This is a genomic window from Gluconobacter sp. Dm-74, assembly GCF_018256135.1.
Taxonomy (GTDB): domain Bacteria; phylum Pseudomonadota; class Alphaproteobacteria; order Acetobacterales; family Acetobacteraceae; genus Gluconobacter; species Gluconobacter cadivus.
Genome location: NZ_JAERLX010000006.1, coordinates 57,672 through 173,014, shown reverse-complemented (window position 1 = coordinate 173,014; position 115,343 = coordinate 57,672). Strand labels below are relative to the sequence as shown.

92 protein-coding genes, 1 tRNA gene, 1 pseudogene and 1 riboswitch (2 of these 95 cut by a window edge) are annotated in these 115,343 nt (G+C 59.0%); of the genes and pseudogenes, 36 read left to right on the top strand and 58 right to left on the bottom strand.

Annotated features, from left to right (window positions below; genetic code table 11):
- Together hpnH and JK208_RS10510 are read left to right on the top strand one after the other, a co-directional pair.
- A protein-coding gene (hpnH, locus tag JK208_RS10515) for an adenosyl-hopene transferase HpnH (protein WP_099286250.1) crosses the window boundary here: on the top strand, nt 1-941 show its 3' portion. 256 nt of this gene lie to the left of the window's left edge; only the last 941 of its 1,197 coding nucleotides appear in the window; the start codon falls outside the window, past its left edge; it ends in the stop codon at nt 939-941.
- 150 nt (nt 942-1,091) lie between these two features.
- Entirely contained in the window at nt 1,092-2,384 is a 1,293-nt protein-coding gene (locus JK208_RS10510) for a hemolysin family protein (protein WP_194267592.1), read from the top strand.
- Nucleotides 2,385-2,394: 10 nt separating this feature from the next.
- Here JK208_RS10510 and JK208_RS10505 read toward each other — a convergent pair whose 3' ends face one another.
- From JK208_RS10505 to JK208_RS10495, 3 genes are all read right to left on the bottom strand, one after another.
- A complete protein-coding gene (locus JK208_RS10505; RefSeq protein ID WP_211576110.1) occupies nt 2,395-2,829 on the bottom strand; it encodes a flagellar protein FlgN in 435 nt (144 codons plus the stop codon).
- Nucleotides 2,826-3,023 carry a rod-binding protein gene (locus JK208_RS10500; protein ID WP_228125379.1) on the bottom strand — a complete coding sequence of 66 codons (198 nt, stop codon included), beginning with the start codon at nt 3,021-3,023 and terminating at the stop codon, nt 2,826-2,828. Before JK208_RS10500 ends, JK208_RS10505 begins: the two co-directional genes overlap by 4 nt.
- A 104-nt stretch (nt 3,024-3,127) precedes the next feature.
- Nucleotides 3,128-4,270 carry a flagellar basal body P-ring protein FlgI gene (locus JK208_RS10495; protein WP_211576109.1) on the bottom strand — a complete coding sequence of 381 codons (1,143 nt, stop codon included), beginning with the start codon at nt 4,268-4,270 and terminating at the stop codon, nt 3,128-3,130.
- A 234-nt stretch (nt 4,271-4,504) separates the two neighbouring features.
- Here JK208_RS10495 and dksA point away from each other — a divergent pair, with 234 nt between their 5' ends.
- The 3 genes from dksA (at nt 4,505) to JK208_RS10480 (ending at nt 6,626) form a co-directional block, all read left to right on the top strand.
- Nucleotides 4,505-4,918 (top strand): RNA polymerase-binding protein DksA, encoded by a 414-nt coding sequence (gene dksA, locus JK208_RS10490; RefSeq protein ID WP_099286346.1) that lies wholly within the window; start codon nt 4,505-4,507, stop codon nt 4,916-4,918.
- Between the two features lie 52 nt (nt 4,919-4,970).
- Nucleotides 4,971-5,045 (top strand) — tRNA-Thr (locus tag JK208_RS10485).
- A gap of 300 nt (nt 5,046-5,345) precedes the next feature.
- Complete coding sequence (locus JK208_RS10480) at nt 5,346-6,626, top strand: glycoside hydrolase family 68 protein (RefSeq protein ID WP_249202095.1); 1,281 nt, start codon at nt 5,346-5,348, stop codon at nt 6,624-6,626.
- A 141-nt stretch (nt 6,627-6,767) separates the two neighbouring features.
- Here JK208_RS10480 and JK208_RS10475 read toward each other — a convergent pair whose 3' ends face one another.
- From JK208_RS10475 to JK208_RS10445, 7 genes are all read right to left on the bottom strand, one after another.
- Nucleotides 6,768-7,460, bottom strand: coding sequence for a GcrA family cell cycle regulator (locus JK208_RS10475; RefSeq protein WP_211576107.1), 693 nt, complete (start codon nt 7,458-7,460; stop codon nt 6,768-6,770).
- A 135-nt stretch (nt 7,461-7,595) separates the two neighbouring features.
- Nucleotides 7,596-8,786 (bottom strand): ribonuclease D, encoded by a 1,191-nt coding sequence (gene rnd, locus JK208_RS10470; protein ID WP_211576106.1) that lies wholly within the window; start codon nt 8,784-8,786, stop codon nt 7,596-7,598.
- Between the two features lie 88 nt (nt 8,787-8,874).
- Nucleotides 8,875-9,201, bottom strand: a complete 327-nt coding sequence (gene trxA / locus JK208_RS10465; protein WP_062029874.1) for a thioredoxin TrxA — start codon at nt 9,199-9,201, stop codon at nt 8,875-8,877.
- Nucleotides 9,202-9,286: 85 nt separating this feature from the next.
- On the bottom strand, nt 9,287-12,862 hold the full coding sequence (addA, locus tag JK208_RS10460) for a double-strand break repair helicase AddA (protein ID WP_211576105.1): 3,576 nt from the start codon (nt 12,860-12,862) through the stop codon (nt 9,287-9,289).
- The gene (addB, locus tag JK208_RS10455; protein WP_211576104.1) at nt 12,859-15,909 is read right to left on the bottom strand and encodes a double-strand break repair protein AddB; all 3,051 of its coding nucleotides are present in this window, start codon (nt 15,907-15,909) and stop codon (nt 12,859-12,861) included. Before addB ends, addA begins: the two co-directional genes overlap by 4 nt.
- Entirely contained in the window at nt 15,906-16,355 is a 450-nt protein-coding gene (gene tsaE, locus JK208_RS10450) for a tRNA (adenosine(37)-N6)-threonylcarbamoyltransferase complex ATPase subunit type 1 TsaE (RefSeq protein ID WP_211576103.1), read from the bottom strand. Before tsaE ends, addB begins: the two co-directional genes overlap by 4 nt.
- A gap of 53 nt (nt 16,356-16,408) precedes the next feature.
- Complete coding sequence (locus JK208_RS10445; protein ID WP_211576102.1) at nt 16,409-17,488, bottom strand: glycosyltransferase family 4 protein; 1,080 nt, start codon at nt 17,486-17,488, stop codon at nt 16,409-16,411.
- A gap of 41 nt (nt 17,489-17,529) precedes the next feature.
- Between JK208_RS10445 and JK208_RS10440 the strand changes: the two genes are divergently transcribed.
- Both JK208_RS10440 and JK208_RS10435 read left to right on the top strand, forming a co-directional pair.
- Nucleotides 17,530-18,552: an NAD(P)/FAD-dependent oxidoreductase gene (locus JK208_RS10440; protein WP_211576101.1), complete on the top strand. Its 1,023-nt coding sequence runs from the start codon at nt 17,530-17,532 to the stop codon at nt 18,550-18,552.
- Between the two features lie 86 nt (nt 18,553-18,638).
- The gene (locus JK208_RS10435; protein ID WP_211576100.1) at nt 18,639-19,889 is read left to right on the top strand and encodes a D-amino acid dehydrogenase; all 1,251 of its coding nucleotides are present in this window, start codon (nt 18,639-18,641) and stop codon (nt 19,887-19,889) included.
- Between the two features lie 120 nt (nt 19,890-20,009).
- Here the strand turns inward: JK208_RS10435 and JK208_RS10430 are convergent, their stop codons facing one another.
- Both JK208_RS10430 and typA read right to left on the bottom strand, forming a co-directional pair.
- Nucleotides 20,010-20,381 carry a hypothetical protein gene (locus JK208_RS10430; protein ID WP_249202094.1) on the bottom strand — a complete coding sequence of 124 codons (372 nt, stop codon included), beginning with the start codon at nt 20,379-20,381 and terminating at the stop codon, nt 20,010-20,012.
- A 182-nt stretch (nt 20,382-20,563) separates the two neighbouring features.
- A complete protein-coding gene (gene typA, locus JK208_RS10425; RefSeq protein WP_099286351.1) occupies nt 20,564-22,384 on the bottom strand; it encodes a translational GTPase TypA in 1,821 nt (606 codons plus the stop codon).
- Nucleotides 22,385-22,553: 169 nt separating this feature from the next.
- Here typA and queF point away from each other — a divergent pair, with 169 nt between their 5' ends.
- Both queF and JK208_RS10415 read left to right on the top strand, forming a co-directional pair.
- Nucleotides 22,554-23,042: a preQ(1) synthase gene (queF, locus tag JK208_RS10420; protein ID WP_211576099.1), complete on the top strand. Its 489-nt coding sequence runs from the start codon at nt 22,554-22,556 to the stop codon at nt 23,040-23,042.
- Between the two features lie 3 nt (nt 23,043-23,045).
- Complete coding sequence (locus JK208_RS10415; protein ID WP_211576098.1) at nt 23,046-23,873, top strand: AAC(3) family N-acetyltransferase; 828 nt, start codon at nt 23,046-23,048, stop codon at nt 23,871-23,873.
- Here JK208_RS10415 and JK208_RS10410 read toward each other — a convergent pair.
- The 5 genes from JK208_RS10410 to JK208_RS10390 all read right to left on the bottom strand — a co-directional run bounded on the left by JK208_RS10410 (nt 23,867) and on the right by JK208_RS10390 (nt 32,890).
- On the bottom strand, nt 23,867-26,221 hold the full coding sequence (locus JK208_RS10410) for a TonB-dependent siderophore receptor (RefSeq protein ID WP_211576097.1): 2,355 nt from the start codon (nt 26,219-26,221) through the stop codon (nt 23,867-23,869). The genes JK208_RS10415 and JK208_RS10410 overlap by 7 nt on opposite strands.
- Before the next feature lie 189 nt (nt 26,222-26,410).
- Nucleotides 26,411-26,887, bottom strand: a complete 477-nt coding sequence (locus JK208_RS10405) for a flavin reductase family protein (RefSeq protein ID WP_211576096.1) — start codon at nt 26,885-26,887, stop codon at nt 26,411-26,413.
- Nucleotides 26,888-26,995: 108 nt separating this feature from the next.
- On the bottom strand, nt 26,996-28,234 hold the full coding sequence (locus tag JK208_RS10400) for an outer membrane beta-barrel protein (protein ID WP_211576095.1): 1,239 nt from the start codon (nt 28,232-28,234) through the stop codon (nt 26,996-26,998).
- Between the two features lie 81 nt (nt 28,235-28,315).
- Complete coding sequence (locus JK208_RS10395) at nt 28,316-29,155, bottom strand: aldo/keto reductase (RefSeq protein WP_211576094.1); 840 nt, start codon at nt 29,153-29,155, stop codon at nt 28,316-28,318.
- Between the two features lie 81 nt (nt 29,156-29,236).
- Complete coding sequence (locus JK208_RS10390) at nt 29,237-32,890, bottom strand: PAS domain-containing protein (protein ID WP_211576093.1); 3,654 nt, start codon at nt 32,888-32,890, stop codon at nt 29,237-29,239.
- A gap of 346 nt (nt 32,891-33,236) precedes the next feature.
- On the opposite strand from JK208_RS10390, the gene JK208_RS10385 reads away from it, so the two are divergent.
- The gene (locus JK208_RS10385; protein WP_283092424.1) at nt 33,237-34,643 is read left to right on the top strand and encodes a sugar porter family MFS transporter; all 1,407 of its coding nucleotides are present in this window, start codon (nt 33,237-33,239) and stop codon (nt 34,641-34,643) included.
- 70 nt (nt 34,644-34,713) lie between these two features.
- Here the strand turns inward: JK208_RS10385 and JK208_RS10380 are convergent, their stop codons facing one another.
- From JK208_RS10380 to JK208_RS10335, 10 genes are all read right to left on the bottom strand, one after another.
- On the bottom strand, nt 34,714-34,899 hold the full coding sequence (locus tag JK208_RS10380; protein ID WP_099286269.1) for a YqaE/Pmp3 family membrane protein: 186 nt from the start codon (nt 34,897-34,899) through the stop codon (nt 34,714-34,716).
- 82 nt (nt 34,900-34,981) lie between these two features.
- Entirely contained in the window at nt 34,982-36,529 is a 1,548-nt protein-coding gene (locus JK208_RS10375; protein ID WP_211576092.1) for a glucoamylase family protein, read from the bottom strand.
- Nucleotides 36,530-36,578: 49 nt separating this feature from the next.
- Nucleotides 36,579-37,499, bottom strand: coding sequence for a xanthine dehydrogenase accessory protein XdhC (gene xdhC, locus JK208_RS10370; protein WP_211576091.1), 921 nt, complete (start codon nt 37,497-37,499; stop codon nt 36,579-36,581).
- 2 nt (nt 37,500-37,501) lie between these two features.
- Nucleotides 37,502-39,817 (bottom strand): xanthine dehydrogenase molybdopterin binding subunit, encoded by a 2,316-nt coding sequence (xdhB, locus tag JK208_RS10365; RefSeq protein WP_211576090.1) that lies wholly within the window; start codon nt 39,815-39,817, stop codon nt 37,502-37,504.
- Nucleotides 39,810-41,270 (bottom strand): xanthine dehydrogenase small subunit, encoded by a 1,461-nt coding sequence (gene xdhA / locus JK208_RS10360; protein ID WP_211576089.1) that lies wholly within the window; start codon nt 41,268-41,270, stop codon nt 39,810-39,812. Before xdhA ends, xdhB begins: the two co-directional genes overlap by 8 nt.
- Before the next feature lie 103 nt (nt 41,271-41,373).
- A complete protein-coding gene (locus JK208_RS10355; protein ID WP_211576088.1) occupies nt 41,374-42,306 on the bottom strand; it encodes an ABC transporter ATP-binding protein in 933 nt (310 codons plus the stop codon).
- Nucleotides 42,303-43,256 carry an ABC transporter ATP-binding protein gene (locus JK208_RS10350; RefSeq protein WP_211576087.1) on the bottom strand — a complete coding sequence of 318 codons (954 nt, stop codon included), beginning with the start codon at nt 43,254-43,256 and terminating at the stop codon, nt 42,303-42,305. The genes JK208_RS10355 and JK208_RS10350 overlap by 4 nt, the downstream gene beginning before the upstream one ends.
- Nucleotides 43,246-44,229 (bottom strand): ABC transporter permease, encoded by a 984-nt coding sequence (locus JK208_RS10345; protein ID WP_211576086.1) that lies wholly within the window; start codon nt 44,227-44,229, stop codon nt 43,246-43,248. Before JK208_RS10345 ends, JK208_RS10350 begins: the two co-directional genes overlap by 11 nt.
- The gene (locus JK208_RS10340; protein ID WP_211576085.1) at nt 44,226-45,209 is read right to left on the bottom strand and encodes an ABC transporter permease; all 984 of its coding nucleotides are present in this window, start codon (nt 45,207-45,209) and stop codon (nt 44,226-44,228) included. The genes JK208_RS10345 and JK208_RS10340 overlap by 4 nt, the downstream gene beginning before the upstream one ends.
- Nucleotides 45,210-45,277: 68 nt before the next feature.
- Complete coding sequence (locus JK208_RS10335) at nt 45,278-45,475, bottom strand: hypothetical protein (RefSeq protein WP_194267568.1); 198 nt, start codon at nt 45,473-45,475, stop codon at nt 45,278-45,280.
- Between the two features lie 321 nt (nt 45,476-45,796).
- On the opposite strand from JK208_RS10335, the gene cysK reads away from it, so the two are divergent.
- Both cysK and JK208_RS10325 read left to right on the top strand, forming a co-directional pair.
- Entirely contained in the window at nt 45,797-46,792 is a 996-nt protein-coding gene (gene cysK, locus JK208_RS10330; RefSeq protein WP_194262678.1) for a cysteine synthase A, read from the top strand.
- Nucleotides 46,793-46,914: 122 nt separating this feature from the next.
- Nucleotides 46,915-47,583 (top strand): alpha/beta hydrolase, encoded by a 669-nt coding sequence (locus JK208_RS10325; RefSeq protein ID WP_211576084.1) that lies wholly within the window; start codon nt 46,915-46,917, stop codon nt 47,581-47,583.
- A gap of 16 nt (nt 47,584-47,599) precedes the next feature.
- On the opposite strand, the gene JK208_RS10320 is transcribed toward JK208_RS10325, so the two are convergent.
- The 4 genes from JK208_RS10320 to JK208_RS10305 all read right to left on the bottom strand — a co-directional run bounded on the left by JK208_RS10320 (nt 47,600) and on the right by JK208_RS10305 (nt 54,430).
- A complete protein-coding gene (locus JK208_RS10320; protein WP_211576083.1) occupies nt 47,600-49,975 on the bottom strand; it encodes a heavy metal translocating P-type ATPase in 2,376 nt (791 codons plus the stop codon).
- A 65-nt stretch (nt 49,976-50,040) separates the two neighbouring features.
- Nucleotides 50,041-51,759: an ABC transporter ATP-binding protein/permease gene (locus tag JK208_RS10315; RefSeq protein ID WP_211576082.1), complete on the bottom strand. Its 1,719-nt coding sequence runs from the start codon at nt 51,757-51,759 to the stop codon at nt 50,041-50,043.
- Nucleotides 51,746-54,097 (bottom strand): TonB-dependent siderophore receptor, encoded by a 2,352-nt coding sequence (locus tag JK208_RS10310; protein WP_249202093.1) that lies wholly within the window; start codon nt 54,095-54,097, stop codon nt 51,746-51,748. Before JK208_RS10310 ends, JK208_RS10315 begins: the two co-directional genes overlap by 14 nt.
- Before the next feature lie 120 nt (nt 54,098-54,217).
- Nucleotides 54,218-54,430 carry a heavy-metal-associated domain-containing protein gene (locus JK208_RS10305; RefSeq protein WP_077802164.1) on the bottom strand — a complete coding sequence of 71 codons (213 nt, stop codon included), beginning with the start codon at nt 54,428-54,430 and terminating at the stop codon, nt 54,218-54,220.
- A gap of 308 nt (nt 54,431-54,738) precedes the next feature.
- Here JK208_RS10305 and JK208_RS10300 point away from each other — a divergent pair, with 308 nt between their 5' ends.
- From JK208_RS10300 to JK208_RS10285, 4 genes are all read left to right on the top strand, one after another.
- A complete protein-coding gene (locus tag JK208_RS10300; protein WP_211576080.1) occupies nt 54,739-55,146 on the top strand; it encodes a hypothetical protein in 408 nt (135 codons plus the stop codon).
- An 87-nt stretch (nt 55,147-55,233) separates the two neighbouring features.
- Nucleotides 55,234-57,057, top strand: a complete 1,824-nt coding sequence (locus JK208_RS10295) for a copper resistance system multicopper oxidase (RefSeq protein ID WP_211576079.1) — start codon at nt 55,234-55,236, stop codon at nt 57,055-57,057.
- Nucleotides 57,054-57,827 (top strand): copper resistance protein B, encoded by a 774-nt coding sequence (locus JK208_RS10290; protein WP_211576078.1) that lies wholly within the window; start codon nt 57,054-57,056, stop codon nt 57,825-57,827. The genes JK208_RS10295 and JK208_RS10290 overlap by 4 nt, the downstream gene beginning before the upstream one ends.
- A 32-nt stretch (nt 57,828-57,859) precedes the next feature.
- Nucleotides 57,860-58,177 carry a hypothetical protein gene (locus JK208_RS10285; RefSeq protein WP_211576077.1) on the top strand — a complete coding sequence of 106 codons (318 nt, stop codon included), beginning with the start codon at nt 57,860-57,862 and terminating at the stop codon, nt 58,175-58,177.
- A gap of 4 nt (nt 58,178-58,181) precedes the next feature.
- On the opposite strand, the gene JK208_RS10280 is transcribed toward JK208_RS10285, so the two are convergent.
- A complete protein-coding gene (locus JK208_RS10280) occupies nt 58,182-58,523 on the bottom strand; it encodes a metal-sensitive transcriptional regulator (RefSeq protein WP_228125535.1) in 342 nt (113 codons plus the stop codon).
- Between the two features lie 439 nt (nt 58,524-58,962).
- On the opposite strand from JK208_RS10280, the gene JK208_RS10275 reads away from it, so the two are divergent.
- Genes JK208_RS10275 through JK208_RS10265 form a run of 3 tightly spaced genes read left to right on the top strand, consistent with a single transcriptional unit; the run spans nt 58,963 to nt 61,268 of the window.
- Nucleotides 58,963-59,205: a FeoA family protein gene (locus JK208_RS10275; RefSeq protein ID WP_099286286.1), complete on the top strand. Its 243-nt coding sequence runs from the start codon at nt 58,963-58,965 to the stop codon at nt 59,203-59,205.
- Nucleotides 59,206-59,211: 6 nt separating this feature from the next.
- On the top strand, nt 59,212-61,080 hold the full coding sequence (locus JK208_RS10270) for a ferrous iron transporter B (RefSeq protein ID WP_211576076.1): 1,869 nt from the start codon (nt 59,212-59,214) through the stop codon (nt 61,078-61,080).
- Nucleotides 61,080-61,268 carry a hypothetical protein gene (locus JK208_RS10265; RefSeq protein WP_211576075.1) on the top strand — a complete coding sequence of 63 codons (189 nt, stop codon included), beginning with the start codon at nt 61,080-61,082 and terminating at the stop codon, nt 61,266-61,268. The genes JK208_RS10270 and JK208_RS10265 overlap by 1 nt, the downstream gene beginning before the upstream one ends.
- Before the next feature lie 17 nt (nt 61,269-61,285).
- On the opposite strand, the gene JK208_RS10260 is transcribed toward JK208_RS10265, so the two are convergent.
- Complete coding sequence (locus JK208_RS10260; RefSeq protein WP_211576074.1) at nt 61,286-62,884, bottom strand: alkaline phosphatase; 1,599 nt, start codon at nt 62,882-62,884, stop codon at nt 61,286-61,288.
- A gap of 239 nt (nt 62,885-63,123) precedes the next feature.
- Between JK208_RS10260 and JK208_RS10255 the strand changes: the two genes are divergently transcribed.
- From JK208_RS10255 to JK208_RS10245, 3 genes are all read left to right on the top strand, one after another.
- Entirely contained in the window at nt 63,124-63,597 is a 474-nt protein-coding gene (locus JK208_RS10255) for an RNA polymerase sigma factor (protein ID WP_211576073.1), read from the top strand.
- A gap of 12 nt (nt 63,598-63,609) precedes the next feature.
- Nucleotides 63,610-64,527 carry a FecR domain-containing protein gene (locus JK208_RS10250; protein ID WP_211576072.1) on the top strand — a complete coding sequence of 306 codons (918 nt, stop codon included), beginning with the start codon at nt 63,610-63,612 and terminating at the stop codon, nt 64,525-64,527.
- A 99-nt stretch (nt 64,528-64,626) separates the two neighbouring features.
- The gene (locus JK208_RS10245) at nt 64,627-67,311 is read left to right on the top strand and encodes a TonB-dependent receptor plug domain-containing protein (protein ID WP_211576071.1); all 2,685 of its coding nucleotides are present in this window, start codon (nt 64,627-64,629) and stop codon (nt 67,309-67,311) included.
- Between the two features lie 61 nt (nt 67,312-67,372).
- Here JK208_RS10245 and JK208_RS10240 read toward each other — a convergent pair whose 3' ends face one another.
- Genes JK208_RS10240 through JK208_RS10230 form a run of 3 tightly spaced genes read right to left on the bottom strand, consistent with a single transcriptional unit; the run spans nt 67,373 to nt 71,185 of the window.
- Complete coding sequence (locus tag JK208_RS10240) at nt 67,373-68,701, bottom strand: cytochrome c (RefSeq protein WP_211576070.1); 1,329 nt, start codon at nt 68,699-68,701, stop codon at nt 67,373-67,375.
- Nucleotides 68,698-70,476, bottom strand: a complete 1,779-nt coding sequence (locus JK208_RS10235) for a GMC family oxidoreductase (RefSeq protein WP_211576069.1) — start codon at nt 70,474-70,476, stop codon at nt 68,698-68,700. Before JK208_RS10235 ends, JK208_RS10240 begins: the two co-directional genes overlap by 4 nt.
- Nucleotides 70,477-70,489: 13 nt before the next feature.
- Nucleotides 70,490-71,185: a gluconate 2-dehydrogenase subunit 3 family protein gene (locus tag JK208_RS10230; RefSeq protein ID WP_194262661.1), complete on the bottom strand. Its 696-nt coding sequence runs from the start codon at nt 71,183-71,185 to the stop codon at nt 70,490-70,492.
- 186 nt (nt 71,186-71,371) lie between these two features.
- Here JK208_RS10230 and JK208_RS10225 point away from each other — a divergent pair, with 186 nt between their 5' ends.
- A complete protein-coding gene (locus JK208_RS10225; RefSeq protein ID WP_211576068.1) occupies nt 71,372-72,391 on the top strand; it encodes a LacI family DNA-binding transcriptional regulator in 1,020 nt (339 codons plus the stop codon).
- 85 nt (nt 72,392-72,476) lie between these two features.
- On the opposite strand, the gene JK208_RS10220 is transcribed toward JK208_RS10225, so the two are convergent.
- Nucleotides 72,477-74,072 (bottom strand): carbohydrate porin, encoded by a 1,596-nt coding sequence (locus JK208_RS10220; RefSeq protein WP_249202092.1) that lies wholly within the window; start codon nt 74,070-74,072, stop codon nt 72,477-72,479.
- A 499-nt stretch (nt 74,073-74,571) separates the two neighbouring features.
- Here JK208_RS10220 and JK208_RS10215 point away from each other — a divergent pair, with 499 nt between their 5' ends.
- From JK208_RS10215 to JK208_RS10195, 5 genes are read left to right on the top strand one after another with little or no spacing between them, the layout of a single operon-like run.
- Nucleotides 74,572-75,006, top strand: a complete 435-nt coding sequence (locus JK208_RS10215; protein WP_211576066.1) for a heme-binding protein — start codon at nt 74,572-74,574, stop codon at nt 75,004-75,006.
- Nucleotides 75,007-75,049: 43 nt separating this feature from the next.
- Nucleotides 75,050-75,718: a sugar dehydrogenase complex small subunit gene (locus tag JK208_RS10210; RefSeq protein WP_349291980.1), complete on the top strand. Its 669-nt coding sequence runs from the start codon at nt 75,050-75,052 to the stop codon at nt 75,716-75,718.
- 3 nt (nt 75,719-75,721) lie between these two features.
- On the top strand, nt 75,722-77,380 hold the full coding sequence (locus tag JK208_RS10205; RefSeq protein WP_211576065.1) for a GMC family oxidoreductase: 1,659 nt from the start codon (nt 75,722-75,724) through the stop codon (nt 77,378-77,380).
- Nucleotides 77,377-78,807 (top strand): cytochrome c, encoded by a 1,431-nt coding sequence (locus JK208_RS10200; RefSeq protein WP_211576064.1) that lies wholly within the window; start codon nt 77,377-77,379, stop codon nt 78,805-78,807. The genes JK208_RS10205 and JK208_RS10200 overlap by 4 nt, the downstream gene beginning before the upstream one ends.
- Before the next feature lie 43 nt (nt 78,808-78,850).
- On the top strand, nt 78,851-79,999 hold the full coding sequence (locus JK208_RS10195; protein ID WP_211576063.1) for a hypothetical protein: 1,149 nt from the start codon (nt 78,851-78,853) through the stop codon (nt 79,997-79,999).
- A 289-nt stretch (nt 80,000-80,288) separates the two neighbouring features.
- Here JK208_RS10195 and JK208_RS10190 read toward each other — a convergent pair whose 3' ends face one another.
- Nucleotides 80,289-83,534, bottom strand: coding sequence for a TonB-dependent receptor domain-containing protein (locus JK208_RS10190; RefSeq protein ID WP_249202090.1), 3,246 nt, complete (start codon nt 83,532-83,534; stop codon nt 80,289-80,291).
- Between the two features lie 266 nt (nt 83,535-83,800).
- Entirely contained in the window at nt 83,801-84,463 is a 663-nt protein-coding gene (gene tmpT / locus JK208_RS10185; RefSeq protein WP_211576151.1) for a thiopurine S-methyltransferase, read from the bottom strand.
- Between the two features lie 97 nt (nt 84,464-84,560).
- On the opposite strand from tmpT, the gene JK208_RS10180 reads away from it, so the two are divergent.
- A complete protein-coding gene (locus tag JK208_RS10180; RefSeq protein WP_211576055.1) occupies nt 84,561-85,880 on the top strand; it encodes an ATP-dependent RecD-like DNA helicase in 1,320 nt (439 codons plus the stop codon).
- On the opposite strand, the gene JK208_RS10175 is transcribed toward JK208_RS10180, so the two are convergent.
- The gene (locus tag JK208_RS10175) at nt 85,855-86,775 is read right to left on the bottom strand and encodes a bile acid:sodium symporter family protein (protein WP_349291981.1); all 921 of its coding nucleotides are present in this window, start codon (nt 86,773-86,775) and stop codon (nt 85,855-85,857) included. The genes JK208_RS10180 and JK208_RS10175 overlap by 26 nt on opposite strands.
- 254 nt (nt 86,776-87,029) lie before the next feature.
- Here JK208_RS10175 and JK208_RS10170 point away from each other — a divergent pair, with 254 nt between their 5' ends.
- A complete protein-coding gene (locus JK208_RS10170) occupies nt 87,030-88,202 on the top strand; it encodes a diguanylate cyclase (protein WP_194267540.1) in 1,173 nt (390 codons plus the stop codon).
- A gap of 36 nt (nt 88,203-88,238) precedes the next feature.
- Here the strand turns inward: JK208_RS10170 and JK208_RS10165 are convergent, their stop codons facing one another.
- From JK208_RS10165 to JK208_RS10150, 4 genes are all read right to left on the bottom strand, one after another.
- Nucleotides 88,239-88,487 carry a hypothetical protein gene (locus JK208_RS10165; RefSeq protein WP_211576052.1) on the bottom strand — a complete coding sequence of 83 codons (249 nt, stop codon included), beginning with the start codon at nt 88,485-88,487 and terminating at the stop codon, nt 88,239-88,241.
- A 65-nt stretch (nt 88,488-88,552) separates the two neighbouring features.
- Nucleotides 88,553-90,019: a PepSY domain-containing protein gene (locus JK208_RS10160; RefSeq protein WP_211576051.1), complete on the bottom strand. Its 1,467-nt coding sequence runs from the start codon at nt 90,017-90,019 to the stop codon at nt 88,553-88,555.
- On the bottom strand, nt 90,019-90,336 hold the full coding sequence (locus JK208_RS10155) for a hypothetical protein (protein ID WP_249202089.1): 318 nt from the start codon (nt 90,334-90,336) through the stop codon (nt 90,019-90,021). The genes JK208_RS10160 and JK208_RS10155 overlap by 1 nt, the downstream gene beginning before the upstream one ends.
- Entirely contained in the window at nt 90,336-92,630 is a 2,295-nt protein-coding gene (locus JK208_RS10150; RefSeq protein ID WP_249202088.1) for a TonB-dependent siderophore receptor, read from the bottom strand. Before JK208_RS10150 ends, JK208_RS10155 begins: the two co-directional genes overlap by 1 nt.
- Nucleotides 92,631-93,033: 403 nt before the next feature.
- Between JK208_RS10150 and JK208_RS10145 the strand changes: the two genes are divergently transcribed.
- The gene (locus JK208_RS10145) at nt 93,034-94,218 is read left to right on the top strand and encodes an MFS transporter (protein ID WP_211576145.1); all 1,185 of its coding nucleotides are present in this window, start codon (nt 93,034-93,036) and stop codon (nt 94,216-94,218) included.
- Between the two features lie 10 nt (nt 94,219-94,228).
- Here JK208_RS10145 and thiD read toward each other — a convergent pair whose 3' ends face one another.
- The 9 genes from thiD to JK208_RS10100 form a co-directional block, all read right to left on the bottom strand.
- A complete protein-coding gene (thiD, locus tag JK208_RS10140; RefSeq protein WP_211576050.1) occupies nt 94,229-94,960 on the bottom strand; it encodes a bifunctional hydroxymethylpyrimidine kinase/phosphomethylpyrimidine kinase in 732 nt (243 codons plus the stop codon).
- Nucleotides 94,957-95,919, bottom strand: a complete 963-nt coding sequence (locus JK208_RS10135) for a HesA/MoeB/ThiF family protein (protein WP_249202087.1) — start codon at nt 95,917-95,919, stop codon at nt 94,957-94,959. Before JK208_RS10135 ends, thiD begins: the two co-directional genes overlap by 4 nt.
- Entirely contained in the window at nt 95,916-96,527 is a 612-nt protein-coding gene (locus JK208_RS10130) for a thiamine phosphate synthase (protein ID WP_206035123.1), read from the bottom strand. Before JK208_RS10130 ends, JK208_RS10135 begins: the two co-directional genes overlap by 4 nt.
- Entirely contained in the window at nt 96,524-97,282 is a 759-nt protein-coding gene (locus JK208_RS10125; RefSeq protein ID WP_211576048.1) for a thiazole synthase, read from the bottom strand. Before JK208_RS10125 ends, JK208_RS10130 begins: the two co-directional genes overlap by 4 nt.
- Before the next feature lies 1 nt (nt 97,283).
- On the bottom strand, nt 97,284-97,481 hold the full coding sequence (gene thiS, locus JK208_RS10120; RefSeq protein WP_211576047.1) for a sulfur carrier protein ThiS: 198 nt from the start codon (nt 97,479-97,481) through the stop codon (nt 97,284-97,286).
- Complete coding sequence (locus tag JK208_RS10115; RefSeq protein WP_211576046.1) at nt 97,471-98,409, bottom strand: FAD-dependent oxidoreductase; 939 nt, start codon at nt 98,407-98,409, stop codon at nt 97,471-97,473. Before JK208_RS10115 ends, thiS begins: the two co-directional genes overlap by 11 nt.
- Nucleotides 98,406-100,199, bottom strand: a complete 1,794-nt coding sequence (gene thiC, locus JK208_RS10110) for a phosphomethylpyrimidine synthase ThiC (RefSeq protein ID WP_211576039.1) — start codon at nt 100,197-100,199, stop codon at nt 98,406-98,408. The genes JK208_RS10115 and thiC overlap by 4 nt, the downstream gene beginning before the upstream one ends.
- A 110-nt stretch (nt 100,200-100,309) precedes the next feature.
- A riboswitch (TPP riboswitch) is annotated at nt 100,310-100,443 on the bottom strand.
- Between the two features lie 54 nt (nt 100,444-100,497).
- Nucleotides 100,498-101,052 carry an SgcJ/EcaC family oxidoreductase gene (locus JK208_RS10105; protein WP_211576037.1) on the bottom strand — a complete coding sequence of 185 codons (555 nt, stop codon included), beginning with the start codon at nt 101,050-101,052 and terminating at the stop codon, nt 100,498-100,500.
- Complete coding sequence (locus JK208_RS10100; RefSeq protein WP_211576034.1) at nt 101,030-101,776, bottom strand: SDR family oxidoreductase; 747 nt, start codon at nt 101,774-101,776, stop codon at nt 101,030-101,032. Before JK208_RS10100 ends, JK208_RS10105 begins: the two co-directional genes overlap by 23 nt.
- 244 nt (nt 101,777-102,020) lie before the next feature.
- On the opposite strand from JK208_RS10100, the gene JK208_RS10095 reads away from it, so the two are divergent.
- The gene (locus JK208_RS10095) at nt 102,021-102,836 is read left to right on the top strand and encodes a DJ-1/PfpI family protein (RefSeq protein ID WP_211576033.1); all 816 of its coding nucleotides are present in this window, start codon (nt 102,021-102,023) and stop codon (nt 102,834-102,836) included.
- Nucleotides 102,837-102,880: 44 nt separating this feature from the next.
- Here JK208_RS10095 and JK208_RS10090 read toward each other — a convergent pair whose 3' ends face one another.
- Nucleotides 102,881-104,257 carry a carotenoid oxygenase family protein gene (locus JK208_RS10090; protein WP_211576032.1) on the bottom strand — a complete coding sequence of 459 codons (1,377 nt, stop codon included), beginning with the start codon at nt 104,255-104,257 and terminating at the stop codon, nt 102,881-102,883.
- 76 nt (nt 104,258-104,333) lie between these two features.
- Here JK208_RS10090 and JK208_RS10085 point away from each other — a divergent pair, with 76 nt between their 5' ends.
- The gene (locus JK208_RS10085) at nt 104,334-104,909 is read left to right on the top strand and encodes a TetR/AcrR family transcriptional regulator (RefSeq protein ID WP_211576030.1); all 576 of its coding nucleotides are present in this window, start codon (nt 104,334-104,336) and stop codon (nt 104,907-104,909) included.
- Between the two features lie 7 nt (nt 104,910-104,916).
- On the opposite strand, the gene JK208_RS10080 is transcribed toward JK208_RS10085, so the two are convergent.
- On the bottom strand, nt 104,917-105,864 hold the full coding sequence (locus JK208_RS10080) for a GlxA family transcriptional regulator (protein WP_211576029.1): 948 nt from the start codon (nt 105,862-105,864) through the stop codon (nt 104,917-104,919).
- Between the two features lie 656 nt (nt 105,865-106,520).
- Between JK208_RS10080 and JK208_RS10075 the strand changes: the two genes are divergently transcribed.
- The 3 genes from JK208_RS10075 (at nt 106,521) to JK208_RS10065 (ending at nt 109,644) form a co-directional block, all read left to right on the top strand.
- Nucleotides 106,521-107,243, top strand: a complete 723-nt coding sequence (locus JK208_RS10075) for a response regulator (protein WP_211576027.1) — start codon at nt 106,521-106,523, stop codon at nt 107,241-107,243.
- A complete protein-coding gene (locus tag JK208_RS10070) occupies nt 107,240-108,649 on the top strand; it encodes a cell wall metabolism sensor histidine kinase WalK (protein WP_194262635.1) in 1,410 nt (469 codons plus the stop codon). The genes JK208_RS10075 and JK208_RS10070 overlap by 4 nt, the downstream gene beginning before the upstream one ends.
- Before the next feature lie 170 nt (nt 108,650-108,819).
- Nucleotides 108,820-109,644 (top strand): DUF3313 family protein, encoded by an 825-nt coding sequence (locus JK208_RS10065; protein WP_249202086.1) that lies wholly within the window; start codon nt 108,820-108,822, stop codon nt 109,642-109,644.
- A gap of 143 nt (nt 109,645-109,787) precedes the next feature.
- On the opposite strand, the gene JK208_RS10060 is transcribed toward JK208_RS10065, so the two are convergent.
- The 3 genes and pseudogenes from JK208_RS10060 to JK208_RS10045 form a co-directional block, all read right to left on the bottom strand.
- Entirely contained in the window at nt 109,788-110,030 is a 243-nt protein-coding gene (locus JK208_RS10060) for a DUF2945 domain-containing protein (RefSeq protein ID WP_211576024.1), read from the bottom strand.
- A 56-nt stretch (nt 110,031-110,086) separates the two neighbouring features.
- Nucleotides 110,087-113,062: pseudogene (locus tag JK208_RS10050) on the bottom strand (autotransporter domain-containing protein).
- Between the two features lie 740 nt (nt 113,063-113,802).
- Nucleotides 113,803-115,343: the 3' portion of a TonB-dependent receptor gene (locus tag JK208_RS10045; protein ID WP_211576019.1), read on the bottom strand. It continues 901 nt past the right edge of the window; only the last 1,541 of its 2,442 coding nucleotides appear in the window; its start codon lies off the right edge, out of view; the stop codon is at nt 113,803-113,805.

Sequence of the window (115,343 nt, the reverse complement as noted above, 5' to 3'; positions counted from 1 at the left end):
ACAAGGAAATGCCCCAGATCGTTAAAGGTTTGATCGGGCGCAAAAAATACGTCTACCTGTGCACGAACGGGCTGCTGCTTGAAAAGAAGCTCGACGATTACGAGCCCTCCCCGTTCTTCTCCTGGGACGTGCATCTTGACGGCGATCAGGTGATGCATGACGCCTCGGTGTGTCAGGACGGCGTGTATGACCGTGCCGTAGCGGCCATCCGCCTTGCAAAATCCCGTGGCTTCCGCGTCTCGATCAACTGCACCGTCTTCGATGGAGTCGTCCCCGAACGTCTCGCAGCCTTCTTCGATGAAGTCATGGCTTTGGGCGTTGACGGCATCATGACGGCTCCGGGCTATGCCTATGAGCGCGCGCCGGATCAGGAGCACTTCCTGAACCGCCAGAAGACAAAGCAGCTTTTCCGCGACGTATTCCGCCTTGGAAAAGGCAAGAAATGGCGCTTCACGCAGTCCCCGCTGTTCCTGAACTTCCTGGCAGGCAATGAAAACTATCACTGCACGCCTTGGGGCAAGCCGCTACGTACGGTCTTTGGCTGGCAGCGTCCGTGCTATCTGCTCGGCGAAGGTTATGCCAAGACCTTCAAGGAGCTGATGGAAGACACAGCCTGGGAGCAGTACGGTACAGGCGCATATGAGAAATGCGCCGACTGCATGGTGCATTCCGGTTACGAATCCACAGCCGTCATGGACGCTGTCGCACGCCCCTGGCACATCGCGAAGGTCGCCCTGTTCGGCCCCGAGACCGAAAAGCCGATGGTTCCGGAAATCTCGCTCGCCAACCAGCGTCCTGCCGAATACGGCTATGAAGCGCAGGTCCAGCAGCAGATGGAACGCATTTCCACAGGCGCCAAGCCCGCTCGTGGCCCGCGTGTCCGTGTCAACGGCCGCCCGGCTGCCAATACAGTTTCAGAAGCTGCCGACGCAGCAGACTGAAAACGGATTTGTTTAATCCGCACGAAAAAACCGGCTCCCTGTGAGCCGGTTTTTTTATGGACAAGCCTGGCGTCTACACTCACCAAATGAATGGCATGGCATCCGTCAGTCGTCCTGTTATGATTGGCCATTCATTATTCCGGCCGGACCATGCTGACCCCTATTCTTGTTATCTGCCTGCTCATTTTCCTCAATGCCGTGTTTGCCATGGGAGAAATGGCTCTCATTTCGGCGAAACGGCCACGGCTTGAGGTTCTGGCCAAGCAGGGAGTCCGGGGAGCAACAACTGCAATCCGTCTGGCGGAAGATCCGCACAGTTTCCTGCCGACCGTTCAGGTCGGCATGACGTTGGTTTCCATTCTTGAAGGTACGTTTGGCGGCAGCCAGATGGAAGGCACCGTCACGCCCTGGATTGCGGACGTTCCCTCACTGCGCCCGATTGCCAGCGAAATCTCGATGGTTCTCGTTGTCGCAATCATCACCTTCGCCATGCTGGTTTTCGGTGAACTGATTCCCAAACAGATTGCCCTGCAACAACCGGAAGCCATTGCTTCACGTCTGGCTTGGCTTCTGGTCGGCGTCGCGCGGATAGCACAGCCGATTGTCTGGCTGCTGAGCGGCACATCCTCGCTGGTTCTCCGGGCACTCCGGATCGGACCTCTGACGCGCGCTGCCGTGACGGAAGAGGAACTGAAGGCTGTCCTCGCCGAAGGTGCGCGTGCGGGCGTACTAGAAACCGATGAACAGGCCATGATCGAGCGCCTTCTGCGTCTGGCAGACCGACCGGTAAGAGCCATCATGACGCCGCGCAATGAACTGTTCTGGATCGACAGACATGCGGATCAGGAAACACTGGTCCGCAAACTGCGCCAGACTTCATATGCCCGAATCGTGGTCTGTGAAGGCGATGTCGATCATCCGGTCGGCGTCATTCTTGCCAAGGACATCATGGACCGACTGCTGCTGAAACTTCCAGTTTCCGTTGATGCGGTCCTGCGTGAACCTCCCGTTATTCCGGATAGCCTCAGCGCCCAGGACATGATCGAGCGTATGCGCGGGGTCAATCTCGGAATTACGTTCGTTCTGGACGAATACGGTTCGTTCGAAGGCATCGTCACACCGTCGGACGTTCTGGAGGCAATCGTTGGCGAAGAAAAAACGGAGTCCTCTTCGTCTGAACTGCAGGCCGCCGAAGGCGAAGACGATTATATTTTTGAAGGTTTTATGCCTGCGGATGAACTACGCTCGCGGCTCAACCTGCCGGAACTCCCCGGCGCCGGAGGGTACCATACCCTTGGTGGTGTCATGCTGGCGCTTCTCAGGCGTGTTCCTGCACGTGGAGACAAGGTCGCGTTTGGCGGATGGCTATTCGAGGTTCTGGAAATGGACCGCCGGCGCGTCGGAAAGGTCAAGGTCAGCCGACAGATTCTTGCTGAGGACTGACCAGACGGTTTCAGGCCCGGCTTGTGAAAAAGGCCTGTCTTTCACTGACCGGCGCATAAGCTCCCTGATTGCCGTAGTTCTGGGGCAAAGTTGTCGCCGGAGTTGAGGTCAAAAGTTCAATTACACGCTTCTGTGCCGTAATTGCCCTTTGCAGAAGTTCACCATTGCGATTGCCCAGTTCTGTCATCTGTTCCAGTAAATCTCGATAAGGCAATGCTGACGACTCCAGTTTCTCTTCACTGTCTTCATCATCCGGACAGCAGGGACAAAGATCCTTTTTTCGATCATTGGCTACCGCGACTTCTTGCTCTAGCGTTCTGGCAGCATTCTGCTTGTCGGGCAGGAGCGCCAACGCATCCGGGATGCGCGCTTCTTCCAAGGCAGAATTTTCCTCTTCCAGAATGGCGATCAGCCGCTGCATGGCGGGAATAATGGACGCGCTCATTTCTGCTCCTGCATGGCCAGCATCTGGCGATCGATCGCATCCGTCATGCCGATACCACCATTGTTTTCCATCTGTTTGGCAATCTGCTCCACCAGCATGGGCCGGAACTGCTTTTCTCCGGCTCCGCCGCTGAACATGTTGTCACTGTCGTCTTCTGTCGCGAACATGGGCTGAAGCATTTGGTTGATAGCCATGGATTCGAAATCCTGGGCAGACTTCAGGGTTTTAGCCGGGTCTGCCTTCTGCCCATGTAACGGAAATCCGGATGATATTGTGCTGCTGGTCGAGGATATGGTCATCAACGCATCTCCAGTTCTGCCTGCAGGGCACCATCTGCCTTGATGGCCTGCAGAATGCTGATCATGTCTCTTGGCCCCACACCCAACGCATTCAGCCCTGCAACAAGCTCCCTGAGCGTTGTCCCGCCTGGCACAACCGCCAGATGTTGGTTCTTGCCCGTATCCACCTTGACGTTTGTGCGCGGTACAATGGCTGTCTGGCCATTGGAAAAGGGGCCGGGTTGAGAGACCTGAGGAGTTTCGGTCACTTGTACGGTCAGATTTCCCTGTGCCACGGCAACCGTGCTGATCCGGACATCTGCTCCCATGATGATAGTTCCGCTGGCCTCATCGACCACCACCTTGGCAGGCGTATCGGGCGTCACCAGAAGATCACCGATTCGCGAAAGCGTAGGAACAGGATCATGGCTGCTCAGATCCAGCAGGACCGTCCGCGGATCCTGAACATTCGCAATCGGCCCGAAGGTCCGGTTGATGATTGCCGCGATCCGACTCGCCGTCGTGAAATCAGGATTCCGCAGGCTCAGATGCAGGTTGGCGCGATGGCTGAGGTCGAAAGGAACCTCCCGTTCGACAATACCACCATTCGCAATATGTCCGCTCGTTGGCACATTGCGGGTGATGGATGCAGCTGCACCGCGCGCTGAAAAAGCGTTTGTCGCTAACGATCCCTGAGCCACGGCATAAACCTCACCATCAGCCGCCATCAGGGGCGTGACCAGCAGCGTACCTCCTGTAAGAGAAGATGCATCGCCCGCAGCAGACACCGTTACGTCAATTCGGTTTCCACCATGCGCAAAAGCCGGGAGATCTGCTGTCACCATGACTGCGGCAACGTCATGTGTCTGAAGCTGGGTTTCCTGATCGCGGATGTTGACGCCCAGACGATTCAGCATGGAAATCAGCGTTTCGCGCGTAAAAATCGTATTGGTGAGTCGGTCTCCGGTACCATTCAGTCCCACAACAAGACCATAACCGATTAACTGGTTGCTTCGCACACCTTCCATATCCGTGATGTCCTTGATGCGGACACTGGCTGCCAGAGCAAAACCCGGCAGAAGAAGCAGCCCGACGCAGAAGAACGCGGTAAGCCGCTGCCTCAGAATGCGGGAAAATGACGAAGGTCGCAGAATAAAGCGCATGGGTGACAGGGGGTATCCTGATGCCTGCAAGACAGGTCTGGGGGTCTCAGATGGCGAGGATGGCCTTACAGGGTAAAGAAACCCCTAACGGAGACGCAGATTTCCGCGCTTTCCGATAGACAGGCAAAGCATCTTCGGGGTTGGCGGATGCGCCTTGGGTAGTTATAAGCCGCGCGTTATCGCCTGCGGCTGTTGGAAGCGGACGTCGGCGGATCAGCCAGGGATTGGATGCGCATGATTACGCTGCCGCCGGATTATAGGCCTTCCGACAACGAAGAGTTCATGAACCCGCTTCAGGTCGAGTACTTCAGGCAGAAACTTCTGCGCTGGCGTGTCGACCTTCTGAAAGAAGCGGATGGAACACTTGCGAGTCTCTCGGAAGGAGGAATCCATGAATCCGACATTACCGACCGCGCCAGCGTCGAAACGGATCGGGCTTTCGAGCTTCGGACTCGTGACCGGGCACGCAAACTGATCACCAAGATCAATATGGCGCTCGAGCGGATCGAGGATGGAAGCTACGGCTTTTGCGAAGAGACGGGAGAACCGATCGGCCTGAAACGGCTCGAAGCCCGCCCGATCGCCACAATGTCCATCGACGCACAGGAGCGTCATGAGCGGATGGAAAAAGTCCACCGCGACGATTAAGGCTTGCGCTTGGCGCGCTGACCCGTTACGAAGCGCGCCAAGGCAACGGTATGCTGCTGTAGCTCAGTGGTAGAGCACTCCCTTGGTAAGGGAGAGGTCGACAGTTCAATCCTGTCCAGCAGCACCATTTTTCCTTATTTTCCAAAAAATCCATAATACGATGCAAATCGTATTAAGCGTGACGTGAAGTATCGTTTTTTCCAATACTGGAAGTCATGAAGACTGCCCCCTGCATCGACCTCTCCTAAAATCAAAAATCAATCCGGCGAAAATCCCCGATATTTTTCGTTGTCCCGATTGACAGAATTTTCTTCTAGGTGCGCGCAATTCTCTCTCCCTATGAACAGACTTCCCCAAGACGGGGACAATAATGAACACATCTTACAAAGCCGCCTTCCGAGGCGGTTTTTTTATGCCTGGAGATCTTATGCACCAGACTTCCCGCTGGACCATTGCCGACGCCCTGAAGGTTCATGCCGATGATCCTACGACGACCATGCCTGTTATCGCGGCTGACTTTCCCACAATGTCGGAAAGCGTCATGATCTGGGATACGGGTGCGCTTCGTGACATCAACATGAATTCTGTCACCGTAAATGGATGGCATGTCATCTGGTCTCTGGCGGCAGACAAAGTCGATCTGACCAACGCAAATATTGCAGCCGAATGGGCCAATCGTAACAATACTGCCTATATCGGTTTCTGGTATTCAAAGACCGGAAATGGATCTGACTGGATCTGGGGCGGCCGTCTTCTTCAGAAATCTGCAGATCTTCGCCCTTGGGAGTGGTCCGGCAATCTCGTCATGCGTGAAGGCAGCGAGAACACGGTCGACATGTTCTATACATCATGCGGCCCAGTGAATAACGACTTTGAAAGTGTTATTGCCGTCAGTACCGGCCAGATCCACACTGATGACCAGAAAGTCTGGTTCACTGGTTTTGATACGACGGTCGATATGTTCGATGCAGACGGCGTTCATGAGGCCAACGAAGCGGAAGACCCGTATTTTGATTTCCGCGACCCCTGCCCTTTCCTCAATCCGGACGACGGGCGAATCTATTGCGTTTATGAGACAAATGTTGCCGGCATGCGCGGGCAGTTTGTGATCGGCGCCAATGAAACCGGCCCCATTCCGCCCAACTATACCGTGGATCCGGGCGCAGGTTACGGCGCAGCATCCATCGGGCTGGCCATTCTGGACGACGGCGCCTACGAAGCAGGCGACTTCTCACGCGCCCGCTGGACGCAACTGGGACCAATCGTGTCGGCACTGGGCGTGAATGACCAGACAGAGCGTCCGCATGTCGTGTTTCAGAACGGCAAGCTGTATCTGTTCACGATCAGCCATCACTCCACCTATTCCGGCAATCTTCAGGGGCCGGATGGTGTTTATGGCTTCGTGTCCGATAATGGACTTGCGGGTCCGTTCAGGCCGATGAATGCGTCCGGGCTTGTGCTGGGCAACCCTTCGAGCCAGCCATATTCGACGTATTCACATTTTGTGGATGCTCAGGGGTATGTGCAGTCCTTCATCGACCACGTTCCTACCCCGACGGCTACCGATCCGAACGCCGTCCGGATTGGCGCCACACTGGCCCCGACCGTTAAGCTCGTTCTGGACGACGACCACTCCTACCTCACCGAAATTCATAATTACGGGGAAATTTTTGCACAACGTGCTTGGCCAGCTACTGCGGCGGGTTGAGCCATTCGAACAGGACGGGGAGCATCGTCGGCGGCTCCCCGCCTTTTTTTATTGGTCGGGAATACTTCGAGTCGCCCTTATGAAAAAAGCCGCCCTCCTGAAGGAGGTACGGCTTTTTTTCCATCATTATCGCGGCTGTAATCAGTCGCGGCGGTCGCGGATTTTAACGTAGGCGATCGCGGCATGCTCGGCGCAGTATGGTTTTCCGGGAAGCGGTGTCGCACCACAGAAATGAAAGCCCGGTGTACCGGGATCGCCAATCGGCCAGCAGCACGAAGGACCGCGTCGCGTGGGACGGTCGATGCCAGCTGTCGAAAAGCGCGGTGGCACGGCTGGACGGGGCACAGGAGCGACACGGGGCTCTGGTTTGGGGGGCGTGATGGGAGCCTCCCTGTGAGGCGCAGCAGCAACAGCCTCTTTCTGAACCGGAGAGACGACACGAGCCGCCGCGACAGGCTGAACAGGAGCCTTGGGGGCTTCAGGAACCGAAGGAGCCTTCCGGGCAGGCGTTTCGGCGGCTTTTTCCACAACGCTGGAAGTAGCCTTTGCCGGAGCAGCCTCCTTACCATCGGCGAACAGGTCCGATCCGGCAGCCTCTACGACCTTTGCCTTGGAAGGGCTTTTGCGACGAGGTGCGGCTTCGGTCGTTCCTGCTTCACCATCCGCGGCCTTGCGATTACGGATGGGAGACGGGCGGGGAGGCAGGCCCAGACGATGGGCCTTGCCGACAACGGCATTCTTGGTGATGGAGAGCTGGCGGCCGATTTCGGCGGTCGAAAGTCCCTGACTCCACAGATCGCGAAGTCTGGCGATCGTCTCGTCCGTCCACTCCATATGTTCGTTTCCCTGTCCCGCTTCGGTGCCTGACGTGGCCCGATATGCTGTTGATTTACAGTCCCGGCCCACCGGACCCGAAACATCTTCGGGAGGCTTCTTACCAGAAACTCCCCGCCGCGTCGAAGGCGGTTCTTATGCGACCGTTTCCGCCACGCGCTGAAGCTCCACAAGACCGTTCACGACGGCCAGCGCAATCTCCCCGCGCACCAGCGCCTGGGCATCCAGCCCGAAGAGTTCACGACGCCAGCCGCGCAGGGCGCCAACATCGGTCTCTCCAAGAGCAATCAGATCCAGATCCTCCGAAGAGGCGACCAGACGGGGCGCCACCTTGTGCTCTTCGCATTTGGCAGCCAGCAGGACCCGCAGAAGCGCGACAAGGGCAGCAGAAGGGCGCGCCCGTTCGGATTTCGACGGCGCTTTCGGGAGTTCGGATTCCGGGCATTCCTGAGCGGTGCAGATGACCTCAAGCAGACCTTTGCCCATTTTGCCTTCAGCAAACCCACGGGTCACGCCACGGATACGGGAAAGCGCTTCAACCGTATCGGGATGAACGGCTGCGATTTCCAGCAGGCTTTCATCGCGAATGACGCGCTGACGGGGAATATCGGCGTTCTGCGCTTCCTGTTCACGCCAAGCGGCCACTTCGCGCAGAATAGCCAGCATCCGGCGGTTGCTAGTGCGGGCTTTCAGCTTTTCCCACAGGCGACGGGGATCGGGGCGGAAGGTTTTTTCTTCGGTCAGGATGGCCTGCTCGGAGTCGGCCCAGTGCAGACGGCCCTGCTCGGCAAGCTGTTTGCGCAGGGCCTCATAAACCGTGCGCAGATGTGTCACATCGGCGGCGGCGTAGGCGATCTGGGCATTGCTGAGCGGACGGGCCGACCAGTCGCTGAAACGATGCGCCTTGTCGATGCTGCGCCCTGTAATCGCGCCCACCAGACTGTCATACCCGACCTGATCGCCAAAACCGGCCACCATGGCGGCGACCTGCGTGTCGAAAACCGAGGCCGGAAGACGGTCGAAAATATGAAGGAAAATCTCAAGATCCTGCCGCGCGGCATGGAAAACCTTGATACAATCCGGCTTGGCAAGAAGATCACCCAGCGGTGCAAGATCGATGCCGGGAGCGAGTGTGTCGATCAGGACAACATCCTCAGTTCCGGCCAACTGAACGAGGCAGAGCTCCGGCCAGTAGGTCTTTTCCCGGACGAACTCCGTATCGATAGTGACGAAAGGCTCGTGCTGCAGTTTTTCGCAGATACGGGCCACCTGCTCGCTGGAGGTCAGGAGAACGGGGGTCGGGAAGGTCGGAGCTTTCGAGCGCATGACACGATCCTACACAAAGCGCAGGATCGTGACCACGCCCCTCACGTCCTTCCCTCACCCGTTTTCCGGGCTTCTCAGGGGAAAACGATCAGAGAGACTGGTCGATCCATGCCTTGAGCTGGCTCTTGGGCAGAGCGCCCATCTGCTGCGCGACCGGCTTGCCATCCTTGAAGACGATCAACGTCGGGATGCTACGGACACCATACTTGGTCGGGGCTTCGGGATTGGAGTCGATGTTGACCTTCGCAACCTTCAGGCGGCCCTGATACTCGGCGCCGATTTCTTCAAGCGCCGGTGCGATCATCTTGCACGGGCCGCACCATTCCGCCCAGAAATCAACCAGAACCGGACCTTCGGATTTCAGGACGTCTGCGTCGAAGCTGCTGTCGCTGACGGCAACGGTGTTTGCGCTCATGGGTATGTTCCTTGTGACGAATGAAGTTTCTGAAAAATGATATCGGCTGCCGTGCCCCTCACCGCAAGGGGGCTTTTGATCTGCATCAAACTCCAGACCGCACCTGATCCAGTAGAGTGACCGGGAGTGTGACAACGGCTGGCCCTTCCGTCCAGACCAGCGAACAGTGAATGTCGTAGCCCGGATGAAGTTGCGCCAGCACGGCACGATAAGCCGCCATCTGACGCAGATAGACGACGGGCGTGCGATCGGCGCGAAGCTGCGGATTACGGTTCGTTTTGTAATCGCAGATCCAGATCTGCTTGTCCCCGATCCGCAGACGATCAACCTGCCCGAGCACGACACGCCCATCACTGACGCCCGAAATCGGCTGCTCGGCACGGCTTCCAGGCGCGAAGAGCGCTGCGAGATCCGGGTGCGAAAGAACGCCCAGAACCTGTCCGGCCAGACGTTGGATGTCCGGTTCCGTCAGACCCAGTGCCCGACGGGACAACCAGCGCACGGCCACGGCCTCGCGCTCTGCCACCGGGGTTTCCGGCAGAAGCTGAAGCAGACGGTGAATCATGGTGCCGCGTCGCATGGCCTGTTCGCGGACCGGCGTGGAGCGACCGGCCAGAAGCTCCAGCGGGGAACGGGCCGCGGGGAGTTCGCCGAACTCGGCCCCATCCGGACGGCTGGGCGCGAGCGGACGCGTCATGGCATCTTCACGCTGGGCAATGAAGGGCTTCCAGTCCGGAGCGCGCCCCATCCAGTCTGGCAGCATCGCACAGGGCGGTTCGGCATCTTCGGCCCGGAAAGCAACGGGCGCGAGTGTGCGCTCCTCTTCCAGCACAAGCCGCTCCCCTTCCCAGCCAAGATCCAGAGATTCGGAACGGGCATTGGCCAGTTGACGGAACCCGGCCTCGCACTGCCGGTACCAGCTTGTCTCGACAGGCTCCCGCTTGCCCGCAGCCCCGCAGATCACCAGCCAGTCACTGGCACGGGTGAGAGCGACGTAAAGCAGGCGGTTGCTTTCAGCCCGCGCTTTCTCGGCATCCCGTTCGGACAGAGCAGCCGTGATGTCCGTGCCCATGTCCTTTTTCGGAACCCAGAGCGGAAGTTCGAACGCTCCTGCCTCTTCCCAAAGGAAATCGCTGCCGGGCGGCGGCTTGGACAGCGTATCCGGCATGACGACCAGACGCGCCTGAAGCCCCTTGGAGCCATGCACGGTCATGACCCGGACGGCTCCCAGATCGCTTTCGGCCTCGCGCTTGCTGGTGATCTCGCTGGCTTCGAGCCAGTGCAGAAAGCCCTGAAGCGACGGCGGATGCAGCCCTTCATAGCGCAGGGCCGCCGTCAGCAGTTCGTCCACCGGTTCAGCTGCTTCCGGCCCCAGACGACGCAGCAGCCGCGTGCGGCCGCCATGCTGGCCCAGTGTTTCCGCCAGCAGACGATAGGGCGAGGCATAATCGACGCGCGCATAAAGCGTCGACAGCATCTCCCACGCCTCCCGCCAGTCCTCACGTTCCCGATGACGGTCCCGCAGAACGGTCCAGAGTGGCTGGCCTTTCGGGCCGAGGGCATGGGTCGTGCCATTGCGGGTCGCGAGCGCCATCAGCGAGTCGTCCGTCAGGCCACCGAGCGGGGATGTGAGAACGGAAGCCAGCGTCAGATCATCCTGCGGCAGAAGCAGCGCCGCACAGAGCGTCATGAGATCGCGGACCGCGACCTGCTGCGTCAGCCCGACCCGGACCAGCGTCGCGACCGGCACATTGCGTGATTTCAGCGCCCGGATCAGCGAGCGCAGGAACGGGGAACGCCGCGGCACGAGGATCAGCACGTCGCCCGCGGTCAGCGGCGCCTGCCCCGGCTGGGGCGGACGGCCGATCTGCCGGTCGATCCATTCCGCGAGCGCTTCGGCAAGACGCTGCGGCGCGCTGCGCTGTCCGGTATTGGCGGAAGGCGCGCGCCAAGGCGTCAGACCCTCGTCATCGTCTTCGCCCTGAACGACAGGGACGAGCGGCCAGAGTTCCACCCGTCCCCCCTGCCCCGGACGCGCCGAGACATGCGGACGAAGCGTCTTTTCGCCTTCCTGCAACAGGCCATGCGCCGCCAGCGGTTGGGAAAACACCGCGTCCACGAACGACAGAACAGGCGGGACCGAGCGGAAGGAGACGTTCAGTTCCGGATCACGCCACAACAACCCGGCATTGCGAACCCTGTCCGCGAACTCGGTCCGCCAGCGGTGAAACTGCTCCGGCTGTGCGCCCTGAAACCCGTAAATCGACTGCTTATAATCGCCGACCGCAAAAATCGTGCGCGGACGCGGCCCCATGTCCCACGCACCTTCCCCCGCAAAGAACTCGGAGGTCAGCGCACCGGCGATTTCCCATTGCAGGCCGGAATTGTCCTGCACCTCGTCCAGCAGCAGATGGTCTATGCCGCCATCGAGCTTGTAGAGCACCCAGGCCGCACCCGGATCGCGCAGAAGGTTGCGGGTTTCCTGAATGAGATCGTTGTAATCCACCAGACCACGGGCGGACTTACCCTCCTGAAACGCCGACAGCATGGGCGCGGCCAGACCGAGCAGGGCACGGTTCAGCAGCACCAGACGCAAGCTTTTGAGGCGGGTCTGAAGATCGAGGAGACGCTGCGCCTCCTCTTCCAGAAGCGGCGCAATCCACGGAACAGCGGCCTGCGCCGCCTTGCCGACGATGCCGTTCACCTTGCGCGGACCACCATCCTTCGTCAGCAGACATTGCGTCCACCCTGTTGGCACACGGTCACCCGGTTCCGTCCCGAGCCAGTCCAGCATCTGTTCAACGAAGACACGACCGGACACCGTCGCGCTCCCAAGCGCGTCGCGCAGCCCGGCGCGAAGATCCTCCTCTTTCGGCGGACGACAGGCAAGGTTTTCAAGATCCTCAATGCCTTCCTGCCCGGCTTTCAGGGCCTTGCGATAGGCGCTGACCACACTGTCCGGCAGGGTCGCCCAATGCTCCAGCAGCGGCCGGGCGCGACTTTCCTCCATGTTCAGCGTGCGGATACGCCTGAAGAAATCGTCCAGCCCCACCGTTCCGGCCACATCGGCCGCAAGCTCCGGCGCGCGGGCCAGACCGTCTTCCATCGCCTCGCGCAGGGCCAGCGTCGTGTCGGTCTCTTCCATCAGCGTGAAATGCGGATCGACCGAGGCCTCCAGCGGAAACCGCCGCAATAGCGACTGACAGAACGCATGGATCGTCTCGATCCGCAGGCCCCCTGGAAGATCCAGAACACACAGGAATAGTGCCCGCGCCCGCGCCCGGGTCTCGTCCGTATTGGGAACGTCGAGGCTTTCAAGCTCCGCCCCCAGCGTCTCATCCGGCAGCGAGACCCAGCGTCCCAGCTTCTGTTGAAGGCGATTGGCCATCTCGGCGGCAGCGGCCTTGGTGTAGGTCAGACACAGGATGCGCGAAGGATGCGCACCATCGGCCAGAACGGTACCCCCATCGTCGGTCTGCACATAAAGCGGCAGCATGAGCCGCAGCAGACGGTCGATCAGCAGCTTGGTCTTGCCCGACCCCGCCGAAGCCGAGACGAACACAGAAGCACGCGGATCAGACGCCTGACGCTGCGTGCGGTCGGCAGCGGCGATGACTTCGTCACGGGTGACAGGGCGGGAAACGGGAGGCATGTCGTTCATTCGCCCTCTCCTTCCGCATAGGCCGCGCGCCACTCATCCACGCGGGCAAGCTGCGCGTAATCGGTATAGCGCGGCACATGTCCGGCCCAGGGCTGGGAGCGGTAAGGCTGATCGGGATTGTCGTATTCGTCCACGAGGGTCCGGAGCTTTTCCATCGCCCCGGCAATCAGGGTCGGCGCATCCGTATGAGAGCGTGAGCCCGGCACTTCGCTTTCCTTGCCCGGCTCGTCGCCGCCGGTCAGATGCCAGTAGAGCAGTTTCTTCGTCTCGACGGCCGGAATGTCCCTGAACGCCCCTTTCGCCAGAAGCGCACCTTCGAGCACAAGCTGAACAGACCAGCCCTCCGCAACGTTTTTCCCACTGGGCGGCTGGCCTGTCTTGTAATCGAAGACCGTCGCCAGACCATCAGCCCCGATATCAATCCGGTCCGCCCGGCCGCGCAGCTCAAACGGCGCGAAAGCGGCTTCAAGACGGAAAGACGCCGTCACTTCCACAAACCGCCCCTGCGCAGGGCCGCTTTCTTCCATGTCCGACCGGTAAGCAGCTTCCTTTTCCGCCACCCAGTCCGCAATCCGGGCCAGACGCGGCCCCCACCAGTTCACAAGGGCCGGACGCATATTGGCCTTCACCAGTTCCTCGGCAAAGACGCGGCGCAGAATAATGCTCGCATTGGCAGGCCAGCGCTCGGGGAAGTCGCGCAGAACGCGTTCCATCGCCTCATGCACGATCATGCCGAAATCGGCGTGTTCCGCGCCTTCCTCCAGCGGCTTGAGCGCCCGGAGCTTCAGGACATGCTTGGCGTAGATCGCATATGGATCCTGCATCCACGTTTCGATCTCGGTGATGCTCAGACCGCGCGGACGCAGGGCGACGGGCGGCCGTGGTTCGGGTGGCGCAACGGCTTCAGCACCCGCGAGCGGCTGATCCAGACAGCGCTGCCAGTCCAGTGCGGGATGCACCGGCAGGCTCTGCGACCGTCCACCAAGAAACGCCTCCATCCGCACCATCCACCGTGCCGGAACGCCTGGCGCCCCCTCACGCCGAGCCGAACTCGCGAACACGGCCTCCTTCGACGCCAGAATGGTCGAGACGAAATCATGCGCGCTCACACCCGTCTGCCGCTCCGGCGAGGGCAGCCCGACCCGCACGCGCATTGGGCGACTCAGCCACGGCCCCGGATCGGTCGCAGGCGGCCAGACGCCTTCATTCAACCCGCCCAGCACCACGACATCGAACGCCAGAAGCCGCGCTTCCAGAACACCGAGGATCGAAACGCGCGGATGCGCCAGTTCCACGCCCCCGCGATGCGCGCGCAGACCGGTCAGCATCTGTCCGGCCATGGAGGTATTGAGGAACGAATCCAGATGCGTCAGCCGCTGCGGCGGGAGAATGCCGGTGTTGACGATCAGCGCCGCCAGATGCCGAGACAGCGCCTCCCCATCCTCGCCCAGCCACAGACGCGCGCCCGGATGACGCGGCTCCTCTTCCGAGACGTCCAGCTCTTCCGCCGTGGTCGCCAGAGCCTCCGCCGTGTGGATCAGACGTTCGAGCAGTTCCGGCAGAGGAATGGCACCCCCAATGGACAGAAGCGGATCAAAGGCCCGCTCGATCCGCGCGATGAAGGCGGCGGGACCTTCCGGCTCGTTCGGAGCGTCCGCGCTGGCCCCGTGATCGGGGGCATGTTTTTTGTCGGTGTATTCCCGCAGCGCGGCTTTCAGCCCGGCAATCCCGGGCGCAGGAGCAGGCCCGCGCAGCAGGAGCCGTTCCAGCCGTCGGGCGGAAGCGTGACAGTCGCCGGGTGTGCGCCCCAGAGCGGCGAGCGGGTGTTTCAGAACGGACAGCAGCGCAACGGGAGAAAGCTGTGCTTCGGCAGCGGTCGCGATCAGACGCAGAAACACAGCCGCTGGCGTCTGGGACAGGGACTCGCCCGCGCTGTCATCCGCATGGATGCCAAAACGCAGAAGCTCGGTCCCCACACGTTGCGCCAGAGCACGATCCGGCGTGACGAGGGCGCAGGTCTTTCCAGCTTCGGAGACGACATCGCGCAGAATCAGGGCGATGGTCTGCGCCTCCTGCTGCTGGTCCTGAGCGGGAAGGATGGAAAGCCTGTTGATATCGCGCGGGCGACTGTTCTGCCCCCAATGGGCAATGCCCTGCTCCGGCAGCAGCACTTCGCGCAGCATCAGTTCACGCCCGCGATCCCGTTCGCAGCTCCACTCTGTCAGCGCGTCGCGGGCCAGCCCCAGATCCGTCAGGATTTCCTTCAGACCCGCCTGTGGGTGTGACGGCGGCAGGGCAGCCCAGATGTCCTCCGCCATTCCCAGATCCACACCCGGCAAGATCACAAGCCCGGCAGGAAGCCGCGCCACCACGGCCAGCACGTCCGATACCGCCGCAGACCCGTCCGCAAATCCTACGCCCCAGACGGGCGTGAGCGGCGGCTTTTCTGCCCAAGCACGGGCCTGCGCCTTCAGCCGTGCGATCTGGCGCGCCACCGGGTTGCACAGCCCCTCTTCTTCCAGCCATTTCGGCCAGACGGCCGTAACGATCTCCAGAAATTTCAACGTCTGCTGCCAGTGATCGGAGAAGCGCTCTTCCACCGCGTCCGGCAGGCGTTCAGCCAGATCCACACCGCTGCGCTCGGCCTCGTCCATCAGATCCGCCAGCGCCTTGGCAAGCGGCCAGGCCCGGTCGATCCCCTTGGTGCTGTCCACACCGACACTCACGAGCGGCGTCTGAAGGATCAGCATCGACAGCACGGCCAAACGCCGCTGCGGCTCCACGGCCGGAGGCAACAGGACGTCGATCCCGATAGAGGCCAGCGCGTCCTCATCCACGTCATTGATGGCGACGATGCGCGGCAGAAGTGCGGCCTGCGTGTCCAGAACCCGCAGGAAGGCTTCCATCAGCGCACGACCCGCGCGACGGCTGGGAACAAGGATCAGGCCGGGGCCATCCGTTCCGGCCGCCGGATCTCGCTCAAGCCATTCCTGCGCCACACGATCCAGAAACGGCTCCGTGCCCGCAATGGTGACAACGCCGCTCATGGGATCAGTCCTGTCAGACGGTCAGCAGGCCAGCCCGTCAGTTCAACAAGGCGGGAGTCTTCGGTCTCGCCGGGAGAAAATGTGAGATGCAGTGCGCCTTCTGGCAGAAGGTCTTCCGCCCGCTCTGGCCATTCAACCAGCATGATCCCTTCGCAGGCCTCGTCCCACGCCAGTTCATGCAACGCATCCGGCCCGTCCAGACGCCACAGGTCATAATGATAAACTGTTCCTTTGGGCGTCTCGTAAGGCTGAACAAGCGCGAAACTGGGGCTCGGCACCTCCATCTGCGGGTCCTGCGCCAGATGGCGCAGGAAAGCGCGGGAGAAGGTACTTTTCCCCGCTCCCAGACCACCCGAAAGCGCAAGGCAGTCTCCGGGGCCACAACGGTCGGCAATCAGGGCCGCCAGAGTTTCGGTCGCAAGCTGGTCATCAAGGCGTATCTGCATGCCACCAATGTGGACCCGACTGCCCTGTGCCAGCAAGGGCGTTCGGAGCCCGTTCAGCGACCACCGTTCCGAAGAAGATCCATCCACCGCGCCATGACGGCCTCTTCCTGAAACGCGGCGGCCCGCAGCCGGGAGGCGACCGACATGGCCTGACGCTGTTCGGGCGCGCGCATCAACTCCAACAGGGCAACGGCCAGGGCCTCCGGCTCTTCCGGCGGGACGAGCAATCCGGTCTCGCCGTCGCGCACGATTTCCGCAGGCCCCGTCTCGCAGTCGAACGCCACGACCGGCACCCCCGCCGATAGGGCCTCAAGCAACACCATCGGCAGCCCCTCATAACGCGAGGATCCCACGAACAGGGCCGCACGAGCATAATCGGCGTCGATCCCCCCGATAGCCGGCGCAATCGTCACGCGATGCAACCCTTGCGCCTGTTGCAGCAGGGCATCACGATCCGGCCCGTCCCCCCGGATCAGGAGATCCCAGCCCATGCTCGCCGGGTCCTGTTCCACGATCCGCCAGGCCCGCAGCAGCAGGTCATAGCCCTTCTGCTCCGTCAGACGTCCCGCCGCCAGAACCAGCCGGGACTCGGATGGATAGAGGCGATCCGTCACAGGAGGAGCCATGTTCGGAATGGCGGTCAGCCGAGCACGAACCGTCGTCCCCTCTCGCCACAACGCTGTGTCCCGCTGCGTCAGAACAACCACATCATCGGCCCAGCGCGCGGCAATCTGCCGTCCCCAGACGCGCTTGCGGCGATTGAGCGTCACGTTGAAGTTGAAATGCTCCCACACCACGCAGCGCACACCCGCCAGCTTCGCAGCAGCCACGCCGTAAAGCGCATGGGTGGACTCCACGACCACCAGCGTGTCGATCTTCTCCCGTTTCAGGAAACGCGACAAACGCCAGACGATCCGGAACCACGAATTGAAAATCTTTACCGGTCGGTCGAACAGCGCGGTCATGGGAATGTCAGACGACAGGGGAAAGGCCGGAACGCCCGCGCCGACCAGTTCCACCAGCCTTACGTCGCAGCCCTGACGCACCAGTCCGTTCATGACGGCACAGGCCGAACGTTCCGTCCCGCCGAGGCCATTCAGGTCCTGAATTACAAACGTATATCGTACGTTCAATGCCCTACCCCAAGCCCTTCAAACCGATTATGAAACAGATCATGACGACTGCACCTCACACCCTGACCACCGATGTCGCAATTGTCGGCGCCGGTCCGACCGCCCTCTTCGCCGCGTTTGAATGTGGCATGCTCAAACTGTCCTGCGTCCTGATTGACGCCCTCGACAGTGTCGGCGGACAATGTGCGGCGCTCTACCCGGAAAAACCGATCTACGACATTCCGGCCCATCCCGCCATCGAAGGCGGCGCCCTGATCGAGGCCCTCGAACAGCAGATCGCCCCGTTTGATGTGCCCCGTCTACTGGGCTCGCGGGTCGAGACGCTGGAAGGGCACCGCGGAGACTTCACGCTGAAAACCGCACGCGGCGATATTATCCGAGCCAAGGCCGTCATCATCGCCGCCGGTGCCGGTGCGTTCGGACCGAACCGGCCGCCGCTCGACGGGCTCGAAGCCTATGAGCGCACAGGCGCAGTGCAGTATTACGTCAAGAAACGCACCGATTTCACGGGCAAGCGCATCGTAGTCGCTGGCGGCGGCGATTCCGCGCTGGACTGGGCGCTGTCCCTCTCCGATGTCGCCGAGAAAATCTATCTGCTGCATCGCCGGGACCGCTTCCGTGGCGCGCCTGAAACGCTCTCGCGCATCGAACAGCAGATTGAGGCCGGGAAGATCGAGAAGGTCGTGCCCTATCAACTCCATGCCCTGCACGGCACGGACGGCGTGCTTTCGAGCGTGGAAGTCACCACCCTTGAAGGTGCATCACGCCATATCGAAGCCGATGCGCTTCTGCCGTTCTATGGCCTGTCCACCGATCTGGGGCCGATTGCGCTTTGGGGGCTGGACACGCATCGCAACACCGTCCCCGTCACCCCGGCCACGCTGGAAAGCAGCACGCCGGGCATTTTCGCGATCGGGGACGTGGCGACCTATCCGGGCAAGCTGAAGCTGATCCTTCAGGGCTTCTCCGAAGGCGCCATGGCAACTCATGCCATTCATGCCATCGTTCATCCCGACACGGCCCTCCACTTCGAATATTCGACCAGCAAGGGCGTTCCGGGCTAACGCAACGGGGCAGCATTTTTCGTGGCGCTGAGCCGATCACGGTCAGTTCAGGGCGGTTCTACAGACGACAACACAGCAGGACAGATATGAAAGTCATCGTCATGGGCGCCGGAGTGATCGGCGTTACAACGGCCTGGTATCTCGCTCAGGAAGGCCATGAAGTCGAAGTGATCGACCGCCAGCCGGGTGTGGGTCTGGAGACGTCTTTTGCGAACGCAGGACAGGTTTCTCCCGGCTATTCAACCCCCTGGGCCATGCCGGGTCTGCCGCTCAAGGCCGCGAAATGGATGTTCGAAAAGCACAGCCCGCTCGTCGTGCGCCCGCGCTTCGATACGGCCATGTTCCGCTTCATGGGCGAACTGCTCATGAACTGCACGGAAAAGGCCTATGACATCAACAAGGGCCGGATGCTGCGGATTGCGGAATATGCCCGCGACCGTCTGGACGCTCTGCGCGCCGAGACCGGCATCACTTATGACGGTGCCCAGAAAGGCCTGATCCAGCTTTTCCGCACGGACAGTCAGGTAGAATACGCCGCTGAAGACATGCGCTTGCTGGCCGAAAGCGGCGTTGAGCACAAGCTGCTGACCGTGGACGAGATTCTCGCCCGCGAGCCCGGCCTCGCCCATGCCCGACACCTGCTCAAGGCCGGTCTGCTTCTGCCGGGCGACCAGACGGGCGATGCCCATCTCTTCACGCGCCGTCTGGCCAAGATGGCCGAGGAAAAAGGTGTGAAGTTCCATCTCGGCGTCACGATCGAGGCTCTGGAAGCCGCCAGCGACGCCATCGTCAGCATCCGCACCAGCGCAGGCCGCATGACGGCGGACCGCTATGTTCTGGCGCTCGGCAGCTATTCTCCGCGCTTCCTCAAGCCGCTGGAACTGCGTCTGCCGATCTATCCGGTCAAGGGCTACTCCCTGACCATGCCGATCACGGACGAAAGCCGCGCGCCGGTCTCGACCGTCAATGACGAGACGTACAAGGTCGCCATCACGCGTCTGGGGGATCGCATCCGCATCGGTGGCACGGCAGAGCTGAACGGCTTCAACCTCCGCCTCAGCCCGGATCGTCGCGAGACGCTGGAACTGTCCTTCAGCGAAATGTATGGCGGCGGGGACCTGTCCTCCGCGAAATACTGGACCGGCCTGCGCCCCTGCACACCGGACGGCACGCCGATCGTCGGGCCTTCCCCGCGTTACAGCAATTTGTGGCTCAACACCGGCCACGGCACGCTGGGCTGGACCATGACCGCAGGCTCCGGCCAGATTGTCGCGGACCAGATCTCCGGCCGTCAGACTGCCATTCCGTCGCTCGACCTGTCGCTCGACCGCTACTGATACGTTCCGTCCGTAAGCCAGCACGGTTTACGGACGCTACAGGGCACAAAAAAAGGGGTCTGCCATGAGCAGACCCCTTTTTGCTTTCCGCAGGTCTTCAGAAGAACCGGCGGAGACGCCTCAGTTGGACGGGGCAGCGTCTTCAGTCGGTGCGGCATCCGTCGCAGCGGACGTCTTCTTGTGGCGCTTGTGCTTGTGGTGATGCTTCTTGCCGGAATGCTTCTTCTTGGGCGTCTCGGCTTCAGCAGCCGGAGCGGCTTCTGCAGGAGCGGCCGGAGCAGCGGCTGCGGGAGCCGGTGCAGCAGGAGCTTCAGCGGCAGGTGCAGCAGGAGCGGCCGTCGTAGCAGGATCGGCGAATGCCGGAGCAGCCGTCAGAGCCAGAGCAGAAACGGCGGCGATCAGGGACAGATTGAAAAGACGCATCTGGAAACGAGGCTCCATAACAAAATAAAGACGGATCACATTCAGACGGTCTGAAGTGGTCTCGTCCATAACGTTATCATTCCCGCGTCATACGGTCGCGCATTAACTTTATGAAATTTCAGTCTCTTACGCGTGCAGAGTGCGAATACGCCTCAATTCAGACAAAGTCCCTTATCGTCCATAGAAAAAGGCGTGTCCCAAACAAAACGGAACACGCCTTTTTCTTGAAATCCCGTCCTGAAAGAGGCGGTTCAGCTTGCGCGGGACTTCGTGGCGCGCTTGCGATCATGCGGGTCCAGATGCAGCTTGCGGATCCGGATGGCAGACGGCGTCACTTCGACCAGCTCATCGTCTTCGATATAGGCGATGGCCTGCTCAAGGCTCATGCGGCGCGGCGGCGTCAGAAGCAGGGCTTCGTCCTTGCCGGAAGCACGCATGTTGGTCAGCTTCTTTTCGCGGACCGCGTTGATGTCGAGATCGTTCTCACGGGAATGCTCGCCAAGGATCATGCCCATGTAGATCTTCTCGCCAGCATCGACGAACATCGTGCCGCGATCCTGAAGGGAGAACAGCGCGTACTGCGTCGTCGTACCGTCTTCAGCCGAAATCAGCGAGCCGTTACGGCGGCCTTCAATCGTGCCCACATACGGCAGATAGCCGTGGAACAGACGGTTCATGAGGCCCGTACCGCGCGTGTCGGTCAGGAACTCGCCGTGATAGCCGATCAGGCCGCGCGACGGGATCAGGAACGTCAGACGAACCTTTCCGCCACCGGACGGACGCATGTCCTGCATGACGCCCTTACGGAGCGACATTTTCTCAACGACAACGCCCGAATACGGCTCGTCCACGTCGACCAGAACTTCTTCGAACGGCTCTTCGCGCTCGCCGGTCTCTTCGTTTTCACGGAACAGAACGCGCGGACGGCCGATCGTCAGCTCGAAGCCTTCACGACGCATCGTCTCGATCAGAACGCCGAGCTGAAGTTCGCCACGGCCGGCGACTTCGAAGGCTTCGCTTTCCGGGCTTTCCGTCACCTTGATGGCCACGTTGCCTTCGGTTTCCTTGAAGAGACGGTCACGGATCTGGCGCGACGTCACCTTCTTGCCTTCACGACCGCCCAGCGGGCCATCGTTGATGCGGAAGGTCATGGACAGGGTCGGCGGATCGACCGGACGCGACGGCAGCGGCTCGTTGATGGACGGGTCGGCGATCGTGTCGGGAATCGTCGCTTCGGACAGACCGGCCACGGCCACGATGTCACCGGCTTCGGCTTCTTCCACAGGCACGCGATCGAGGCCACGGAAGGACAGCAGCTTCGTCAGACGACCGGTTTCAACGATCGTGCCATCCGGACGCAGCACGCGCACCGGCATGTTCACCTTCGCACGGCCCTGATCGATACGACCCGTCAGGATGCGGCCCAGGAAGTTGTCGCTCTCAAGAATGGTGGAGACCATTCCAAACGGCGCATCCTTGTCAACGTTCGGCTGCGGCACATGGCGCAGCACGAGGTCGAACAGCGGAGCGAGGTCCTTCTTCGGTCCGTCCAGCTCCAGATCGGCCCAGCCCTGACGGCCCGAAGCGTAGAGCATCGGGAAGTCGAGCTGGTGCTCGTCGGCGCCGAGGGAGGCGAACAGATCGAAGATCTCTTCGTGCACTTCGTCCGGACGGGCGTCGGAACGGTCGATCTTGTTGACGACGACGATCGGGCGGATGCCACGGGCCAGCGCCTTGCCAAGCACGAACTTGGTCTGCGGCAGCGCGCCTTCAGCGGCATCGACGAGGATAATCGCGCCATCCACCATGCTCAGGATACGCTCGACCTCACCGCCGAAATCGGCGTGGCCCGGGGTATCGATGATGTTGATGCGGGTTTCTTTCCACACAACGGACGTGCACTTGGCGAGAATGGTGATGCCACGCTCGCGTTCGAGGTCGTTGCTGTCCATCGCACGATCAGCAACATGCTGATTGTCGCGGAACGAGCCGGACTGTTTGAGAAGCGCGTCAACCAGCGTGGTCTTGCCATGATCGACGTGCGCGATGATGGCGATATTACGGAGTTCCATGTGGTCTTCCAGACGGGAGGCATCGAAGAGAGGATTTGCGCCGTCTTCTGCACCGAATCCCGCCAATATGCAAACTCTGTCACCGTCTTTTCGTCCTGAAGATGCCTTGAGCCTGCGGGAAAGCTGGGCCACATCTCACAAAACACCGTCCCTTTGAGGAACTCAGACCATGTCCAACCACCAGCCCACTGGTCCCTCCGCCCCCGGCACCGACGCCCTCAGCCAGCTTGGCCGCGCCACCACGACGCCGCAGAGTCCCGAGGAAGCCGTTCTCGAACGCGTCCCCTCCCCGCATCAGGGACGGCAGTATGTGGTGCGCTTCACAGCCCCGGAGTTCACCTCTCTCTGCCCCGTCACGGGACAGCCGGACTTCGCGCATATCGTCATCGACTACATCCCCGGCGAATGGATCGTGGAGAGCAAGTCTCTCAAGCTCTTCCTGACCAGCTTCCGCAATCATGGCGCGTTCCATGAAGACTGCTCCATCGCGATTGCCGAGCGTCTGGTGGCGCTGCTTGATCCGCAATGGCTGCGGATCGGGGCGTACTGGTATCCGCGCGGCGGCATCCCCATCGATGTGTTCTGGCAAACGGGCGAGCCGCCGAGGGGCGTGTGGATTCCCGCACAGGACGTGCCGGGTTATCGCGGTCGCGGCTGAAGCGTGACTGAAGCCGCCGCCATCGCCCGCTCCAGCGGCCCTGTGACGCAGGCGCGACTGGTGGTGGATCTGCAACGCCTCGGCGTCCTGCAGGGGATGACGCTTCTGGTTCATAGTTCCCTGAGCCGGATCGGCTGGGTTTGCGGGGGGGCGCGAACGGTTATCGAAAGTCTGCTTCAGGCGGTCGGCTCGGACGGGACGATCGTCATGCCAGCGCAATCCTGCGAACTGAGCGACCCGTCAGGCTGGTGCGACCCTCTTGTGCCGGAAAGCTGGTGGGAGACGATCCGCGCGACCATGCCGCCCTATGATCCGCATCTGACGCCGACGCGGGGCATGGGACAGATTGCCGAAATTTTCCGGACATGGCCCGGCGTGCAGCGCAGCGCCCACCCGCAGGTTTCATTCACCGCTCTGGGGCCGCTGGCGGCGGATATTCTGGCAACTCAGCCGCTGGAAGATCCGTTCGGCACCCTCTCCCCGCTTTCGGCTTTGTCAGACCATAACGCACAGGTTTTGATGATCGGAACGGGCTGGGACACCTGTACGGCGCTGCATCTGGCCGAGCGCCTCGCCGATCCTGACGGGCCAAGATTTCAGGACGGAACCTGCATCACGGCAGTCGGGGAACGCCGTTGGATCAGCATCAGCCTCCCCGAGACGCAGACGGAGCGTTTCGAGCCTTTTGGTGCAAGGCTCGACGGAAACAGCCTGCTCCGCCACGGGCATATCGGTTCGGCGGCCTCACGCCTGTTCCCGCTAGCCCCGGCCATTCGCATGGCCGCACAGCACTGGAGCAGACAGGAACAGCCGCCGCAAAGCGATCAGTAAGACGCGCTGATCTCGCCAAGGAACATGCGCCCGGCAGACGGCGTGGCGCGGTTGGAGAACAGGCTCTGGTAATTCAGGCGGTTCGCCAGATTATAGCCGTTCATCGCTACCTTCCAGTGCTGGTTGAAGCGGTGTGAAATCATGGCGCTGAAGTCCAGATTGGCCGGAGCGCGGAACTTGTTGGCCGCATCCAGCCACACATGCTCGCGCCATGTCAGGCCGCCGCCAAACGTCACGTTGTAAGGCTTGCCTGCGAAAGCGTTATAGGCCGACCACAGCGTTGCCTGATTATGCGGCACATACTGCACGTTCTTTCCACGATTGGCTTTCGTGGCGGAATAGGTGGTGCTGCTGTCATACAGGGCATAGGTGGCAGACACGTTCCAGCCCGGCAGAATAATGCCGCCAACGGACAGTTCGAGCCCCTGATTTCGCTGTTTGTCGGACGATCCCGTGATTTCGCCCGTCACCGGATCGGCATTCAGCGCATTGCCCTTGTCCAGCCGGAACAGCGACGCCGTCACGCCCAACCGGTCGTGCAGAATGCTGTACTTGGCCCCGAGTTCATAAAGCTGCGCCTTTTCCGGGCTGGCGAACGAGTTGGTGCCGGGACGGATGGGCACGGAGCCGTTGGTCACATACATGCCCATCGGCGTCGTGGAATTGGCCCATGTGAAATAGTAGGTCTGATGCGAATCCGGCGTCAGAACGAGGCTGGCATTGGGGTTAAACACCCCGCTCACATCATGGAAATGCTGGTCAGGGTTCTTCGCAACATTCCCACCCGTCATGTTGTAGCTCGTCTGCCAGCGGTCCCAGCGGAACCCACCCTTGAGGGACAGCCAGTTCGTGAACCAGATCTGGTCGAACAGGAACAGCCCGGTGTCGAACCCGTATCCGTTGCTGTGTGACTTCGCGCCCAGCGATCCCAGCGAGACAAGCCCACCCGGATTCATATCGCCCGGCACCAGATCCAGATTTCCAACATGCGGATTCGGATTGACGAGGTTCGCATAGGGCTTCGGCTTCAGATAGGTCGACTGCGAGCGCACGTCATTAACGCGCTCGATGTCAAAACCTGCGACGACCTGATGACGCAGGAACCCCGTATGGAAATCCGCAACCATCGAGCCGACATTCTGAACGGACCAGCTCGTCTGCTGATACGGCAGCGGTGCCATATACGTCCCAGGTCCCGTCCCAGCGCCCGCACCGACCGGCCCCGAGCGGGCCACAAGCGCCTTGGACGGATCGCCGCTGAAATAGTTGTTCACGCAGGTCGTATCGCAGGTCGCCTTGGAGGCCGCGAACGTCCGGTAATATTCGCCGCCGCGCAGATCATCATAGAACGTGATATGTTTGTTCAGCTTGAAGCTGAAACGGGCCGTTTCCATGTTGGCGTTCGTTGCGTTCTGGTCATTGTCCGTGCCGTACCAGTTGCTGCGGCGGATGCCATATTCCGTGATGGGCTGACCATAAGCCGCGCCCGGCTTCGTCACGACCGGCACACCGAAATCCGGAATCGAATTTTCCTGCTGGTGCATGTATTGCAGAACCAGCGTCGTTCTCTTGCCGATACCAAAAGCCAGCGACGGCGCGATGCCCCAGCGATGGGAATAGAGATTGTCACGCCCGACGATATTGTGTTCGTCGCCCATGCCCGTGACGCGGAAGGCCGTTGAATCGTTGATCTTCTGATTGACGTCCAGCGTCCCGCGATAATAGCTGCCAGACCCGCCGGAAAACTCGGCATTATAATGGTTTTTCAGACCGGGCGTTTTGGTGACCATGTTGATGGCGCCGCCCGTCGTGCCATTCCCAAACACTTCGGAAGACGGCCCCTTGATGACCGAAACGGTTTCGAAATTGAAGGCATCGCGCGAATAGACGCCGAAATCCCGCAGTCCGTCTTCGTAGATGTCATTCTGCGCCTGAAAACCGCGAATCAGGAACTGGTCGCCGTTCATACCGCCCGCGCCCTCACCGATGGACGTCGTCACACCCGGAACGTTCCGCAGTGCCTCGTCAAGGGATTTCACGTTCTGCTGCTGCATCAGGGCCTGCGGCACCACGTTGATGTTCTGCGGCGTATGCATCACGTCCTGCGGCATCCGCGACAGGCCGGTAGAGTCATGCATGGTGTTAAAACCATGTCCCTGCACCGTCAGATATTCCGCATCCGCGCCTTCAAGACTCTGGGTCTTGTTCAGGGATTTTGCCGCAGAGGGGGCCTTGGGGTTCGGTTTTTCGTCTTTTTTAACGGGGTCCGCCGCATAGCCCTGTGACGACATCAGCAGCGTTCCCGCAACTGAGAGTGAAGTAATATGCGTGCGCAGCGAACCGGTCATTGAAGGCCTCTTGGTTACGGACATGTCTCGTTATGTTGCAGAGGCAAATATTAGAAATAAGAATCATTCGCAATAAGTTTTTAAAAAAATATTCTCCCGGATCAAAAACCCTCCCAAAACACATCAGGCTCTCCACCCCGCATACAGAGGATGGAGAGCCTGTCAGGTCTCTTCAGAATTTTGCAGACGTCAGAGCGTAATGCCGAGCTGACCCTGAAAATACAGCAGGGGCGCGCGGTTTTCGTCGAGCTCAAGCGAAACAGGACGCGCCATGAATAGCGCATGCGTACCGCCCTGGAATGTTTCGACCAGTTCGCAGTGCATCTTCACCAGCGAATCCCGGACAAAAGCCGTCCCGTCTGCCGAGCGTTCGATCACGTCGGAGCCGAACTTGTCGCCTGTGCGGCTGGCGAAGAGCATCGCCACGTCCTTGTGGTCGTTGCCCAGAATGCTGAGGCCGAACATGCCGGCTTCCGCAATCGCGCGATAAGTCGCGCTGGCACGGTTGAGACAGATCAGCAGCAGAAGCGGATCGAGAGATACGGAGGTCAGGGCGCTAATGGTCGCCCCCTGCTCGCCTTCGCTGCCTTTGGCCGTCACCACAGCCACACCCGTGGCGAAATGGGACATGGCCTTGCGGAAATCGGTGTCGTTCGGAGTCGTCATGCAGACTCCTTGCCATAATCCGACGCGCAGCGCACCTCCCCTCCAGAAACGAACAGGGTGCAGGGATCAAGATCCCTGCCGGGTCCGGGCAGAGCCCGGATTATCCTTTCAAAACCCCAAAGTCATATCCGCCCCGAACAGAATGCGGCCCATATGGTGCTGGTCATCGAACGGGCGCGTGCCGTTGAGAGAACGGTCAAAACGCAACTCCGGCCGAAACTGGAGCAGCTTGATGTGATGCCCCACATCCGGCCGCCAGACAGTGTTGAGCGTCAACGCGCCATAGGTCGTGGCGGGAGCGGACACAGACCGCGTCGGATTGCCAAGCAGAGCCTGTGCATAGCCTTCATTCTCGGCAAAACTCGTCACGAAACTGCCGGTATTGTCCCGATAAAGCTCAGCCCGCGCATTGACGGTCAGGTTCGGGTGAATGTGCCACCCACCCCACACCACCGCGCTCCATGTGTCGGCCCGTAGCCCTTCGTCATGAAGCTGGTTCACTTCCGCCGTGACACTCCATTTTTTCGAGAAGGTCCAGGTTCCGTTCAGATCGTTCCAGTACCGCATGGCCCCGTTGGCCCTCGGCCCCAGAGCACGCACGGCATCTTCTGGCCCGACCCTCAACAGATAGGTGAAGGACAGATGACCGTCCGCCAGATCATTGCCCGTCACACCCAGATATCCGGCGGGGCGGTCATTGTTATCCCCCCGCCCGAAGGACGTCTGGTTGCCGGTGTCCGCGCCAAACTGAAGATCGAAATGCTTGTCCAGATGAAGCTGGAACATGCCTCCCACATGCTCGAACGGCGTGGAATATTCGGTCGTATACGCCAGCGTATAGAAGGCGCGCGTCGAAGGATCGAGCGTCTCCACGCCCATGGGCGACGTCAGAATCCCGATCTGCCCATCCAGCCCCCGGCTCGTGAACCACGGCATATGCAGCGCGACATTGGCAAAGGCCGGCATGGCCTGATAACGGCCATTGATCCAGCGATCAGAGACGCCCGCGATCGTGTAGCTCCGGGCATCAGAGCCATAGAGCATCCGCAGGTTCATCCCCAGCCCATACCCATCCCCGATCGGATCGACGGGTTTGGTGAATGTGAAAGTCAGCTGGTTCAGCGTGGCCTGATCGGCATAGGGCGAGAGAAGCTGGCCGAAATTGAGATTGTTGGCGGGATGGCTCGAACTGCCCATGACGCCGCCTTCGATCTGCGCGCCCAAGGACACATCGGAAAACCATTGATCCGTCCACGCTTTGTCCTGCGTCTCCGCGGCACGCGCCTGCGCGCCTGCCAGCAGAACCGCAAAAACCACCCTCAAACCCAGGCCCAAACGCTGCCTCATGCCATCCACCTTCCGGTTGCATGAGGCAGCCCATAGCACAGGCCCGATTTTTTACTTAATGTTGCTAAAGAGGAATATTTCTCAGAATTTCGCCGTTTTCGGGTCTGCACCCATCCGGCCATCCGCACGATCCATCCCTGCGATGGTCTGCATGTCGTCGCCGTCCAGCACAAAACCGAACACATCCAGATTTTCCGCGAGGCGTTTCGGATTGACGGATTTTGGAATCACGATCAGTCCGTTCTGAAGATGCCAGCGGATCACGACCTGAGCCGGAGTCCGTCCGTGTTTTTCAGCAATCGCCCCGATCCGCTCATCACTCAACACACGCCCCTTACCAAGCGGACGCCAAGCTTCGGTACGGATATTGTGCTTTTCGTGAAATTCCCGCAGGGCGCGCTGCTGGAAATCGGGATGGAGTTCAATCTGGTTGATGACCGGCACCACGCCCGTCGCATCGATGATTCGCTCCAGATGTTCCGGCTCGAAATTGGACACACCAATGGACTTCACACGACCGGATTTCTTCAGCTCGACAAGGGCCTTCCACGTCTCGACATACTGCCCTTGATCCGGCATTGGCCAGTGGATCAGATACAGATCCAGCACCGGACGACGTAGCAGACGCGCGCTTTCCTCATAGGCCCGCAGAGCATTGTCGTAACCCTGCTCGTCATTCCACACCTTGGTCGTGAGAAAAATTTCGGGATGGTCCTCCAGACCTTCGCCGACCCCGGCTTCATTCTTGTAAAGCCGCGCCGTATCAACGGAGCGATACCCGAGTTTCACGGCTTCCCGAACAATATCAGCGGTCTCGTCCGGGGGCGTCTGCCAGACACCCAGACCGATCTGCGGCATGGTGTTGCCATCGTGAAAGGAAATCTCTGTCTGGGCATCGGCGGATGGAACCTGTGACGACATGTCTGCCTCCTTGCAGGACTTAAAGAAAAATCATCAGCGCGTAGGGTGCTGGCTTTTCAACGCAGGCTCTGGACGGACGGTTCAGTCTCCGTTGAGCAGAAGGGCCAGCTTGCGGTTGAACGTCTCGACCGTGAAGGGCTTGACCAGAAGCGCACATCCGGGTGCAAGCGACTGATTTCCGATGATGTTCTGCTCGGCATACCCCGTGATGAACAGCACTTTGAGCGACGGCCATCGCGCCAGCATCTGCTCGCCCAGTTCGCGACCGTTCATGCCGCCCGGCATCCCGATATCGCTGATGAGAAGCGAAGGCGGCGCGCCTTCCGCCACGAGCGCCTTCGCGGACGGCCCATCGCAGGCGCCCTGCACGATGCCGCCCAGATCCGCCACCATATCCGTCACGATCATCCGCACCGCCTCCTCATCATCCACGACGAGCACGCGCAATCCTTCCAGAAGACGGGGTTGCGGCGCCGAAGGCAACGGAGGAGGCTCCGGACGCAAAGTCTCCTGCCCCTCATAACGCGGCAGCCAGAGGGACACGGCGGTTCCCTGCCCCGGAGCAGAACGGATCTCCACCTTTCCGCCCGATTGCTGGGTAAAGCCGTAGATCATGCTCAGCCCCAGCCCGGTTCCCGCCCCCTGTGGCTTGGTCGTGAAAAACGGATCGAAAGCACGCTGGACGACCTCGGGCGACATCCCACAGCCTTCATCCTGCACCGTCAGAACCACATAGTCGCCCGGCGGGATCGCCGTTTCGACAGACCGTGTCCGCCCCAGAATCCAGTTGGCACTCTTTACCCGCAGCGTGCTTCCCTGCTCGTGCATGGCATCGCGGGCATTGATGCACAAATTAAGGATCGCGTTTTCAAGCTGATTGGCATCCACCCGCGTCCGCCACAGATCCGGCTGAAGATCCAGAACAAGATCTATGCCCGGCCCGACCGTCCCACGAAGCAGGCTTTCCAACCCCTGAACCAGCACATTCATGTCCGTCGGGCTCGGATCGAGGGTCTGACGCCGCGAGAAAGCCAGCAGACGATGGGTCAGCGACGCCGCGCGCCGGACCGCCTCCTGCGAGGCCGTAATGTAACGCCCCAGACCGTCCGTCCGCCCCTGTGCAATCCGCAGCCCCAGAAGTTCCAGTCCCCCGCCGATCCCGGCCAGAAGATTGTTGAAATCATGCGCCAGACCGCCCGTCAGCTGGCCAACCGCCTCCATCTTCTGGGCCTGACGAAGCTGTTCCTCCAGTTCGTTACGGCGGGTCAGATCCCGCCCGACCGCATAGATCGCATCGCCTTCGTCATTGCAGCTCCAGTTATAGGTCCGCCAGGAGCCGTCATGCCGCCGCATCCGCACATCCAGCCCCGCCGCCGGCCAGGGCGTGCCTTCCATAAGACGCGCAAACGTGTCCCGGACGGTCCGCTTGTCATCGGGGTGACACAGCGCATCCAGCCGCAGCCCGGCCAGTTCGTCCATTCTGTAGCCCTGCATCTCTTCCCAGCTTGGGCTGACCGCAACGTAATAGCCGTGACGGTCAATGATGACGAACAGATCTTTTGCGATGTTCCACAGCCGATCGCGCTCGCGGGTCCGTTGCAGGATCCGCTCTTCGAGCATGACGTTGAGGTCCCGGATCTGCTGCTGGGTCCGGGCCTGACGCATGGACGCATGGGTGCGGTCCGCCACAGCACGGGTGAAGACGATTTCCTCATCCGTCCAGACATGCGGCACGTCGTGGCAGACGAACATCAGCCCCACAAAGCGCCCGAACTTGAAAATCGGAATAGCAAGAAACGCGACGATCCCCTCGGCCATATAACGTGCGCCATGCCCAGCCGTCAGAACATCCGTATGGACATCGGTAATGGCGACGGGCTCACCGCGCCCCAGAGGCGTCCGGAATTCCCCGTAATCGGCAAACATCCGGACGCCCACAAGCGGACGTCCGGCTTCGGCAATGCCGCCGACGGTCATACCGGTGCCGTCGTCATTGACCATGCCGTAGCCCGCGCCACTGGCATTCAGTTCCCGGCAGATGATCCGGACCGCGACCTCTTCCATCATGCTGGTATCGTCGAGCGCGCGAAGCTGGTCCCCCAGTTCGACGAGCGCTGCCTGTCGCAAAGCCTGCCGCTTGCTCCGGTCGATATCGAACACAATCCCAGGGAAGCGGGCCACACGCCCCTCTTCCCCCAGATCGCAGCGCCCGTTGCCCTCGAACCAGCGCTGTCCCTCGGGCGTCTCCGCCCGGAATTCGAAGCGGCATTTTCCGCCCCGCCGCGTCGCCGCCGTGACAGCCTGCACCACCGCGAACCTGTCCCGTGGGTCAACCGCGTCGTAAATCACATTGGGCATGACGCCCTCACGCAGCCAAGCCGGGTCCAGCCCCAGCGTCAGAGCCAGCCGGGCATCGCCCATCATCCGCGATGTGCTGTCATCCCACATCCATGTCCCGGCGATTGCCCCTGCATCAAGGGCTAGCTGAAGCCGCTCGGCAGACTGGTTGGCGTCCGTCAGATCGCGCCCGATCGCCAGCAGACGCTGCACGTCCCCGTCTTCCCCGAGCACAGGGGTAACGACCACATCCCAGAAGCGGCGCGTGCCCTTCATGGTCATGGCATAGCCCTGAAACCGCGCCGTTTCGCCCTCAAGAGCGCTCTGCACCGCCAGAGCTGCCCGCCGACGCGGTTGCCCGCGCCACAGATCCACCCAAGGCAGCCCGTGCATGATGATCGGACTGTCCATCTCCATAGAGCGGACGCCCCCTTCGTTGACGAAGCGGATACAGCCGTCGCAGTCGAGAATATGGATGCAGTCCGGCAGGCTCGACAGCAACAGCCGGGTAAAGGATTCACTGGATCGCAGGGCTTCGGCGGTCAGAGACGCGGAGGAGACGTCCATCGCCAGACCGACGCTGCGCCGTCCATCGGGGCGGCTGTCGTCTTCCCGCCACCCGCGCAACAGCACATGACGGAGCATGGGCGTATCCTGCGCCGTATGATCCCCCGCGGACGACTGTGCAGGCTGGTAAGAAAAGCGTGAGGGTACCAGAATCCGGAAACGCAGTTCGTAGCCGCCTTCGTCCCGGAGTTCGTCCTCAATGCTGTCATCATAAATGAACCGGTCATCCGGATGCAGGAACTCCAGCAGTTCATCGACTGGGACGCCGACTGCAAGCCGCTCTGGCGGCAATCCCCACAGCCCGGCGAAGCGCGCATCTCCCGTCACCATCCGCATCGCAAAATCGCAGCGATAGAACGCCACATCCGCCGTCTCCGCCACGCGCTGCATCCGCAGCTGCATCCGTTCGACGGTCGCATGTTCGCGGGTGATATGTTCCTCCGGCGTTTGGGGAGCAGGCTGTTCGCGCAGCAGATCGTCCACCTGCAACTCACACAAGGCCCGGACATGCTCCAGCGCCGGAGCATTCTGCCGTACACACAACCAGACCTCCACAGCGCCGGACCGCACCGGAAGAAGACATACCGTGCACACGCCAAGAGACTGACCGTCCATGAGACAGGCCGCACCCTCTGCGGCAATCGCGCTCCCGCCGCCGTCCAGAACCCGCACGCCCTGACTATCCCGCACCAGAAGTGCGGCTTCTCCGCCGCCTTCAGCCGCAGCAAGGGCCAGAAGATGACCGCACAGAATCGAGGCACGGCCGCCAGCAGGAGAAGACTGCAGCACCAACGCTTCCGTTTCCCGGTCCGTCTCCTGCACGCGATCCATCAACCCACTCCCTCAGCCCTGCCCGCCCGGGCACGTCTCCTGCGGGAACTGTATCACTCCATGACAGAACAGGCGATCTGATGCCGAAACGCAGGACTTGCCGAAAAATACGGAACGGGAGAAAACTGTGGCGCAACTGCACCGGCAGCGAAAATCCCGATAATTATAACATATAATTTTGAATATTTTCCCAATTACGCGTTATAGTTTAAGGCTCAAGATGGCGAATCATGGTGCCTGTCACAGAATAGCCCTCTCCCTCGTATCCCGGTACAGGCCCCCTGCCCCGGTTTTTTCTGCTTTTCCCTGACAGGCCCGCTTTGCGGGTCGCCGGAGTTTCCCCGTCATGAGCGACACAGTGCTCACTTCCTCAGCCACCCCCACCAGACCGCCGATGGTCGGACGCATGATGTTCGCCGTCATTCTGGCCGCGATCGCCGGCCTGATGTTCGGGCTGGACGTGGGCGTCATCTCCGGTGCGCTCGGCTTCATCCGTGATGAGTTCCACGCTTCCGATTTCGAACAGTCCTGGATCGTGTCGTCCATGATGTTCGGCGCGGCTCTGGGTGCACTGGGCGCGGGCCGGATGTCCTACGCTTTCGGACGCCGCCGCGCGCTGATCTTCAGTGCGTTCCTGTTCGTCGCAGGCGGATTGATCTGCGCGCTGGCAGCCTCCGTCTCCGCATTGATCATCGGACGCGCGATGCTCGGACTGGCCATCGGCATCGGAAGCTTCGTCGCCCCCCTCTACATTTCCGAAGTCTCGGACGAAAGCCGCCGCGGCAGCCTCGTTTCGATGTACCAGCTCATGATCACGTTCGGCATCCTGCTGGCTTTCGTGTCCAACGCCATCCTGTCCTACAGCGGCTCATGGCGCTGGATGCTCGGGATCATGGCCATTCCGGGCGTGTTCTTCCTGATCGGCTCGTTCTTCCTGCCCGACAGCCCTCGCTGGCTGATGCTGCGGGGACGCCATGAAGAAGCCCTGTCCATCATGAAGGAACTGCGCCACGACCCCGAACACGCCCATCAGGAAATCCGCGACATCCGCGCACAGATCCATGACCGTCAGCGCGGTCTGGCCATGTTCCTTGAAAACCCGAATTTCCGCCGCGCCGTCATGCTGGGCATCTGCCTCCAGATCGCGCAGCAGCTCACGGGCATCAACGTCGTGATGTACTACGCCCCGCGCATCTTTCAGGAAGTCGGCTTCGGCTCCAGCGGACAGATGTGGGGCACGGCCATCGTCGGGGTAGTCAACTGGCTTGCGACCTTCATCGCCATTGCGTTTGCGGATAGCTGGGGCCGTCGCCAGATGCTGATCACCGGCTTTGCCATCATGGCAACCGGATTGGCCATGCTCGCCGCCATCATGTCGGGAAGCGTCGGAACGTCGGACCTGTCTCATTACCTCGCGATTGCGGTCCTGCTGTGCTTCATCGCCGGCTTCGCGTTCTCGGCTGGTCCGCTGGTCTGGGTGCTGTGCTCGGAAGTGATGCCGCTTCAGGGACGTGACTTCGGCATCACCTGCTCGACGGTCACAAACTGGGTCACGAACATGGTCGTCGGTGCGACATTCCTCGGGCTGCTGAGCACACTGGGATCGGCCAACACCTTCTGGCTCTATGCCGGACTGAATGCGCTGTTCATTTTCCTGGTGCTGTTTTTCGTTCCCGAAACCAAGGGCGTCTCCCTCGAATCCATCGAGACCCGCCTCAATCAGGGCATCAAACTGCGGAATATCGGTCGCTGAGGCCTTTGTTACAGCCACAAAAAAGCCCCCGTTCCAAATGGAACGGGGGCTTTTTTGCATCCGGAGTGTTTCAGCCTCGAGAGGCTGCGATCTTCCGATCGGTCTTATACTGGCTCAGCGCATACACCGACCAGATGGCAGCCGGAATCCAGCCAATGATCGTCACCTGAAGCAACAGACACACCAGACCGGCAAAAGGACGGCCAATGGTGAAGAACTGGAGCCAGGGCAGAAGCAGGGCAAGAATGAGACGCATGGTGCGCTCCTTTCACAAAGAGACTGTATCAGCAGTGATCGGTGAGAAACGCGCCAGATGCAACTCCAGATCCCTCAGACGCTCAGAGTGAGGCCCCTACCGGTTTGGAAGACGCCGTCTTGGTGTGCATCCACCCACCTTCAAACCCAGCGCGCTCCAAACCGGCCCGCAGATACGGATTTTTCTTCATGGTGTTCCAGACCAGCCCGCTGCGCCAATTTTCCAGCATCAGCAGGATCGGCCCCTGATCGATCCCAAGCTGCTGACCATCGACCCAATAGGATTTCTGATCGGCAAAAGACGGATTGAACGCATCAAGGAAGCCGTACTTGTTATAAATCCGGTCCCCATAGCGCGCGCGCATTTCCTTGAGCGCCGGCAGAGCGATTTCCGGCGCAAACGCGATGGACCCGCCCACAGCCGTCGGCGCGATCGTGCCATCATCCAGAATATAGTCACGCCCGGCGCCACGGGCACTGTAGGCCAGATAATGGCGCTTCTTACCGTCATAAACCTGCTGCGCATCCCCCGGACCATCACAGGCCGTCAGCCCCCAGATATTGGGACCATAATCCTTCCAGTCGCCCGGATTGGCCTGCGCGTAAGCCCGCTGGGCATAGGCGGCTTCACGGCCATTCTGGAAATAATCGACGTTATGGGCGCGGTCCCAGGCATCCTGAACGCCCCGGAAGTCGATCCAGGATTCACTATACTGATGGCCGAACATCGGCGCGAAATTCAGCATCTTGTGCCCCTGAAAATCGCCCCACTGGCCCTCATAAGTCGCCGTCCAGGCCTTCCAGGTCTCGGCCGGGAGCGGATGCGTCGGCGAACCCAGTGCCTGAAGATAGATGATGAGGCCTTCGTTATAGCCCTTCCAGTCGCTCGGCAGGAACGTACGCGGCGGCATCCAACCCATGCTGAGCCACGGACCATGGGCCTTCATCCATGTCCAGTCGATCCGGCGGTACAGATGATCCGCAATATCGCGGATTTCCTTTTCCTGCGGCGTATCGCGATCAAAATAGGACTGCGAGAACAGCACGCCCCCCATCAGAAGCGCCGTATCGATGCTGGACAGTTCAGACCAGTCCGCAACACGCAGGCCGGTATTGGGGTCGAGGAAATGATAGAAGAACCCCTTATAGCCCGCAGCGCCCGCAACATGATCGTTCTGTGGCAGGCTGGCTAAAAAGCGCAGCGTCGTCAGCGTCCGGTCCACGGCCTGCTGACGCGTGATGTAGTTGCGCTCCACGCCAATACCATAAGCCGTCAGTCCGAAACCGACACTCGCGATACTGGCCGCTCCATTGGGCAGCGGTGCACGGTCCGGCACCAGACCGTTCTTCGGATTGGCGGTTTCCCAGAACCAGTTGAACGTGCGCTTTTCCAGATCATCGACAAAAGCAGCATCCGCAGCCGGAAGGCTGGAGGGCTGGAGGGCTGTTGAAAGCGCCGTGCTGGCCGTCGGGGCCGCCTGAGCGGTCTGAAGCGTCAGGCTCAATGCACCTAGTGCAAATCCTGCCTGACAGAAATGGGAAATCCGGGATTTCCACCTCTGCCCTGTCGCGGCGGCTGGAGAGAAAAACGGGACTTCAGAAGTCCGCTGCGTCCGGTTCTGCATGCTCATGCGGGGGAGGATAAACAGAAGGACCGCCCGCAACGCACCCACCGTTACATCAACTTTCTGTGATACTCGAAAAGTGTTGAAACTCCGCCCTTGTTCCGCAAAGCCTCACGACAGGATCACGGGGAGATGTAACATTATTGGTATCTGAAACGACACTCTCCGAAACCTGCAGCGAATCTGCCGCGCACAACATGCGGGCGGCGATCTCAGCCGTCACGAATGTTGCGATCACCTCCGGGCGCTTGTCCCGCACACCGAAATCCCCGATCGGACAGACCAGACGATCGATCCGCTCCTGCGGAATGTCGATCTGGCGGAACGCACTCTCGAACCGTTTGCGCTTGGTCCGCGACCCGATCATCCCGACATAGCGCAGATCACCCCGCTCCAGCGCCGCCCCCGTGATGACCGCATCCAGCGTATGGCTCTGCGTCAGGACCAGAACGCCTGATCCGGCAGGAGCCCCCTGCACAAGCGGCTCCCATTGCTCTGTCACCAATGCCTCCACGCCCGGCGGCACGATCCCGAACTCCTCCTCCCGTGCATCGACCCAGACCAGTCGCAACGGCAGCAATGCCAGAGACCGGGCGAGCGCACGGCCCACATGCCCGGCCCCGAACAGCAGCAGTTGCGGCAGTTTTTCTCGGTCAGCGCGCAGTTCATCCTCAAGAGCGTCAGGATCACTCACCCCTTCCATGCGGATCGTGACAGCCCCGCCGCAGCACTGATTGATAGCCGGCCCGAGGGGAATATGGCGCTCGACCGCCCCTCCGCCTGATGCCAGAAGCGCGCGTGCCTCCGCCATGCAGTCCCATTCCAGACGTCCGCCCCCGATCGTACCGCTCTGTTCGGTGCGGGTGAGGAGCATGAACGCGCCCTCCTCGCGAGGTGTCGAGCCCTGTGCGTGAATGACGGTCAGGCGCACCATCTCCTGCCCTTCCGCCCGCCAGCGCAGAACATCGGCAAGCATGGTCAGCCAGCCTTTTCCCGCAGCGCCATCAGGGTTTTCAGAACCCGCTCCGGCGTGGCGGGCGCATCCAGCTTCGGACAGGTTCGGTAGTCGTCCAGACTGGCGATGGCATCCGAAATAGCCTGCAAAACCGCAACCCCATGCACGAAAGGCGGCTCTCCCACGGCCTTGGAACGGAAAATCGTCTCCTCCCGGTTGGGCGCGTTTTCCAACAACTCCACATTGAAAATCCGGGGCCGATCCGAACAGGCCGGGATCTTGTAGGTACTGGGCGCATGAGTCCGCAGACGCCCAGCTCCGTCCCAGACCAGCTCCTCCGTCGTCAGCCAGCCTGCGCCCTGCACGAAGCCGCCCTCGATCTGTCCGATATCGATATCCGGGTTCAGGGACTGCCCGGCATCATGCAGGATATCCACACGGTCAATGCTGTGCTCGCCCGTCAGCAGATCGACTGAGACTTCCGCACAGGCCGCGCCATAGGCGAAATAAAAGAACGGTCGCCCGCGCCCCGTCTCGGGGTTCCAGGAAATCTTCGGCGTCTTGTAAAACCCATTCGACGACAGCGACACCCGCGCGAAATAGGCCTGCCAGGCAAGCTGCTGGAAGGTCATGATTTCCGCGCCGACATGAACACCATCGGGTCGGAAATGGATATCTTCCGCCGCCACGCCCCATTTTTCAGCGGCGAACGTGATCATCCGGCCCTTGATTTTCCGCACCGCGTCCAGCACCGCCATGCCGTTCAAATCCGCTCCCGAAGACGCTGCCGTGGCGGACGTGTTCGGCACTTTCCCGGTCGTGGTGGCCGTGATGCGGACGCGATCCGCCATCAGACCGAATTCACGCAGGACGATCTGCACCATCTTGGTGTGCAGCCCCTGCCCCATTTCCGTCCCGCCGTGGTTCACCTGAACCGAGCCGTCCGTATAGACATGCACCAGCGCGCCGGCCTGATTGTAATGTGTGGCCGTAAACGAAATCCCGAACTTCACCGGCGTCAGCGCGATCCCGCGACGGATAATGCGGCTGGTGAGATTGAACGCCCTGATCTCGGCTTTTCGCGCCTGATAATCGCATCGCTCGACCAGCTTCGTCAGGATCTCGGCCGTAATCGAGTCCTCGACTGTCATGTGATACGGCGTGAGATTGCGCGTCCCGGTTCCATAAACATTCCGCAGTCGGACCGCCACGGGATCAAGTCCGGTCGCAAACGCCACTTCCTCAATCACGCGCTCCGCCGCGACAATGCCCTGCGGCCCGCCAAACCCGCGATAAGCCGTATTGGACTGGGTATTGGTCCGCAAAGGTTCGGATTTCAGCCGCACATCGGGATAGAAATAGGCGTTGTCAGCGTGAAACAGCGCCCGATCCGTCACCGGACCAGACAGATCCGCCGCCCAACCGCACCGCGCGGCCAGAACCATATCTACGGCCAGAATGTCGCCCTCATCGGTGAAGCCGACATCGTAATCAATCAGAAAATCATGCCGCTTTCCCGTCGCCATCATATCATCATCACGGTCCAGACGCGCCTTGACGGCCTGACCCGTCCGGTCAGCGGCGATGGCGGCCAGGCAGGCCCAGGCATTGGCCTGAGTCTCCTTGCCGCCGAACGCGCCGCCCATCCGTCGCACTTCCGTTGTGACCAGATGATGCGGACGGCCCAGCACAGCAGCCACCAGATGCTGCGTCTCGGACGGATGCTGCGTGGACGACCAGACGCGCATTTCTCCGGCCTCTCCGGGCTGGACAAGCGCGGCCTGCCCTTCCAGATAGAAATGCTCCTGCCCGCCAATCTCAATCTGCCCCGACAGGCGCCGCGGCGCGGCTTTCAGACCGCGTTCCACGTCCCCGCGCTGCATGGTCAGGGAGCGCCAGACCATCGGGCTACCATTTTTCCGCGCCTGCGCGATGTTCAGGATCGCGGGCTTTTCCTCGTATTCGATCTTTGCCAGCCGCACGGCCTGCCGCGCAGCCTGACGCGAGGTCGCCACCACTGCGAACATCGTCTGCCCCCAGAAATGGACATGATCCGTCGCCAGAAGCGGTTCGTCTTCCCGATGCACCGGGCTGATCTGGTTCTCGCCCGGCACATCATCCGCCGTCAGCACACACACGACACCCGGCGCGGCGCGCACGGCGTCCAGATCCATCGAGACGATCCGCGCATGAGCCTTCGTGCTCAGCCCCGGCACAAGATGCAGCGTCCCGCGAGGCTCGGGCAGATCATCAATATACGCCGCCTGCCCCGTCACATGCAGCAGCGCGCTTTCATGCTTCATGCTGGTGGACGCGGCGCCGGGAACGAGATCAGACATGCGCCAGCCCTCCCGTCCGGGCGAGACGCGCCTGTTTGCTTCCTGTCGTTTCCTCAAAGAACCGCGTCAGCAGATTGGCGGCCACGGTCTGCCGATACCAGGCACTCGCCCGCATATCAGTCAACGGGGCGAAATCTTCCAGAATGGCCGCCCGTGCAGCGTCCAGCGCGTCCTCATCCCAGACCCGTCCAAGCAGCGCCGCTTCAGCGCCCGACGCCCGCTTCGGCGTGGCCGCCATGCCGCCATAGGCCAGCCGGACCTTGGTTATCCGGCCCTGATCGTCCGTCTCGATCATGAAAGCGCCCAGAACGGCGGAAATATCCTGATCGAAGCGCTTGGAAATCTTGTAGGCGCGGAACTGCGCACCCGGCGCGGGCTCAGGAATACTCAGAGCCTCCACGAACTCGCCGGGCTGCCGGTCCTGCTTTCCGTAAGCGATGAAATAATCTTCCATCGCGATGGACCGACGCTCCGCCCCGCGCCGCAGATGCAGCGTCGCGTTGGCCGCGATGAACATCGGCGGGCCGTCCCCGATCGGGGAGCCATTGGCAATATTCCCACACACCGTCGCGCTGTTCCGAACCTGCGTGGAGCCCAGACGACGGATCATTTCCCCCGCATCCGGTAGTAGCTCCGCAATGGCCGGGCGCGCGTCCTGATACGTCACCGCAGCCCCGATCCGCAGTCCTTCAGCCGTTCTGGTCAAAGCCCGCAGTTCCGGAACCCGCCCGATCGGCACGACATGCTTCAGACGACGCATCCCCTTTGTCACCCACAGCCCCACATCCGTGGCACCCGCAACAATCGTCGCCTCAGGATCGGCCAACAAAATCTCCGCCAGATCATCCACGGACGCCGGAATGCTAAGCATACCCTCTGGTCCATCAAGCCGCACGCTCTCGCCGTCCTGCAACGCGGTCAGACGGTCGGTAATAGCCTCCACCTGCGCATCGAAACGGTCCGGCCCCGCCGCCATCGCCTGTTTCATGGCCCGCACGATCGGCGCATAACCGGTGCAGCGACACAGATTGCCGGCCAGTGCATCATCAATGGCCTGATCGTCCGCCTTGGCCCCTTCGATCTTGCGATAGGCCGCCATCGACATAACGAAACCCGGCGTGCAGAACCCGCACTGCGAGCCATGCTGCTCGACCATGGCTGTCTGCACGGGATGCGGCGCATCGGCCGTTCCCAAGTCTTCGATCGTATAGACCTGCGCGCCGTCCAGCATACTGACGAACTGGATGCAGGCATTAACCGCCCGCCAGTTCAGCCGCCCGTCTTCAAGCCGGACCACCAGCACCGTACACGCCCCGCAATCGCCTTCATTGCAGCCCTCCTTAGTACCGGTCCGGCCACGGTCACGCAGCCAGTCTAGCAGGGTCAGCGTCGGGGACAGATCCCTGAGCGTGCAGAGGTCTTCCCCCAGATAAAAACGGACAGTCTGGCGCATCGGGCGAAATCTCAGGCAAAAATACGAGGGGGCGTGCAGACTTCTGTGCCCCACTGCAGGCGTTGCCGTCTATATCCAAGATCGGAACGAAGCGTTGCCTTTTCTAGAGCAGGGGATAATGGCAGGCGACCATCCGGCCTTCCGCGATCCTGTGGAGTTCCGGGTGCTCCTGAGAACAGCGCGGCTGGGCGAGCGGACAGCGCGTATGAAACGCACAGCCCTGCGGCGGACGGATCGGGCTCGGCACGTCGCCTTTGAGCGGTAGAGGCAACGGCCGGTCCGGGCGTGGCACCGCGTTCAGCAACGCCCGCGTATAAGGGTGGGCCGGGGCTTCCAGAACCGCCAGCACGTTCCCTTCCTCCACAATCCGCCCCAGATACATGACGGCAATCCGGTCCGCCATCTGCCGCACGACCGCCAGATCGTGAGAGATGAACACACACGCCACACCCAGCGAATTACGCAGATCCCGCAGCAGATTGACGATCTGCGCCTGAACCGACACATCCAGCGCAGATGTCGGCTCATCCGCGACCAGCAGATCCGGCCCCAGCATCAAGGCCCGCGCAATGTTCAGCCTCTGCCGCTGCCCACCCGAAAACTCATGCGGATATCGAGACAGAACGGACGACGACAAGCCAACCTGTTCCAGCAGCGTCCCGATCCGCTCCGCAATGCCGGTCCGCCCATGAATGCGCATCGGCTCCGCCAGCGTGTCACCAATGGTCCGGCGTGGATTGAACGTCGAGGACGAGTCCTGAAACACCATCTGCATCCGCGGCCGCCAGCGCCGCAGCGCCCGGTCCGACAGGCCGGAAATCCGCTCGCCTTCAAAGAACACCTCGCCCGAACTCGGCGCTCCAAGCCCGATCAGCGTGCGGCCCAGCGTGGACTTGCCACAGCCGGACTCTCCTACCAGCGCCAGAGCCTTCCCGCGATGCACAACCAGCGACACATCGCTCACAGCCCTCAGGGTTTCACCACGCGCGAGGCGATAGTGTTTGCTGAGGTTTTTCGCTTCAAGCAGGACAGTCATGCGTCGTACAGCACGCAGGCCACGCGCCGCCCTTCTTCCGGTTCCCGCAACGCAGGGCGCACGGCACAGTTCGGTCGCACGAAGCGACAACGCGGCGCGAAAACACAGCCCTCCGGCCGCGCATCCGGGGCAGGAGGACGCCCCGGAATGGTAGGCAGGGCATCAGGCCTAGGACCATCCAATGGCGGGATCGCCTCCAGCAACGCCTGCGTATAGGGATGCAACGGTCGTGCCATCACCGCCGCAACCGGCCCCTGCTCCACGACAAGCCCCGAATAGACGACCGCGACATGCGTGCAGGTCTGCGCCACGACGCCCATATCGTGCGTAATCAGCATGACACCCGCCCCGCTATCGCGGATTTCGCACAGCAGCGTCAGGATCTGCGCCTGCACCGTAACATCAAGCGCCGTGGTCGGTTCGTCTGCGATCAGAAGTGCGGGGCCACAGGACAGCGCCATCGCGATCATGGCGCGCTGACGCAGACCGCCCGAAAGCTGGTGCGGATAGCGCTTTGCCGCGGCTTCCGGATCGGACACTCCCATCCGCCCGAGCAGAGCCACGGTCCGCGCCCGCGCCTCACGACGGCTGAGGCGCTCATGCAGGCGGATCTGTTCATCAATCTGCGCGCCGATGGAGCGAACCGGGAGGAACGCCGTCATCGGGTCCTGAAAGATCATGGCCATGCCCGCACCACGCAGACGCCGCCACTCCCGATCCTTCATTCCCAGAAGTTCACGCCCCTCAAAGCGAATGGAGCCCGAAGCTTTCAGACCCGGCAGCAGCCCCATGACGCTCATGGCGGTCAGGCTCTTTCCCGATCCGGATTCACCCACCACGCCCAGCGCATCCCCGCGCCGCACACTCAGGGACACGTCTTCCAGCAGCGCTGTTCCGTTCGGCAGTTCCAGATGCAGGTGATGCAGCTTCAGAAGCACTTCAGCCTCCATGCCGTCCCTCCCTGATCCTCGGGTCCAGCAGGGCATACAGCCCGTCCACCAGCGCATTGGCGATGACGACGAAAACGGCGGCATACATGACAGTCGCCATGATAAGCGGCAGGTCGAGCGTCGCCAGCGCCTGATAGGTCAGCCGCCCCACGCCCGGCAGGGCGAAAACAACCTCCGTCAGAAGCGCCCCCCCACCCAGAAGCTGCGCGAAATCCAGCCCGAACAGCGACACATAACTCAGCCATGACAGCCGCAGACCATGCCACAGCCACACCCGCACCGGCCCCGCCCCCTTGGCGCGCGCCGTGCGAATGGAATCCTCGCCCATCGCCGTCAGCAGTTCGGACCGCAGAACCCGCGCATAAAGGCCGATAAAACAGACTGCCAGCGTCAGAGATGGTAGGAACAGCGCCTTCGCCCAGCCCCAGGGGCTCTGCGAAAACGGCACATATCCCAGCGGCGGCACCCAACGGAACAGAAACGTGTCATGCCAGCGGCTCTGCGTGACGAGATTGACGACCTCGCCCAGCCAGAACACCGGCATGGACAGACCAATCAGCCCCAGAACCATCAACAACCGATCCACCCAGCTATCGCGCAAGACCGCCGAAGCAATCCCGAACACCAGCGACCCACTGACCCAGAAAAACGCGGCCCACAGTACGAGCGAGAGCGTCACCGGGGCCGCCTGCAACACTTCAGGCACAACGCGCTGACCGTGATTGACGAAGGACGTCAGGTCCCGGCTCACGAACAGCTTCTGCATCATCGTCACATACTGCACCGGTAGCGGACGATCGAAACCATACTCCGCCCGGATGCGCGCCACGACCTGCGGACTGGCCCCGCGCCCTGCAATTCGCGCCGTTGGGTCCGCACCCGGTGTCGCAAAGAAAATGCAGAACACCAGAACCGAAATCCCGAAAATGACCAGCAGCATCTGCCCGGTCCGTGAGGCAAAACTCCGGATCATCGGGCCGCACCTTTCGGATCAATCTGATCCCGCAGCGCATTGCCCAGAACATTCAGCGCCAGAACGGTCAGGACGATCGCAACACCCGGCGCAATCGCCACCGCAGGGCGCGTATAGAGCAGCCCTTCGCCGTCCTGAATGATTGTTCCCCATGACGCCGCCGGAGCCTGCACCCCGAGCGACAGGAACGACAGTGCGGATTCCGCGAGCATGCACAAGGCCATCACCAGAGGCGCGAGCACGGCCATGGTCGGCATCAGCCCCGGCAGGATCTCCCGCCACAGAATACGGAAATCCGACGCGCCCATCCCCCGCGCCGCCATCACAAACCCTGCCTGAGACAGACTCAGCGCCCGCGCCCTGAAAGGCCGCGCGGCATAGGGCACATAAACCAGCGCAATAATCCCGATCGGAATCAGCAGATTATCCGCGCCGATGGTGATGAACCCAAGCCGGATGCCATGCCCGACCGTGACGACGGAAAGCGAAATAGCAAACAGATAAACCGGAATGGCCCAGAGCATGTCCAGAATGCGCGACAGGATCAGGTCGATCCAGCCGCCGAAATATCCCGCGCAAATCCCCAGACACGCCGCCAGACACAGACAGAACAGTGCGGAGGACGATGCAATCAGAAGCGAATTGCGGCCGCCATAAAGCACACGCGCCGCGACATCCCGCCCTTGCGAATCCGCGCCCAGCACATAAGGCCCCGGCCGCCAGTCTGGCCCAATCGGGCTCAGACCCAGATGCAACGGATTGTCATTCGGCTGCATAAGATCGACGCGCTGTCCATTACGGATCGTGGTGCCCGCAATATCGGACGAGAACGGATCGACGCCGTTCAGGGTGGCGTAAAGCGGGGCGCACAGGCAAGCAACAATGATGAAAGCCAGAAGCAAGGCCGCAAATGCACCGTCACGACGCGTGAGAACAGCGCGGACAACCCGCCGGTAACTTCCTTCCACGCCTGCTCCCATTCGTTCCGGTTTGCGTTGTTTCCTGTTCTACAGCACGAAACCACCCGGACAGAAGAGGCTCTTCGCAATCAGGTAAGATCGAGGGCCGGTTTGCGCACATGCAGACGGATGCGCTGCTGGAGCGTCCCCAGATCGGGAAGGAGTTCATTATGAAGCGCACGCACGCTGTCATGCGCGGCATAAAAGCGCCGTTTCCCGCTGCTGCTGACCAGAATGGCCGCGCCGAGGAAAACGCCGTTGATTTCGATGATGGTTGAACCAAGCATGATGCCGGACCCTGAAGAAAGAGCCCGACAATTCAGTGTCGGGCGTTATGACATGCCGGAGGCAAATGCCTCCTGACCTGAAAAAAGGCAGCGCGATTGCTGCGAGCTACACATTCGACACATCATCGACCGACTGGCCCTGTTGCTGTGGACGTCACTTCAGAATGTCGAATACGACACCCGGACACGCAGCGTCAACATATAACGTATGAACATGATGTGATATCTATAAATACGTTTTAATTAAGTTATTTATATGTTGTCGCAAGCCCTTCATTTACCGTCTGCCCTTCCCCCCGTTTTCCATGTTAAGTGACAGTCATGAGCAAGAAGGTTCCGTTGTCCCCCGCCCCGTTCGAAGGTTATGCAGCCCCCCGGGGACGCGTTTTCAACTCTTTTCTGGAAACGGTAGGAGGCACCCCGCTGGTCGCGCTGCCTCACCTGACCCAGCGTGAGCATCTCAACGGGCGATTGCTCCTCAAACTGGAATTTTTCAACCCGCTCGGTTCCGTCAAGGACCGCATTGGCGTGGCCATGCTGCGGGACGCCGAAGCGCGCGGCCTGATTACGCCGGGCCGCACGGTCCTGATCGAGCCGACATCGGGCAATACCGGCATTTCGCTGGCTTTTGCCGCCGTGGCGCTTGGCTACAGGCTGATCGTAACCATGCCGGAAAATGCCTCAACCGAACGCCGCAAGATGCTGCGTCTGATGGGGGCGGAAACCGAACTGACCTCTGCCTCCCGCGGCATGGCCGGTGCGATCGAACGCGCTGAACAGCTCAACCGCACTCTCCCCGACGCCTGGATGCCGAGCCAGTTTGAAAACGACGCCAATCCCGCCGTGCATGAAGAAACGACGGCTCAGGAAATCTGGGAAGATACGGCAGGCAAGGTCGATATGGTCGTCGCGGGTCTGGGAACGGGCGGCACGGCCTCCGGCATTGCCCACGGCCTGAAAAAACACCGTAAATCCATCAAGATCTACGGCGTGGAACCGCGTGAAAGCGCGGTCCTGCACGGAGACGAACCCGGCCCCCACGGCATTCAGGGCATCGGACCGGGCTTCGAACCCGATACGCTGGACCTCAAAGCGCTGGACGGCGTGTTCGAAGTCTCCGAACAGGAAGCCGTCGCTACCGCGCGCCTCTGTGCCGCCGTCGAAGGTATTCCCATCGGAATTTCGGCAGGTGCTGCGCTGTTTGCCGGAATGGAACTGGCCCGCAAGCCGTCCAACCGAGGCAAAACGATCGTGGCCATCGTGCCGTCCTTCGCAGAACGCTATCTCTCCACACAGCTTTTCGACGGGCTATCCTGACGCCTAAAAAATAACTTTTTTATAAAGTTATTTTATTTAATATCTATATGTGTTCGTTATTAAATCAAATCCTGTTCCGGTCTCTTGAAAAAGAATCGGGAGGGCTGAGAGGAGATAACGTCATGAACCTGTTTTCCGGCCGTCCCACATCTTTCGATCCCGCATGGGCCTCACATGGCCTCTCCGGGACGGCGCAGCCCCGCATCGCCAGAGCGTTCCGCACTCTGGAGCAGCAGGTCGATCTGCTTCTGGTGCCGGGCCTGTTCGGCTCAGGGCCGGATCACTGGCAGACGCACTGGGAACAGGCTTATGGCCTGCGTCGCCTCCATCAGAAAGACTGGGAAACACCCGATCCCGCAGACTGGGAGGCGGCTCTGACGGAGGCCATCGAAGCCTCAGCACGTCCGACTTTTCTGATCGCACACAGCCTCGGCGCAGTACTGACGGCAAAATGGCTGACACGTCATGGCGGACGGCGCGTTGCCGGAGCCTTTCTGGTCGCTCCGGCCGATATCGAACAGACGACACATCCGGATGTCGCGCTCATCCGGGCATTCGGCCCCCTGCCCGGAACACCCCTTCCCGCCGCCACAGCCGTCATGGCCAGCAGCAACGATCCCTGGCTGTCCCTGCCCCGCGCGCGCGAACTGGCCGGACACTGGCAGTCGGACTTTCTGGAAGCCGGCGCTGCGGGCCATATCGGCAGCAGCGAGCCGCTGGGTCTGTGGGAGCATGGCGCCACAGCCATGCTCGACTTCGCCAGAAGACGCCTGCCGCTCCGGGTCCAGTAACCCGGAGTAGACGCCCTCAGACCTGACGGCCGGAAGGTTTCCAGCGGTTAAGCAGAAGGGAATTGCTGACCACCGAGACGGAACTCATGGCCATGGCCGCCCCCGCCACGATCGGATTCAACATGCCGAACGCCGCCAAAGGCAGGCCCAGAATGTTGTAAATAAACGCGAAAAACAGGTTCTGCCGGATTTTGGACAGCGTGGCGCTGGACAAAGAAATCGCGTCCAGCACCCCTGTCATTTCGCTTTTCATCAACACGACATCCGCCGTATCGAGCGCCACGGCAGACCCGGCACCAATGGCAAACCCGATATCCGCCGCCGCCAACGCAGGCGCATCGTTGATGCCATCGCCCACCATGCCGACCAGATCACCCTGAGCACGGTATTTCGCCACACCCTCGGCCTTGTGCTCCGGCAGAACTCCCGCCAGATACTCATCTACACCAACCTGTCGGGCCACCACAGACGCCGCGCGTTCATTATCTCCCGTCAGCATCACTACGCGGATGCCCCGCGCCTTCAGAGCCTGCACGGTCGTCACGGCATCCATCCGCAGCTCATCCGCCAGCGCGATGATCCCAAGAACCTGACCTGCCTGCGCCACGGCAATAACGGTGTTGCCTTCGCTTTCCAGCGCCGCGACCGGCAGGGACGACAGGTCCAGCCCGCTGTCCTGCATGAACGCGGGTGAGCCCAGCCGCGCTTCCTGCCCATCAATCCGGGCGATAACGCCCTTGCCGGGGACAGCCTCAAACCCTTCTGCCGCAACAGACGCGCTGACACCATTGCTCTGCGTATAGTCCACGATCGCCCGGGCAAGCGGATGCTCCGAGTTGTGCTCAAGGGCGTAAGCAACGCCCAGAAGCGTATCCACGGGAATACCTGCTGCCGGATGAACCGCCGCAACAGTCGGGCGCCCCAGGGTCAGGGTGCCGGTCTTGTCGACAATGATGGTTTTCAGCTTCTCGGCCCGCTCCAGCGCATCGGCATTGCGAAACAGAATACCGGATTGTGCGCCACGCCCCGTCCCCACCATGATGGCCGTTGGCGTGGCCAGACCCAGCGAACACGGGCAGGCGATGACCAGAACAGACACGGCAGAAACGAGACTCCAGACCGCAGATCCGGTGACGGCCCAGCCGATCAGGAATGTCAGCACCGCAATCCCGATCACGGCCGGGACGAAAATACCCGAAACCCGATCTGCCAGACGCTGCACATTCGCCTTGGAGCCCTGCGCCTGCTCGACCATTTTCACGATCCGCGCCAGTGCGGTATCCGCGCCAACCCCCGTGGCCCGGACGCGGAGCGCCCCATTGGCGTTCATGGTGCCGCCAAACACGTCCTGTCCGGCTTCTTTGAGAACCGGCACGCTCTCACCCGTCAGCATGGCCTCGTTGACTTCGGACGCCCCTTCAAGGACTTCACCGTCCACCGGCACACTCTCACCCGGCCGCACGACGAAGACATCACCGACATGCATGTCCGCCACGGCCCGGTCCACAATCACGCCATCACGCTCGACATGCGCGATCTGCGGCTGAAGCTGAAGCAGGCTTTCGATCCCGGCGCTGGTGCGGTTTTTGGCCCGCGTTTCCATGAGCTTGCCGAGCGAAATCAGCGTGATAATGGACGCGCTGGCTTCGAAATAGACATGCTGATGCAGCCCGAACACCACAACAACCGCACTGAACAGCCATGCGATGGACGTCCCCAGAACAACCAGCACATCCATGTTGGCCGAGCCGCCACGCACGGCGTTCCACGCTCTGCGATACAGATGCGCGCCACAGACGAACTGAACAATCGTGGCGAACACGAACTGCACCGGAACCGGTACGATCATGCGCCCAAAGAACATGCCGATCATCTCGGCAAAGAGCGGCAGCGAGAGAACAAGCGTCAGGATGAACCGGTTGCGCTCCCGCTTCCAGATGGCCGCACGTTTGGCCTTCGGATCTTCGCGGTCGCCCTCGTCCAACCGCGTTGCGCCAAATCCGGCCTTCTCGATCTTCCCGATCAGATCCGCCGGTTCGACCACGCCAGGAATATAATTGATATGCGCCCGCTCGGCCGCGAAATTCACACTCGCCTGCACGGAAGGCTGCCGGTTCAGGATCTTTTCGATCCGTGCCGCACAGGCCGCACAGGTCATGCCGGACAACGACAGATCAAGGCTCTGTTCATCCACGGAAAAGCCCGCGCGGCGCACGGCAGCCACAACAGTTTCAATGGAAGACGCCGTATTTTCAAAAGCAACCTGCGCGCGTTCGGAAGCAAAATTAACGGTCGCGCTAACGCCCTCCTGACGGTTGAGGATTTTTTCAATCCGCGCGGCACAGGCGGCGCAGGTCATACCGCCGACGGGGAAACTGATCGTTTCTGACATCTGCAAAAGGTCCTGTCGGCTAGGGAAGCGGAAGGGAAACTCCGCAAGAAATATACCCCATACCCCTATTTTTCAAGAGTGAAAAAAGCAGCTTTTCCACTCCCGAGAACAATCTCGCGATCATGAAAAACACGCAGCGCATCATGATGCGCAACGCTGATGCATGTGGTGTGGGGCAGAAAGAAAAGAAGGGCTTCGTAAAGACGGCGCTCATTGGTGTCATCCAGCGCAGACGTCGCTTCGTCCAGAAACAGGATCGCAGGCCGGAACAGCAACGCCCGTGCCACGGCCAGACGCTGCTGCTCGCCCGGAGACAGCACAGCGCCCCAGTCCGCAATATCGTCCAGCCGATGGCCGTATCCCGCCAGATTGACGGCTTCCAGAGCCTGCTGGCAGGAGGCGGTGTCGTAATGGTCGGATGTTGCGGGATAGCTCAGCGCCTCACGCAGTGTCCCGGACGGAACATAGCTGCGCTGGGGCAAAAACATGGCCTGCCTGATGTTGAAAGAGACCTCCCCCCGCCCATGACGCCACAGCCCGGCCAGCGCCCGCAGGAACGTGCTTTTCCCCGAACCGGACGGCCCGCGAACCAGCCAGCGTTCGCCGCCCTGCATCGTCAGATCGCCAATCTGCACAATCGGCTTTCCATCTGGCAGGTTCAGGACCAGATCCCGGATCTGCACGGCAGTCGTTTCGGTAGCGAAACGCACAATTCCGCTTTCAGAAGGCTGGCTGACAACCCGCTCGAACTCGCCCAAACGCTGAAGCACTGAGCGCAGGGTGGCCAGATCGGCATAGTTGAAAATGAACCATTCCAGACTGATCCGCACCTGCGTATAGGCCGAATTGATCTGCGAATAGAGCCCGAAGCTCAGGGCATGGGTTATGGCTTTAGGGGCCAGCATGAGCCAAAGCGGTATCGTTGCGACTCCGGTATAGAACTCACTGATGAAGTTGACCCGCCATGTGTAGCGCACAACGCTGCGCCAGTTCGTGGCGATATGGGTCAGATAACCGGACAGTCGCAACTGCTCGGCGTTTTCGCCCCCATAAAAGGCGATCTGCTCCGAATTACGCCGAACATCCATCAGCCCGGCACGCAGATCGGCATCGAAATGCTGTTGCCGGTAATTCGCACCGATCAGCGGCGCGCCGAACCGCTCCAGTATCCCGGAAGCCAAAAGGGACGTGAGAACCGCGCCCAGAAAAAGATAGCCCGGGATCTGGAAATGACGGCCATGCCAGTCAAAAGACAATACCCCCCCGATGTTCCACAGAACGACTGCGAAAGACAGCAACGTGGTCACCGCATCAATGGCGTCCAGACCCAGCTTGAGGGTCTGGACCGTCATCTGGGACAGATCGTCCGCAATACGCTGGTCGGGGTTGTCGGCCCGGTTGGAGCCATGTTCGAGCCGGTAATACGCCTCTTCCGACAGATACTGCCGCAGATAGACCTTCGTGTTCCACAGACGCCAGCGCATCGAGAGAACCTGCGTCAGATAGGTCTGCGTCGCATGCACCACGACAGAACCGAGTGTCACCAGAAGATAAAACGGCAACATCCCCAGGCAGCGCCCGACCTCTCCTGCGAAGAACGCATCGAAAAACCGGTGATACCACGCCCCGAACCAGACGGCGGACTGAACGTAGAGCACAGACAGCCCGATGGTCCCGCCCAGAAGGGACCAGGCCCACCACTTCTCTTCGGACTTCCAGTAAGGAAAGAGAACTTTCCAGTCCGCAAGGGAATGCGGCGGGGTGGTGTCGTCAGTAGTTTGCACGAAGTGTGGCCATGAAACTGCGCGGAGCGGCGGGGAAATTGAACTGCCACTGACCGCTGGCCCGCTCGTAATAATACCGGTTGGTCAGGTTCGTCGCATTCAACTGAAGGCGCAGATGGCGATTGAAGCGATACCCCGCCATGGCATCCACAGTCATGTAACCGCCCTGAATGGTCGTGGCGTAACTGCCGCGCAGATTGCTGTTCGCATCAATCCCCGCCCCCATGTTCAGACCTTTAAGAAAGCCATCCTGCACATTGTAATGCACCCAGGACTTGAACATGTGATGCGGTGAGAAAACACCCCCGAAATCATTGACCTTCGCGTTCGAAACCTTCGTGTCCAGATAGGTATAACCAATCGACACATCCAGCCCCGGCAGGATCTGACCATCAACCTGCGCTTCCCAGCCCTGACGGCGGATCGGGCCGGTCGTGATGTAGTACAGTGAATGATATGGGTCCTGCACCGGCTGGTTGATGCTTTCCATCCGGAACAGCGCGGACGAGAGGTTCAGGCGTCCATGAAAATATTCAGCCTTGAACCCGGTCTCGACCTGATTGCCTTCCTGTGGCGCCAAACCACCGCCACGATAACTCTGCTTGCCGACAGCAGGCGTGAAAATGCTGGCATAGCTGGCATACCAGGAGATGTTCGGCGTGATCTGATACACCGTGCCCAGATAGGGGGTAAGCTGCCCGCGCAGATCGGCCTGATTGACCCATTCCCCCTTCGGTGCAGGGGAGATGTCCTGAAGTTTTTCATAGTAGCGTGAAACACGACCGCCAAGAATCAGGGAGAGATGCCGGATCACTTCCAGTCGGAGTTGACCATAGAACCCCCATTGATAGGCATAGTCGTCCGTCCCGTATCCATCGGCATTCTGCTTGTAATCAAAGCAGCTTGCCGGAGGCTGAGGGACGGCATTGGTGTTTTCGAGGCTGATATTGTTGTAGATATTGTTGCAGTTCACGTTAGCATACTGCGTGATCTGCTCGTAGGAATTGTAGTTGAACCCGAACAACGCGTGATGCGTCCGGTTGAGCAGCTTGAAACTGCCCTGCGCATACACATCCGCGGAACGGGACGTGTTGGAGCCTTTATATTTGGAGATCCCCTGATCCCGGTACTGAAGTGTTCCGGTCGCAGGATTCATTTTGTTCCAGGGCTCGTTATAGAAAGTATTGTAGTCCTGATCATAGAACGTGGCGCGCGCCGTCGCGGTCCAGTCGCCCCAGAGCTTCTGGGTGATGGACGCAATCGTCTGCTGCGTCATGTAGTTCGAATACCCCCAACTCTGGCTCGGGTTCGCATCCCGATTACCAGACCACAGGGTATTGGCCGTGGTCAGCGGCAGGCCATAATAAGGCGCCGTAATGTCCTGCTGCTGGGCAGCATGGGAAACCATAAACGTCGTCGTGGGCGTGACATCCCATTCCAGCACGCCATAGGCCTGCCATTTGCGCGAATGGGAATATTTGTAGAAAAAATGATTGTCCTGATACAGGTCCGCCGTCCGAAAGCGCACGGTTTTCGAGTGGTTCAGCGGAATAGTGATGTCCGTATCCACCCGGTAATTCTCAAAACTGCCCACGCTGGCCGACCCACCCGCGACGAAGTCCATCCCGGGTTTCTTCGTCACCTGATTGACCACACCACCCGCGCCGCCGCCGCCCTGCAACAAACCGGAAGAACCACGAAGCACCTCGATCCTGTCATACATCGACAGGTCAAAGGCCGCGTTGTTCAGCGTCCCGGCAGCATTGGGCGTGCCATCAATGGACGTCGTGAGCTGATATCCGCGTGAATAATAATTGGAATTGGCCGTAGAGCCGGGAAAGACGCGGATCCCGTTAATCTGCCGCATCGCATCCGCCATCGTCAGCATGTTGGAATCTTCCATACGCTGCTGAGTGATGACCGAAATCGACTGCGGCACGTCCTTGAGCGCCACGGGGCTTTTCCCCCAGACTTCAACAGCAGGTGCCGTATAGGTGTGGTTGGTGCCCAGAACCTGAATATTTTCGTCTGACGCCGCATCCAGATCTTCGGAAGAGCGAGACGCGGCCGCGACAGGCGCTGGAACAGAGGCCGCGAGAGGAGCTTTCGCAGACTGCACCAAAGGCTTATCGGCGCGGCGCGATACCCCGCAATGCACAGGACGCGGTGCCCTGTGTGTGGCATGGCAAACAGACGGGTGGTTTCTGGCGCGCTCTGAAACCGTATCAGCCAAAGCCGCCGGGCATGCGCCCGCCATCAGGCTGCCCCAGATCAGGGCATGGTGGGAAATAGCGGAAAAGTTGAGCCGACGGCGAGCTGAAATGCCATGCTGTGTCATAATGTCTGTCCTAAAGAGACATGCCAGCCCCATGCAACAGCCCGTTCCACGAAAAGCACCGTGTTACGGCATGAGGCCGGCAATGAAACGCTCCTGTTCAGGAGGAGGCGTGCTCCGGCTTCAGGAAACGACGTCAAATCCCGTGTCTTCGACGACGCCCCTGAACGCTGCGGGCGAAACATGGGCGGGGTCGTAAGAGACCGTCACTTTGCCGCCATCCAGCACGATATCGACGCCCGTTACGCCGTTTACGGCTTCAAGAGCGCGCTGGAGCTTGCCCGAACATCCGTTGCAGGACATGCCCTCGACCGTCATGTGCGCTGTTTCTGTCATGTCGTGAAATCCTTGAAAGAGAGAAAAACTCCCCGGTGACGGCATATCCACATACGATGCGGGGGTATGGTTTATATAACTATTCACCATAAAACGATTCTAGCAATAGTTATTATTTAACGATCATATTTTGGTATATATACCACACCGGGGTATGCGATTTTCATATTGCCTCCGAAACAGATTCGACAAGACAATTTTTTCAGACACGGAAAAATTGTCTTTTCCGATCCCCCGGCTGGGTATAGGGTCAGATCAGATTCGAACGATGAATCGCTCCGTTTCTTCCCCTTCTGTGGTGATTTCTGATGGTCAGGACACATGCCCGGATCTGGATCGGCCTGCTGGCCTGCCTGCTCATGCAGGTGGGGCTGCTGCTCGGCGCATCCACCGCGCAGGCCAGATCTGAAGCCCCTCACATGGCCATGACCCACATCGCCATGACGATGCATCACATGGCTCATCACCAGAAACCAGACGCCACGGATTGCTGCAAAACCTCAGCGTTCCACGCGATCCCTCATCCGCAGCAGTCTTCCGAAGGCTGCTGCCACACGCATGCGGTCTCGGCCGATCCCATGCTGACAATGGCGTCCGTCCACCCGTCCGGCCCGGCTCATACGGCCGCGCGCGTCTTTGCCTCCGGGCTGCAAGGCCGCTTCAGCGGCACGGACTGGATCCCCGCCTCACCGCCCCCCAAACCCCGCGCAATCTGACACACGCCTGACCGGCGTGGACCCGTCCTGCTGCCGAAAATAGGCATTCAGGGCCTGATCCTCTGTCATTTTTGCGGATTTTTCCTCATGACCTTTCCGTCCCGCTTCCGGGGCGGCCTGACACGACGGCGTTTCGTGACGGGGATCGGCGCAGGCGGCCTTCTGGCAGCCCTGCCCCGGACCTCACATGCGCTCTCGTCCACGGCTGTTCCCATCAGGGCCTCTTCGGGCATCATACCCCTCACCCCTTCTGACCGGTGGGATCTGAAGGTTGGCCACACGCGCATTTCGCTCGATGGCAAGACCATGCACGCCCCGACCGTCGGCGGCACGGTGCCCGGTCCGATCCTGCGCTTCAAGCAGGGCGATACCGTCAGCATAAACGTGACCAACACGCTGGATGAGCCGACCTCGATCCACTGGCACGGCATCCGCACGCCCGCGAATATGGATGGCGTCCCGGGGTTGAGTTTCGGCGGCATTGCCCCCGGCGAGACCTTTACCTACCGCTTCAAGCTCCATCAGAGCGGCACCTATTGGTATCACAGCCACTCCGGGATGCAGGAAGCGATGGGCCTGTATGGCGCGATGGTGATCGACCCGCGCCGCCCGGACCCGAACGCCTGCGACCGCGATTACGTCATTTTCCTCGCCGAATGGACGGATGTCATGCCCCATGACATCGTCAGCAACCTCAAGATGCAGGACGACTATTACGTCTTCCGCCAACGCACGGCGGCGTCCTTCCCGAAAGAAGCGCGGGAGGCCGGAAGCGCGGGCGCGGCCCTCGCGGACCGTCTGGCCTGGTCGAAAATGCGCATGGCCGCGACCGACATCGCGGACGTCTCGGGCGCGATCTACACCTACACGCTGAACGGCCACGCCCCGGACATGAACTGGAGCGGCCTGTTCCGGCCCGGCGAGAGGGTGCGCCTGCGCTTCATCAACGGCTCGACCATGACGTTCTTCGACATCCGGATTCCGGGCCTCGAAATGCTCGTCGTGCAGGCTGACGGCAACGATATCGAACCTGTCCCGGTGGACGAGTTCCGCATCGGCGTGGCGGAAACCTATGACGTGATCGTCCAGCCCAAGGACGACCGCGCCTATGCCATTTTCGCCCAGAGCGAAGACCGCACCGGCTACGCAAGAGGCACCCTTGCCCCGCGCGAAGGCATGATCGCGCCGCTTCCGCCGATGGATCCACGCCCCGTCCGCACCATGGTGGACATGGGCATGGGAAACATGAAGCCCGGCGAGAGCATGAAGGACATTGATATGTCCGGAGACATGTCCGGCATGAAAATGGATGGCGACATGGCCGGAATGGACATGCAAGGCATGAACATGAAAGGCATGGATATGAGCCACATGGCCATGCCGAAAATGGAAGTGGACGACCCCGGCCCACCGCCCATCAATGTCGAAAACCAGATGCGCGCCATGATGCCCATCGACCGCACCGGCAGCCCCGGCGACGGGCTGGAGAACAATGGCCGCCGCGTCCTGAACTACAAACAACTCCGCGCCACACGTCCCGGAGCAGACCTGCGACCGCCAACGCGGGAGATCATTCTGCATCTGACCGGCAACATGGAGCGCTATATCTGGGGCTTCAACGGTCGGAAATTCTCGGAATCCGGCCCGATCCGCCTCAAACTGGGCGAGCGCGTGCGCTTCACGCTCATCAACGACACCATGATGGAACATCCAATCCATCTGCACGGCCTGTGGAGCGAACTGGAAAATGGTCAGGGCGATTACCGCCCCTACAAGCACACCATCATTTCCCAGCCCGGCTCGAAGCTGAGTTATCTCGTGACAGCCGATACCCCCGGAATGTGGGCGTATCACTGCCACCTGATGTATCACATGGATCTGGGCATGTTCCGCACGGTGATCGTGGCATGAAACACGCCTTTTCTCTCGTGGTTCTGGCCCTCGCAGCCCTGTCCGGCACGGCCCGCGCCGCCCAGCCGGTCTATCATGCCGCCGATGCGCCGGAAGCAACCCCCGTCGTCTATATTGGCGGTATCAAACCCGCCATGGATCAGGGCACCTGGCTGCACGGCATCTTCAACCAGCTTGAAGGCCGCTATGCGCCCGGCGGCACCGATTTCCGCTGGGACGGCGAAGCGTGGTTCGGCGGCGATTACAACAAGATCTGGCTCAAATCCGAAGGCACGCTGGAGAAAGGCCGCCTGAGCGATGGCGACCACGAACTCCTCTATACGCGCTCGATTTCGTCCTACTGGAACCTTCAGGGCGGCGTGCGGATGGACCTTGATGACGGCCCGACCCGCACTTGGGGCGCGTTCGGCATCGAAGGTCTGGCGCTCTATGAGTTCGAGTTCGAGGCCACAGCCTATGTCAGCGATCGCGGACGTTTCGCCGCCCGCGTGGAAGGCTCTTACGACTTCCTGCTGACCAACCGCCTGATCCTCCAGCCACAGGCCGAGTTCAATTTCTACACGAAGTCCGACACGGGACGTCAGGCTGGCGCCGGTCTGTCGGACGTCGATGCCGGTCTGCGCCTGCGATACGAACTCTGGCGGAAATTCGCACCCTACGTGGCCGTGACCTACTCCGGATATCTCACACAAGCCCGCCGGATCGCCCGTGACCAGCACGACGATACCGGCTCCGTCCGCTTCAGCCTCGGCGTCCGAAGCTGGTTCTGATTCCAAAACCCCACACAAGAAAGTCACACATCATGCGCAAGACCCTCCTCGCACTGACCGCCCTCCTCGCAACCGGCACGGCCTACGCCGATCCCTCCATGCCCGGCATGGACATGAGCCATATGGAGATGGGCGGCAAAAACGCCATGACCATGTCGTCCCCCAAAACGCAGGACCCGATGGCCGCACTGAACATGGATCAGCAGATGACCCTGTGTGCGCATCTTGAGACGCTCAGCAAACAGAACAGCCCGCTGACGCCGAAGATGAAGCAGCAGCGCGCCGCCTGTCAGAAAATGGATATGGGCATGACGAGCCAGCCAGCCCCCGGCGAAACGCTGGACCGCTGATTCGTCAGCGCATCATCCGGCGGACGACCTGGAGAAGCTCGTCAATCGCGTCTTCTCCACCGTCTTCCTGCACCGCCCGGCGCACGCAACCATTGGCATGGGAGGACAGGATCTGGATGGACACACCATCCAGCGCCGACTTGATGGCGGAAATCTGGGTCAGGATATCCACGCAGTAGCGGTCGTTCTCGATCATGTTGAGAACACCGCCGACCTGCCCCTCGATCCGACGCACGCGGTTCGTCAGGGCTTTCTTGCGGGGCTGCTCGACGCGACGGCCGTCATCGTCCAGCGGCGCACAGTTCTCGCAGACATCCACTGCATGCTCATTCCGGGATAGTGCCATTACTGGATCCGCCCTTTAGTCAGACATCCGAACATCACTCATGGGTCCATGTCCGCCCATCCGGGTCCGCCCTCAAGCGCACCCGTAGCGCGTGTGTATGCCCCGCTACGTCGGGAATTGCCAGTCCGCAGACACCGATCTGCCTTTTCCCGATCGAAAAAACCGAGTCTCCCACAGGAAAACGGACCTCATGTTGCGCCAATAAGGTGCAGATATTCCGTTTCAATATGGGATGTTGCTCCAATACATGTCCCGTCAGCAGCGATTTTCGTAAAATTTATTATAAAATCCGGCGATTTCTCCAGTCCCAGACAGTGCGCCGGACCGCACTTGATGCAAATCATTCTCACTCCCCTTCCCGGATGGGCCGGATGCGCCTATCTAGAACGGAGGACGGAGCCTGTGAGCCTCCGTGCATACTCACCGGGGTACGGAACTGATGTTGTATCTGGATACACTGCCCAAGGGCGGACATGCCGTGATCGAAAAGGTCGAACAGCGTGCGCCTCTGGACCCGATCGCCACACGCCTCGGCGAACTGGGCTTCGTGCCCGGCGAAGCCGTACAGGTCGTCGCGACCGGTCCGATGGGCAGAGATCCGATTGCCGTGCGTCTGGGCACATCACGCTTTGCCCTGCGTCGTGGCGAAGCCGCCCGCGTCGGCCTACGGACCGTTTCCTGACACCCCATGAGTGCAACCGAGTCCCCGCAGACACCCGCGTCCTCTCTGCATATCGCCCTCGTCGGAAATCCGAACTGCGGCAAGACCTCCCTGTTCAACCAGCTGACGGGCAGCCGTCAGAAAGTCGCCAACTACGCAGGCGTCACGGTTGAACGCAAGGAAGGCTTCTTCACCACACCCAACGGCCGCGCCATCCGCGTGCTCGACCTGCCGGGCGCCTACAGTCTTGATTCGACAAGCCCGGACGAGGACGTCACACGCGATGTCTGTCTCGGACGTCATCGGACCGAACCCCGACCGGAAATGCTGGTAGCCGTTATTTCGGCGACCAACCTGCGGTTGCATCTGCGCTTCCTTTTGGAACTGAAGCAGCTGGGTCTTCCCGTCATCGTCGCACTGAGCATGATGGACGAAGCCCGCCGCCACGGTCTTCAGATCGACGTCGCAGGATTGCAGGCCGATCTGGGCATCCCCATCGTCCCCGTGATCAGCCTCAACCGCGCAGGCGTGATGCCGCTGCTTCAGGCGCTGGACCTTCCCCTCCCGGCTCCGCCTGTGCCTCTTCCGGCAGGGCTGGACCCGCATATGGAAGTCCGGCGGCTGCTCGCGACCTATGTCGTCGATCCCGCCTCCGGAACGGACCGCCTGACGGACCGGCTGGACCGCGTGTTTCTGCACCCAGTCTGGGGCCCGGTGATTCTTCTGATCGTGCTGTTCGTCATGTTCCAGACCGTCTTCGCGTGGGCGCAACCGCTCATGGACGGTCTGGGCAATGGCATCTCGCTTTTTGGAGAGATCGTTCTCAAACCGCTGCCGGGCGGCGTCCTGCACAGTCTGCTGGCGGACGGTGTGCTGGCGGGTGCGGGCACGGTCATTGTGTTCCTGCCACAGATCCTCATCCTGTTTTTGTGGATTCTGGCACTTGAGGAATCCGGCTATCTGCCACGCGCGGCCTTCCTGCTCGACCGGCTGATGGCGCTGGCGGGACTGAGCGGACGCTCCTTCATTCCCCTGCTGTCGAGCTTCGCCTGCGCCATTCCCGGCATCATGGCCGCCCGCACGATCCAGAACCCACGGGACCGTCTGGTCACGATCCTGATCGCGCCGCTCATGACCTGCTCGGCGCGCCTGCCAGTCTATACACTGCTGATCGGCGCGTTCGTGCCACACCGGAGCGTGCTCGGGATTTTCGGCCTTCAGGGGCTGGTGCTGTTCGGGCTCTATGCCGTCGCCATCATCAGCGGCGTGATCGCCGCGCGGGTCATGACGCGGGGTGTGAAGTCCGAAGAACATCCGCTGCTGCTCGAACTGCCATCCTATCGCCGCCCGAATCTCAGGAGCCTTGCGCTCGGACTGTGGCAACAGGCGGTGATGTTCCTCTCCCGCGTCGGCACGATCATCGTCACGCTGAACGTGCTGCTCTGGGCGCTCTCGAGCTTCCCGCTTCCCCCTGCGGGCGCGCCGGGACCGGCCATCGATTACAGTCTGGCGGGGCGGATCGGCCATCTGATGCAGTGGGTTTTCGCACCCATCGGCTTCAACTGGCAAATCTGCGTTTCGCTCATTCCCGGCCTTGCAGCGCGTGAAGTGGCGGTCAGTTCGCTGGCCACCGTCTACGCCATCGGAGCCACCGATGACGGGGCGGCCGACAGGCTTCTGCCCCTGCTCTCGACGCAGTGGAGCATGGCCACGGCCTTCTCGCTGCTGGCATGGTATGTTTATGCGCCGCAATGCATTTCGACGCTGGCTGTCATGCGTCGGGAAACCGGATCGATCAAAACCGTTCTGGGAGCTGCGGCGTATCTGTTCGGTCTGGCCTATCTGGCCGCATTTCTGACCTATCACATCACCCGCGCCATTACGGGAGCTCCCTGATGCTCGAATTTGCTGTTGCCGTCCTGATTGTCTGCGCGGCCGCCATTTACTGGTACGCTCGTCTGTTTCCCGCCGGATGGGGCCGAGTGCGAACGGCTGTGGGCCTGTCCACGCCACAGTCCACCGTAGGCAAGGGCTGCGGCGGCTGTTCGGGCTGCGACCGTTCGGGCAAAGGCGGTTGCCATTAAGGCAGCCGCCCTCTTTTTCAGGCTTTCTGAAGGCCCGGATTGCCACGCTCAACCGCAAAGCTGGCATAAGTGGACAGCTTGCCCCCCGGTACCATGACCCGATCGATCGTCTTCAGATCGGCATGCCATACTTCCGGCCCCACATCACACAAAACATAACCGCGCTTGTCGGTCGTGGCTTTCAGGTGCGGGTTTTCGCTGCGGGCAATGCGACTGAAATGATCGTCGTCGCCCAAACCATCCGCACCCGATGAAATGGACGTCGCAAGGAACTCCACCGAAACCGGTTTGCCGCGCCCCGGCTCGATCAGCAGATCCCCGGCGAAGTGCCGATGCGCGTCGCCCGTCACATTCACCACGTTTCCGGGGCAATGCGTATCGATGAAGTCCAGCAGGCGCTTGCGGCTGTAAAGATAGCCCGACCACTGATCCATGCTGTAGGTCAGTTCTGAATGCGCGGACTTCCGATGCGCCAGATCCATGATCATGACCTGATGCGCCAGCAGGTTCCATTTCGCGTCCGACCGCCCCAGACCATCAAACAGCCACTGCTCCTGCTGCGCGCCCATCATGGTGCGCTCGGGAGACCAGACATCCTTGCCCTGCGCCGCATTCGTGTCGCCATACGCCTGATCGCTGCGATACTGGCGCGTATCCAGCACGAACATGTTCATCAGGTCGCCGAAGCTGAAACTGCGATAAAGCTGCATGTGGCTGCCATCGGGAATGGACGTCGCCCGCAGTGGCATGTTCTCGTAATACGCCTGTAGTCCGACAGCGCGGCGCAGACGGAAAATCTCCGGCGGTGTGCCGTCCTGATCGGTATCTCCGGCCCAGTTATTGTCGATCTCGTGGTCGTCAAAACTGACAATCCACGACGTCGCGGCATGGGCGGCCTGAAGGTCCGGGTCCAGCTTATACTGGGCATAGCGGCGGCGATATTCGTCCAGCGAATAACATTCCGGCCCGACATGACGCCGCAGAACATGCGCCTTGCGCCCGTCGATATCGCGCAGATGGTCGCCGCTATCCGCGCCTTCGTAAATATAGTCGCCATAATGGAATACGAAATCGATCGGCTCGTTCGCGATGGCGCGCCAGGCGGTGTAGTAGCCATATTCGTAGTGCTGGCAGCCGGCTGCGGCAAAACGCACGCGCGACAGCGGCGCACCCGGCATCGGCAGCGTACGCCCCCGCCCAACAGGGCTCTGATAGCCCGCAATGTGAAAGCGGTACCAATACGGCCGGTCCGGCCTTAGCCCCGCAACCTCAACATGAATCGAATGGCCAAGCTCCGGATGAGCGAGCGCCTGTCCGCTCTGCACGGGTTTCGAGAACGTTTCGTCCTCGCTGACCTCCCAGCCCACCAGAACCGGTTTGAGAGCCTCCATGCCGCCTGCCTCTTCCAGCGGGTCGGGCGCGAGACGCGTCCACAGCACCAGACCGTCCGAAACCGGATCGCCGGAAGCCACGCCAAGCTGGAACGGAGTGGCTTTAAAACTCGGATTTTTCTCCAGATCGCGCGGGACAGCAGCCCGCAGCGCACGGACGCGCGTCGAGAGGAGGAGACCCGCACCAAGGCCGGTCAGCAGGCTTCTACGTTTCATGAACACCATGCAGCAATTCTTTCCTACGAAGCCCGGCTCCCTGCGGAACTGGGCTTCCAGAGGTCTTTGGACACACGCCCTCCGCTCTGTGGACACATGAAATGGAGATTTGCCCACTCCCCCAAACGCCATTTCATGAAACTGTCACGAATGTAGCCGCGCGAATTCCCTAAACGCTATCGCGCCGCAGCTCGGAGGGGTCCTTTCAGGGCGTGGTGATTCGGAAACATCCAGAAACGGGAACATGGATGCGCTGTCAGCAGGAATGGTTGCGCCTTTATCGCAGGGTGCGTTCCCGGACCCGTCGGGAGGATGCGGACGACCACCTTCAGAACGCCCTCATGAGCTATTTCGAGCGCCCCGAAGGCAGCGTGCAGCATCAGGACGCCTATATCACCCGAAGCGCCGTGAATTCCTCCCTCAACGCAATCCGCCGCGAACGGCAGGGATATGTGCAGGCGGCGGACGACTTCGAAACCCTCGTCAATATCCCCGACCCTGCGCCCTCGCAGGAGGATATTTACGAATCAACACAAAGACTGGCGCATTTCCACGAAGGCTGTGAACAGCTTCCAGACCGGACCCGACAGATCTTCCTGATGAACCGTGTGGAAAAAATGAAGTACAGCCATATTGCGAAATCGCTTGCGATCAGTGAAAGCAGCGTTGAAAAACATATCGCAAAGGCGCTGATCTTCCTTTCAACATGGATGGATCACTGAAATACCAATCTGATGGACGTCATCAAACTCCGCGCGGCAGAATGGATTGCACGCCTCCATGCTGAGGACTGCACACCGCTCGACCATGACATGTTCCGCGACTGGCTGGCGAGCGATCCCCGGAACGGACCGGTTTTCGAACATCTGACGGAACTGTGGGAACTCTCAGGAGGCGCACGCACGCCAGTCGTCGTTGCAAAACCAGTTCAAACCGTCCGACGCCCCGTGCTCAGCCGACGGCATGCGCTGGCCGGGTTGGTGGCTGCGGCTTTTCTGGCCGTTCCGCCATGGGAAGGTGCCCATGCCAGCCGGATCGAAGAGACCGGAATTGGAAGCATCCGCGACGTCCGCCTCACGTCCCGGACCGATTGCCGCCTCGATACCCAGACACGCCTTGTGGTGGGCGCGAACGGGCAGCAGGCGCGGCTGTGTCACGGGCAGATCCTGCTCTCGGTGGCCGGACCGGACCCTTTCCATCTTTCTGCCGACGGCATGACCGTACAGCTTCATGACAAGACATCCGCCGATATCCGCATCAATCGCGGCAATACGGAAGTCACGGCCATCCGGGGCAAGGTGTTCCTGACCGCCGCCGCCCTGCGGGACGCCGGACGCTGGGTGATGCCCGGACAGCGCCTGCGGATGGATCGCAACGGCGGCTGGAACATCGATTATCCCGATCTGGAGACGCTGCTGTCCTGGCAGAGCGGCGAACTGGTATTCCGCAATCAGCCGCTGGCGGAGGTGATTCAGGAAATCAACCGTTACGCCTCCCGCCAGATCGTCCTGTCCGCGCCGCGTCTGGCCTCACAGCGTTTGAGCGGCGTGTATCATGTGCGGCAGGGGGATGCGTTTTTGCAGATGCTCCCGCATCTGCTGCCCCTGCGGATCCGTCCGGCCCATAACGCTTACGAAATCGTCGCTTTGTGACGTTTCGATGAAAACCGCTGCATCGCGCTGAGGTTTTCATTTTCTCATCTGTCTTCCTGTCGAGACCGCTTTCAGGCCCGACGACAGGAAACGAGCCCCATGACCCCGCCCTCCCGCTACCCCCGCCGCACCGTTCTGCTTCTGTCGGCAGGCGCGACCATTCTGACGCATTCGCTGTCCAGCGCCTGCGCAGCCCCGAGCGCTCCGGTGCATATCGCGCCACAGCCCATGGCACAGGCCCTCGTAACGCTCGGGCATCAGACGGGCCGCAATATCATTTTCACCTCCGATGCCGTGGCCCATCTGCGTGCGCCCGCCGTGGACGGCACGCTGTCGCCCGACGATGCGGTCAAGCGCCTGCTGCGCGGGAGCGGACTGAAAGCCGAGGCCATGCCTGATGGCGGCGTCATCATCCGCAAGGACCCGTCCGCGCGCCCAAAGCCCCAGCGCCTGCGTGAGATGCAGGCGCATGACATCGAACAGATCGTCGCCACCGGCCACCGCACGCGCTCGGTCATGAGCGTCAGCGGCGACGAAATGCAGACGCTGATGCCGGGCCAGAGCCCGATGCAGGCACTGGATCTTTTGCCGGGTGTGACGTTCACCAACGTCGATCCGTGGGGCAATAACGAACAGAATTCCAGCATTTACGTCCACGGCTTCAATCAGAACCAGCTCGGCTACACGATGGACGGCGTGCCGCTCGGCGCCGGGGCTTATGGCAACTATAACGGCCTGTCCCCGCAGCGCGCGGCGATCAGTGAAGACATCGGATCGACGTCCCTGTCCTCTGGTGCAGGCGCGCTCGGCACGGCCTCGACCAGCAATCTGGGCGGGACGATCGAATTCACCACGCGCGATCCGAAAAAGAAGGCTGGTGCCACGATCAACCAGACCTTCGGCAGCTATTCCACATTCCGGACATTCGCGCGCGTCGATACTGGCAATTTCGGCAACGGCAATTCCGCCTATATGGCGTTTGCCCGTCAGGACGCCCGTCCTTGGAATCTCGGCAATGCCAACCGGCAGGGTGGTTATCAGGTGAACGGAAAATTTGTCCATAAGGGCGAAAACACCACCATCACCGCCTATTTCGACTGGCAAAACAAGGCCGAGCCCAACACGCAGGGTCTGACGGCTCCCACCGATCTCTATGCACGCGGGGCCTTCTTCCCGGACCTGAACGCCGCCATGGCGGGGTATCCGGCTGAAAGCTCAACCAAAGCCGGACCGGCAACGCCGAACAACAAATATTACTTCTCCGCCGCCCAGCGCACGGACTACCTGACCTATCTGAAAATTTCCCACCGGTTCTCCCCGAACCTGAACTGGGACAACCAGCTTTACTTCCACTATGACGACGGTGCAGGCGTGGTCGCGACCTCCATCCGTACGAATGCAATCCTGACGATCCTCGGCTCCTATCTCGACCCGACCGGCACGAAATACATTAAGAACGGCCAGTTCACTTACAGCGTCGCAGGGATCGATCCGAAAGTCTGGAACGCCACGGGCGGCACGGGTTTTGCCGTCCGCACCACGGAATACAGCGACTATCGCGGCGGCCTGATCAGCACGCTGCATTACCGCCTCGGCCATCACAATATCGAACTGGGCGGCTGGTATGAGCGCAACAATAACGAACAGGGCCGCTACTGGTATCCGCTGACGCAGAACGACACGCTGACACCCTATACACGCCCGACCAACCCGCTGTTCACGCAGTGGAACAACGCATTCTACACCAACACCTTCGTCACGCATCTTCAGGACAGCTGGAAGGTGACGTCACGTCTGACGCTAACGGCGGGCTTCAAGTCCGAGATGGTCTATACGAACGGCACCCTCCCGGTGGCCGCTCTGCCGCAGTCTCTCGCCTCTTCGGTGAAGGGGGCGAAGACGATCGTCGACACCAGCACCCACACCGTCGCGGGCGGCACCATTCCGTCTTACAAACCGTTCCTGCCCGCCTTCGGTGCGTTGTGGAACGTCACGCAGCACGAACAGCTCTTTGCCAATATTCAGGAGAACATGAACTCCTTTGCCGCCACCGGATACGGCTCGACCTCACCCTGGGCCGTATCGGATCAGGCGGATTTCGAGAAGTTCAAGCGCAGCGGTAAGCCGGAAACATCCTGGACCTATGAAACCGGCATCCGCACCAGCCATCCGATCAATACGCGCATCCTGACCGGGGTCAGCGGACAGCTCGAATATTATCACGTCGATTTCTACAACCGCCTCGGCACCATTTCGCCGCCGGGTCAGGGTATTTCAGGCGTCGGCAATACGGTGGCAAACCTTGGCAGCGTCTCGACAAACGGCATGGACATGTCGTTTACGCTGCGCTTCGGACCGCATTTCTCGATCTATGATGCCGTGTCCTATGTCAGCAGCATCTACGGCAACGACTTCATGGATGGCGCGACGCTCTATGCCACCAAGGACAAGAAGGTTCCCGCCATTCCGGCATGGTCCGACAAGTTCGCCGTCAACTACAATCAGGGTGGCTTTAACGCCCAGTTCAGCGGCAGCTATATGGGCGTCCGTCCGGGCACCATCACCAACAGCGTCATGGTGCCGCCGCGCGTGCAGCTTGCCTTCAGCTCCAGCTACACGTTCCACCAGATCCCGCACATGAACAGCCTCAAGCTCCAGTTCAACGCCAGCAACCTGACGAATGCGCGCTCCTGGTCCACGATCGCCGCCGGAGATGCCAGCACCTATACCGGCTACCCCACGGCCCCGCGCATGTTCTTCGGAACGGTGTCCGCAGCTTTCTGAACATGCCCTGAATGCCGGCGAGCCCTTCCGACCGGGCGGCTCACCGGCATTTCCCGCAGTCTCAGTTCAGCGGAATAATACCCTGCTTCCTCATCGTCTCCGGTGCGGTTTTCTTAAGCTCGTCCACTGTTGCAGCCGTGACTGGCGGAGCATTGTTTCCCCATGCTTTTCGGATGAACGTTACGACATCTGCAATCTGCTGCGAGCTGAGCATGTTTCCATAGGCCGGCATGGCAAAGGCGGACGGCGCTCTGGTCATTCCTGGCAGCACCGCACCACTTTGCACCACATGCACCAGAGAGGCCGGATCATCACTCATGAGCACCGGATTACCCGCGAGCGGCGGAAAAGCGGGCGCATATCCACGACCATCGGAACGATGGCACGCCGCACAATGATCCACATAAACCTTGGCTCCCGGAGCCGAAACATCTCCCGCCTGTAACGCGGACGCCGCTTCCGGATCATACCTCCATGCCGACAAAGCCGGATTATGCGGTTGCAGCGACAGCAGATACTGCGCCATCGCGTGGAGGTCTGCATCCGTCAGATGCTGCGTTCCATGGAAAATGGCATCGGTCATACCTCCGAATGCTTCACCCCGCCGGTTACGACCGGTCGCAAGAAACTGGACGATATCGTCTTCGGACCAGCCCGCAAGACCGGTCCGCTGATCCTGCCGCAGACTGGTCGGGACGAAACCATCGATTGGCGCGCCCCCGGAGAGGAACAGTGATCCACTGCTGTTTGAAAGCGACTTCTCCTGCATCGCCAGTCCTCGTGGAGAATGGCAGGCCCCGCAATGACCCGGCCCTTCCACAAGATAAGCTCCGCGTCCTATACCATCATTGGGAAGAGACCGCATGACGTCTTTCTGTGCCGCGCGGATAGAAGGCGAGAACACCGCCCGCCAGATGGTCATCGGCAGACGGATGGACAGCGGCCATGCAATCCGGTTGGAAGGCGCTGGCTGATCAACCGCCTGAACACCCTTCATGAAATAGACATACAGAGCATGAATGTCTGAATCGCTCATGCGGGCATAGGACGGAAAGGGCATTGCCGGATAAAGGCTTGCTCCGTCCCGGCGTACGCCTTCACGTACGGCACGGGAAAATTCGGCCTCTGAATAGGCACCAATTCCATGTGTGGCGTCCGGAGTGATATTGGATGAATAGATCGATCCAATCGGTAGCTTGAACTCCATGCCGCCCGCGAAATTACCCCGTCCGCTGACCGTATGACAGGCGCTGCAGTCAGAAGCCTCCGCAACATATTGTCCCTGTTTGACACGGGCATTTGTATCTTCTGCATGCAGATCCCAAACGAAACCTGTCAGCAGGACAGCAGCGCTGAAAAACGCTGCGCGGGAAAACAAACCGTATGTCATGCCTGCACCATCGGACCTGGATTTTTCAGATAGGTCGTCCGGATATGATAAGCCGCCCAGTAAGCCAGAGCCGCAACCATACCGGTCGGGTTATACCCCATTCCCTGCGGAAACGCGCTGGCTCCGATGACGAAAACATTCGAAACGTCCCAGCTCTGCAGATAACGGTTGACGCAACTGGTTTTGGGATCAGTACCCATGACAGCGCCTCCACCCAGATGTGTGGTCTGATACCGGCGGGTATCGAAAACCTCGCCGTCTTTCAGCATTCCCAAAGAATAACGGGTTGCTCCCATCGCCTTGATAACAGGCTCGATTTTACCAACCACATACTGGTTCTTACGGATGTCGTTCTCTTTCCAGTTAAACGTCATCCGCAGCAAAGGCTGCCCATAGGCATTGGTGTAAGTAGGATCAAGATCCAGATAAACATCCCGATACGCCATGTTGCTGCCATGGGCGTCGATCGTCAGAGAATGACGATACGTGTCCACCATTGCGTCTTTATACCCTTCACCCCATGTGGGAGCCTTGCCGCCCGGCCCGCCAACAGCCGCCGCAATCGGCTTGACGCCCGCCTGATTGACCCAGACCGGTGATCCGCCCACAAAACCAAGAGGGCCGTGATCGAAATTCATGCTGTTGAAATCATCAATCGCCACACCTGCCCCACCCGCACCGACAAAAAGATTCGTGTACTGTTTGGGAGAAAGCCAGGCCCGGGACGTCGTGATTGTCTGATAGACGAAATTCCGTCCGACCGTTCCGGTATTCTGTTTCGGATCATAAGGCTCTCCGATACCCGAGAGCAGCATCAGATGAACATTGTGAAACTGAAAAGCGCTGATAATGACAAGATCAGCGTCCAGCTCGACCTGCTTCTGGGTTCGCAGATCGAGATAGGTCACACCAGTCGCCTTTTTCCTGTCAGCATCCAGATTGACTTTAAGAACATGCGCTTTGGTGATCAGTGTGAACTTTGAATCCTGACGCAGCGCAGGAAGAATGTTCACATTCGGGGAGGCCTTCGAATACATGTAGCAGTCATATCCACTGCAATATCCGCAGAAATTGCACGGCCCCATCTGCGCACCATACGGATTGGTGTATTGCGCCGACGCATTCGCGGCAGGCAGCGCATACGGGTGGTAACCCACGCTGGCAGCGGCAGTCCTGAACAGACTGGCCGAATAAACATCGCCCATCGCCGGGAGCGGAAAGGCATCGGAACGGTCAGGGGCAAAGCGGTTTCCCTTCCCCACAACCTTCCCGTTGATTGTATATGGCTCTCCTGACGTGCCGAAAACCTTCTCCGCCTTGTCGAAAAACGGCTCCAGTTCTTCATAGGTCACGCCATAGTCTTGAAGATTCATACCCTCGGGAATAAAGCTCTTGCCATAACGGGCGACAACATTGGTGCGCAGGGCCAGATCGTCCGGCGCAACACGGAAATGCACGCCAGACCAGTGCAAACCGGCACCGCCAACCCCCTCGCCCGGCAGGAACGCTGCCAAACGGCGATATGGCAAGGCTTCCTGATCCAGCGTGTTCCGGATCGTGACGGTAGACTTCGACATATTCTGGAAAAGGCGATGACGGATCGCCCCCCTCAGTTCGTCGATGGAGGTTGGATAATCGCCCTCAACAGCAGTGGCGCGCTCATCACCACGCTCCAGCATGACAACAGACAGCCCCGCTTCCGTCAGTTCCTTGGCCAGGATTGAACCCGCCCAGCCCGCACCGATCACAACGGCATCAACTTTTTTTGCACACATATTCTGAAAATCCTCAGGCAGTTTCGCCAGATATCGAAACAGGCCCGAAAGGATACGGCGCCCCTTTCTGGTTGACCCAGTCCATGAAATCAGCCCGCGCGCCGGGGAAGCCGAGAAGCATCCAGCCCGCAAGACCCTTGTTGCCGCCGTAAAGGGGATCGGAGAAAACGCCTTCGAGCGTGTTCTGGCGCAGCTGCTCGAAAAACGTATGGGCAGGTACCGCGCCCAGCATCATTTTTCCCTGTTCGAACGTCTTGAGAAGAGCGGTCTGGTCCGAAGGTTCAAGCTCGTCGAAACGCTGTCCTTTAAGCTGGCGCGCGTAGGCATTCGCAGCTTCAATAGACTGTCGATAGAGATCACGCGGCGGCAAAGAGAGCTGATACCCCAGATTAGGCGCCCCTGACCGAAACGGGCCGGACATGTACCACAACTCACCATGGCCATAAGGAGTATTCATCTGCCGATCGATGAACTCCGGCGCCCCGAGTACCGCGCCATCAGGCCCATGAGCATCTGCAGGGAATATTCTCGCACAGGCGGCATTCAGAAAACGCCATTCCTCGGGCGTAAAATATTGCGGTTGATACGGTCGGCTGCTTTCCGACTGCAACGCATCAGCCCAGACCTTGTGGCCCCCGTAAATCCAGAACGACGTTGACCCCAAAAGACCCGCGGTGAAATTCCGCCGCGTTGAAGAAGGTAGCTTCATTTGATACTCCACTGACACACATGACGTGACGACATGAAATGATTCTGCATAATGGCATCCCTCTGCCTTTTCCCTTTGCGCACCTGAGGAAGTATGGGATGCTCACGAAAAAGAGATCCGCTCCCGGAGAGACCGTATTTTGAATAATGACGACACGCCGCAGCTCCCAGGAGGGATTTGACAAGCATGAATGGCCCTCAGAAAGCAGTAACTCTCAATTCTGTTGCTGTTGAAGCAGGGGTCTCGCGCGCCACTGCGTCTCTTGTTCTTCGAAGCAGCCCCCTGGTTTCTGTGAGCACGAGAGAACGGGTCATCGCTGCGATGGACAAGCTGGGCTATATTTACAATCGAGGTGCCGCAAATCTCCGGGGGCAGAAAACCGGCACCATCGGACTGGTTCTTTGTGATATCGGCAGCCCTTTCTACAGCCAGTTGATGCTGGGGATCGACGAGATCATCGTGGAAGCCAGTATTGTCGCAATCCTGGTCAACAGCGCCGAAAACCCCGAGAGACAGCTCAGACAGATCCGGCGTCTGCGCGAACATGGGGTGGATGGCCTGATTATCTGTCCGGCCGTTGGAACGCCCGAAGCGCTCCTGTCCGAAATCGCAAACCTCCGCATCCCCTGCGTGCAGGTTCTGCGACATGTCTCGCAGACGGGCGGTGACTATGTCGGCCCCGATTATGCGGAGGGTACTTCTCTCGCAGTCAAACATCTCATCCAACATGGTCGGCAGAACATTGCCTTCCTTGGGGGAAGAGCCATACATTCTGCCGCCCGGGAACGTCTGGACGGTTTTCGGAAGACCCTCAAAAGACACAAACTCCGCCATGACCTGATCATCCCCACCAATCTGGGAAATCTGGCTGATTTCGGCAGCCTCCCGGATCTCATGGCGTCCTCCAGTCCGCCGGATGCTTTCATCTGCTACAATGATATGGTCGCTCAGTCCCTGATGGGACATCTGCTGTCTCTGGGGAAAATGCCCGGACGCGATTTCGGTGTGATCGGTGCCGACAACCTGCCGCAGAGCGCGACGTCCTTCCCTCCCCTGACAACGATCATCACAGATCCTGTGGGCGTTGGTCGCAACGCTGCGCGCCTGCTGCTGGACAGAATTGAAAATGCCAGTCCCTCCAGTACCCGCATTCTGGTGTCCGGACAGTTGATGGTGCGTCAGAGTTGCGGAGGCCACGCGCCCTGATCCTTCCGAATGATGTGTAGCCGATGGGTTCCTTGGAGCGGTTTGTATATGGGAAATTATCATAACCATAACTCCATGGATCGATCTAAAAGAGAGACACATAAGATTTGAAGCCGAGCATCGCCGAATTGCGCAGACCAACTTGTCCGTTAGGGTTCATATAATACTGAAAATCGGGTCTGAACGTTACGCCGCGCATCACATTTATGGAATAATCGACTTCGAAAACCTCGGCGTTGGTCTGAACGCCTGTCGCATGGTTGGGCATACCGACATATTTCCCCGCCGCAACCATCGCGAGCGTCGTATCACGCGTTCCAGGGGCAATGCTGACATAAGAAAAAGCCACACCAAACATGTCTTCCGGACGACCAGGTATCAGTCCCTGACTGATCAAAGCGCCATAGACCTCAAAATCGCGCACGGCAGTATGAGGGGAATTATAAATATACCCCCCCATGAATGTCAGTCCTGCCGTTTCTGGTCTTTTGGAATAGTTCATAATTTTCTGATCGAACATGAAATACGTTTGCCACGATGTGTCTCGCATGCGCTGAACGCCACCATAGACATAATAGGATTGGCCTTTGGTGTTATAATAATTATCAGGGCGACGAACATCGTCATACACAAACCCTAGTTTATAATGGCCCGGAAGATTATGATGACTTCCGAAATGTGGCTCCCATTGCGCTTCGACCGGAACTTCATAGCCAACAATATTGGCTCCGTTGAATTTGAATCCCGTTCTATGTTGGTAATTCATGTAGATGCCATTTTCAGCGAAATATACAGCCGTCTGAATATAAAGATCTTTTCGAGGCCGCCCTTTCATATGAAACGCCCATGTCGCCGCTGGATAACTGCCATAATAATTACTATCCGCCGCGGCCTTGGGACGGCCGCAGAACGAGTTGTTCTGAAAGCTACAGAAAATGGGGCTGGAGGCGAAGTCAGACATCTGAGACATCCGGCCACCTGAAATCAGAAACCGTCCCCCGAACAGACTTTCTTCTCCGTAAAGAGAAACAAGGTGCACCACCACATTTCCACCACCACCATAGATTTCGGAGCTATGTGCTAACCAGTCACCAAACATTCTGTTGGCAGTTGTTCCATATCGACCGATGGTCGTCATGCGCGTCACAAAGCCTTTGATACCGGCCAGATGTTCCCAATCAACAACAAGATTGGCTGAATACTGTCCAGCGTTACTCGATCCATCTCTATAGTTTTTATAGTGGGGCCCTTTCGTTGGGTTTTGAAGCGCTCCTGCATACTCATTGGTATTATCAAAATGAAACCCAATACCGTTTTTTCTCAGCCAGGACGTCATACCGAACGGGTCCGAGAAAATGGAGGGCGGCCCTTCTGTAATAGGCGACGGGGCCGCATGGGGAGGCGACAAAGGTGGGGCCGGGTAAGTGGTGAAGATACCCGGCGGGATAGCGACCTGCGGGGGCGCATTCTGCTGAACCGAATTTAAAGGTGTGGAGGCATTCTGCTGAGGCCCCAGAGCTTGGGATTGAGGTTGAGTATTACTCAGGTCCTGAGCAGAAACAAAAGAATTTAATCCAGAATATGAAAAGATAAAAGTAACATATAAAAATATTTTATAGAATCTTGATGCCTTATTTAGTGAACCTCCAAAACGATATATTTCTAATATATCCTTAGACATTTCCATTCCAGTAAAACGCTTTGATACTTATTCAAACTTGATTCAACGACTCCGAATCAAAGCGGATAAGTACTTCTCGTCATCTGCGGAGCGGACATGCCATATAATTTTCTCATTTCCCATCCCGCCCCTCATCACGAAATCTGTGAAGGCTTTCTCGCAAAACTAAGAGACCGGTCAAAAATTTAGATCGGTTCAAATTTTCCAATTTTCGGCCAAATGAAAAAATGGTTTTTTTTCATTGTGATAATAGCCAATCCCTTGCCATCAAGAGGGCCAAGCCCCCTCACCAGAACAAGACAAGTTCCCTTATTTCCATACTTTGTCACAATATAGTGAATTAGACCGATCTAGGTGGACTCCTGAGTCTCATGGCAAATGCCCCTTAGCCGTTACGAAATATGACCGAAAGGCGCGCCACGTGCTGCTATTCAGGAATAGGCCCACCGGGGCTTATTATAAGCTCTTCCGACACATCTGTTATGTGACGGTTCTCGGGGTGAGCATCATTCCCAGGATTGTTCAGGCAGATGAACCATCGTCCTCGAACATATCTCTTGCTCAGGCACGCATTCTGGCGCGGACCGCAGAAGACAGAGCTGCATCCAATCATACAGCCATTGTCGTGACGGTTGTGGACACTTCGGGACAACCGCTTCTCGTCGAACGTATGGCAGAAGCGCAGCTTGCCAGCCTCGAACTCTCAAAACGGAAAGCTGTCAGCGCAGTCTTTTACAAGCGGCCATCTTCAGCTTTCGAAACCGCATTGAGTGGCGGAAAAATGGCAGTTCTGGCTCTTCCAGACGCCATGCCCGCCGGTGGTGGCGTTCCGATATTCCGTAACGGACAGATTGTTGGCGGCATTGGCGTGAGCGGCGGCAATAACGCTCAGGATTCCGAGGCTGCAAATGCCGCGGTGGAGGCTTTGAAATGATGGTTACGTCTCTTCCGGAGTCTGCTGGAAAAGGAACAGTGCTGTGAAAAAAGTCAGCCCTCCGCCCCTCTCTTCCGGAACCCCGCTTCTAGGGCGCCGTTCGCTCCTGCTCGGCACCATCATGGGCAGCGTCTCTGTAGCAATCGGCAATTCCGTCCTCGGCCGCGCCAATGCGCTTGCAGCACCCCCACTCGATGAGACATTTCTGAGTGTCTCAAAGGCGATTACCGGAAGACCGGATCTCGATCCGGTCCTGAGCAGCCGCCTCTGCGCCGCCATGCAGACCACATTTCCGGCTTATGCCAGCACGATCCAGTCCCTCGCCAGAATTACAGCACAGGGCGGCCAGCCACATGAAATTCTGGATCGATCTGGTGACCTGAAGAAGGCTTTTCTGGCGCTCAATGCCGCCTGGTACACAGGCTCGACTGAAGACAAGACCAACGCACCAATGGTCGCTTACTACGACGCCCTCATGTACCAGCCCACCAAAGACGGTCTGCCGGTACCAACCTACTGTTTCGGCCGTCCCGGATGGTGGACAGAGGCTCCGCCGCCTCTCGGTATTCCAATTCATGCACCGCTCCCTGCGACGCCCCCGCCTCCGGCGCCTCCAGGTGTGGAAAGCAAGATCCCACCCCAGTCGCCTCCTCTCAAACCCATTACGCCGTCCTCTCCCCCCTACATTCCCAAACCCCGTCAGGAGCACTAAACCATGGCCAAACCGGATTTTACATCATCTGGAGACGTCTCGGCGGATGTCGTTGTCGTCGGGTCCGGAGTGGTCGGCGGGCTGGTGGCAAACGAACTGGCTGCTGCCGGTCATTCCGTCGTGATTCTGGAAGCGGGACTTCGTCTCAAGCGTGCCGAATATGTGGAAAACTGGCGCAATATGTCCTTCCACAACCGGCTTCATTCGGATTTTCAGGGTCTCTATCCCCAGTCCCCCCTGGCTCAGGCGCCGCTCTATTTTCCGCCCAACGATTATGTTGGATTATCCGGTCCCAACGGGTCTGCCTTCAAACAGGGCTATCTTCGTACTGTGGGCGGAACGACATGGCACTGGGCCGCATCGTGCTGGCGACACCTACCTTCCGATTTCGAAATGAAATCGCGCTACGGCGTCGGACGCGACTGGGCCATATCGTACGATGACCTTGAGCCTTTTTATTGCCGGGCAGAGGAGGAAATGGGTGTCTCAGGCCCTCATGACAAAGCTCTCCAGTCTCCTCAGGAACGCAGCCGTCCCTACCCCAGAGACATGATCCCCTTCGGTTACGGAGACCGCCGGGTTGCCGAAATCGTCAATCCCCATGGTTTTCATCTGGTTCCCATTCCGCAGGGCCGAAGCATGGAGCCTTTCGGAGAACGCCCGGCCTGCTGCGGCAACAATAACTGCCAGCCCATTTGCCCGATTGGGGCGATGTATAACGGTATCCAGCATATCGAAAAAGCCGAGGCCAAAGGGGCCGTCACCATTGCTGAAGCCGTGGTCTACCGGATCGATACCGACGAAAACAACCGCGTCACAGCGGTACACTGGTACGACGCCCATCGGCAGTCTCACAAAGCGACCGGCAAAACATTCGTCCTGGCCTGTAATGGCATCGAGACGCCCCGTCTGTTGCTGCTTGCCGCCAATGCCCGCAACCCGAACGGAATCGCCAATTCTTCCGATCAGGTTGGTCGCAACATGATGGACCATTCCGGCGTGCACGCCTCTTTCCTGGCCAACGAACCCCTCTGGTTCGGACGCGGCCCTGCACAGAGCAGTTGCATCGTCGGCCCCCGGGACGGGGATTTCCGGCGGGACTATTCAGCCAACAAGATGATCCTGAACAATATCAGCCGCGTTGCACCTGCAACGGAACAGGCCCTCAAGCTGGGTCTGGTCGGCAAGGAGCTTGATGATGAGATCCGGCGTCGTGCGGCCTGCGGCGTTGACCTGTCCATCAGCCTTGAACCGCTGCCAGATCCCGAAAACCGCCTGACACTCAGCAAAACACGGAAAGATCCTCTTGGTCTCGCCTGTCCGGACATCCACTATGATGTGGGTGATTATGTGCGCAAAGGGCTGAATGCCGTCACCACTCAGGTCAAGGAAATTGCGGGCCTGATGGGAGGAACAGAACTCCGTATCACAACGGACTATAACGCCAACAACCATATCATGGGTGGAACGATCATGGGCCGCGACCCGAAGGATTCGGTTGTGGATGGCGACTGCCGCGCCCATGACCACGCCAATCTGTGGATTCCAGGCGGAGGCGCCATGCCATCCGCGAGCGTCGTCAACACGACACTCAGCATGGCCGCGCTCGGACTGAAAGCCGCCGATTCCATCAAGGCCGCTTTCGCACGGGGGCAGGCATGAAACAGAAACACCGCATAAACCCGCCCCTTTCGGGGGCTTTTGCCCTGGCTGCCGCTACTGTCCTCGGTTTCTGCCCCGGCGCATACGCCCAGAGCAATGGACCCGACACGAATATTGCCCAGCGCGGACATTATCTGGCAATTGCGGCTGACTGTGCGGCCTGCCACACGGCGCCCGGCTCAACGCAGCCTTTTGCTGGCGGATACGGCATCGCGTCTCCACTTGGATCGATCTATTCGACCAACATCACGCCCTCCAAAGAGCACGGCATCGGAAATTACACCGAGAAAGAGTTCGCCCACGCCCTGAGGGAAGGCATACGGCGCGACGGAGCCCATCTCTACCCGGCCATGCCTTATACATCCTACACCAAGCTGACTGATGACGACGTGCATGCGCTGTACGTCTATTTCATGTCCGAGGTGAAGCCTGTTGAGAGCACACCGCAAAAAACGGCTCTCCCTTTTCCCTATAATATCAGGGCGTCCATGGGGATCTGGAATGCCCTTTTCCTTGATGACACGCGGTTCAAACCGGATCCGTCCAAATCCTCAGAGGTCAATCGCGGGCAGTATCTGTCCTATGCTCTCGCCCATTGCGACACCTGTCATACCCCCCGCAATGCAATGATGGCGGAGAAAGGCGGCAGCCCTCTTGCTGGTGCTTCACTGTCCTCATGGTATGCCCCCAATATTACTTCGGATCCCGTCAGCGGCATTGGTGGCTGGAGTATCGAGGATCTGTTCCGATATCTCAAAACCGGCGACGTCCCCGGCAAAGCCCAGGCAGGCGGCCCTATGGCCGAAGCCATCGAACATAGCTTCCAGTCTCTGGATGACGCCGACCTCCGCGCGATGGTCGCCTACATCAAACAGGTTCCAGCCATCTCGGACAGTAAGGACAAAGCGCCTCGGGAAAGCTACGGAAAGGCCTCCGGACGTGAGGCCGTCTATCGTGCTCTGCCTGCCAACCGGCTCAGTCGCGGCGAATATCTCTTTTCAGGAGAATGTGCGGCCTGTCACCGTCCGACCGGCCAGGGTAGTCCGGATGGATACTATCCGCAGCTTTTCCACAATACGGCCGTGGGTGCCCCTATCGCCGACAATCTGATCACCACTATCCTCATGGGTGTGCGCCGGGAAGTGAACGGTCATACGACCTACATGCCGGGATTTGGACCGGGATCGTATGTTGATACCCTCTCCGATCAGGATATCGCGGATATCAGCAATTACATTGAACAGAATTTTGGCAATCCGAACGTCAAAGTCACCCCTGATGATGTGAAGCTCATCCGGTCAGGCGGCCCCAAACCTCTTATTGCACAACTCGGTGCTTTCACCGTTCCGGCGATGATTGTGGCAGTCGTGCTTCTCACACTCGCCATTTTCTTCTTCATCCGACTTTCCCGAAAAACGAAAGCCTGAGGCCTTGCGAGCTTTCGTTCCACGTCTTCAGGAGCTTCCAGAAATGCAAAGATTGTGCCTGCTTTCCTGTGCCGCGCTTCTTGCGTTCGCATCCCCCCTGCATGCCCAGACGGTCGTCTCGGCCAATGATGCCCATTCCATTCTTCAGAATGGTGTGCAGGTCCTCCCCCACCCCCTCACACCGGACTCACTTTCCTTTCTTGAAAAAACATCGGACGGCATCTGGAAAGTCCGAACCAGCATCGATGTGCCTAGCAGCGTTGTCGGACCACCAACCGCTGTTACCTTCAGCCCGGACGGTAAAATCCTGGTCGTCTCCGCTGCATCCAAGGCTGATACGACAAGCGGCAAAATCGTTCCGGATGACGAAATCACGGTGATTGATGTTTCCGGTCCACAACCCAAAATCATCCAGCACATCGCATCTGCACCCGGCGCAACGACCCTGCGCTTTACACCGGATGGACATCACCTCCTCGTCGCCAACGGAAAATCCGGCGTTCTGACATGGTTCTCATTCGACGGGCGAAACCTCAGCCAGCGACGCGTCATTCCTCTGCCTGTCTCCGGATTTCCAGGGGGATTGGCCATTCTCCCGGACGGAAAGCGCGCCCTTGTCAGTTTATGGCAGGCGGACAAGGTTTATACCCTTCATATTAAAGAAGATCAGATCACCGTCGATCCACATCCTTTAAACATCGCGCCAGGTCCCTGGAATATCCGGATCAGCCGGGACGGTCGTTACGCTATCATGGGAATTCTGGGCCATGGCGAAGGTTTGCCAGGCGCCCTTTCCGTTCTGGACCTGAAGAGCAATCCGATCCGTGAAATTCAGAGAGTTCCTGTTCCCAATGCGCCGGAAGGACTGGATATCTCACCGGATGGGCAGTATGTCGCCGTCGTTTCGCAGAACGGCTCCGCCTTGCCCCCCTCGTCGCCCCGCTATCATGATCGGGGTATCGTGACGGTTCTCTCATTCCACGACGGACATCTGGCTCCCCTTGCCCAAGCACCGGGAACTTTATGGCCACAGGGGCTGACCTTCTCGCCTGATGGTCATGCCATTCTGGTTCAGGGTGTTATGGATCGCAGCCTCCTGACCCTGAACTGGAATGGGACTCAACTCAGCAAGGCAGGTGAAACGCCCCTTCCGGGTGGAGGCGCCGACCTCGAAAAGACATCGGCATGGTAAAAGCCGGATAAAATCTTTTGGTTGGGTGTTCCTTTTTGCTGCTCTTCGCGCGGAGCAGAAAGGCCTGTCCTCCCTAATATTCAGGGCCAGCTTTGAGTCCCCTGAGTGTCTGGGCAAACCACACACCCGTAAAAGACTGGTGGAAAGGCAGGCAGCGCTACGTTCGAAATTTGTCGCCGCGACATACCTGTCCGGCAGGTAACGGGCCCGTCGCAGGACTGAGGCTCGGTCTGGAGCGATTACGAAACGGGTTCCGCGTATATCCGCGAAACCCGAAACCAACTGAAGGTCAGAAATGAACCCCGGCCTGCAACTCGAATGCACGCCCGAGAATGACATCGTAATACCGTGCCAGACCCACTGTACCAACGTCTTTTGGCAAGGCATCAAACACATTGTTCATCATGAAATTCACATTGAAATTCTTGGTGATTTTATACCCGATCGTCGTATTGAAGTAGAAGAAATCCGGACGATTATTATCCGTTTCCGCATATTCTCCTGCCGTGACGTTGAACTTGGACGGACCATAATAAATGGTCTGCCACTGAATAAATAGCGGACCACGAATATAGTTCAAATTGGCCGTAAATGAATCCTTCGGAGAACTGGTGCTTCCTACTTCTGGGTAGGTTGTTCCCAGGAAAGTCTGGGTATTTTTGACATAATGATTATAGTTTACACTAAGATCAAATGCTCCCCAGTTCTCAAACTGTCTACCAAAACGCCGGAGCGGAAGATAGTATTTCAAAGAAGCCTCCAGCGCCTGCATGTGCTGGTTGGCGATATTCACAAACCCTTCCTCATAGCCTGTGACCTGATGGGTATTCGGATCGCGCGTGAACATATCGCAATAGGCATTGGGAAATGATTTTGAGTCGTAACAAGAACTCATAATATCACTGATCCCCAGATCCATGATTTCATTGCTGATTTTTACATCAACGAAGGATGCATCAAGCTGAAGTCCTGGTACGAAATGTGGGGTAAAATGGAAGGAACCCGTATAGCTGTGGGACACTTCGTTTTTCAGACGTGCATTGCCACCATCAGATCCATATATCCCGTAGTTGACGATATCTGACACAAAACCCGACGGAATACCCTGCTTCGCGCAATTCGCTGCGCGAATAGCCGGATTAGGACCAGACGCAATATCTTCAGCCGCACAGGGATCACTCGCCATGCTGTTTACGCGACTTTTGGGAGAAAACAGCTCCGTGACGGATGGATTACGGACTGACTGGGCATAATTCCCGCTAAATCCGAAATCTCTCGTCGGCCACCAGCTTCCCCCGAACATATAGGTCCAGTAACTGCCGGTCATAGTGTTGTAGATATACCGTCCATTCGCCGTTGCTGAAATATTATAGGCTCCGGGAACATGCATTGCCGGAGAGACGATAGGAACGTCCAACTCTCCAAAAACTTCATGCGTTCCGTAAGCGCCATAAGTATTGGGAACGGGAATTTCATCACCATACTGACGAACACTTCCATCCGCCAAGGTCTCGCCATTCAGAATGGACCCCGCATCGAAATCATAGGATTCCCGGCGATGTTCATAACCCAGATCCCAGCGAACATCACCGGCGGGCAACCGCATGACCGTACTGTGCATTTCCGCCTGAATATCAAACTGAGTATTCTTGTTCTTGGGATTGACCACCGATGTAATATAATTAAGCGCCGCTGGAGTTTCCTGCCCCCGCCCGAAGACATTCAATGGCGCACAGGTTTCACTACGGGTTTTGGCCGTAGAATTGATGTAACCCGGCGCACAGCCAATCGTCCCATCAGGCAGCGTCACCGCATCCAGAGCATTAATGAGGTTGTTTGTATCAACCATCAGAGTGTGCGTATTGCTCAGATATGCGCTATATTCCCCTTTCACGCTCCAGTCGAAATGGCGACCAACCGCATTAAAATCGCCATTCAGACCGCCCTGAAAACGATACATCTGGTTGGTTGTGGTAAAAGCGCCTTCTCCGAAATCCTGATTGGCACGGGTGAGATAAAACGTATCCGTCGGCTGGCCGGAGGCTTTCAGGGCATTCACGATGGTTGAACGCTCTGCTGATGTAAGAAACGGGTTTGACGTGCTCAGCACCAGATTGCCGTTAACGTAACTTTCTGGTGACGAATCGAAATTTGCTCGCGTCAGGGGAGAACCCTCGAAGGTGGCGGAGTAATAAAGCCCCTGGTTCACCGAACTTTTAGCCTCTCCCCTTTGATACCAGCCCTGCCATGCCGCATGTAAATGGTCGGTAAAATCGTAATGACCCAGAGTCGTCAGGTTCAGGGATTGCTGGGGGGTATAGAGCTGATCGTAATCTTCAAAAGAAAGACCATTGCCACCCGCTGTATAGTAATTACTCCGAGTTACTGTTCCCGTCAGCGGTACCAGAGATTTTCCATCCTGGCTAAACTGCAGAACTCCCCCACCTGCCGCTGCGATACCACCCGAGGCCACACCAAAAGTTGAAGGATTGAGGTTCCCGTTGACCAAGGGAATACCGGTAGCACTCAACTGACTAAAACGCTCATTGCGAGTCAGAACATAATAGTATGGAGAATCGCTGGTCTTGGCTGGCCAGAGATATGTTTCTGCCCCACTCCCAATAGTGTTGCGGCGATCGTTGTAAACCAGCCCATCGGCGTTCCGGTATTCAACATCGAATACGATACCACCTTTATCGTGGTCAAAGCCGGTCCCATATTTCAGATAGATTTTTTCTTTTCCACCATCCAGCTGTTGCGTCCAATCCCCCTGCGCATTGAAATCTACACCCTTGAAATGATCATCCAACTGATAATTCACAACGCCTGCCACAGCATCAGCGCCATAAGCCGCACCAGCGCCGCCATAACGCGTATCAATTTTCTTCACGAGGGACGTAGGAATGGTGCCAACATCGACCTGCGAGCCACTGCCAGCGCCATAAAGCGAAGCGGTCGCCCCTCCAACCATGCGCATGCCATCGATCAGCGTCAGGGTCCGCTGGTCTCCCAGCGCAAGAAGTCCGGTGAAGGTCTGTCCCGCGCCCCAGGATCCCTGACTACCGACCGGACTGTTGGAGGGGACAGAAAAAGCCGGATTTTCACGCAAAAGAGCCATGCCAAGATTGGAATACCCGCGGGCGCGCAACTGCGCCGCGTCCAGCGTGCTTCCTGCCGTCACCTCATTAAGGCGCGTCTGCGAAAGACGTGTGCCCGTGACTGTAATGTCTTCACTATGCTCATTCAGAGTACCAGAAGACGCTTGTAAAACTGTGGTGGATTTCTGACGCAGACCGTTTGTCGCGACGGCAGGAGAAGTCGAGAGGCCAGATGTTGGAGCGGCAGTCGTATCATGAGCAGTTGTTGCCTTCCGAACTACCTTCTTTTTATGCTTGGCAGCCTTAACTGCTCCGTGACGCGGAGAATCTGAAGTCGCGGCATAGGTATTCTCAATATTCCAGCCAGAAACCGTCATTGCGGCTCCAATCAGCAGTACCGCTTTCAGTTTTGGTTTGGATGGAAGGCCCGTACACATGTCCATAAACTCCCCAATGCGCCACGGTGGCTGCAGGCAAAGCTTTGCCTTGGAATGAGTCCACCTCGCTTTATTTCGGTATCATTCCAAGTTTTGGGTCGTCTATTTCCAAAATGTTTTGACACATTAACCTTCGGTACATAGTGTTCGGGACCAAGCGAGCGGCACCGGTGCCTTACAGTAAGTCATTTTATGATCTTTACGCGCACACAACCTCCGTTTCGATATCGCGCCGGTTATATTTCGGCTTCGACATGGGCGTGTTTTCAGTTATCAACCTCTACCGGACTAAACTGCCAGACACTTTCGGAAGCCGGGCAGCGTCCTTTCAGCCCGCCTGCAACGTCCCGCATTTGCAAGCACCTGATTTCGTACACCTTGCCGTAAGCCGCGCGTACAAAGTCCTCGTCCACGGAAAACGGCGGTCCCTTCAGACAGGACTGATCATAAGTCAGCGTTACAAGCAGTTCGGGCACAGGACCGGTCAGGGCCAGAAGATGGGCGACATATGCCTGCCGCAGATCTTCCGGAAGGGCAATCAGCGCAGCACGATCATAAATACCTTCCACCGGGCCAAGAAGATCCGGCGTCAGGTCAAAAATATTGCCTGCAAAAATACAAATGTCTGAGGCTGAAAAACGCCGCAGCGTCCCAACCTGAACGACATCGGGCGTAACGCCGAGATCGCTGAAAAACCGTTCCACCGCAATCTCGCTGAGTTCACATCCGATCACCCGATACCCCCGTCCGGCCAGCCAGACCATGTCCTGACTCATCCCGCACAGAGGCACGAAAATCCGCGCCCCAACCGGCAGATGCAACGCGCCAAAATGGTAGGTCAAAAGCGGATTGGCGCGCACTTCATGAAAGCCCGTCTCCCCACGTTCCCATTTTCCCTGCCAGAAAACGGCATTCGACGCTGCATCCATCACTCCGGCGATCCTCCTGTTCAGCCTGGCCGATCCTGTGCTTTCTTCTCTCGACGAAGCAATGGCCTCCCCGGAGAAAATATGAGAAAAGCCGCTCATGGTCATGCTCACCCCCTCACAGCGGCAGGCGCTCGATGAAATCATTGCCGCCCATGCCGCAGGACTGCCCACGCACCTGCTGACGGGATATGCGGGCAGCGGCAAGACGACCCTGATGCAGGCCGTGGCCCGGCATTTCATGGGCGAGAAAAAAGTCGTGGTCATCACGGCTCCCACACACAAGGCCACTGCCGTTCTGCGCTCCAAAGTAGACCGAGACGTCGATTGCCGCACGATCCAGAGCCTGCTGAGCCTCCAGCCCTCTTCTCAGGGTACGACCACAACTCTCGTCCGCTCCAAGCGACCGCAGACGATCGCCGATGGTATCGTGATCGTCGATGAATGTTCGATGCTCTCGGCGGAACTGATGAACTGGATCCGCGATCTGCTGCGTTACTGCTTCGTGCTGTTCGTCGGCGACCCGGCCCAGCTTCCGCCCGTCGGGGAAGCCGCCTCCCCTTCGTTTTCCGTGCCCTCACGCTCCCATCTCGACACCGTCGTACGACAGGCGGCAGGCAATCCGATCCTCGAAGCCGCAACCCTCATCCGCCAGAGCCAGGGTGGTGAAGCGGACTGGAGCTGGGTCCGCGATGCCCGTCAGGAACAGACCGGCCTGTTCCTGCCCAAAGATGTGGAAAGCTGGGTTCGCAAGGCGTTCCTATCCGACGCGTTCGACGCCGATAACGACTGGTGCCGCTATCTGTGCTGGACGAATGCGCGGGTGCATCAGATCAACCGGATGGTCCGGCTGTGGCGTTATGGCGGCGAGACACCCACCCCCTTCATGCCCGGCGAGCGGGTCGTGTCCCGCGCGCCGTTTTCCGTCCAGCAGGAAGAAAGCGGCCCACGTCAGGCCATCGCCACGAACGAGGAAGTCCTCGTCATGGATATCAAGCCCGGTCGGCTGTCCTATAAGTTCGAGCTGTGCAAGGACGTTCCGGCGTGGGTCGCCGATCTGGCGTCATGGGAAGTCACGCTGCTGACGATGGCGGGCGAGGAAATTACCGGCCATATCGTGCAGAACCCGAAGGATCTGGAGGCCGTGGACCGACGTCTGGTGCAGGAAGCGAAGCAGCAGCACCGCCGTTGGAGCCACCGTTTCGCCTTCCAGAATGCCCTGCTCCAGCTTCAGGCGATCTACGCCATGACCGTCCACACTGCACAAGGCAGCACGTTTAAAAACGTGTTCGTGGATCTCGGCGACATCGGTCGCCGCGCCCGGCAAAACCCGCTGGAGACGCAGCAGCTCTGCTATGTGGCGGTCACGCGCGCGACGGACATGGTGTTTCTTGTCAACACAGCGGGTCTTTCCGCTTGATGGGCCGCGACGCCCAGAGCGAGGCCAGCATGGACCCCGAAACATTGTGCCAGACGGAGAAAACCGCGCCCGGCAGTGCAGCCAGCGGAGAAAAATAAAGCCGCCCCAGTGTCGCGGCGAGGCCGGAATTCTGCATCCCGACCTCCAGCGCCAGCGTCCGGCAGACACTCTCGTCAAAACCGAGCAACCGACCGCCCCAATAGCCACCCAGAAGCCCGATCCCGTTATGCAGGATGACAGCCAACAGCATAATCGGACCAGCTTCTTTCAAGGACGGCCCCACACCCGCCACGATCGCCCCGATAATGAGCAGGATCGACACCATGGCCACCAGCGGAAGCGCAGGCTCGACCCGGCGCACCGCGCGATGCCAGAACGTGTTGAGCACAACACCCGCCAGAACGGGCAGCGCCACCATGGTTACGATGCTGCGAAATAGCGCCCAGCTATCCACCGCCACCCCGGCCGAGACATAGAACCGCACCAGAAGCGGCGTCGCCACGATCCCGACGAGTGTTGAAAACGCACTGATGCTGACCGAAAGCGCCACGTCCCCGCGCGACAGATAGATCATGACGTTGGACGCCGTACCACTCGACACGCACCCAACCAGGACCATGCCTGTCATCAGTGCAGGCGACAGCCCCAGCAGATGCGCGATCCCCCACGCCGCAAGCGGCATGACAAGATAATGCAGCCCCACACCCGCCAGAACCGGCGCAGGCCGACGCAGGATACGCCCGAAATCAGCCGGTGTGAGCGACACGCCCATCGTGAACATAACAAACGCCAGAAGCGGTGTGATGGCGGGAACGAGCGTCAGGAAAACTCCGGGCAGAAGGAGTGCAAGCCCGGACACCACAATAGCCCAGAGCGGGAAAAGACGCATCACCACCGCAACCGGACCATTTCGCAAAAACATTCTTCAGGTGGCATTCGATCCCTCATGACAAAGAGGACAAAAAAAGTCCTTATGCCGGGAGATGGCGATTGCGTCACCCGCCCATAAGAAAGACCCAGCCTGAAAAATGCCATTAACCTCAAGGTAAGGTCGAGCTGTCTTTATTGTTTTTGTGAGGAATCGAAGTCTGTCCATCAGCGTTTTCGGGAGTGGCCTGTGCGGCCTGTTCAATAACCCATGCAGTATCCATGACACCTGATCCGCCCACTCTGCTTGGGTACAGCACGGTTATTTTCCTGCTTCTGGGCGTCCATTTCATCCTGTCAGAATTTTCCGGCAGACGATGGTCCCGCATGGCGTGGTACGCGGCTCCCTTCTTTCTGGGCGCGATCTCCGGCCTGTTCTCCACTGTCCAGAGCATTCTGCCGGGACAGTGGGGACTCCGGATGAGTTCACTGTTCATGATCATGGCCTACGGAGCCGCGTGGCAGGCCATGCGAATCATCCTTGGCTATCGCACCCGGGTTCTGCCGGTTCTGCTGGCCTGCATCGTCTTCTTTGTTCTGTCAGCCCTCTCGGGGCGGACAGGGCTGTTCCACATCCTCAGTACGGCCTGCCGTCTGGCCGCGCTTGCAATGCTCCACATTCTGGGACTTCGGAATCTGCGGAACGCAGACCAGATCAGAACCCCGGCACGGCGCAACCTGCAAAGACTTCTGACCCTCTATGCAGGGTTTTATCTTTTACTGGTGGCGCTCGTACTGTGGATGCCAGCTCCTCTTGGAGCCGCTCCAGCAACCATCTGGGCCGTGGCAACCTATAATTTCCTGACCGTTATCGAAGTAACGCTATTCGCTCTGGGCATGATTGCAATCCCATGGGAGCAACTGGCCTTCCAGCAGAAAGAACTTATCCTTCAGGACCCTCTGTCAGGCGGCGGCAATCGCCGGGCCTTTCAGGAATGGCTGGAAAATGACGGAAAAAACTGCGCCCATGAAGCGCTTCTCATGGTCGATATCGATCATTTCAAAAACATCAATGACCTCCATGGCCACGCAATCGGGGATCAGATCATCATCACCATGGGGCGTGTCTGCAGGGATCTTCTTTACCCAACGACGAGCCTGTTCCGTATTGGCGGGGACGAATTCGTCATCGTTTTCCAGTGCGGAAGTGTCGACGAAATGCTCGCAACCGCCCAGCGCCTCCGTAATACGTTCTCAACCGAAACCCGTCTGATCGGAGAGGACGGTATCACGGCAACACTGAGCATTGGCGCTGCCCTCTGTCCTGGCACGGGGATCAGTCGAACAGATCTTCTGGCCCGGGCCGACAATGCTCTTTATGCCGCCAAACAGACGGGTCGTGATCGCGTGGTTCACTTTGCACAGGAAGAAGACAGTTCACTTCCGGGAATATAAGATCTTTTCAAGCCCTATCCCTGCAAACCCGGACCTTCACTCTTTTCCAAGCGTTTTTGCCCTGACGTTCGAAGTCGAGATCAGAAGTTCCCGGTATCGGGCCAGTCCGGACCAACCCAGCGCGACGAGTAACCCCGCGACTGAAAGTGTCGCAACCCAGACTGGAAGTGCTGTCGACGCACGCTCCGCAAAACACAGTGCAAGCGCCGCGAGAGGCAAGACGAACCGGACCCCCCCTGCCCTTTGCAGCCACGCAGGTTTCTGAAGCCGCGCAAACCGCAGCATTTTCGGCTCATGGCAGGCCTGCAAAAGCAGAAACAGGCTCCATAGACACGTGCAGAGAACGATCGTCACAGCCGACGCGCCATCTGGAACGAGACGAGCGCCAGAAAAAACGCCACCAGATCTGTTGCGGCAAAAACCGTTGGAACATGAAAAAATGTAACCCCCGGTCGGGTCATAACGTCCAGCGGCGTCAGAAAAAGACCAAGCCCCGCCAGACAGAAAAGCTGGATTTTCCAGCCCTGAAACGGACGGCCCAGAAGGCTCCACACCATCCCCGAAACGGCACTGAGCATCCAGACAGCCAGAAAAACATGTCCTTCCGCCAGCGGACGGTCGTGCAAAGCGACGGGCAACAGGCGATTGGCCAAAAAAAAAGCCAGCGCCCCCATTGGCATCCCCACAACACTGCCGATGGCCAGGCCCTCGGCAATCCGGAACATGAGCCGCTCCCCTGACTGACGACGGCGTTTCATCAGAAAAATGATAGAGCCGCTCGCGAACATGACGGCCCCCATGGCGCCCGAAATGAAATACAGCCAGCGCATGCCCACCCCCGTCCAGCGTGCGTAATGCAGCCCTTTCAGAACCTGCTCCGTATGGGTAATGGCGCCCGGCAGCAGGACATGACGCAGAACATGACCGTCCACCGGGCTGAAATCGACATGCTCGCGTGTCAGTAACGGGCCGGACGCATCGGTTCGGGATATGAGGATATTCTGCGGCTGAAACAGGATATATCCGGTCTGGCCCGCCCCAATCGTACGCTCGGCCTCCGCCACAAGGGGAGCCAGCGGCGGGAAGGTTGAGGGGATTGAAACAGCCGGTTTCTCGGATTTTTGGTGCGTGGATGGCGCAGAGGCCCGGAAAGCGTTTTCAACGGATGCGAGATAGGACACGGGCGGAAAAAGCGTCCGCGCACGAATGAAAGTGCCGCTATAGGCCATCAGAAGAATGAACGGCAGAAACACAACAGCCGCCACCACATGCACATCCAGCCATGCCCGCAATCTGGCGGCAAAAGGACGCAGAAGCATCAAGTCGGAGATAAGCCCCTTCAGATGGATGATGATGCCCGAACCGATTGTCAGCAGAAGCGCCAGACCTGCAAACGCAACAACCGTTTCTCCGTAAACGCCGGAACGCATCGTGTAATGCAGGTCGTAGAAAAACGTCCCTCCGGCCGTAGCGCGGACGTTCAGACGTTCTCCAGTCTGTGGATTGTATGGAACGGTCAGGAACTCATGCCCGTCATGATGCTCCAGACGCAGATAGGGGTCCCGTGCGGAAGGCAGGGTTATGAACGGCTTTTCACCCTGCGCCAGCAGGTCGTGCACGGCCGGAAGGACATGGTCCAGAGATTGCGGAGAAAATGCCTCTGTCTGCGGTGGGGCTTCAGGCTGGAGCCAGCGCGTGAGTTCGGTGTCGAACACGGCAAGACAGCCTGAGGCAAAAACGCAGAACAGCAGGAGCCCTGCGGCAAAACCGACCCAGGCATGCAGCCATCCCATCCGGGTGCGAAGCGTATCCTGCATCACGAATGCAACAAAACGGCCAGAAGGGCCACAACGCCGACCGCTCCAGCAATAATCCCGCCACGCAACGGACTGCGTGTTCCGAAAGCGAGCAGAAACAGCAGCGGAAGCGCAGCGACCGCAATCATCTGCCCCAGAACCGTCGCGTCATGCCGCACAGCAGGCCCCCATTTCAGGGCGCCCAGCGTGATGAAATGCGCCGCCATCCAGACCAGCGCAAACACGAACACCGCACGCCAGATCCACCGGCGCGCTGGCGACGACACGATAGCCCAGGAACGACGGGAGCGTGCGGTTGAGGGAGCTTCGGAAGGCATCAGAAATTCGAGCGCAGGGTAAACATGAAGTTCCGGGGCTCACCGTAATAGTTGTAATAATAGAAATTACCGAGACGCTGATAATAGCGCGTATTGGAGATGTTGTTGAGGTTCATGGTCAACGCCAGATAGCGGTTCCACTGATATCCGACCTGTGCCGAGGCGGTGATGTAGCCGGACTGCGTGACAAGACGATTGGTGCCGAACGTCCCACTCTGCGCATTGATGCCGCCCCCGATGCTCCAGATGTTTTTCTGCGCACCACGATAGGGTTCGAACCGGTAATGCGTCCAGAGCTTCCATAAATGACGCGGCGAATTCCCGGCATAGGCAAGGCCTGCATTCGAGGGCGTGCCGTTATCAACGATGCGGTTGTCATTATAGGTGTAACTGGCATTGATGTCCCATCCCGGCAGGGGACGACCAATCACTTCGGCTTCCGCACCCTGACTGCGCGTTTTTCCTGCCGCGACGTAACATGTGGCGGTATGGCTCGGGCCACAGGTCGGGTCCAGATCGCTGTTGGCAATGGCATCGTTACGCTGCACGATCTTGTATCCCGCCATCGTGAAGCTCAGCATCTGGTTGAACAGCGCACCTTTCATGCCGCCTTCAAGCTGCCCGCCCCGTACCGGCTGAAGCTGACGTCCGTCCACGCCATAGGCAGACTGGGGGCTGAACGTATCGGTATAGCTGGCATAGAATGTGATGTGCGGCAGAACGTGATAGACCAGCGCAGCATAGGGCGTCAGGATACCCTGCTGGTCTATGGACGTACTGGTCACGGCACCCGGCACCAGATCGCGCGATTTCTGCACATATCCGCTGATGCGCCCGCCCAGCGTCAGGAAAATGCTCGGCATGAGCTGAAAGCGCCCCTGCCCGTACACACCCCACTGTTCGGTCGGCTGCCAGCTCCGACTTTTGACGGAGGGAAGAATAGCCCCTGAAATGGCGCCATAATCGCTGATCGGCAGACCGGCCAGAGCGGCGTTCGTGCGAGAGTTCACGCTTGCCCCGCCGCCTTCATAGACATAGCGGTTATAATTCGCGCCAATCATGAGCGTATGCGTCCGGTTCAGAAGATGCAGCGGCCCTGTCAGATACCCGTCCACACCATCATTGGTTTCGCTGTAAATGGAGCGGGCCGCCACATAATTCGCTGTCTGTGCCTTGGCATTATAAGCGTTGATATAGCTGTATTGCAGATCAGTATCGGCCGTCCTGTGCCGCCCTGTGACACGCCCGACCCAGCCCGCACCAAAGCGCCGTTCGAGCTGCGCCATGACTTCGGTCGTCGGCACCTGCCCCTTGTTCCAGTCCGAGCCGATGAACGTATTGCGCGGCAGATTGAGGTCCGCCCCCGTCCCGCTCATGCGCGGCAGGCCCATATAGCGGGTCGTGTCATTGGACTGCGACGTGACGGAAACGGTCAGGGTAGTACGCCGATCAATATGAACGTCCGTCACACCGTAGATCGTCCAGCGGCGGTCATAGGCGTTTTTATAGAAGAAATCGCGATCGGTCCCGGCCATGACCAGACGGGCAGACACGATTTTCGAGTTCCCGATCGGCCCACCCACATCGACGCTGGCATGATAATTATCCCATGATCCGGCGCTGAAAGACGCATTGCCCTGAAATGTTTCGGTCGGGCGTTTATGGACGAAATTGACGCTGCCTCCCGGTGCGCTCGAACCCTGCAACACACCATCGGGGCCGCGCAGAACCTCGATCCGATCATAGATCGCAAGGTCGAACTGCTGGGCAAGCTGAAGACCACCTGTCGCGGGCGATCCATCGTACTGGGCCGCGAGTTGGAAACCACGGGACGAAAACCCCGCCGTACCATCGCCATACAGATTGACGTTGACGCCCGCGACCTGTTTGAGCGCGTTATCGACAGTGAAAAGATTCTGGTCCTTCATCTGCTGCGTGCTCAGAACAGAAATTGACTGCGGTACATCTTCGGGCCGTAACAACATGCGCGTCGTGGACACCGCACGCACGGTATATGTCCCGGTGCCGTCTGTGGTAGCGGTTGCACGATGTCCATGGACCAGAAGCTGCTCGACACTACCGGGAACATCTGCGTCTGCTGCTACGAGAGAAGACGGTTTTTTCTTTGTGGAGACCTTCTTCTGCTCCTGTCTCGCCGCAGAGAGATCCGCAGGGACCGCCTGCGCCACAGCTTCCTCCCAGCCACCGGACAGCAGCGCGAGAGCATACAGGGTTTTTCTGAACCCCGTTCCCGGACGGGAACGTAAAGCCGGATTATTCCCTGTCTGCATCATACGCGCTTTCGAGTGACCGTTTATCAGCCCCCTCTCATGGAAGGGATGACGCAAACTTATATGAGAATAGTTCTTATTAACAGAACGCTATTCCGCTTTTGTTGGCAAAAAAAGCCTTTACGAAAACATACGAAACACTTTCGACGCCTGATACGGGGGCCGGGTACAGGAATAACCTTCCAGAAAGCTTCTGGAGATGATCCATCGAATCCGGAATATCATGCCGGAAAAACGAAACCGGACATCTTCATAAATCCCTGACAAAACGGGCCTTGCGGGCCATTCCGCCCCCCTTAAAACGATCATTGCATCACCCTGCATTTTTGGGTTTCCGTGATGCGATCAAAGTGCCAAAAGCCCTCGCATTCGGGACGCTCAGGTCACCGTTCCAGTCAGGAATTGCATCGTGTTCAAAACGCTCTCCGGCCCGGCCATTGCGGGTCTCTGCGCTCTGTTCGCATCGACCTTCATTGCGGTGACAACCGAGGTCGCTCCGGTTGGCCTGCTGATCGACATGGCCAAGTCTTTCAACATCACCGAAGGTCACGCCGGACTGGCCGTGAGCGCCTATGCCCTGCTCGTCGCATTCGGGGCCGTTCCCATCACGATCGCCACGAGCCGCATGGACCGCAAGATGCTCATGGTGCTCTGCCTCGTCGGGTATGTCGTCTCCAACCTGATTTCCGCCATGGCACCCAGCTTCGGCATTCTCTGCGTCGGCCGGGCTCTGGGTGGCCTGTCTCACGCGCTGCTGATGTCCATTGCCGCTGCCTATACCGCCCATCTCGTGCCCGAACGTATGACGGGACGCGCCATTTCGTTTGTTTTCGGAGGGACGTCTCTAGGGTCTGTTCTGGGCGTTCCGGGAGCCGCCGCGATCAGCCAGTTCACAAGCTGGCGTGTGGCGCTTTACGTCATCGCAGCGCTGGCCGCGATGCTGACGATCTTCATCACGCTCTATCTCCCGCCCGTACGCGGCGCCGATACCAAGGCCCTCAAGGTCCCCACCCTCCGCTCACCCCATGCCGCACGGATTTTCGGCATCGTGATCGGCGTGAATGCCATTTTCTTCTTCGCGCATAACCTGCTTTATACCTATGTCTCTCCGCTGCTTCTGGCACATGGTCTGCCCGAACATCTGTTAAGCATTGCGCTGCTCATCACCGGACTTGTCAGCATTTCCGGTCTGTGGGCGGCAGGACAGGTCGTGGATCGCTGGCCTGCGGGCGGTCTGTTCGGTGGCGGCATCGCCATGCTGACGGGCATGACCCTGGTCTACGGACATTTGCTGTCCGCCTGGCCAAGCGTCGCGGCGATCGGGCTATGGTGCATGGGCTATGCTGCCATCATTCCCTTCGTTATGTCCGGTGCCATCCGGGCCCGCGCAACCAGTGCGGATGTTGCGGGCGCGGCCGTCAACAGCAGCAGCAACATGGGCATCCTGCTGGGCTCGGCGATTGGCGGCCATCTTCTCAATACATTGGGATTTGCGGTGCTCTGCCCCGCCTCCGTCTTGATCGCACTGGGCGGCATCCTGCTCGCAGCGTTCAACCCGGCTGCCTTCCCACGCAAACTCCAGCACGACTGACACATTCTTGTCAGGCGTTACGGAAACGCTCTTCAATTCCGCAACGCGCAGCCCGGATGGCCTTGGGAAGATCTTGTCCAATGGCCAGCCCCGCCGCCAGAGCACTGGCAAGCTGACAGCCCGTTCCCCTCAACTCAAATGCAAAACGGGGAGAACGGAAAGCTAAGGGAAGAGAACCCGTTTCATACAGGACATCCTCAGAAACCGAAGACGGCAGATCATGCCCGCCCTTGAGCAGAACACTCCGACAACCACGAGACAGCAGCGCGTTGACAATTTCCTCGCGTTCCACCGTCGGAGCTATCCCCAGTGCAGCAGCCAGCGCCGCAAGTTCCGGCAGATTGGGAGTAAGAATAGTAGTGCGGGGCAGAAGCAGGGCGATCAGAGCCTGCATACCCTCCGGGTCCAGCAGCGCATGACCGGAGCTTGAACAGAGCACCGGGTCCAGCACCACCGGAACATCTGGCAGAAGCGCTGCGACAACACGGATCAGAGGCGCGTTGAACACGGCCCCGATCTTGACGGCCCCGATCCCCGTTTCCAGCGCCGCTTCAATCTGCGCGGCCAGAAGCGATGGAGGGACAGGCTCCACCGCCAGAACGCGATGATCGGTCTGTGCCGTGACGGCGGTGACGGCAAGACGTGCGGTCTGTCCAGACGCCTGCACGGCAAGGAGATCCCGTGCAAGACCAGCGCCCCCGCTGGAATCTATCCCACCGATCAGAAGAACAGGCTGCGTCATCGTCCCGTCGTTGCAATGAAGACAAGACCACCCGCCTGTGTGGAAAAGCGTTTAGCAGCCCGCCAGGCCCGCAGACCACTGGCACAGACGAAAACGGTCCTACCCGTCCCCTCCGCCAGCGTTTCTGGGTGCGCGATCGGCCCGCGAACGGCCCAGGACACGGAGGGCGGCCCCTGTTCCTCCGGCCCCCGCAGATCGAAAACGCGGTCGTCCGCGCGGATCTCCTCAAGCCCGAGAATGAAGGGACCCTCATTTTCAGCAGAAACCGCTGTATCGAACCGGAAAGACGAACTTCTCCAGCGTTCCAGATCCAGCGTCATCATCTGCCCCAGCGGAGAGGGCTGCGTTTCAAGCAGAACGGAGAGCACCATCTGCGCCTGTATGGCCCCGAGTGCTGCAACAGCAGGCCCCATCACACCGGCCTCCGCACAATTCGGCAGAATGGCGGGCAGATCCGGGAAAACAGCCCGGTAATCCGGCGCCGAACCGCAGAACCCACCCGCATAGCCCGACCGCCCAAGCACCGAAGCACTCACGAGGGGAAGACCCGCTTCCACACACAGATCGGACAGCAGATAGGTGACGGCCACGCTGTCCGCCGCATCCACGACAACGGACACATCCGTCAGGAGGCTCCGCGCCAGTGTCGGCTCCAGACGCTCCGCCACGGGTACGATCTGACAATCTGGGTTCAGGTCCGACAGCCGATCGGCCACGCAGGCGGCCTTGAAGCGGCCGATATCGTCCATGCGAAAGAGCGTCTGACGATGCAGGTTGCTCTCATCCACACGGTCATGATCGACCACCGTGATCCGCCCACATCCAGCACCGGCGAGCGCGGGCAGAACAGTCGCGCCCAGACCACCTGCGCCCACGACCAGAACATGGGCTTCCAAAAGGCGCTTCTGATCCGCCCCCCCCTGCGGGAAAAGCCCGGTCTGTCGCGAATAACGGCTCATTGTCTGTAGGCCTGCGTCGCGGCCACCCATTCCCGACAGCGCGCCACCGGATCTTCCGCCTGCTGAATGTCCGTCACAACCGCAGCACTGTCCGCCCCCGCCGCGAAAACCCCTTCCAAACGCTCCGGCGTGAGGCCCCCAATGGCGACCAGTGGCGTGTCTCCGGCACGGGTTTTCCAGTCCCGGACGCGCTCCAACCCCTGCGGCCCCCATTTCATTTTCTTCAGCAACGTCGGATAGACGGGACCGAGTGCGACGTAGGCCGGTTTGAAAGACAGAGCGCGTTCAAGCTCCGCTGGATCGTGAGTGGACAGTCCGAACCGGATGCCCGCACGCCGCAGAGCGTCAAAATCGGCGGTCTCCATGTCTTCCTGCCCGAGATGGACGAAATCGCACCCCAGTTCCAGCGCCAGACGCCAGTAATCATTGATGACAAGCTGCGCGCCATGAATGGCGCAGAGTGCCCGGGCATGGCGGATCTGACGGCGAAGCTCTGCATCCGGCTTGTCCTTCAGCCGAAGCTGGACCAGACGCACGCCACAGGGCAGCAGCGTTTCAAGGAGCGAAACGTCCCCCACCAGAAGATAAAACGGATCAAGCGTCATCATACCAACTCCGCCAGACCGAAAACCGGGGTTGAGGCGCAGGCCATGTCCCGTCTGGGCATCAGCCCGGCCTCGAACGCTTCCCGCCCCGCCTGAATAGCGCGACCGAACGCCCGCGCCATGGCCGTCGGGTCCACGGCCTTGGCCACCGCCGTATTGAGCAGAATGGCGTCCAGCCCCATCTCCATGGCCTGTGCCGCCTGACTGGGCGCACCAATCCCCGCATCCACAACCAGCGGAATACCGGTGAAATGCGCCCGCATGGTCCGCAGACCCTCAGGATTGCGCAGCCCCTGCCCCGATCCGATCGGCGCGCCCCACGGCATCAGCACCTTGCATCCGGCTTCCAGAAGTTTTTCCCCCACGATCAGGTCTTCGGTCGTGTAGGGAAATACGTCGAACCCCTCCGCGCACAGCACGCGCGCGGCTTCGACGAGCGCGAACGGGTCCGGCTGGAGTGTGTCGGCATGGCCGATGACTTCCAGTTTGATCCACGACGTTCCAAACACTTCGCGCGCCATGCGGGCCGTGGTGACGGCTTCGCGGGCCGTATGGCACCCGGCAGTGTTTGGCAGCAGGCGACAGCGGCTTTCGGACAGGATGTTCCGGAACGCCGCCCCCGCAGCGCCTTCCCGCCGCAGCGACACCGTGATGATTTCCGCGCCGGACGCCTCGATCGCCTCCAGCAGGACTGCGGGCGACGGATACTGAGCCGTCCCGAGCATCAGCCGCGACGTCAGATCAACGCCATAAAACATGTCAGCCCCCCTGCATCGGAGACAGGACTTCGACCTTCATGCCCTCGTCCAGACGGGTTGCATCACGCATGGAACGGGCAATGAAATCACCATTCAAGGCCGTCGCCACGCAGGGGGCATCGAAACCCTGTTCGGTCAGCAGGTCGGCCAGCGTCAGGGCCTGTGTCCTGATGACCTCGCCGTTCAGATCAATCCGCATGGGCATAAACCTCCGCAAGTTCTGCCGCCAGTTTCTCGGCGCAGACGGGCGCCATGAGGAAACCGTGGCGGTACATCCCGTTGACGTAACTCCGCCCCCCGACATGACGCACTGCCGGAATATTGTCCGGAAAAGACGGGCGCAGCCCCGCGCCCAGTTCAAGGATTTCAGCCTCGGCAAAGCCCGGATGAAGCGTATAGGCCGCCGAAAGCAGTTCCATCGCTGCCCGCGCCGTCACCGGCCCCGGACGGGCACTTTCCACCATGGTCGCCCCGATCATGTACCGATCCCCATCCCTTGGCACGACGTAACAGGGAAAGCGCGGATGCAGCAGCCGGACCGGCCGCGTCAGCGTTACGTCCGGGGCATGCACGATCAGCATTTCCCCTCGCACGCCACGCAGATCGACGAGACTGTCCCGCGATGCCAGCCCCCGGCAGTCCACGACATGACCGCGCGGGGCACCCGACCGGAAGGCTGCGCCTTTCGCCAGCAGGCTGTCGCGCAGGCTGGCGAGCGCTTTGCGGGGGTCCAGATGCGCTTCGGTCGGGAAAAACAGTCCGCGTGCAAACCGCCCCTCCAGATCCGGCTCCAGATCGCCGGGGACGACCCAGTCGTGCTGCTGCGTGGCGCGCGCAAAACGATCCAGTTCGGCCCCGTCCCGCGGCGGGGCGACAACGAGCGTGCCACGCCGTGTGACGTCCGGAACATGAGCCGCCCACCAGTCCACCGCCGCCTGCCCCTGTGCCACGATCAGGTCGGGCGCGCTTTCCCCCTCGCAGAACGGGGCCAGCATTCCCCCCGCAAACCGCGATGCCGCCTCTGGACTGCCCTCCGGGACGATGACTTCCACGTCAAGACCCCGGTCGGAAAGGGCCGTGGCGCAACACAGCGCCGCTACCCCCTCCCCCAGGACGGAATGGATCATTCCGCCGGTTCCGTCACGGGAACATAAAGCTCGCCGCCTTCCCGGAACTTCCCGGCCATTTCTTCCATTCCGGCCTGCTTTTCTGCTTCCGCCCGGATGTCATGGGAAATCTTCATCGAACAGAATTTCGGCCCGCACATCGAGCAGAAATGCGACACCTTGTGCGCCTCTTTCGGGAGGGTCTCATCATGCATGGACCGCGCCGTATCGGGGTCCAGACCCAGATTGAACTGGTCTTCCCACCGGAACTCGAACCGCGCGCGAGACAGCGCATCGTCACGCATCTGCGCGCCCGGATGCCCCTTCGCCAGATCCGCCGCATGGGCTGCGAGCTTGTAGGTGATAACGCCGGTTTTGACGTCATTGCGGTCCGGCAGACCCAGATGTTCCTTGGGCGTCACATAACAGAGCATCGCCGTGCCGAACCAGCCGATCATGGCCGCACCAATGGCGGAGGTGATGTGATCGTAACCCGGCGCAATATCGGTCGTTAGTGGGCCAAGCGTGTAGAACGGTGCCTCGTGGCAGTGCTCAAGCTGCTTGTCCATGTTGGCCTTGATCTTGTGCATCGGCACATGGCCCGGCCCTTCGATCATGACCTGACAGTCCTTCGCCCAAGCGATTTTCGTCAGTTCGCCAAGGGTTTCCAGTTCCGCGAACTGCGCGGCGTCATTGGCATCCGCAATCGAACCGGGGCGCAGGCCGTCGCCCAGCGAGAACGAGACGTCATAACGGCGACAGATGTCGCAGATTTCATCGAAGTGCTCGTACAGGAAGCTCTCGCGATGATGATGCAGGCACCATTTCGCCATGATGGAGCCACCACGGGAAACGATGCCCGTCACGCGGCGGGCCGTCAGCGGGATCATGTGCAGACGGACACCGGCGTGGATGGTGAAATAATCCACCCCCTGCTCCGCCTGTTCGATCAGTGTGTCGCGGAAGATTTCCCAAGTCAGGTCTTCCGCAATTCCGCCGACCTTCTCCAGCGCCTGATAGAGCGGCACCGTCCCGATCGGCACAGGCGCGTTGCGGATGATCCAGTCGCGGATGTTGTGAATGTTACGGCCCGTCGAGAGATCCATGACCGTATCCGCGCCCCAGCGGATGGACCACACCATTTTCTCGACTTCTTCTTCCATTGAAGACGTCACAGCCGAGTTGCCGATATTGGCATTGATCTTCACGAGGAAGTTCCGACCAATAATCATCGGTTCGAGTTCGCGATGATTGATATTGGCGGGAATGATGGCACGACCCGACGCAATTTCCTGCCGCACGAATTCCGGCGTTACGAAATCCGGAATACTGGCTCCGAAATCCTCGCCGTCGCGCGCCTCTTTCAGGGCTTCCGTCCGGCCGATATTCTCGCGGATGGCGACGAATTCCATTTCCGGCGTGATGATCCCCGCACGGGCATAGGCCATCTGTGTCACCGCGCGGTCTCCAACAGCCCGCAGAGGACGGCGCTGCTGCGGAAAGCTCGGTGTCAGCCGGTCCCCCTGTGCAAAACCGTTATCAGCTGCCGTGATCGTGCGCCCCTCATACTCTTCCACGTCCCCACGATCGCGAAGCCAGTTGCCCCGGCTGTCCGACAGGCCTTTTGCGATGTCGATGCTGACGGAGGGATCGGTATAAGGGCCTGAACTGTCATAGACATTCAGCGGACATTCACCCGAAACTGCAATCTGCCGCAGCGGAACCGCGATGTCGTGATGCACGCCACGGACATGGATTTTGCTGGAGGCCGGCAGAGGGCCGGTCGTAATAGCGGGAATGGAAGCGTTCATGTGGTGTCTCCTCAAGCGCACTCGAAAAGACCCAAGAAACGTGAGGCAGAAAGGGAGCCGCTGCCCCCAGTGCCCTAACGGACACGGAAAAGGCCAGATCGGCCCGAGAGGGACATGCCCTCCGGTCTTCCTACGCCAGCATCAACTGGGTCAGGTTCAAAGGGTCGCCTCACCGTGGCGCCGGTTTCCCGACGTCACCAATTGGCCTCTCAGTCCCCTGGGCGGGACTCCCCTGACAGGAAGCGACAGTGCTGGAGAAGCGTCAGAAGATCAAGAGCAGAGTGCGTCTGCCATGCTCTTATGGTTCTGCAGCATGAGTGGGAGAATTATCTGACCACATATCTCGATGGATCTTCCATTTGCCATCCTGCTTGAGCAAAACGATCGTCTGTTTGCCGCGCTCAATCACCTGACCTTTGGTATCAAGCATCCTGATTTGAGAAAGGCTGGTTGCAGCGTTTTCGCCACCATAAATCTCGTAGTGATCGAATGTGGCACCGCCAACGAGATCAGGCCGCAAGGTCTTCTCAAAATAAGCAAGAATGGCAGCGCGGCCGGAAATTGGGTCTGCGTTGGGGGGCAGCAGTCTGGCGTCATCAGTGTAGAGGCGCGAAATTGCCTTAAGATCACCCTTGGCGAGATCGGCAGCAAACTGCTCGGTCACAGCCTTCACGGCAGCCGCATCCGGCGATTGCGTGCTGGCCGCCATGGCAGGCGCGCATTGCAGAACGAGCGCCATCGAGGCGCCGAGAAAAGAAGCGAACGGTTTTGTAAATGTCATGACGAATGTCCCGGTGATAAAAAGTCGTTGAAGCGATCGGTCCTGTATTTCAAAGCTGCGAACAACCGCCATCGACCACCAGTTCTGTGCCGACGACATATTGGGATTCGTCGCTTGCGAGGTAGAGAACTGCAGCGGCGATTTCTTCAGCCCGGCCCATGCGTCCAAGAGGAACGCTCGCAGCGAACTGGGTTTTAAAGTCTTCCACTTCGGCTTCAGAAAGACCGATCTTGTTCAGAAGCGGCGTTTCGATCCCGCCGGGTGCGACCGCGTTGACGCGGATTTTGCGACCGAGCAGCTCATAGGACCAGCTCCTCGCGAAAGACCGGACTGCCGCTTTGGCGGCGGCGACCAGCGACAGGCCGTGTTTGCCGGTCTGGTCGATAAACGAGGTCGTCAGAATAACGGATGCCCCCTCACGCAGTACGGGGAGTGCCGCCTGCATCGTGAACACGGCGCCTTTGACACTGACATCCATGACCTCGTCATACTGACGTTCATCAATGGACTGTAATGGTGTCGGAATGACGTAACCGGCATTTACAAACAGAATATCAAGCCCGCCTAATGCCTTCTTGACCTTGTCCACAACGGAAATCATGGCGTCGACAGACCGCACATCGGCCGCCAGAACCAGCGCCTCTCCGCCCAGTTCTGCACGCACATCGGCAAACCGGGTTTCATCGCGCCCCGTGACAGCAACGCGCGCTCCTTCTGCGACAAACCGCTTTGCAGTCGCAAGGCCGATACCGCTCGTACCGCCCGTGATGAGGGCAGTTTTTCCCGAAAGTCTCATATCAGATCCCCATATTAGAAAAACGTGACAAGCGTCCCGGACGCGATCACCGTTCCCGTTGATCCTATCAAAACGGGTTATGACCTAAAGGACTTATTTCCCTCTCTTTAAGACATATCGCCTTGCTATCCACATATGGCGCAAAACAAGGGAAATAGGTCCTTTTGGAAATCCCCTTAGGGCACTACGTCTCAAGACCGTCCAGCAACCAGCCCTATGAGGCAGGAGACATGAGGAGACGGAGATGCCTGAAATTTTCGATGAAACCTTCCCGGAAGAATTGACCGAGGCAGGGAGCATGCGGCGGCGCATGATGCTCATGGGGGGCGCTGCGATTGCCGCAACGGCGGCAACGCGCCTTCTGCCGGAAAGCGCACGGGCGGCTGTGCCGGGGACAGCCGAAAAGCCTATCGATTTTCTGTTTGCGATTTATCCGAACGGAACACTTCTCGATTTTGCCGGTCCCAACGAAATCCTGTCGCGCATTCCCAACACGAATGTTCGTTTTGCCAGTCCTGAGGGCGGTTTCGTCACGCTGGAAAAGGGCATTGTTTTCGGGCCAACGGAAAAGCTTTCCGATATCGACAAGGTCGATGTCATTTGCGTGCCTGGCGCCCTGAATCTTTCGGCCATGATGAAGCCCGAGACACTGGGGCATGTCCGGCGTCTGTCCGAGACGGCGAGATATGTAACCTCCGTCTGTACCGGCTCTATTATCCTTGCGGCTTCAGGGGTTCTCAAGGGACGGCGGAGTGCCTGTCATTGGGCATTTCTGAACATCCTCAAAGAATATGGAGCCATTCCCGATCCTGCGCGGATTGTGAAGGATGGACGCTTCATGAGTGGCGGCGGAGTAACGGCCGGTATTGATTTCGGTCTGGCGATCGCGGCTGAACTCCGTGGGGCGCAAGCCGCGCAGGAAGTGCAGCTTCTTGTGCAGTATGATCCGCAGCCACCTTTTCATGCTGGCAATCCTGCGGAGGCGCCCCCGGCAATTCGTGACGTGGTTTATAAGAAACTTCCGGGCTCTCAGAACGGCCTGATGCGCCCGGTTCTTTAATCTGTAGAGACCAGATACGCACCAGAAAATGGTGCGTATCTGTTTCAGGCCGCAGGAGATGGCAGAGTGTCGTCGGCGATCCATTCTCCGTGAAAGCCAAACGGCACCCGGACCGGCAGGCGTATTGTAGCGACAGGCTCCCCAGTAAAATCCTGAGCATCCAGAATAACAACATCGCTCAGATTTCGGGCCGAATCGTACACATAAGACATGATCCAGCCTTCATCTTCGGCAAGTGCCTCTGGTTTGCGCACGAAGATGGGCTCCAGCGTCATACGGTCGGGGCCATAATGATGGATTTCCGTGGTTCCCCGCAGCATGTCGTGTTTCATGGCAGGTCCGAAACGTACGTCCCGCCCCCAGTGAGCTGTATAGCCGAAGCGATAGGACTGACCGCCGAACCGGTCATTGATCCGTGGAAACTCAGTTCCGTGATCGTCAAGAAGCGTCTCGCTCAAGCGCCCGGAGCGCCGGTCAAGCGTCCAGCGAACGAGTGTGGGCGCGCCTTCGTTCGGGCCATTGCGATCGTGTTCAAACATCCGGGGATGACGCACGAGATCAATGATAGTCAGATCCCCATCGTCATAGGCATTTACGAAATGGAAAACAAAGCAGCGAGGGGCTTCAAACCACTGAATGTTCGTGACGTCTCCATTGCGGGGCAGCAACCCAATCTGCGCATCCCGTCGCTCATCCCAGAGCCAGGGAAATTTCGCCTTCGCATGTTCGGGCTGAAACGTAACCGGCAGATCGGGGATGACGATGAACGACGCGGTAAATGCCATATCATGGATCAGTGGAATATGGGGCAGATCGATCCTCGCTTTCGTCGTGGCATATCCGTTCTGATCGAGCGAAATATAGCGAACCGGCTGTCCGGGTTCATAGGCGAGAGCGTGCTGTTCGCCGGTTATGGGATCGAACTTCGGATGGCCGGTGAAGCCGGTTTCAAGAGTCCCGTTGAAATCCGCACGCGCGATGCTTTCCAACTCATAGTTCAACTCAACTGGAAGGCTGCCCGCTTCGACAACAGCATAGAGTTTTCCTCCAACACTGGTAAAATTCGTGTTCACGCTTCCATCCCGCCGACCGATGCCAGGCCCTTCGAGCGGAGGCAATTTTAGAGCAGCGACCACGGACGCATCCCTGACATAGCGGCTGCGATACCACTCTGCCCTTCCCTTACGCAAACGCAGTCCATGCGCCATGCCTGACCCTGAAAACCAGTGATATTGCGCAGGGTCTGGAACACTGGCGGGATTGGGACCGATACGCAGAAGCCGACCATTCAGGGCTTCAGGAATATGGCCGATGACCTCCAGATCAAAAGCGGTCGTTTCAACCTCGATCGGTTTGAAATTATTAGCGAGATAGGGGACCTCTGAGAGCATGGAGGCATGAGGTTTCGATATGAAGGTCATGGCGATTTCCTATGTGATATGTCATCACATTGTCATTCGTTGATCCAATGTCAACTTAAATGTTATACGTCATCACATGAAGCAAATAGCAGACGCAAAACCCTCCGGTTCTCGCAAGACCTATCATCATGGTGATCTGCGGAAGGTATTGCTTGATGCAGCCCTGGCGGAAGTCGCCGCTCATGGGGCGCAGGGTCTTTCCATGGCATCGCTGGCGCGCAGGGCTGGCGTGGCGCAGTCTGCGCCCTATCGTCATTTCATCGACCGTGAAGACCTTCTTGCCGCCGTTGCGACGGAGGGATTTGAACGCTTCACCGAGGCTCTTCTCGAAGCCGCGTCGGACGGAGACGATATGACCGCGCTGAACAGGATGGCGGTCGCCTACCTCGTGTTCGGAGAGAAAAATGTGGAGCTTTATCGTCTCATGTTCGCGTCGGGGCTGGTTCCGGGGGCTGCGCCCGACAGCGCCCTGAAGCGCGCAGCAAACGCCAGCTTTCAGCCGCTTCTCGATCGCGTCCGGACCTTAGGCCCGGCGGCATCACCTTTGTCGGCACATGTCAGATGGGGACAACTTCATGGTCTGGTCATGCTGAAGGCCGACGGGTTCATTCATGATCCACTGGAGGCACTAATGGGCGTCCTCTCTATTTGATCATCACTCAGCCTGAACTGTCCTGACGACCTGCGCGTCGGATCGCCTGCGGCGGATGGCCGTGCAGCTTGACGAACGCGCGGCGCATGCGCTCCGGATCGGAAAAGCCCACGGATTTTGCGATCTGCTCAATCGGTTCCGACCCGCTTTGCAGGCGGGAACAGGCTGCCTCCACGCGCAGACGCTCGACCGCTCGGGCTGGTGTCTCGCCCGTCTGACTGCGAAAGGCACGCCCGAACTGACGCACGCTTAACCGTGCTGCTTCCGCCAGACGTTCGATCGGAAGCGGCTCGACCAGATGCTCCCGCGCGAAGGCAAGCGCCATGCGGATACGGTCCGATTCCGGCTCCATCTGGGACATGGCCGAGAACTGTGACTGCCCTCCAGAGCGCCGATAAGGGACGACAAGCTCACGGGCGACGTCGCGGGCGATTGCAATGCCATGGTCGGTTTCAATGAGGGCCAGTGCCAGATCGATCCCGGCGGAAATCCCTGCGGACGTCCATACATTATGGTCGGAGATGAAGATACGGTCGGCCTCAACCCTGATCTGGGGATAACGCTGTTGCAACTCCGGTGCGAGACGCCAATGCGTCGTTGCGCGGCGGCCGTCGAGCAGCCCGGTTTCCGCCAGCAGGAAGGCCCCTGTGCAGACGCTCGCGACGCGGACGGTTCGTGCCGCAAGGTCCTTTGCAGCAGCGATGGCGTCGGGGTTTTGGAAAGGCCCGATGTCTCCACCGATGAACAGAACCGTGTCAAAAGCCGTGTCGCGGCTGAGTCGTGTGTCAATGGGAACACCCGAACTCCCGACGACGATGCCGCCGGGTTCGGAAATGACCGTCAGCCGATACGCCCCACCCTCAATGAGGGTGTTGGCCTCTTCGAAAGCCCCCAAAGGGCCTGCGAGATCGAGAATCCGGTGGTTCTGGCAGATAAAAAATCCGACGTGATGCATAGTCCTGATTTAAGGGAAAAATAAAATTCAGGCCATAGATTTCTTATTGTCCCTCGAAAGCGAGATCAGCTTGCACGAACGAAAATCGCAGTTTCACGCTTTCACAATCAATATCCACACAGGATTGTAACAGCGAGACAGATCGCGCCATAAACAATCAGAAAAATCCATGGCAAGGAGGAAAGAATTGCCTCCATGACCGCATGCAGACTTCTGAAATTATGTTCAAAATCTGTACTGCCGCTCCGCTTGATCTCTCTTTTCATGTCTCGGCACACCGTTTGACGAACGCGTGCATCACGTCGAAACCCAGCGCGAACAAACCCATGGGCTCCATAACGTAAAACACGATCAACTCAGCCGCAGTAAACGCCAGATGAAAACAGTGCGCTTTCACGACACACCTCCAGAAACAGGCTCCAGCCAGATCAGCCGGTCAGTGCCTGTTCTTTTAGGAAGCGATTCTTTCACCCGTATGTCGCAAATATCTCCGCCCTGAAATATGGCCGTACCGTCAATTCCGAACAGCTCTGCCCCCACCGGAATCAAATGAGGACATCAGTAGAATGGCGGGACATGAAAAATGTGTCTGAGCTGAAATAAAGCGCTCATATAAGAGACATCATGAGTAGAAGCTGGTGTGATATCAGGAGAGAATGACAGTCATGCCTCATCTCCTTATCGTGGACGACGACAGGGACATTCTCTCCCTGCTCACCCGATTTCTCGGCAAACATTCCTATACCGTCTCGGTCGCAGAGGATGGTCCTGCCATGTTCTCACGTCTGGGTTCAGAAACAATTGATCTGGTCATCCTTGACGTCATGCTGCGCAACGAGGATGGCTTCAGTCTCTGCAGACGCCTCAGAACCAGCTCCAACATTCCGGTCATCATGCTCTCTGCGATGGCCGAGCACACGGATCGCGTTGTCGGTCTCGAGATTGGAGCGGACGACTATCTCACCAAACCCTTTGACCAAAGGGAACTGCTGGCCAGAGTAAAAGCTGTCCTCCGCCGAACAGCAGACAGGACTGACAGCATTCCTGTGAGCGAAGCGCGCCCGATCCTGTCTTTCGGAGGCTGGCGCCTGGACGTCGCACGCAGGGAACTCCGCTCGAAAGATAATGCACTCGTTCTTTTGTCTGGTGGAGAGTTTGAGCTTCTTTTGGCCTTTGCAGAACATCCCCAGCGGGTTCTGACCCGCGACCAGCTCCTCGATCTGGCAAGGGGGCGAAATCATACGGCGTATGACCGCAGCATTGATGTTCAGATCAGCCGCCTGCGCCAGAAGCTGGAGGAAGACCCCAAAAATCCAATCGTGATTCGGACAGTCCGGAACGGTGGTTATCTGTTCTCTCCGGAAGTCAAACGTCTGTGACCCGTCTTCGCTGGTTTGAAGACACCATTACACGCCGTCTGGTGACGACGGTGGCTCTGGCCGCAGCCACAACGGTCGGGTTGTTGCAGTTATTCTTCCTGTTTGGTGGGCACTGGGCACAACCCAACATCGAGCAGACTGGCCTTCTTCAGGAAGTCGCTGCCATCACACGCGTCATTACAGCGGCTCCTGCGGCTGTACGCCCGAAAATTGCACAGGCGGCTTCCACCGAAGGTTTTCAGTTCAAGTGGTTTGCCGCAGACAGCCGTACTGCGGAAATGCTGAAAACCGCGCATTACAATCCGTATGAAGTCCAAATGGGACATGATATCATTGCATCCCTTATCGGCGGAACGACAAGAAGCATGGACGCATTTTCCGTCGATAATCCCGTCGCGCAGGCTCCTGATATTTCCGTTGATCCTAAAAAATATCCTGATGCATCGTTTATGGCGCTACAGCTCGACGATGGAAGCTGGCTGGTCTGTGCCGCTTTGGTGCGGTACTGGGGATTTTTCTGGCGCGAACGCCTCTTGCTGGAATTCGCCACGATTGCCGCATGGGTGATTGCCGTCTCTCTCATTGCCTCTCGCCAGCTTTCCAGACCCATCGAAAATCTGGCGAAAGATGTTCGTCTTGCCGGAATGAACCCATCCTCCGCTCCCATTCCGGCCACCGGTCCGCGCGAACTTCAACTGGTTGCCCAGACGATCAACGCCATGAGGGACCAGATCCAGAAATTCATTGCGGCACGCACCACCATGCTGGCAGCCATTTCGCACGATCTCAGAACGCCACTGACGCGACTGCGTCTGCGGGGAGAGTTCATCGACGATATGGAACAACAGGCACGGCTGTTCCGGGATGTCGACGAAATGCAGGCCATGGTCGATGGCGCCCTGTCGTTTTTCAGAGATGATGCTGTCTGCGAAGAGATGACGACTTGCGATCTTCCAGGGATTTTACGAACCATCGTCAATGATTTTGCGGATCAGAACATTATTCTCGAATATTCCGGACCCGTAAGAGCAACCTCTCAGGGGCGTCCTTTTGCTCTCAAACGCGTTTTTACCAATCTGGTCGAAAATGCCGTCAAATATGCCACGGTTCCTTCCCTCGAACTGAGATGCATGCCAACGCAGTCTGTCATCACGATCAGGGATCATGGTCCAGGCATCCCTGACGATCAGATCGGGCGAATTTTCGAACCCTATTTCAGAGGCGACAAATCCAGAAATCGGGAAACGGGCGGCATTGGTCTGGGGCTGACATCCGCCCTCAGTATCGTCCAGACCCATGGCGGCGAAATCAAAGCGTCCAATCACCCGGAAGGCGGCCTCGAAATTCAGGTTATTTTACCGAAAACACCCTCAGATTTCCCTGATCGCATCGTGGCGATATTTTGAATCGACACCAGTTTTCCTGAATGGAAAATCGTTTCTGAAATAATATTTCATCCCCGACATAATAGCGAGATAATCTGGAAATCCTCGCCAGATAAACCTCCTCCAGCAGCGTCGCTTCTACCAGCAGAGCGATCTGCACACTCAGTGTTCTGCTGTGGGGAGAGTTAAAAATGACATTATTACCTGCGCCATATCGCGCCCAGCTTCGTCAGGCAGCGCACTCACGGATTCTGAGCGTTGCAGAAACGTTTTCACGCTCCCGGTTCGGACACTTTGCAAGCACAATATTGCTCATACCCAAGCCCCTCATGCGAATCACCGCCTACAACGCTCCCATGATGGCGTTACTCGCGCTCACCGGTTGCGCCGGGCAGAACGTAACGCATTCCGGCTTCCTGCCAGAGAAAACCTATGGCGCCATGACCTCGCAAAAGGGCCATGTGGACGACCATATCTACGTTAAACCCGGTCTGGATGCCTCAAAATACCAAACCGCTGTCATTGATCCCGTAACCTGGCATCCAGTGGCCAACGCCCCCCATCTCAAGCCGGAAGTCGCGGCCCGCATGACAAACGCCTTCACAGCCGAAATCAAAAAGAATATCGGCAAGATCTATACAGTCGTTAATGCATCCGAGTGTGGAACCTGCGCGGACGCTGTTCATATCCGCGCCGCCATCACGAATATCCGTCGCAGCAAATGGTATTACAATGCCATTCCCGTTGTCGCCGGGTTTGCAGCCGGTGCGGCTGGTGGCGGCCTGCCCCCTATTCCACCCCCGTTTCCCGGCGGAGCAAGTGAAGAACTGATAGCCGTCGATGGCGCAACCGGAGAAACCTTGATTGCAATCGCGACCTATAATAACGGAATGCCCTGGAATATGATGGGCCAGTGGATGCCATATCTGCATGCCAAACGGGCGTTCCATCTTGCTTCAGAGCTTCTGCTCGAAGAATTCAAAAAGAGTGGCGCACCACCGCTTCCGGAAAAATAATACTTCCCTCGGAATGACTTTTACCGAAGCGGAGATAATGATGAAATCTCATAGCCTGTGATCCCGCCCGTCATGCCTTTTGGAAGATGGCCGGCAAAACAGCCGATAAAATCGGACTCTGCTTCAAACCACCAATGGTCCGTTCAGGACCGCGGCACCACACCGGCGCGCTTTACGACAAGGCTGAGCGCTGTACCCTTGTGAAAAGCGATATGGCCGGTTTTAAGACTCTCTATTTCATATTGAGGTTGGTCTGACGTTGCATGATGCTCATAGCCATTGACCAAAAAATGCGCCGAATGGACGGCTCTGATCCGTCCACTGACATATCCCGCTTCTGAGTTCCAGGAGACGATATCTCCAATTTCAAACACCTGCGATTGCATAGAAACTCCGCACCCCGTGTGAATTACGAAAGAAGAGCGAGATCCTCCACCCGCCCTTACCAGCTGTAAGTGATCTTTCCGCTGCCACCGCTCGTGGTCATACGCCCGCCATACTGCCCGACATAATCCACCGAGACATCAAGACGATCCGCCAGTTTCGCGGTCAGACCCGTCTGAACCACGGCAGTATCAATCGAAAGCGGCACCCCGGTCACGTCCATTCCATAACCCTGAGCCTGCGGAGCAAGACGAAAGCTTTCCTTCGCCGTCATATTCGTCATGCCAAAAGCCCGACGATAGGCCGCGCTCAGATGCGGCGCCACCGTTACACCTGCGACATTCAGACGCGTTGCCACCTTCATGCCAAAGGCCGAATAGCCGATGCTCTGATCCATCCCTTTGACCCGCAGCGCCGCCACACCACCATGCTCTCGCACGTCTTCAGACTGGTAATTGACATAAGCCATCCGTACGAAAGGCTCGAACTCTACCGGCGTGCCCGCCGCCTAAACGGCAAAACGATATCCCGTCTCTCCATAAAGCTGTCCGGTCCCACCCAGAGAATTGCTGCTGACATGCGCATCATACCCCGGAATGCGGATATCACGACGGGTATTCAGCACATTCCAGGTATAGTCGGCTCCCAGCTTCAGCGTGATCCGCGCATCATGCGTCAGGCCACCCACACGCCATGCGGTCCCCCCATAGGCGCCCAGTGTGACATTATTGGAATGGCCGCCCGAACTGCGATCGCCCCCATTGGAGAACATGCTTCGACCGTAAGCCAGCAATCCACCCACACGCCATTCCCCGACCCTGGTATCGGCCCCCATGATCCAGCCAACGGAATTGTCATTCAATCCGGCAGTTCCCGCGGATGATGCATTATGTCCCATGGCCCCATAAACGGTGCCCCAGGTACTTAAACCCTGTGCAGGTGCGGTGTCACAGATGTTGGTATGTGCGCTCTTCGTGCCGGAAATCTGCTGCTGCAGATCATCATCCGCACAGTCCAGCCGGTTCAACTCAGCATTGCGGATATAAAAGCTGTCATTGACCATCGCGGTCCGGGCGCTGGCATGAATTTCACCCGACAGGGCATCAAGCGCGCGATAACGCTGCTGATTCTCAAGCCCCGCGACCAGATTGGTCAGAGCACCTGCCTGGGCAACATTGGCAATTCCGTCCAGCCCGTATCCGGCCATCGTCTGGTTACGGGTCGATGCACCGTAACCGAAACTCAGGGCCGTATTCCGCTGCAAGGCAATCTGCACTGAATTCGAAGCAGAATAGGTCGGCTCGACAAGCTGGATCAGAGAATGGGTCTGGACGAGACCGCTCTGGTCATAATGGGCAAATGTTCCACTCACGCCCCCGGACGCCTGAACAAGCGTATAGGACTGGCCGGTTCTGAGGTCCGCCCCCGGCAGTGCCGTCACCACCAGTGTCGCATCCGGTTTGATCGTCAGCACGCCCGAAAGACTGACCTGACTGGAATTCTGGTCGGCACCCACATTCGCCGCGAAGGTCGAGCCGCCTTCCATGGTAACGTTTCCATTGACGCGCAACGTCCCGAACGAACTGGAAGCCGTCTGCCCTGGCCGGAATAGCCCGAAAATATCTGCGCTCCCGATTACACCCGTTCCTGTCACGGACGTTCCGCTGGCAACCGTAACGGCAGAATTCTCAAGATTGCCCATTACCGACAGGCTTCCCTGTTCAACATTCGTCGAACCCGTCAGTGCTGAACCGTCACCGGTGTAAACCAGCGCACCCGCACCCTGTTTGACGACTGCACCCGCACCAGACATCGCATTGCCCAACGTGCCGTCAGTCGCCTGATCCACGACCAACGTCGTGCCCTGCGCCGTGCTGATCGCCCCCGTCCCGAAGCTGGACACGCTCCCGACCAGCGTTCCGCCCTGAATATCGGTGCCACCGGCATAGGTGTTCACACCGGACAGGGTAAGAGTATTCCCGCCCATTTTCGTAACCGATCCGGATCCGCTAATATTCTGAGAGACGGTCACATCATCATCCCGATATACGGTCAGATTTGAGGACGCATTAACCAGCTGGATCTGAGAGCTGTTATTGATCGAGCCGCTGGTGCCACCATAATAGCCAAGCTCAAGTGTTCCTTCGTTGACAATTGTCGCGCCAGTGTAAGTATTCGTCGCTGTCAGGGCGACTGTTTTATCGCCATCTTTGATCAGATCGCCTGTACCCGTGATGATATTGCTGACCATCTCAGGCCAGACCGTCTTCTGGCCTGTATAATTGTCCTGACTGATACGCAGCGTCGCATCATTCTGGATCACCCCAACACCCCGCAGACTCAGCGGAGAAGCCGCAAGGGTTCCCTGCTGGATGATCGTGTTGACGACCGGCCCTGCGCCATGTGCGTACTGATTATCTCCCGTCAGCGTCAGGGTTCCGCTCCCCGTCTTGACGAGATTGCCCGCCCCTGTGATGGCACCAGTCAGACGGGTGTTGAAACGCCCCGTATCAATCGTTGATGCGCTATTACTGCCGAGGCTGATGTTGACCGAACTGCTCAGATCAGCATTGACATCCCGCAATGTGCCGCCAGACAGCGTGAACGTGTAGTCCTTCGACGTGCCCGTCGCCTGAATTCCGTTTGTACCCCCGACTTCCAGAACACTCCCGGCCCCCAACCAGACGGTGTTCGCTCCGAGGCCGTTAACAGCATCCGGCTGGCCGATGGTAAGTTTGCCATCAACATGTACAAGAGCGATCCCACCGGACTGCCCCGTTGCATTCAGTGCCGCATTACCGCCCCCTGAACCGAGCGTCAGATCATTCGTAACGAGACGGCTTCTATCCGACGCGCCATAGGACGTCAGGTTGATGGTCCCCAAGGTGCCATCTCCCAGACCAGCACTGACAGAAGCAGCAGAAACCTGAGCACCCGAGGAAATATTGAGGGTCGATCCGATATAGGCATCAGGTGCCGCACCGATGACAAGCGACTGGTCCGCACTCAAAGAGGAGCCCGAGCCGGAAACCATTACCAAAGCAGCCCCGGCCGGAGGCGCTCCCGCGGTAATGCTCTGGGCCGAAATCTGCGCTCCATTGCCAATCGTCAAAGCTCCGCTAGCAATAACCGGAGAAGCATAAGACTGACTGGCCGCGGCCCCCTGAAAGCTTCCTCTGATTGTCTGAGTGGCCGCAAAAGCCCCGCCAGGAGCAAAACTCAGGGTCGAAACCGTCGCCAAAAGGAGGCAGCTCAGCCCCCGGCTTTTCTGAATGACAACATGTGGAAGACCCTGCAGGCAAAGCATTAATCGCACCTCGTTAAAAATATCTTTTCAGGCAAAAGATATCTGAGTAATAAAAATTATCGTTATTTTGCGGAAAATATCTCGAACGTAAAGGCGAAAAATTTTATTCCCCTCTACTGCGACCTGATGAAAGTACAGATTTTACACTCTTCACACCCAAATCTACTGGGTTCTTGATGCTATAATGAGACTATAACCAAGACGATAAAGTCCTTTGTCCGTTCAACGCTTTTCTCAGCGGCATATCAGACATTGAGGCCAGCGAGGCGCAGAGCGATGGCAGGAGCGCGTCTGTTCGTGAAGTTTTTTTTGCGCGGTCACATTCGGCCGGAATACGGTCATCGAGACCGACCATAAAAACTCAAGCAGCTGACCAAACCTGCGAGAGAAACTCAAAACCTTGAGAAACAGATCGCGCTGCTCCCCAAGGTTCTGAACTCATGAAAGTCTTAGAACTGGATCGCGTTTTAGAAACCCGTCGAGAGCGTCACCATCGCACTGAAAGGCACCTGAAGATAATAACTCGGAGCAGAACCAGCTATTGTGCCGCCGAGAACACCCTTCGTCGCATTGGCATTCGTTGTAAAACCATAGACGCCACTGCGGAACTTGGCCCCCGTCAGGTTCTGCATATTGAGCTGGATCTGCGGCGATTTCAGGAAACCCGCGTTATGGAAACGGTATCCCATGCCGACATTGTTCGTGATGTATTGCGGAATGGCGTTATCGTTCGTGAACGTGGCGTACTGCTTGCCCACATACTTGACCTGCCCGGAAAACCAGAAGCTGCCATCGTCATAATCAATGCCAATCCCTGCCATCTCATGCGGCGAGCGAATGGCCGTCTTACCCTTGGTCGGCAGATAGTCCGAGGTCCCGCCGATCGTGGTCGCCGCGATATTGTTGTCGATGGTTGAATGCAGATATTCAAACGTGACGTAGGGACGCAAGTGATGCCAGATCGGACGCGTGCTGAGCTGGACATCCACACCGCGTGTCGTCTGGCCACCAGCATTGACGGTCTGGCTGTAAGACGCCCCGCTCAGGTAATAGTTGAGGGACTGCTGGCGGTTCGACAGATTATAGTTAAAGAAGGACACCGACCCGACAATGACGTCGCCATTATAGCGATACCCCAGTTCCTCCTCGATCGTATATTCAGGATTACTGGGGCCGCCAATCTGCGTTCTCTTTTTTGCGGTTCCATAATAATCGACAAGAGACGTATTGGACGGCATTTTGAAATTGGTGCTGCCAGATACATAAATCTGGTTCTTGCGATCAAAGTTCCAGGACAGCCCGATCTGCGGCAGCGGCTCAGCGCTATGCAGGTTCCGGTTATACTGCGTGCCGGGGGTATAGTTATAAGTCCGACGCGTGACCATCGCCTCTTTGAAACCCAGATCAATCTTCAGGCGATCGTTGAAATATTTCATCTCATCGCCGATGAACAGCATGTTCACCTGCGTCAGGGTCAGGAAGTTGCGAACCTTGTAATCTTGTCCTGTCGTCGTCTGAAGAATACTGCTCGTCCCCCAGATATTGGATGGCTCTCCAGTGGACTGATTCACGCGGCCATAAGGCGAGAACTGAAGTTCGTTGGAATATTCGTACCACCACCCAATGGAAAGATCATGATGATGGTCGGGCTTGTAGTGCAGGGAGAGCGTATTACCCGTCCGGAACTGTTCCTGATTGGACGGCGTCAGGGCCAGAGCGCTACTGGCACCATTCAGATCCAGTGCCACAGACTGATTACCAAGGCCCGTCGAGGCATTCACCAACCCTGCGCCGGTGCCGTTTCCGATCCCATGCCAGAAATAGACAGAATCCTCGATTGTGATTTTCGGGGAAACCACAATATGGGTCGGAAGTACCGCAACCACGTTGCGGAAAGGATTGACATGCAAGCGGTAATAATTGGCACCTGAACTCGCGCCAGTATAATACGCCGCATAATCGTTGCTGTAACCGGACTTCAGATAACTGGGCAGGCTCGGGTTCAGAT

Bases quoted from the DNA above. Each gene is read 5' to 3' on its own strand.
- JK208_RS10320 (WP_211576083.1), bottom strand. From the start codon at position 49,975: ATGTCAGAAACGATCAGTTTCCCCGTCGGCGGTATGACCTGCGCCGCC.
- xdhA (WP_211576089.1), bottom strand. From the start codon at position 41,270: ATGCGCCAGACTGTCCGTTTTTATCTGGGGGAAGACCTCTGCACGCTC.
- JK208_RS10375 (WP_211576092.1), bottom strand. From the start codon at position 36,529: ATGAGCATGCAGAACCGGACGCAGCGGACTTCTGAAGTCCCGTTTTTC.
- JK208_RS10095 (WP_211576033.1), top strand. From the start codon at position 102,021: ATGCCTGAAATTTTCGATGAAACCTTCCCGGAAGAATTGACCGAGGCA.
- thiD (WP_211576050.1), bottom strand. From the start codon at position 94,960: ATGACGCAGCCTGTTCTTCTGATCGGTGGGATAGATTCCAGCGGGGGC.
- JK208_RS10340 (WP_211576085.1), bottom strand. From the start codon at position 45,209: ATGGGAGCAGGCGTGGAAGGAAGTTACCGGCGGGTTGTCCGCGCTGTT.
- JK208_RS10085 (WP_211576030.1), top strand. From the start codon at position 104,334: ATGAAGCAAATAGCAGACGCAAAACCCTCCGGTTCTCGCAAGACCTAT.
- JK208_RS10160 (WP_211576051.1), bottom strand. From the start codon at position 90,019: ATGCAGGATACGCTTCGCACCCGGATGGGATGGCTGCATGCCTGGGTC.
- JK208_RS10240 (WP_211576070.1), bottom strand. From the start codon at position 68,701: ATGACATACGGTTTGTTTTCCCGCGCAGCGTTTTTCAGCGCTGCTGTC.
- JK208_RS10305 (WP_077802164.1), bottom strand. From the start codon at position 54,430: ATGACAGAAACAGCGCACATGACGGTCGAGGGCATGTCCTGCAACGGA.
- JK208_RS10155 (WP_249202089.1), bottom strand. From the start codon at position 90,336: ATGCCTTCCGAAGCTCCCTCAACCGCACGCTCCCGTCGTTCCTGGGCT.
- JK208_RS10220 (WP_249202092.1), bottom strand. From the start codon at position 74,072: ATGTCTAAGGATATATTAGAAATATATCGTTTTGGAGGTTCACTAAAT.
- thiS (WP_211576047.1), bottom strand. From the start codon at position 97,481: ATGCGGATTGATCTGAACGGCGAGGTCATCAGGACACAGGCCCTGACG.
- JK208_RS10495 (WP_211576109.1), bottom strand. From the start codon at position 4,270: ATGCGCTTTATTCTGCGACCTTCGTCATTTTCCCGCATTCTGAGGCAG.
- trxA (WP_062029874.1), bottom strand. From the start codon at position 9,201: ATGAGCGCAAACACCGTTGCCGTCAGCGACAGCAGCTTCGACGCAGAC.
- JK208_RS10150 (WP_249202088.1), bottom strand. From the start codon at position 92,630: ATGATGCAGACAGGGAATAATCCGGCTTTACGTTCCCGTCCGGGAACG.
- JK208_RS10430 (WP_249202094.1), bottom strand. From the start codon at position 20,381: ATGGACGAGACCACTTCAGACCGTCTGAATGTGATCCGTCTTTATTTT.
- JK208_RS10230 (WP_194262661.1), bottom strand. From the start codon at position 71,185: ATGAAGCTACCTTCTTCAACGCGGCGGAATTTCACCGCGGGTCTTTTG.
- JK208_RS10165 (WP_211576052.1), bottom strand. From the start codon at position 88,487: ATGCTGCGGTTTGCGCGGCTTCAGAAACCTGCGTGGCTGCAAAGGGCA.
- JK208_RS10260 (WP_211576074.1), bottom strand. From the start codon at position 62,884: ATGGTGTTCATGAAACGTAGAAGCCTGCTGACCGGCCTTGGTGCGGGT.
- JK208_RS10435 (WP_211576100.1), top strand. From the start codon at position 18,639: ATGAAAGTCATCGTCATGGGCGCCGGAGTGATCGGCGTTACAACGGCC.
- dksA (WP_099286346.1), top strand. From the start codon at position 4,505: ATGATTACGCTGCCGCCGGATTATAGGCCTTCCGACAACGAAGAGTTC.
- JK208_RS10285 (WP_211576077.1), top strand. From the start codon at position 57,860: ATGCGCAAGACCCTCCTCGCACTGACCGCCCTCCTCGCAACCGGCACG.
- JK208_RS10290 (WP_211576078.1), top strand. From the start codon at position 57,054: ATGAAACACGCCTTTTCTCTCGTGGTTCTGGCCCTCGCAGCCCTGTCC.
- JK208_RS10170 (WP_194267540.1), top strand. From the start codon at position 87,030: ATGACACCTGATCCGCCCACTCTGCTTGGGTACAGCACGGTTATTTTC.
- JK208_RS10390 (WP_211576093.1), bottom strand. From the start codon at position 32,890: ATGGATCGCGTGCAGGAGACGGACCGGGAAACGGAAGCGTTGGTGCTG.
- JK208_RS10385 (WP_283092424.1), top strand. From the start codon at position 33,237: ATGAGCGACACAGTGCTCACTTCCTCAGCCACCCCCACCAGACCGCCG.
- JK208_RS10475 (WP_211576107.1), bottom strand. From the start codon at position 7,460: ATGGAGTGGACGGACGAGACGATCGCCAGACTTCGCGATCTGTGGAGT.
- JK208_RS10295 (WP_211576079.1), top strand. From the start codon at position 55,234: ATGACCTTTCCGTCCCGCTTCCGGGGCGGCCTGACACGACGGCGTTTC.
- tsaE (WP_211576103.1), bottom strand. From the start codon at position 16,355: ATGCAGATACGCCTTGATGACCAGCTTGCGACCGAAACTCTGGCGGCC.
- tmpT (WP_211576151.1), bottom strand. From the start codon at position 84,463: ATGGATGCAGCGTCGAATGCCGTTTTCTGGCAGGGAAAATGGGAACGT.
- JK208_RS10080 (WP_211576029.1), bottom strand. From the start codon at position 105,864: ATGCATCACGTCGGATTTTTTATCTGCCAGAACCACCGGATTCTCGAT.
- JK208_RS10265 (WP_211576075.1), top strand. From the start codon at position 61,080: ATGCTCGAATTTGCTGTTGCCGTCCTGATTGTCTGCGCGGCCGCCATT.
- JK208_RS10405 (WP_211576096.1), bottom strand. From the start codon at position 26,887: ATGACGACTCCGAACGACACCGATTTCCGCAAGGCCATGTCCCATTTC.
- JK208_RS10500 (WP_228125379.1), bottom strand. From the start codon at position 3,023: ATGGCTATCAACCAAATGCTTCAGCCCATGTTCGCGACAGAAGACGAC.
- JK208_RS10505 (WP_211576110.1), bottom strand. From the start codon at position 2,829: ATGAGCGCGTCCATTATTCCCGCCATGCAGCGGCTGATCGCCATTCTG.
- addB (WP_211576104.1), bottom strand. From the start codon at position 15,909: ATGAGCGGCGTTGTCACCATTGCGGGCACGGAGCCGTTTCTGGATCGT.
- JK208_RS10350 (WP_211576087.1), bottom strand. From the start codon at position 43,256: ATGGAGGCTGAAGTGCTTCTGAAGCTGCATCACCTGCATCTGGAACTG.
- JK208_RS10105 (WP_211576037.1), bottom strand. From the start codon at position 101,052: ATGGCGGTTGTTCGCAGCTTTGAAATACAGGACCGATCGCTTCAACGA.
- JK208_RS10325 (WP_211576084.1), top strand. From the start codon at position 46,915: ATGAACCTGTTTTCCGGCCGTCCCACATCTTTCGATCCCGCATGGGCC.
- JK208_RS10410 (WP_211576097.1), bottom strand. From the start codon at position 26,221: ATGACCGGTTCGCTGCGCACGCATATTACTTCACTCTCAGTTGCGGGA.
- typA (WP_099286351.1), bottom strand. From the start codon at position 22,384: ATGGAACTCCGTAATATCGCCATCATCGCGCACGTCGATCATGGCAAG.
- xdhB (WP_211576090.1), bottom strand. From the start codon at position 39,817: ATGTCTGATCTCGTTCCCGGCGCCGCGTCCACCAGCATGAAGCATGAA.
- JK208_RS10135 (WP_249202087.1), bottom strand. From the start codon at position 95,919: ATGAGCCGTTATTCGCGACAGACCGGGCTTTTCCCGCAGGGGGGGGCG.
- queF (WP_211576099.1), top strand. From the start codon at position 22,554: ATGTCCAACCACCAGCCCACTGGTCCCTCCGCCCCCGGCACCGACGCC.
- JK208_RS10400 (WP_211576095.1), bottom strand. From the start codon at position 28,234: ATGAGGCAGCGTTTGGGCCTGGGTTTGAGGGTGGTTTTTGCGGTTCTG.
- JK208_RS10440 (WP_211576101.1), top strand. From the start codon at position 17,530: ATGACGACTGCACCTCACACCCTGACCACCGATGTCGCAATTGTCGGC.
- JK208_RS10130 (WP_206035123.1), bottom strand. From the start codon at position 96,527: ATGATGACGCTTGATCCGTTTTATCTTCTGGTGGGGGACGTTTCGCTC.
- cysK (WP_194262678.1), top strand. From the start codon at position 45,797: ATGAGCAAGAAGGTTCCGTTGTCCCCCGCCCCGTTCGAAGGTTATGCA.
- thiC (WP_211576039.1), bottom strand. From the start codon at position 100,199: ATGAACGCTTCCATTCCCGCTATTACGACCGGCCCTCTGCCGGCCTCC.
- JK208_RS10115 (WP_211576046.1), bottom strand. From the start codon at position 98,409: ATGATCCATTCCGTCCTGGGGGAGGGGGTAGCGGCGCTGTGTTGCGCC.
- JK208_RS10090 (WP_211576032.1), bottom strand. From the start codon at position 104,257: ATGACCTTCATATCGAAACCTCATGCCTCCATGCTCTCAGAGGTCCCC.
- JK208_RS10250 (WP_211576072.1), top strand. From the start codon at position 63,610: ATGGACGTCATCAAACTCCGCGCGGCAGAATGGATTGCACGCCTCCAT.
- JK208_RS10200 (WP_211576064.1), top strand. From the start codon at position 77,377: ATGAAACAGAAACACCGCATAAACCCGCCCCTTTCGGGGGCTTTTGCC.
- JK208_RS10235 (WP_211576069.1), bottom strand. From the start codon at position 70,476: ATGTGTGCAAAAAAAGTTGATGCCGTTGTGATCGGTGCGGGCTGGGCG.
- JK208_RS10195 (WP_211576063.1), top strand. From the start codon at position 78,851: ATGCAAAGATTGTGCCTGCTTTCCTGTGCCGCGCTTCTTGCGTTCGCA.
- JK208_RS10310 (WP_249202093.1), bottom strand. From the start codon at position 54,097: ATGACACAGCATGGCATTTCAGCTCGCCGTCGGCTCAACTTTTCCGCT.
- rnd (WP_211576106.1), bottom strand. From the start codon at position 8,786: ATGCGCTCGAAAGCTCCGACCTTCCCGACCCCCGTTCTCCTGACCTCC.
- JK208_RS10345 (WP_211576086.1), bottom strand. From the start codon at position 44,229: ATGATCCGGAGTTTTGCCTCACGGACCGGGCAGATGCTGCTGGTCATT.
- JK208_RS10335 (WP_194267568.1), bottom strand. From the start codon at position 45,475: ATGCTTGGTTCAACCATCATCGAAATCAACGGCGTTTTCCTCGGCGCG.
- JK208_RS10065 (WP_249202086.1), top strand. From the start codon at position 108,820: ATGACATTATTACCTGCGCCATATCGCGCCCAGCTTCGTCAGGCAGCG.
- JK208_RS10480 (WP_249202095.1), top strand. From the start codon at position 5,346: ATGCACCAGACTTCCCGCTGGACCATTGCCGACGCCCTGAAGGTTCAT.
- JK208_RS10060 (WP_211576024.1), bottom strand. From the start codon at position 110,030: ATGCAATCGCAGGTGTTTGAAATTGGAGATATCGTCTCCTGGAACTCA.
- JK208_RS10280 (WP_228125535.1), bottom strand. From the start codon at position 58,523: ATGGCACTATCCCGGAATGAGCATGCAGTGGATGTCTGCGAGAACTGT.
- JK208_RS10075 (WP_211576027.1), top strand. From the start codon at position 106,521: ATGACAGTCATGCCTCATCTCCTTATCGTGGACGACGACAGGGACATT.
- JK208_RS10275 (WP_099286286.1), top strand. From the start codon at position 58,963: ATGTTGTATCTGGATACACTGCCCAAGGGCGGACATGCCGTGATCGAA.
- JK208_RS10355 (WP_211576088.1), bottom strand. From the start codon at position 42,306: ATGACTGTCCTGCTTGAAGCGAAAAACCTCAGCAAACACTATCGCCTC.
- JK208_RS10180 (WP_211576055.1), top strand. From the start codon at position 84,561: ATGGTCATGCTCACCCCCTCACAGCGGCAGGCGCTCGATGAAATCATT.
- JK208_RS10100 (WP_211576034.1), bottom strand. From the start codon at position 101,776: ATGAGACTTTCGGGAAAAACTGCCCTCATCACGGGCGGTACGAGCGGT.
- JK208_RS10205 (WP_211576065.1), top strand. From the start codon at position 75,722: ATGGCCAAACCGGATTTTACATCATCTGGAGACGTCTCGGCGGATGTC.
- JK208_RS10190 (WP_249202090.1), bottom strand. From the start codon at position 83,534: ATGTGTACGGGCCTTCCATCCAAACCAAAACTGAAAGCGGTACTGCTG.
- JK208_RS10225 (WP_211576068.1), top strand. From the start codon at position 71,372: ATGAATGGCCCTCAGAAAGCAGTAACTCTCAATTCTGTTGCTGTTGAA.
- JK208_RS10255 (WP_211576073.1), top strand. From the start codon at position 63,124: ATGCGCTGTCAGCAGGAATGGTTGCGCCTTTATCGCAGGGTGCGTTCC.
- JK208_RS10395 (WP_211576094.1), bottom strand. From the start codon at position 29,155: ATGTCGTCACAGGTTCCATCCGCCGATGCCCAGACAGAGATTTCCTTT.
- JK208_RS10300 (WP_211576080.1), top strand. From the start codon at position 54,739: ATGGTCAGGACACATGCCCGGATCTGGATCGGCCTGCTGGCCTGCCTG.
- JK208_RS10245 (WP_211576071.1), top strand. From the start codon at position 64,627: ATGACCCCGCCCTCCCGCTACCCCCGCCGCACCGTTCTGCTTCTGTCG.
- JK208_RS10510 (WP_194267592.1), top strand. From the start codon at position 1,092: ATGCTGACCCCTATTCTTGTTATCTGCCTGCTCATTTTCCTCAATGCC.
- JK208_RS10270 (WP_211576076.1), top strand. From the start codon at position 59,212: ATGAGTGCAACCGAGTCCCCGCAGACACCCGCGTCCTCTCTGCATATC.
- JK208_RS10380 (WP_099286269.1), bottom strand. From the start codon at position 34,899: ATGCGTCTCATTCTTGCCCTGCTTCTGCCCTGGCTCCAGTTCTTCACC.
- addA (WP_211576105.1), bottom strand. From the start codon at position 12,862: ATGAACGACATGCCTCCCGTTTCCCGCCCTGTCACCCGTGACGAAGTC.
- JK208_RS10125 (WP_211576048.1), bottom strand. From the start codon at position 97,282: ATGTTTTATGGCGTTGATCTGACGTCGCGGCTGATGCTCGGGACGGCT.
- xdhC (WP_211576091.1), bottom strand. From the start codon at position 37,499: ATGCTTGCCGATGTTCTGCGCTGGCGGGCGGAAGGGCAGGAGATGGTG.